The sequence below is a fragment of the Sulfitobacter sp. LC.270.F.C4 genome (assembly GCF_032922545.1).
GTDB classification, from domain to species: domain Bacteria; phylum Pseudomonadota; class Alphaproteobacteria; order Rhodobacterales; family Rhodobacteraceae; genus Sulfitobacter; species Sulfitobacter profundi.
In genome coordinates this window covers 171,669-285,303 of record NZ_CP136685.1, presented here as the reverse complement: position 1 = coordinate 285,303, position 113,635 = coordinate 171,669, and the positions used below count along the sequence as shown (strand labels likewise).

The window sequence follows — 113,635 nt, the reverse complement described above, 5'->3', positions numbered from 1 at the left end:
AACGACCGCAAGGGCAAGATGGAGTGACTTCATGGGTTCGGCCTTTCAGTAGGACAGAAGGTATGGGGTGAGATAGGGAAAGATCATCGCGACGGTGACGATGGCGGTGGCAATCCAAAGAATGGATCGCATGAGTTTCCGGTTCATGGGGCGCGCGCAGGTGCCATCCGCGCAGGCCTCAGTCGGGATCGGACGGTAGGCCTTGTAGAATCCATAGCCGATGCAGGCGGCACTCAGCGCGAAGGTGATCCATTTGTACTGGTAGAGAACGCCCAGCTGCGCAATGAAAACGCCGGTAACGCCGAAGCTGACCAGCACCAGCGGCAGGATGCAGCATGAGGTCATCGCCAGCGCGCCAAGCGCGCCGAGCCAGGTTGTCGTCCATGCCTTTTTGTCGGCAGCCCCTGTTTCGTCCATTGCCGTCTGCCGGTCGGCGGATGTGGTTTCAGTCATGGTTCGAATCATCCTTGCCTCAGTGATGATCTCAATCTAGGGTCTGTAGCAGGTACAGGCTCAAGAGGGTCAAACGTGAAAAATCGTCACAGATCGGTGAAGGTCCTCAGGCGCGGAGATCTGGCCAGGCTGACCGGCTGCAATCTCGAGACCATTCGCTACTACGAGAACATCGGCGTTATGCCCGAGCCGCCGCGCTCCAGCAAAAACTATCGCGTCTACGATGATCGGCATGTCGCGCGCTTGTGCTTCATCATGCGCGCGCGCGAGCTTGGGTTCACGCTCGACGAAGTCCGCGATCTGCTCGCCTTGGTCGATGGCGGTGCCCAGACCTGCGGCGAGGTGCAGGGTCTGGCAAATTCGCATCTCGCCTCGGTCCGCGCCAAGATCGACGATCTCAAACGCATCGAACGCGTGCTGTCTTCCACCGTGGCGCAATGCACCGGTGACGATGTCCCTGAATGCCCTGTGATCGACGCGCTGACGGAGGTGACCTGAAGGGCCATAGTTGAGGACGCCCATGCATGTCAGCCAAGCGGACAATGGTGCCAGCGCCGTTGTTTGCGATCATTCGTTCCCCGCGGAGTCCTGCGTGGTCGCCGCATGTTCGGGGACCAGATAGCGCGGCACGATCCACAGATAGGCGACCATGCCGAAGAGCTCGACGAGCGACTGGAAGACGATGACCACGGCCGCCACGTTCCACTCCGGTCCAAGCACCAGCACCAGCGGAAGTACGACGAAGGAGTTGCGGGTTCAGAGCGAGAAGATGACCGTTCGTCACCCGCTAGTGGACAATCCGGCCGCCCGCCCGGTCGCCGCACCGAGAAGTGCTGCGGCGACGAGGTAGGCGACGTAGGCGCCCGCCACCTGCGCCAAAACCGGCAGCGCATCCCGTACCGCGTCGACTTGCGAGGCCGCGATCAGGAACACCACGACAGCCAGAAGCGGAACCGGCAGCCAGGCGAGGCGATTTACGATCGCGGCCCGCTCCGGGCGCGCCTCTGCCCAACGCTCCAGCAGGAAAGCCGCTGTGAGCGGCAGCAGGACAAGCGCCGCAAAGACGGCGGCAATGCGGTCGGCGGCGAGAAGCTCAAAGAATGCCTCGCCGAGAAAAAGCCAAAGGAAGAGCGGCAGACTGGCGAACTGAACCGCGAGGAGGATCGGTGTCGCGGACGCGGCACGCACCGCATCGCCGCGACCGAGATGGGTGAATGTGATGAACCAGTCGGTGCAGGGCACCAGCAGCACGACAAGCACCCCGAGCCGAAGCGCAGGATCGTCAGGCAGGAACGCGATCAGCCCCCAGACCAGCAGCGGCACCAGGACGAAATTGCCGATCAACATGGTGCCGATGAAACGCCGGTCGCGCGTCGCGCGCGGCAGGTGCGCTAGCGGCATCTGAGCGAAGGTAGTGAAAAGCATAAGCCCCAACACCGGCCAAAGCAGCGCCTCGAACACCCCCGAGATACCGGGGGCGAGCGAGCCCAAGACCAGACCGGAAAGGATGGCAGCGAGGTAGATCCAGGCTTGATGGCGTTCGAGATTTTGCAGCTTCATGTCCTGCCCCTGCTCTTTCCGAAGGCGATTTTCAAGAAGACATCACTCGACATGCCATTGCGACAACGGCTCGTTCGTCGCTTGGAGCGTTGTATGGTCTGTCCGGTTTATACCCGCAGACCGGTCACGACCCAGTCGACAATGCTTTCATGGTAGTTGGGGACGTGGCGATAGCCGAATTGTCTCAGCCGATCAGCCGAACTCTTTGACCTCGAGCATCTGCAAAACGGTGCTCCTCACCGTTTCAGCCGTGCTGCGGATAGACGCAACATCGGCGCGCACAGATCGCTTCGACAATCAGTTTGTGGCGCGCCACATTCGGAACCGTCCTTGCCCTGTTAGCTCGCGGACCAGATCCCGCGCTTCCATCCAGGCGAGGTTGCGCTGGACAGCGGCGCGGCTGGCTCCGGTCAGGGCCTCGGCCATAGGGGCAGAGACCAGGGGCCATTCGGTCAGCACTCCGCGCAGGGCTGGCGGCGTCTTGCCCGAGAGTGGGGTCATCTCGGCTTCCGCCAGCGCCGACCATGTCTCGATATCGTCGAGGTGCCGCATCGCGGTCAGGCAGGCCGTTTCCATTTTCTCGAGCCCGCGCGCCAAACGTTCAGCCGGGGGGCCGCCGGCGCGCAGCGCCCCCGCCCCACCCATGGCCAGGGGTGCGAATATTGCCCCCTCGCCCTCATGCGCGGCAATGCGCGACGCCGTGACCGCCGCTTCCATTCGGTTGCTCTGCTGTCCGAGGCCCGCGAGGCTCCAGAGGTGAAACCCCATGCAGGCACGCGTGATCGGGTGCAGGTCGGCGGCTTGCGCCATCAGGTCAAGCCACCCGCCCGCGCGATCCGCGAAGGGCTCGGCTTCATCCACCATGTTCTCGGGGTCACGGCGATCGAGGAAGGCGGACAGGTCCACGTCTGGGCCGGGACCGCCTGTAAGACGCCGCACCGCCCATCCGACACGCGCAAGCGCTGCGGTGTCGTCCTGCACGCCGGACAAGCGCATGGATATCCAGAGCGCCAGCCGATCCGGGCCAATTCGGTCGCCTGCAAACCAGCTGAGGTCTGCCGCCTCGATCAACGCAAGCCTGTGCCGCCAGCCTTCCGGGCCACGCTTCAGACGGTCGTCTAGCGCCCCGATCCGGCCGGCCACACGGGCAAGGCGGGCAGCATGGCCCGCCTCGGCACGTCGCCAATCGTCAAGAACAGCGGTCTCACGCACTTCGGCCCTAGGTCCGGGCGGCAGATAATGCGGCTCCTCTTCCATCGGACCGGGCAGGAACCACAGGTCGTCCTCAGAAGTCTCTTCAAGCTCCTCCGCATCCTCAAGAGGATCATCAAAAATATTATACTTTATACATGCTTGAGGCTCCATATGTGCAAAATATGGCATTTTTGCATTTTACCCAAGGGTTTTGTCAGGGTGCGCCTGCACACTTTATATAGCACGTGCGCGCAATGGTCTGCGAGAGCTCGCTGATCGCGCTCAGCGTAAGGGAACCAAGGGCTTTGGACTGAACAGCCCCACAGAGCCGGCACTTGCATTCGCTTACAAACGGTCGTTTAGTAACGGCATATGAAATTGCAATCGGCCCCGTTTTCATGCCCCTGATAGGCTATGCCCGCGTTTCCACGGAGGATCAGACCCCCCTGCCCCAGTCTGAGGCGCTGCAATCTGCGGGCTGTGCCGAGATCTTTGAAGAGCACGCCTCAGGCGGCAATCGCGCGCGTCCTGTACTCGCGCGTTTGCTCGAACGCGTCCAGAGCGGCGATACGCTGGTCGTTGTGCGGATCGACCGGCTTGCGCGATCCCTGTCGCATCTGCTGGAGGTGATCGAACGTCTGGAGGCCAAGGGAGCTTTCTTCCGCTCGCTGCAGGATCCAATCGACACCGCCTCCCCTCAAGGAAAATTCACATTGCAGGTTCTGGGCGCCGCGGCCGAGTTCGAGCGCGCGCTGATACGTGAGCGCACAAAGGCCGGGCTTGCCTCTGCGCGCGCCAGAGGGCGCGTTGGTGGCAATCCTGGGCTTCGCACCAAAGACCCCGCCGCGCTGCGCAAGGTGCGGCTGGCACGACAGGACGGCTACATGGAGCGCCTGAACGAAACCGCGCAGGATTGGGTGCCCCACGTGCGACGCCTACGGCCGGATATGGCCTGGGAAGATGTTTTGCGAATCATTAATGGCCCCCTGCCCCACGACCGGCACTGGACCCAAAGCCGCCTACTCCGTGCTGTGAAAGTCTATGTCCGCGACGGGTTTCTACCAGATGAAGTGCTTGGCCGCGCCGGACGCCGCGAAACCGATGACCGCCTGCCAGCTATCGTGGCTGCCATCAAAGGCTCGGACCCCGAAATCACACTGCAGGCGATCTGCGACCGGCTAGAATCGATGCGTGAGCGCACCCCTCGAGGCCGTACTAGCTGGCAGCCGTCTTCGGTCAAAATGCTGCTTGAGCGTGCGGAAAAGTTGGGGCTCCTGTGAACACGACACTTGTGTTGGCTTAACGGATTGCCACTAAATCTAGAAAGTGCTTGCACGAATCTGGCTGGTCGGGCAATAGTCTCGAAAAATAACGCGCGGTCACATAAAAAACGCGCCCACGGATCGGGGCAGACATGAGCGAAGCAGAACAAGATCTAGATATCGCCATCGGGCACTACGCGGAACTTCTCGCGTCGAACCTGCATGCTCAGCGCGCTGCGCACTTCCCACCGGATGCAAAGAAGGTGATGCGCACTTTGACCAGCGGCGAAGCTGCTGAGCTCCTTGGCGTCGACCATACCTATCTTCGGAAGCTTCATCGAGAAGGAAAGATCGTTGACGTCGAGACGACGGCGGGAAGTCATCGCCGCTATACGCTCGACGATATCTGGGAAATCCGGCAGACGCTTGAAGGAAACGCAAAAAAGTCTGGAACTTACGTGCCTGGGCGTCGCGACGGTGACGAGCTTCAAGTCATTTCAGTGGTGAACTTCAAGGGCGGAAGCGGCAAAACGACGACGTCTGCTCACCTCGCTCAGCGCTTGGCGCTCAAGGGGTACAGAGTTCTTGCGATCGATCTCGACCCCCAAGCATCTCTTTCGGCTCTTCACGGAATCCAGCCAGAACTCGACCTCATGGAGGGCGGAACCCTCTATGATGCCGTTCGCTACGACGATCCGGTTCCGATCTCCGAAGTGATCCGCAAGACTTACATTCGCGGCCTTGATCTCATCCCAGGCAACCTTGAACTCATGGAGTTCGAGCACGAGACGCCTGCTGCTATCCAGCGAGGCGGAGCGAAGGCGTTCTTCGCGAGAGTTCATGACGCACTCGATAGTGTTGAAGCGAACTACGACGTTGTTGTGATCGACTGCCCGCCGCAGCTTGGTTTCTTGACGATGTCAGCACTTTCCGCGTCCTCGGGCGTCCTCGTGACGGTTCACCCGCAGATGCTTGACCTTATGTCGATGTCCCAATTCCTGCGAATGACGGCGGATCTCCTGGGAGTAATCAGGGATGCAGGCGCAAATTTGCGCTTCGATTGGCTGCGCTTCTTGCCAACGCGATACAAAGTCGGCGACGCGCCACAAACCGAAGTCATCGCCTTCATTCGCGGGCTGTTTGGGAGGTCGGTCCTGACCAATCACATGGTTGAATCGACCGCAATTTCTGATGCCGGCTTGACCAAGCAAACGCTCTACGAAGCTGACAAGAGGGACTTCACGCGTCAGACGTTTGATCGTGCGATCGAATCTATGAACGCAGTGAACGATGAGATCGCTGAAATCATCCAGAACACATGGGGGCGGAATGGCAAGAAAGCCTAAACTTGGCCTGCCGCTGCAGACCCTTCGCAACGCTCCTGACGCTCTTGAAGGGCGCCGACTGCGTGGCGGTGTTTTTGGAATCGATCCGGCGCAGATTGTTACCGAAGGACGGTTGGATGACAGGCTTCAGATTGAAGTTGAGGGACTGAAGAACTCTATTTCCAAGAACGGTCAGCGTGTGCCTGTCTTGGTCCGCCCACTGGAAGACGATCGCTACAACCTGATCTATGGCCGCAGACGCTTAGAAGCATGTCGCGAACTCGGTATCAAAGTTCGAGCTATCGTCACAGAGGTTGAGGGTGATCAAGCGCTTCGAGATCAGCTTCTCGAGAACCAAGAGCGTCGTGATCTGAGCTTTATTGAGCGTGCGCTCGTTGCGACGGCACTTCTGGACGGTGATCATTTGGAAGGGGCTGAGCGCACCAATCGAGGTGTCGCCGAAGTCCTTAACCTCCACGAAGCTGGGGTTTCACAACTCTTGAGTGTCGTTCGGACGGTCGGCGAGGAACTCATCCAGGCAATTGGTGCGGCTCCCGGGATTGGTCGCCCGAGATGGGAAGAGCTCAAAAAGGCTTTGGGTGCCTACGACGGTGATCGAGACCAACTGCAAGCCGTAGCTCATGCAGCCAAGTCCGAAAGTTCCGGCTCGGTCGATGAGGTTTCTGAGCGTGCGTTTCTCGCAGTTCTGGCAGCCGCGAAGAGCGCAGAGAAGAAAGCAAGCCCGTCTAGAAAAGGCGTGCCTGCTTTGGCGATCCCCGGTGTCGGAGCTGCGACGGTCAAGACCGGCCGCCAAGGCAAGCAGCTTAAACTCGATCTGACTACGGATGAACCTGATTTTATCAGCTGGTTGGAGGGCAATGCCCCAAAGCTGATTACCGAGCTTCATGAGCGCTGGAAGCGTTCAGAAGACTGAGGAAGAGCAACCAACAAGAAGGAGGCACGATACAGGCAAAAAGAAAAAGGCCCCGAGAAGCTAGCTTCACGAGACCTTTGTAAGGTTTCGCACCGGGATCAGCCCGCTACAAAATCTCAGTTTTCGCACTTCTGAATGTAGCGTTCTGGCCCCTACCCCGCAAGCGCAAAGCGATTCGCGGGCCCTAGAATTTTTGTCTTCGTGAACATTTTCATGGAGTACACACCAATTTCGCCGTTTATGCGGCCGATTTCGCACGCTCATTTGCGCGTCATCGAGCGACCCGAGGCATCTGTTCCGGCCAGACCCGTTAACAAGTGGGAACTCCTGCGCGAGCTCTCCAAGGCGCAAGCGGCCTTTGGGGTCTCGGAACGTGATCTGACTGTTTTGCAGGGGCTCCTCAGCTTCTTTCCGGACGATGCGCTTGGCGGGAACGCCGAGATGGTCGTCTTCCCCTCGAACAAGGCAATCTGCGAGCGCCTCAATGGCATGCCGTGCTCAACGATGCGTCGTCACCTCGCGCGTCTCGTCGAGGCTGGCTTGCTCCAGCGGCGCGATAGCCCCAATGGGAAGCGCTACGTCCGCAAGCACGGCGAAGACCGCGTCGCCTTTGGCTTCGATCTTTCCCCGCTCTACTGCCAGTCTGAGGAGATAGCACGGGCCGCAGAGGCCGTACGTGAGGCTGAGGAGCGCGTCAGGCGCCTCAGAGAGGTCGTAAGCCTCATGCGACGCGATCTCGCGGCCCTCGCCGAGTTCGGAGACGAGATGCAGCCAGGACTAGGCTTCTGGGATCAGCTTCGCGACAAGGCTGCCCTCACAGCCCGCGCGCTTCGCCGCAAGCTTTCAATTGAGGACCTCGCGGCCTATCGAGCCGATCTTGAAGCTCTCCTTGACCAGGCACGCAACATCATTGATGGCCCTGAAACAGAAGAAATGAACACCAATGATGCCCAATCTGAGCGTCACCATCATAATTCAAATAAAGAATCTATAGATTTTGAACCTGCTTTAGAAAAAAGCGGGGTGGCGGCGGGTGTGCCAGATGTGGATACGAATGAGCCGGTGGCTGACGTTGATGAACAGGACACAAGACATCTGCCAAAGATCCCGCTCCACCTAGTGATAGCGGCATGCCCGTCGCTTAAGACCTTCTACCAAGGTGAGATCCGGCATTGGCATCAGCTTTTCGATGCGGCGTGCCATGTGCGGCCAGCCATGGGGATCAGTACGTCTGCATGGGAAGAAGCACAGCGGTTCATGGGTCCGGAGCAAGCGTCGATCGTCGTTGCTGCGATGCTGGAACGCTTCGCCGACATAAGATCGCCTGGTGGATACTTGCGAGCTCTGACTACCAAAGCTGCGGCAGGCGAGTTTTCCTGTGGCCCAATGGTCATGGCATTGATTGGCCGGCGGAACGCGGCTTAACAGCTGTTAAACTCCGATCGCGTGCGGCTGGCATGGCATAACTTAACAGCTGTTAAGTAGGCTCTCGGCACACAAACGGTGTCTGAGAAAGAAAAGTTAGGGGGGTGAGGTATGGCGGTATTTGAGATCGTGAAAGTGGCTTTCGCCTTCGTCGCGGCGAAGATCTGATGACGAGGGCATCCCGATCACCATGGTGAAACCTCAGCTGGTGACCATCGCTGCTAGTAGCGCCAAGGCGGCTAGCGAAGAACATACAGATCGTTGCGCGCCTCCGCGGCCCCTGCCCTTTTCGATGTCTGAGATCTGATGATGAATACCCTAAATAACTGGCTCTACGCTATCCGGCGCCTGCTGACGGCGATTTGGGTCCTGGCCTCGGATATTCGCTTGGCCTTCATCGGTGCTAATGCCTGAGAGGTAGGTTGTGGATGTCTGTTGCATGATATCGTGGCTACGGGCCGTAGCGCACAAGGAGCAGACGATCGATGGTTGCCAAAACCGTTTGACCAAGGGCTCGATCCTCGAACTCCCGCGCGCGGGGAAGGGGACCCCGTAACTTCTCAGTCACTTCGATAATGGCGACATGGCCAGCGAGGCAATCGGCTCCTCAAGCGCAGCAGCTGGTTGCCAGCGGTCCCGCGTTCCGCTGATTTGGTCGTATTGGACGACGAGGACATCGCAGAACAGCGGTTGCAACTCAATCTCTTGATTTCATGACACCCGAACTCTTCAAAAGAGTGCTTTGATGTTGGCTGCGGAATGATCTGATCCGTCCGATGGCGGAAAACAATTTAATAACAATAGGTTATGGCGTTTTTGGTATTCGCGATGAGAAATCATGCCCATAATAGACTTCATCGAAATGGCTTCCCTTTCCAGGATGCCGATCCGCTACATCGACGGGAAGCCAAAGGATCAGCACGCTTTACGAAGAAGTTGGCAGTTGCGGGCCGATTGAGCGGTCTGGGCTATCTCGTGAAGAAGAAACCGCCACAGGTCTAGCCGATAGGCCCTGTGGAAGTTCTCATCCCGTCGTGCCAGTACAGTTCGGTGGAGGTTGGGTGTTTCATGGGTTTGGTCCACGAAAAGTAAAAGTGTTCTTCGGGTTTTGTGACTGACGGATGAGGGCCTTTGGGGTCCCTCAGATGGGTCCGGGCCGGGTTCCGGTCTGCCGTTCCGGATGAAGGGCATTCCTATGCAATCAGGTGTCTTGCGCGTGCTCCGCGCAACCGCCGCCTCCTGGTGGCGGCATAGAGAGCTGCGCCGAACTGGCCAGACGGCGCTGGCACAGCGGCTCGAGCGCGAGACTGTCCTGCGTGATCTCGGCTATCTGAAGCAGGCGGCGTCATTGCCAAACGCGCATGTGATCTGCGGAGAGGGCGGGACATTCATCTATCTTGGTTGGACCACCGTGTCGAGTTTCGCACCGATCGAGCGCTTTCCCTTGGCCACTCTTGCGGTCGCACGAGGGACCCCGTTCATCGATATCCGACCCGTCACCGATGTCATCGCCTTCGCGAACTTGCCGCGGGTGACGCGGGACGGATCGGACAACTCTGAACCCTGGGGGCCCGGCAGGTCCGTCTCGCTGATCACCTACATCGATATGGTCGAACAGCTTGGCGTGAGCATCACCAATGATCCGCGGCCCCGTCAGTCAGCCTGATCACCATTCCCTCTCACCAAAACTCGAAAGGAGGCCAGCCATGGCCCGATCCCGCACGCCCAAATTCGATGCCTCCGAGGTCATCACAAACGAAATCATCCGCATCATCGAGCGCGGCGTGCTGCCGTGGCGAAAGCCTTGGACGGCAGGTGGCAGCTCTCGCCCTCTGCGCGTGGGCGGAGAACCCTACCAAGGGGTGAACAACTTCCTGCTGACGATGCGGACCGTGATGGCGGGCCACAGCTCGCCTTTTTGGATGACGCTGCCGCAGGCCAATGCCTTGGACGCAAAGGTCCGCAAGGGCGAGAAGTCCTCTGTCGTCGTCTATTACGGTCAAAGCCGGAAAGACGCGGGCGGCGATGAGCATGACCGCAGCGACGGGGATGATCACTCCGAGGAAGCCCACATCTTCCGCTTCCAGAAGTCCTACCGCGTGTTCAATGCCTGCCAGATCGATGGCCTGCCCGACAGCTTCTTCCCCGACCCGGAGCCCGCGCCCGAGCATCCGCCGTCCGAGCCCATCCCGCACATGCAGGCGTTTTTCGATGCCATCGACATCACAACCGTCTTCACGGGCACGGAGGCGTACTATTTGCCCCCCGTGGACAAGGTCTACATGCCGTCCATCACGCGGTTCCAGGACCCGTGCAATTTTTACGGGGTCTGGGCCCATGAGCTGGCCCATGCCACGAAAGCCCCCCATCGACTGAACCGTGATTTCGGGTTCTCGAAGTTTGGCAACACGTCCTATGCGCGCGAGGAGATCGTCGCGGAATTGACCTCGGTGTTCCTGGGTCAGACGCTCGGCTTCACGGCCCATACGCTCGAGATGAATGCCGCCTACCTCCACAACTGGTTGCGCGTTCTTCGGTCGGACAAGGGCGCGATCTTCCGGCACGCCGCGGACGCGCAGCGCGCCTGCGACTATCTGATCGCCAGATCGGAAACGGGCAGGGCAGGGCGCAGCGCCGAGGCCGCCTGACCACAGACAGAACGGAGACGCCCATGTCACGCAAGGAACCCAAGACCCTGCGGGTGGCCTGCTTCAACGACGGCCGCCGCTAGATCATCACCTTCAAGCGCCGTGCCTATTGGTGGAGCCGGTCCGAGGGCGCTTATCCGCTCTCGGCGGCACTTGAGAGCATCAAGGAACAGGGCGGCTGGATCGAAACCATCCCCAACCCGAATTATAGACCCAAGGGGCCGTTCGGGTAGGGCACCTTCTGCTTCGGTCCTTCCGCCCGGCGGAAAAGAAAAAGCGGGCTTTGAGAAGGGTGTTTCAACTTCTCAAAGGAGATTCCCATGTCCATGACCGTTCAACCCCAGCCAGACTGCCCGGATCCGAGTGTGATCGCCGCGCAGAACGACGCGTTTCGCAAGCTCGCGTGCCTTGGAGTGCCGCCCGCGCAGCCCATCCAGGGTCGCATGCATGTCACCCGCTCGCTCATGGAGGCCGGTGATGGCTTCATGGCCGAGGCGGTCAAGGCCACCGGTGAGTTTGCCACGTTCGAGCCCGAGAATGATCCCGAAGGCTGGCATGATTTCGGGTCGGTCACGGTCCGCGGCGAGACCGTGTTCTGGAAAATCGATCTGTATGAAGCGGATTCCGACTTTCGCTACGGGGCCGAGACCCCGGACAACCCCACGACCACCACGCGCGTGCTGACCATCATGCTGGCGCGCGACTGGTAGAAGGGCAGGGGACGCCTCCTCCTGACATCGCAGCCGATGAAGGCCCACTGACCCTTCAAAGGGAGAGTGGGCCTTTTGTCGTGGTGATCCCCGAAGCCGGGGATTGGTCACGCGCGTGAAGGCGCGGGCCACACCTCACCCACCTGGAAGGATACCCCATGACCACAAGCTTTGCCCCCCTCACCGTCGCCATCGGCGATCTGACTGCCCATCCGGCCAATGTGCGCAGCAACTCCCCGGAAACCTATGATCCCGAGAACATCGCGCATCTGAAAGCCAGCATCGCTGTGCTGGGCCTCCTTCAGCCGCTCCTTGTCCAGAAGCTCGACGGCAAATACGCTGTCCTCGCCGGTGGCCGGCGCCATGCCGCGCTGAGCGAGCTGGTCGCCGACAAGGCCGCGAAGGGGTTCACCGCGAAAACCAAGGTGGACTGCCGCCTTGTGCCGGAGGAGTGTGACGTCACCACGGCGCTGTCGCTCGCCGAGAACATTACCCAGGCGCCGATGAACGCCATCGACGAGTTCGAGGCTTTCGCCCGGATGATGGAGGTCGACGGCCAGACGCCCGAGACCATCGCAAAGACTTTCGGCACCACGGTGGCAGCTGTCAAAGGCCGGTTGCGCTATGGCCTGATCCACCCCGACATCCGCGCCGCAGCCCGGGGCAAGGTGATTACGCTCGATACGATGAAGGCCTTCGCCGAGCATCCAAGCCAGGAGGCGCAGCGCGAGGTCTTCGAGGCGCTTACGAAAGACGGCGGCTATCTGCAGGCCTACACGGTCCGTCAGGCGCTCAAATCCCGCGGTGTGCAGGTCAGCGATGATATCGGGGCTTTCGTGCGCGCGGACTACGAGGCGCGTGGCGGCGCCGTCGCAGCCGATCTGCTGGATGAGCATTCCGTGCTCGAGGATGCAGCGCTGGTCGAAACCATCCTGCTCGAGAAGCTCGGTGCCGCTGCCGAAGAGGCCCGTATGAGGCTGGGCTTTGCCTGGGCCGATGCGATGGTCCGCTATGATTACGCGACCATGGCCGACTACGGCCGCGTCTATCCAGGCCCGATCGAGCCTGATGAGGCTGCGCAAAAGCGCATCGATGAGATCACCGCCGAACTCGAGAAACTGCAGCTCGAGATGGAGGATGAGGGGCTCGAGGACGGTGCCTACAATGCCCTTTACGAGCGCGTGGACGCCTTGGAAGAAGAAGTGCGCGATCTGCAGGAGGCCTACAGCGCCGAGGACCTCGCGCGGTCCGGGGTGATCGCGTCGTGGCAGGGTGGGCAGGTCACGCTCCATGTTGGCCTCGTCCGCCCCGAGGACACCGTGAAAGTGGAAGGCGCGCGCGGCTCGTCGGTCAACCCGACGGGGGAGGAGGCCCCCGACGCTGGCGATATCACCTACCCGGCCTCTCTGGCCGAGGACCTCAAAACCGAGCGAGCCATGGCGCTCGGCGCCGCGATGGCGCTGCATCCTGAGGCCACGCTCGATCTGACGCTCTTCAAGCTGGTGAGTGATGTTCTGGCCAGCGGCATGAGGGTCACGCAGGCGATCAAGATCGAGGCCCGCAAGGAATACCGCAGCCACGCCAAGATAGACGAGATCGACGAGACCTCGCTCGAGCAGGTGGCGGCGGCGCATGATGCGCTTGATCTCTCGTGGCTCGATGACACCCGTGCGCCCGCCGATCAGTTCGCGGCGTTTCGGGCCCTTCAGGCAGGGGAGAAGGCCAAGCTGGTCGCCTATGCCACCGCCAGCACCACGCAGTCCTGCTTTGCCCGGGACCGCCAGCGCGACAGCCTGATGCATGCGTTCGAGATCGAGATCATGCCCGACATTCGCGCCCACTGGACGCCGAATGCGGCGCTCTTCAACCGCTTCAAGAAGGCCTGGCTTCTGAAAATCCTCGGCGAGGATCTGGGTCTGGCCCAGGAGGCTGTGACGCTGGCCTCGTCGAGCAAGAAGGAGATCGTCGCTTTCTGCGACAAGCTCTTTGCTGAACCCTTCGCCACACTGACGGACGCGCAGCGCGCTGCCGTCGCCGCCTGGTGCCCGCCGATGATGCAGACCGCCGGTGTCGCCTTTGATGAGGCGGAGCCCGCTGCGGAAACCCCGGAGTCTGACGGCGACATCGCGCAAGCGGCCTGAGTCCTCACGCGACCCGCGCGAGGCATTCCCTGCGCGGGTCGACGCTCCCACACCGAACAGAAAGACATCCCCATGGCTATTCTCAAGTTCTCTGCGTCCGCTGTGGCGGCGCAAATCGCCCATGCGCGCGCCTGCAAAACCTTCCTGCCCAACTGGAACGGGCCCGTGGACAGGCCAGCCCTGATCCTCATCGTCGGCAATGGTGTGCATCTGCGCTCGAACGGCATCGATGGCACGACCACCCGTATCGTCACCACCGAACAGGCAGATCCCTCCTTCGCCTTCGCCGACGGCATGAACCCGTTTCGGGACACCGACTGGATGGCGCAGCGCCGCATGGCGTTTCGTGATCTGACCGGCCAGTTCTACACCGACATCCTGGATGACGTGCAGGTGCTCATCGACCGGGGGCGAGGGGCCATCCGGCTCGCCACCGATGGCCACAGCATCCGCGTCTTCGTGCGCCGGGCCTCGGATTATCTCATCGGCGGAACCTACGAAGTGCCCTCGGGCCTTGGCGGAACCTTCCGGGTTATCCTCAAGGATGCCTGCGATACCTTCGCGATCGTGCAGAACTGCGGCAATTGCGAGGATTTCGACGCCATGCAGCCCTACCGCGTGCCGCTCGATGCGCTGATGGAAATCGATGACCGGAGGGCGGCGTAACGCGCCCATTCTCAAACAAGCATCGCCAATACCCTGCCGGGCCTGCGGGCCTCTCGGGACATTGGCGACAACAATTTTCCCAAACGAGAGAAAGGACTCTGAGATGGGTTGGCTCTTCTATACCGATCGCCGCGTCCAGACCTACGCGGATGAGAAAGCGGAGATTGCCCGGCTCTGCACCTTCGAGAGCGACAGGCGCAAGACGGAACTGGTCAAAGCCTGCAAGGTGGGTTCGACTTGGTACGCGGCGGCAAAGGTCACAAGTATCGATGGCTCGCCGGTCGAGGACACGACCTATTTGACCGATGCGGATGGCTCGATCACGTTCGGGGCTGTCTTCCTCACCCGATACGATGACGGCTGCTGGGGCTACAAGGATATGGAGGAAAGCGCTGGCCCGAACGAGTCGCGTGCCCCCCTTGGGTTGATCGAGCGCCTCTCCGACCTGAAAGACGAAGGCAGCTACGCCCAGGACTGGCGTCAGCGCTGCCGGGATTGGGCGTCGATCCCGGACTACGAGGAAGGCGACAAGATCAGGCTCGCGGCCCCTGTGACGCTCACCGATGGCAGCACCTGCCAGATTGTCACCGCGACGTACTACAAGCGGGGGCGGCAAAAACGCCGCTGCTACCGCATCGAGGAAACCGGTGGGCTCGTACGCCTGTCGAAGGCCTCGCTTGCGGGCTCAGAGCTGCTCAGCTCCGCAAAGGGCGCGGCCAGTCCTGTGCTGGCGGAATTCCTAGCGGGGCGGGACGCTTAGGGGCGCACTGCGAGTAGTGCGCGCACCGTCTCGATTTCCAGCACCCAGTTGCTGGTCGTTTCGTTGCGCCATCTTATGCAGCGGATGATCCGATCAAAATCATCCTGAAGGGCGCGCGGAAAAACAGGCTCATGGTGTGCGATTCTGTTGCGGAGCCTCCTCACGGCTTCAATGTCAGACCTTAATTCAGATCGGCGCTGGCTGGCAGCGACACCACGAGGCGCGTCCGGAAACACTGCGTAGAAATGATCGTCCCACAGTCTGCCTTGGTGCCTGTTTGTCAGCATCTTCTCCCAAAACACGAACTTCAGTTCGGCGACGACCTTTCCGGCAGTGGGTTGCTGTGCTGCGCAACCTTCGAGGTCTCGTTTGGGGCTGTATGCCGGACCGCGCGGGTTCGGTAACGAACGGATGAAGCCTTGTGTCCAAGGCCATGTTCCTCCATGGACAGCTTCGATTGCTTCCACGATCGCGTTTCGCAGCGCAACTTCCAAAACATGGAGTGGAACCATGAACGCGGCTGATACTTGAAGATTCCAGTGGTATAGGTGGAGAGCTCGCGTCCTATCATTGCCGGTTTCGCGCAGATAGGTCGCAAACCTAGGTGCGGATAGGACGTTCGGAAGGTGGTGTTCTTCATCAGCCGTGAACGGTGGATACATTGACAGTAAAGACTTTCGGTGCCATATAGAGCGTGAGCTTTGAGATTGCGGGCACTATGCCTCCCCTCATTGCACAAAGAAAGCAAAAGCCCGTCGCATTGCGGCGGGTTTTTCAGTTTTCTAATCCAACTCCGAAAAACCGTTTGATTGGCCGGCCGTAGATTGGATGCCTCTTGGTCTGAGCTCATCATCCCGAAAAGCGAAAGAGGGCTTTTTGTCTTTGGAACTCAGACCCTGATCCAAAGGAAACCCCCATGTCCAAGCCCCGCTCCACGCTCCCCAATCCTGTTGAATTCGACGCTGACCTCGCCACTGCCCTCTCGCAGATCGGCACGGAGATCGACCACCAACCTCTGCGCAGCTCAGTGCTCGCGCGTATCATGCGCGAGACGTTCCATGGCAGCGATGCCGGCGGTGCCTGGGACTGGCGGATGGCCTACGACCTGATGCAGTCCGCGGCCATTCAGGTGCTGCTGCGTGGGGACAACGCAGCGGGTGACATTGCTACCGCAAAGCTCCTTGCCTCTCGGCTCCTGACGGAAACCCGCCGCTCGGAACAGCAAATCCGCCTGCAGCAGTTTTCCACGCCGCTGCCTTTTGCGGCCTTGGCGGTACGGGCGGCTGCGATCCGCAAGGGCGAGACCGTGCTGGAGCCCTCGGCTGGCACCGGTGCCCTGGCAGCTTTCGCCGCCCGGGCCGGTGCCACGCTTGTGCTCAATGAAATCGACCCCTTTCGCCAGCGCCTCCTGCGCGCGGTTTTCGGCGGCGAGGTGACGGGCCAAGACGGCGAGCATATCGACGATCTGCTGCAGACGCCGGTTCTACCCGACGTCGTGGTGATGAACCCGCCCTTCGCCTCATCGGTCGATCGCTCCCGGGACAAGCACATCGCCGCCAAACATCTCGTCGCGGCTGCAAAGCGTCTGGCACCCGGCGGGCGGCTTGTGGCGATCATGCCGCCGGGGTTCACGCCCGAACGCGATGCCGCGCATTGGTCCCGCGCCTGCGGTCTCCTGACGCCGCGCTTGGCGTTGACGATGCTGGGGCAGGTCTACCGCAAGCTTGGCACCTCTGTCGAAACCCAGCTGATGGTCTTCGACAAGGTGCAGGAGGACGGCGAAATGATCCGCGTCCCTGTGCGGGATCTGGATGAAGCCTTGGCATATGTCGACGCCGTGGCCGCAACCCGGCCCGAGATGAGCCCGGCCCAACGGGCTGAAGCGATCCCTCATGCTCGGCTGACCGTTCCATCATCTGCCCCGCGCAAGACCGCCGCTGCGCCTGTCGCCGCCTCCAAACCCCGGGCCAATGCCGTCCGTCCGCTCAGCTTCACAAGCTTTGCAACCCCGCGCGACAACACGCCGGTCTCGGACATCTATGCGCGCTACCGCCCGCAGCGGATCGAGATCGCGGGCGCGCAGGAACATCCCACGCCGCTGGTCGAGAGCATCGCCATGGCCTCGGTTGCCCCGCCCATGCCCTCAAACACGGGCAGTGATGACTTGCGCCTGCCCGCCCGCTTGATCGAGGAGGGAGATCTCTCCGAGGCGCAGCTCGAGACCATCATCATGGCACATGATGCCCATGGGCGCGACCTGCCCGGCCGGTTTACCATCGATGACGACCAGACCAAGCTGACGCGCGCCGATGATGACCCGGATGCTCATGCCTATCGCCTCGGCTATTTCCTCGGAGATGGCACCGGTTGCGGCAAGGGGCGCGAATGCGCCGGGCTCATCCTTTTGAACTGGCTGGCCGGACGCAGAAAGGCGATCTGGGTCTCTAAGTCCGCCGCGCTCATCGAGGACGCGATCCGCGACTGGACCGATCTTGGCGGCTCGCCCGCCAACATCCAGCCGCTCTCCAAATGGAAACCGGACCAGCCCGTCCCGATGGGCGACGGTATCCTCTTCGTCACCTACGCCACGCTGCGGTCCGCGGGCAAATGCGGCACCACGCGACTGAGCCAGATCCTGGACTGGATGGGCGAAGACTTTGAAGGCGTGCTGGCCTTTGATGAGGCCCATGCCATGCAGAATGCGGCGGGGTCCGAGCAGGGCAGGGGGGCCAAACCCTCCCAGCAGGGCCTTGCAGGCCTGCGGCTGCAACTGGCAGCACCCCGCGCTCGCGTCTTCTACATTTCGGCCACGGGCGCCACGAGCGTGCACAACCTGGCCTATGCCGCGCGTCTCGGTCTCTGGGGGCAGGGGCAGGAATACCCCTTCCCGAGCCGCGAGAGTTTCGTGTCGGCGATGGAAGCCGGTGGCGTTGCTGCCATGGAGGTGGTCGCGCGCGATCTCAAGACGCTCGGGCTCTACACGGCGCGTGCCCTCAGCTTTGATGGCGTGGAATATGATGTGCTGGAACATGCGCTGACCCCGGCCCAGATCGAGATCTACGACGCATACGCGACTTCGTTTCGGACGATCCACCACAATCTCGAAGCCGCGCTGACGGCGACCGGCGTCAACGACGCCTCGGGAGAGACTAATGCCTCGGCCGCACGCGCCTCGGCCAAGTCCCGCTTCGAGAGCACGAAACAGCGCTTCTTCAACCATCTCCTGATGGGCATGAAAGCCCCGACCATCATCCGCGCAATCAAGGACGATCTGGCGGCGGGCAGGGCTTGCGTCATCCAGGTGGTCTCGACGGGCGAGAGTCTGCTGAAACGCCGGCTTGAGACGATGGACCCCGAGGATGAACTCGTCGAGGGAGCGCTGACGCCGCGCGACTACGTGCTGGGATACCTCGAACAGGCCTTCCCGATTCATGCGCAAAAGCTCGTGGAGATCGACGGCAACATGGTGGCGGAACCCTTGCGGGATGAGACCGGCGCGCTGGTCGTCTCGCGCGAGGCGCTCGCCCTGCGCGATGCGGCAATGATGGAACTGATGACACTGGCGCCGATCCCCTTGGCGCTCGACCAGATACTCTGGGCCTGCGGCGATGAAGCCGTAGCCGAAGTCACCGGGCGCTCCATCCGCCCTTTGAAAGCCGAGGATGGCCATCTCTTCATCGAGAAGCGCGCCGCCAGCAGCAATTCCTCGGAAACGCAGGCGTTCATGGACGGCGAGAAGGACATCCTTATCTTCTCGGACGCAGGCGGCACGGGCCGCTCCTATCATGCCGCGCAGACGGCGAAGAACCAGAAACGGCGGCGGCACTATCTTCTGGAGCTCGGCTGGCGCGCCGATGCGGCCATCCAGGGGCTCGGGCGCACGCATCGCTCGGCTCAGGTCAGCTCGCCCTTCTTTCGGGTCTGCACCTCCGATGTGCATGGCGAGAAACGTTTCACGTCGACTATAGCCAAACGCCTCGACCAATTGGGGGCCCTGACCAAGGGTCAGCGCGAGACCGGCTCGCAAGGCATGTTCCGCGAGGAGGACAATCTCGAAAGCCCGATCGCGCGAGCGGCGCTGCGCGGCTACTACGCCGATCTTGCCGCCGGACGCGCCGCCGCGATGAGCTACGAGAGCTTCACCGACTGGACAGCCCTGCGACTGATCGACAAGGACGGTGTGCTGCTCGAGGAGCTGCCGCCGATCCAGCGGTTTCTCAACCGGGTTCTGGCCCTTCCCATCCACATGCAGAACGCGCTCTTTGCCGAGTTCATGAGGCGGATTGCCGATCAGTCTGAGCGGGCGCGCGCGGCGGGCACGCTCGATCTCGGCGTGGAAACCCTGCGCGGCGAAAAGATCGAACAGGTCTCCACGGAGGATCTCTGGACCTGCCCGAAATCCGGCGCCGTGACGCGGATCATCGGGCTGGAGGTCACCGACCCGGTCAATGTCTTCGGCGCCGAAGAGGCCATGTCGCGAAACCCCGACAAGCTGCCAATGGTGAATCGCGCCTCCGGTCGCGCGGCGCTCATCTCGGCGCGGCCCATGCAGATGTATGACGAGGACATCGTCACGCTGATGCGCAAGGCGGTGCGGCCAAACGGTTCGAGCTATCTCGAAGAGGCACGGTTTGAGTCCTCGGCTTGGGAAGAGATCGACAGGCCCGAGTTTGCGCGGATTTGGGATGCCGAGGCTGCATCCCTGCCAAAAACCACCACGACCAAGCTTTACCTGCTGACTGGGTTGCTGCTGCCGATCTGGAAGGACATTCCGACCACCAATGAGCAGATCTACCGCGTCACGCCGGACGGGGCGACCGCCATGATCGGGCGCACGCTAAGCGAAGAAGGGGCGGCCGCGCTGCGCGCCCGCTTCCTCGTCTCCAATCCGCAAACACCGCAGGAGATGTTAACTGCCGCCCTCGGCACCACCGCGCCTGTCGATCTGGGCCGGGGTCTGACCCTGACCCGTCGCCGGGTCGCAGGCGAGATGCGCCTCGAGCTGGGCGGTGCGGATCGGGGCATGATCGACGGCCTCAAGGCCCTCAGCTGCTTCACGGAGATCATCGCCTTTCAGTTGCGGGTGTTTCTGCCGCACGGGGACGGGATCGACACTGCGGGCATCCTCTCCCGGATTGTTGGAACCGGACCAGACGCCACGTGGGACGTAACTTCAGTGGCAGCAGAATAGGCGAGGGGACGATCATGACACTCGGAGAGATCAAAGCCGCCATCGATGCAGGTCAGACCGTACATTGGGCCAACAGTGGCTACCGCGTGCACAAGGACAGCCTCGGCCAATACCTGATCACGTTTGAGCCGAACGGTAGCACCATCGGGCTGACCGACCGGAGCGGGCAGCGGTTGAACGGGGAGGAAGCAGAGTTCTTTATCGCAGGACCGGAGGGTGGCGACGGGAGAAGTCAGGACAGCCAACTGAGACCAGACGGGTAGGGGAGGGGCGTCATACCCGGCGGGGAGGTGGCACAGTCTCTCAGGCGCCAGCGCTGAACTGAAGGTTGGGAAGAAAGGAAAGCGAGCTTTCTGATTTGTGATCCCACGAGGGGTCGACAAAGCAATCCCGGATGCGCTGGCAAGGACGTCAGGCACCGGACATATCAGAAGGAACCATCCCATGTTCGCAGGAACCCTCATCCGCAATGTCGAGACCGCAGCCGCTCAGTACACCGGCATGATCCACTCGACGCGCTTTGACATCGCCATCCAGTTGGAGGCGCGGGCCAAGATGTCCGAACGCAGCCCGGATTTTGACGTGACGGCAGTCAACAAATCAGGCCGCAAGGTGCGCATCGGCACGGCCTGGAACGAGACCGGCAACACCAGCGGCAACCCCTACATCTCGATGCAGATCGATGTCGGCTTGGGCCCCTTCCGGGTCAACGCGGTGCAGACGAAAGAGGCGCGCGCGGCCCAAAGCGGCGAATTCGAGATCATCCCTCTGGTCTCGAACGGCCTGATGAAATCCGGCTCGATCTCGGGGGAGCTCACCGCCATGGACGCCGACAACGCCTTCACCGGCTACATCGCCAACATGATGTTCGATCTGGAGTTCATGCTGATCGAGAACAGCTACAAATCCGAGGAAACCCACCCCGATTACCGTATCGAGGTCAGCTCGCCCCGGGGCACACCGATCCGCGTCGGCTCGGCCTGGATGGCGAAAAGCAGTCGCACGGGCAACGACTACCTGTCGCTGCTGATCAATACGCCTGATGGCGACCTGCGCGTCAACGCCGTGCAAAACGAGGAGCAGCGCGGTGGCCTGACATTCTCGATCATCCCGTTCATCGACAGCGGTGAGCAGCCGCAGGACGCGGGCGCGGGGTTGTCACTGGTCGCATGACCAGCGCGCGAGAGAAGACGATCTGAACCGAAAGGGGAACCGTGGGACCATGGTTCCCCTTTTTCCATGTCCGTTTGCGTCAAGGACGCCACCCGCTTGCGATCTGGTGCAAATGCGATACAATAGTATATTAACGTAATGTTGAGGGCGGGCGCGTGGCGGCTAGATCAGGGACGGTTCCATGGTTCGAGAGCTTTGATGTTGAGGCAGAGGTTGCAGACCTCCTTGCTCATATCGAGCGCTGCACCGGATTCGCGATACCCGCCCGAAAGCGTGAAGTCATCATGACCCATGCAAGGGCAAAGCTCGACAGGACCAGGCAGGCATTTGTGGAGGCAAAGGCGGCCAGAAAACCGGTGTCCACATCGCGCCGCGCTTATCTGACCGACCTTCAGGACACGATCTTCATGGCGATCCCGGAGGAGGACCTTGCGCGGATGCTGCTGCGCGAGCAGGTCCTTAACGATCCTTCATTCTACGCGGACGCTATGCACAGTGCCGCTGCGATCAGCAAGGATGAGCTGTTCATGGCGCTGTCCTCTTCGCTGAAGGATATGACAGTCCAAGACGCCCGGGCCTTCGTCTCGAAGCTTTGGCACGGCACGATTGACGACAATGCCCGCAAATACGCCGAAGCCCTGAAGCGCCCCGAGCGTGAACCGCAGCCCTTTCGCCCGGGGAACACCGTGTAAGATCGGAGCCATTCTCTTGGCTTGGGCCGTACCGAGGTTGGCCGCCTCGAACCCCCTTTCCCGGAGGTGGCAACGTGTCGAGCGCGCGAAAGCCGTTGAAGGTGCTGTGGTGACGTCTACTGTCGCCAACATGATGAACTGGGATCACATGCGCGCCTTCTTTCGGCGCGCCGCGGCGCTTGTCGCCTTTGTCGCACTGCTCTGGGCGGTTCACCTCCTCAATTGGATTATCGGTTACGGCTTGAACCCGGCCTTCGGCCTGATCCCCCGGCACGTCAGCGGATTGGATGGTGTCATCGCCATGCCCCTCCTGCATGGAAGCTTCGCGCATCTTATGGCCAATACGCCACCGCTCCTGGTGATGGGTGGGCTGCTGGTGGCAACGACCACGCGAGCCTTGCTGCCGGTGAACGCCGTGGTGATCGGCCTCGGCGGCGGTCTTGTCTGGCTGTTCGGAAGCTCGGCCATCCATATCGGCGCGTCAGGGCTCGTCTTCGGCTGGTTTGGCTTCCTTGTCGTGCGCGGCCTCGTGGATCGCTCACTGATCACGCTGGGCGCGGCACTGGTGGTCGGTTTGCTCTACGGCTCCATTCTCTGGGGCGTTCTTCCGGGTCAGCCTGGCGTCTCGTGGGAAGCTCATCTGTTCGGCGCTTTGGCCGGCGCGGCCGCTGCATTTCTTGTCCGAACGCATGTCCATGCGCCGCGTCTGGGCGACGTCGATCTGGACTGAAGCCGTACGCTAGGCATTGAGCGGCCACTAATGAACTACCGGCGCGCTACGGTGAGGCTCCGGCGAAACGGTCGTTCATACTCCGAACGATGATGTGGACGCGGCATTGCCCAAGAAGGATGCCTCGCGTAGGCAAGCGCCTTGCGGAAAGAAAAATGCGTAATCGGGTGACAATCTCTTGAATCCGTCATAAAAGTACGAAATCGGTCGAGGACCGGACTGGAGAAATTTGTGCGCAGCGAGCTGATCGTCGAACTTGTAAAGGCCGGAGTTTCCGGTAACCAGGATGCCGTCCGGGTTACCGCCGAAGCCATTGCGGCTGAGGAGCGCGCGAAGAAACACACTGGCGTCGCTGATCGTATTGCCAAAGCGGTTTCTGCTGCGCCTGTCTCCAACATTCCTGGACGCCCGGCCAACGGCAGCCCAAGAGTTCGAGATGGCTCGGGCGGAATTGATCGCCGCCATCCAGAGCGAGCGTTGTCTCAGCTCTATCTGACCCAAGCAAACCGAAATGCGTGCCTTGAACTGATCGAAGAGCAGGCGCGCGCTGATGTACTAAGGGCACATGGATTTGAACCCCGGCATCGGCTGCTGCTTGTTGGTCCGCCCGGCAACGGCAAAACGTCGTTGGCGGAGGCCATAGCTTCTGAGCTTGCCTTGCCATTGTTCGTCGTTCGATATGACGCGGTCATCACCAGCTACCTCGGTGAAACCGCTCAAAGACTCCGGAGGCTTTTCGACTATGTCCGAACCGAACCCTGCGTCCTATTCTTTGACGAGTTTGACGCGATCGGCAAAGAACGAGGCGACTTGCACGAAACCGGTGAAATAAAGAGACTGGTCACTTCGCTGTTGCTGCAGCTTGACGATCTCCCATCCTACTGCGTTCTGGTTGGAGCCACCAACCATCCCGAGCTACTGGATCGCGCGACTTGGCGCAGGTTCGAAATCCGTCTGACGCTTGATCGCCCAGATGATGAGCACATGACGACCTATTTTGCTGAGCGGCTTCGGGAATTCGATGGTCCGGCCGGATATACGCCGAAGCGTCTCAGAGAGGCGGTAGCGCCGCTCAGCTTTTCGGAAGCCGAGACCTTTTTCCATGATTTACATCGTCGCTGGGCTCTTGCGCAGGGACGCATAACATTGAGAACATTGATCAACGATCGAATACGTGCCTGGCACAACCATTCCGGCCGAGCACCAGAAAGTGATTCCCATGACCGAGCGACCGATCCTCCCCCTTCCGATTAGAGAGCGGCCGACACAGCGTATCAAAGGTTCTCCACCCAAAATGCCCCGTCCGCGGGGTGCCGCAGGTGGTCACACGGTTCAGGCTGAGCGCTTTGGACGAGAATTCTCACGCCTAGATCAAGCTTTTCAAGGCGAGGATGCCGCTGTCTCGCTTCGGGCGGATCCTGCCGGAATAGCGCCCGAGCGCGCGATGGTGTTTGTCTCTGCCGTTCCAATCGCAAATCTTATTCGGGTTGCGCGCGATGCAGGTATCGAAGTGCTTACGGAGGTCGACCTCGAAGACGATTACGCACTCCCTGGCGGGATGCCAATCGATGGAATCGAGTTCGCAAATCCAACTCTATATGCAACGATGCCCACTGAAGGCTCATTGCAGACCTTACGTCGGCTTTGGCGAACTTACAGGCGAGGTGAAGATCTTCCGGACGGTCAAACTCCTTGGCGTAATCTCTTCGACCTTTTGGCTGAACTCCGTCCTTGGGGACCAGCAGATCGTTTGACACTTGAGGCAGGAGAGATCATTCGTGATCGCTTGCCCTTCGACGACGAAGTTGCCGTGAACCTCGAGCTCGAGATTTGGCCAACGCGCAGTGATGAGCGCCGAAATCAGTGGCGACGAGAGGCTCAAGCGCGGGTTGAAGCTTTCGGGGGCAACATAATTGCACGTAGCATAATCTCCGAAATCGATTTTGTTTACGACGCTCTACTGGCATCGATGCCCGCTGGTGCGGTCCGAGAGATGCTGGACAATCCAGCGGCGCCGGAAGGGCTGGCGACGTTGGACGGCCTGCAATTTATTTTACCTCAAACCATAGCCCAAACGATACCGGTTGAAGACGAAGTGGGGGACGCTGGGCCGGGGGATGATCCTGCAAGTCGGCGTGACGCTCAATTTGACCCCGAACTCCCAGCTCGCGCACTGCTGCTGGATGGCACTCCCATTGCGGCACATCCTGATCTGAACGATGGCGTATACATCGAGGATGTACACGATCTTGTGCGCCTGTCTCAGGTTCGGCAGCGTCGTCATGCTACCTCAATGTCATCGTTGATTCTTCGAGGCGATTTGAACGCTGATGGTGTGCCAGTTTCCGACAGCAGACTTATTTCGATTCCCGTGCTTGTTGACAATGACAATACTGCGGTTTCTCCCGAAAGTCGCCTATTCGTCGACGTGATCCATACAGCGCTTGTTGCGGCGTTAGAGGGCCAAAACCCAATTGCTCCCGATGCTTTCGTCGTGAATCTCTCCATCGGCGTGATGAATGGGCATTTCACTGGCCGCTTGAGCGCCTTGGCCCGGTTGCTTGACTGGTGGGCATATCGAGCCGGCGTTCTTTTTGTCGTATCGGCTGGAAATGTTGGCGATGCTTTAAAAGTCTCCGGGATCAACGCCACCGCATTTGAGGATGCGGCCATCGAGGCTCGTCAAGCGATGGTGGATGAAGCACGGCGAGCGCAACGGCATAGGCGAACTCTGCTATCTCCAGCAGAAGCCATGAACGTGCTTACGGTTGGTGCCGCTTCGACAAGCAGCGCCGCCAAGGGTTCTGGCATTCTGCCAGCTGGCGTACTTGCTGTTCATGACGCAGCATCGGTGGTTCCAGCGGTTTCGTCGGCGGCTGGTCCTGGAGCATATCGCGCCATCAAACCCGATGTAATAGCAGTCGGCGGCCGTCATGACGTCCGCGCTTCTTCCATAAGCGGAAATCTAAACCTTCGGGTAGCAAATGCCCTTCCTGCGTCCGGTCTCCTAGTCGCTGCGCCACCGCATTCGTCCGCAGTATCTGGCCGACGAGCATGGGCATGTGGCACAAGTTGTGCAGCTGCGCTCACTACCAGATCCATCTTGCAAGCAGCCGCTGCATTGACAGGGCCAGACGGCGCCTATGAAGGACAAGAACTCCCTCGACGCGACATGGCGCTTCTGACGCGAACCCTGACCGTCCACGGGGCTCGTTGGCCAGAAAGTGCAGCAGACCTTCGCAGCTCCCAAATGGCGTCAGGCAAGAATCATGAACATGCCGGTGCTGAGGTCCTGTCTGGATACGGTTATGGCCTTGTGAACGAGGACCTTATGAGCGAAGGGCCGCCGAAGGGAGCGACGTTGGTCGGCCTCGGCACAGTCCGCAAAGATGGTGCACGAGTCTTTGAAATGCCGTTGCCACAGTCATTGTCAAATGACCGGGTGCATAGATCGCTCCTCGTCACACTTGCTTGGTTTTCTCCTATAGATGTCGCGCGTGCAAGGTACAGGCTCGCACGCCTTGAGGCCGTTGCTGCTGATGAAGGGGACGAACCAGATAACGAATGGCGACTTAAGATGAAGGGTGACGTTCCGACGTCAAATGCTATTGCCAAAGGAACCGTTTGGTCCCGTCGGCTATCCCACGCGCGCGTCTTGACCCCCTCATTTGGCGGAGATGCGATCATACCAATCCGAGTACAATGCAGCGACTCTTCGGGTGGCGGCCTGAGCCCAGACGAAGACATCCGCTTCGCGATAGCTGTTACGCTGCAACTCGCGATTGATACCCGTTACGACATCCACACAGAAATCGAGAACCGCTTGAGGATACGGCAAACACAGTAGCTGTAGAGATATTTGGCGCAGCAAGATTGAAAAGATCACGACACTCACGTTTTTTAAGATGAACATCGGATATGACAAAGTGCTGCGACGGAAAAACCGCAGGTCCGATTCCCGCCCATCACGTCGAATGCTTGGACAAGTAATCCGTGTAGTCTGCAGCGGCGTCGCCAGCACATCAACCTTGGGCTAAGCCTTGCGGCCTCCCCAGCTCGGCTTCGCGTGTCGCAGGGGAGAACGGCCCTTCGGTCCGTCGCGCATTCGGCCATGCGGCCTCACCGCGGCGTCGCGCCTGGCATCCCGGTTTGCCCGCCTCGCGAGCACGTCCCTCCCCGGCCGCTCCGCCGGATTGCGCTCTGGTCTGTTTTGGCCCGAGGCCAAAACGATCCCGCCGCTCCATCCGTCTCCCGCGTCCGGTTGGTCCGTTTGCCTGCTCGGGTCGGGCAAACCTACCGTCAAAACACACACACATGAGCGCGGAAGCATATCCTCCGGATGGCCCCCAAATCAGCCCGCGTCAAGGATCGCAAAACTTTTCGGCGAGGGCGGAGCCTTTGGCGCGAGGCGGTCCCGTGCGTGAGGGTGCGCGTGTGTCGGTTGTTGCGCACGGAAAACTTTTGCGCCCGGCAAGCCGGCGGCTGCGCCGTCCCTGACCCGGGCAAATTCGGAAACCAGGCATTCGGCCATGCCCCCACACTCACGTGGTGGCCTTGGAACCGAACACTGGAGACCAGACATGGCTTACGACACCGCAAACACCTACGAGACGATCGAACTTTTCGGACTGACCGAGAGGGACGCGCAGCTGCCGATCCCGGAGGATCACGTCCTGACCGACCACATCATCCGCGAGAGCTTCGAGGCTTTGCTCGGTCAGCTGCGCGGGACCGGGCTTGAAGCAGAGATCGAACCGCTGGCCCATGGGCTCGCCACGATCCTGCAGCGCCGCAAGGTGGCGCTTGGCAAGGAGGTCGACCGCACCGCCGACAAGATCGGCGCGCTGGCAAAATCCCACGACGGATCGGAAATCGCCGAGACCGCGCTCGAAGAGGCGCAGGCGCGCTTTGTGCAGCTGCGCGAGATTGTCAGCGCCATCGAGGTGATGAGCGAGGCAGCGGCGGAATGCTACGAGATCGAGACGGGCCACGCCTACATCCCGGCAGCCGGGTCGCGCGCAAGCGTCGGGGCGAAAGAGACCGGGGCGGTCTTCGAGGCGCGGCAGCTCCTGGAGCAGCACGACCGCGAAACCGCCGAGAAGTCGAAAGTCGAGGGGGTGCCCCTGATCGTCTCAGGCGCCACCGACTGGACCGATGTCGATGTGATCTTCAACACGCTCGACAAGGTTCGCGAACGGATCAAGCAGAACCGCAATCAGGAGATTTTCCTCTGCCACAAGGGTGGCAAGCACGGGGCGGAGATGATTGCGGCTCGGTGGGCTCGGGCACGCGGGGTCGCACAAGCGCGGTTCGATCCGCGCTGGTCCGCGCATGGCCGGGCGGCACCGTTCAAGTGCAATGACGAAATGCTGGACGACAAGTTCGCCGCGACGGGGGTTGTCCTCTTCGGCGGCAACGGGGTCGCGCTGAACCTCGGGCAGAAGGCGGAAGCGAAAGGCCTGACGGTCATGCGGGTTGCGGACCCAGCGAAGAAGACTGCGCAGGATTGAAGAGAGGGGGTCGCGCTTGGCGCGGCCCTTTCGTCATGTCTCATGGCGCGTGCGATCGGTCACGCGTGATCGGCAGTCTGCGGCGGCCGGCACCGTTATCCCTCTACCAAGTCCGTCGGAGTGCGGCCCATCCGCATCGGTACGGGTTGGGGATGGTGCGACCTCACACACATCGTCAGCATCGCAAGACACGAAGGCTCGAAACGTCGCACTTGAGGCTAAAGACTTGCGCGTCCCTCGGGTGGTGTTTCGGAATATCGCATCCACGCAGGCGGGCTCCGTCAGCACCCCGGCCAGGCTCGGCGGGACACGGATGGTGGCGGCTGCGTGATGGCAAGGGTCATCCGGATCACTCCTTTTTGCTCATAGATGTGGATCGCACGGGGTCGGCCCGTCCGTGCCCTCAGCTCATGCTTCGGCAAGCACAAATACGGCTTCCACGGCTAGCCGCGGACCCTCCGCATTTGCGCTTGCGACCGGGCCTCCTGCCCCCGTGCTGGGTGATCCCCATCGCAACAAGGAGTAACCCAAATGACCAACCACTACGTCGCTACCGTCCCCGTCAAGTTCACCGATACCGATGGCCAGGAGCGCACCCGTTTTCAGCGCGTGGGCGCTATGTTCCGCAACACCCGCAACGGGGACGGCTCGGAGTTCTTCAGCCTCAAGCTCGACTTCCCGGTCGCGGTCTCGGAGCTGGTGATGTTCCCGCCGAGCGCGAAGGATCCCCAGGACTAAATCCTCTGACGAGGATGGGCTGCCCCAGGACGATCTTGGGGCGGCCCGATCCCTGTTCCAGGGATGCCGCGTCCGACGGTCAGATCGCCCGAGGCGACTTCACGAAGCCGTCGGCCGCTGCGCGTTCAACGGACGCACTCCGCCCGGAATGACCAGGCCGCGACAGACCGGCCAGTCAGCCTCAAGGGGGCCATCCGCAAAAAACCTATCGGCCAAGGCCTCCCGGTTTTTGCGGCAGAGATTTGGCAAGCCAAATCTGGCCCTCCTTGACCCTGCCTGTCCGCCCTGTCGGAAGGGTTTGCGCCCGCCCGCGTTTCCGTCCGAACACATGCGTGTTCGGCCAGACCCTCGGGCGGGGCTGGTGGACGGGACCCCTAGGACAGGTGGGTCGCCCGGTGGTGAGGGCGGCATTGCCGCGTCCCTGCGGGCCGCGGGGGAAGCGGACACCAAGGCTGCCTGAGACTGAATGGGACGTAAGTATATAATTGACAGGAGAGTATATTAACGTAAGGTGGGGGCAGCCTTGGTGGAAGGTGGCAGGAAATAGGGGGTCTTTCTTCCGCATGTCCCGAACAAAACGCCTGACAGAGATCGAGAAGATGCAGATCGTCCGCGAGGCCGCGGAGGGTGTGTCGACGTCCGAGCTGGCTGCGCGGTTCGGTGTTACATCGCGCGCCGTGCGCTACGTGTTGAAAGCCGATGCCGAGCGCCAGACGGATGCTGCGATCCCGGTCTCAGCAGTCAGTGTGAAGGTCACGGCTGCGGAGCTGGCGGCGCTCGATGAAGTGCTGGCCGCCGCTGGGATCGAGAGCCGGGCCGAGGGGCTGCGGCGGCTCATTCAGGCGGCGGGTGGGGTGTTTGTTCCGGACGCGCAGATGGCGGCAGAGATGGCGCGCTACCGCGCCTCGTTGCACGAGGTTGGCAATGGGGTCGCGCAGATCGCCAAGCAGATGACGCAGGCCAACCGGCGGGGGCAGGGGGCCGTGGGGGGCACGAGTGCCGAGTTCACCGAATTGCGCCTCGCGCAGATGCGCGGGCTGGCGCGGTTCATTCTGGATTCCGCGGACGAGATCGATCTGCTTCTGCGCCGCCGTCGGGACGCGATGCAGCTGCAGGCCACGGCCGCGCTGAGGGAGTTTGCCCATGCAGCTGAATGATGCCGTCCATGCCGTCACGGGCGAGGTCTTTCGGGATGGCTGGAGCCGCGTCCGGGGCTCAATGCAGGGGCTACATGTCGCCAAGCAGAAACAGCTCATGCGCGCGGCAGCCGGGCACCGTCCGGCGGTCTTCAAGGCGATCCGGGGCGGGGGTACGCATACCAAATCACAGCTCGCAAACCAGCTCGATTACCTCACCACCAAGTCCACCCATATCGTCGACTCGAGCGGGTTTCTGGACGGCAAGGCGAAGCTCGAGGCCGGTGACATCAAGGACCTGACCGAGCGCTTTGCCAAGCGGTGGGATGCGGGCTTCAAGCCCAAGCTCGGACAGACCACCCATATGCTCATGTCCTTCCCCATCGGCACGCGCGGCGAGGATGTGCGCGACATCGCGACGGATGTGGCCGAGCGGTTCTTCCAGACGGATGAGGGGCATTTCGACTACATCATCGCGGTGCATGAGGACCGCGATCACCCCCATGCGCATCTGGTGTTGAACCGTCGCTCGCAGGAAGGCGAGTTCTTCTTTCTGGGGCGCAACCACCGCTTCAACTATGACGACTTCCGCCTCGCCATGGTCGAGGAGGCGGAAAAGTATGGTGTACGGCTGGAGGCCACGCGGCGGGTGGATCGCGGGGTTGTGCATTACCCAGCCCCTACCCGCGAGGTTTATGCGGCGAAAGAAGAGGGTCGCGCGCCCCGCGAGCGGGAACGTGTGGGGGCCGACCTGACCCTGACGCTGGCGGAGATCGCCAACACCAGAACTGTCTACCATTCGCTTGCCGCGGAGGCCTCCCGGGAGGCCCGCGAGGATATTGCCGGAGCCCTCTTTCGCGCGGGCGAGGTGCTGGCGCATGGCGGGCAGGTGGACCGAACAGGAGATGTGTATATGGCCGAGGATCAAAGCTTTGAGGATTTGAGAAGCCTCTATGCGGAAAAGCTCGCGCGGGTGCAGGGCATGATCGCCGAGAAGTCTGACGCGGAACGTCCCGTGCTGGAAAAACGCCTCATCGAGATCCAGACGCAGGTCCAGCACATGCAGCCCTTGGGGCTGCGATCATCCACGCTGTCAGAGACCCCCTCGGAGGGCGGGATCTATTCCGAAGCCAATATCGACGCCAGCCAGCGCGAGCGACTGGCCGAGCCCGACCTGAGATCGCGCATTGACGCGGCACTACGGGGCACGGGGATCAGCACATCGGAAGTGGTGGCCCGGATCGAGACGGGCGCGTCAAATGCAGCGCTCGAGCATCAATGGATCGCCAATGATCTCTCCAAGGTGGCCGAGGCGCGCGATCTGAACCTTGAACGCCGCGCCGATCTGGAACAGGCGCGCGACATCCTCAACGATGTGCATGTCGCGCTCGGCACGCTGCTGGAACGGGAAAACGTGCTGCGCCGGGATGGCGTCATGGAAGCGGAACCGGACAGCGAGCGGTTCCATTATCACGAGGACGCGGTGCGGGCGATGGAAGGGACAATCCGTCAGGAGATGCGCGCAGACGGCCTGACCGCGCAGCAGATCGAGGACCGGGACCCTGAGGTTGTCTCACGGGCGGAGCGCCGGATCGAGACGGAGCAGCGCGCGTATCTCGAGGCACACCCGAACTTGCTCGCACGTCCCGGCGACGTGATCGACCGGTCTGAGCCCTACAGGGAGACCATCACCGATGCGGCCCGCGCCAGCAAGATCACCCGCGAGGTCGACCGGATCATGGAGGGACGCGACGTCCGCATGCCGGTTGCAGATGCTGTCACGGATGACTTGCGCGCGCGCTATCCGGACATGCCGTCCCACCTCGCCCGCGGGCTTGGCGCGACCTATGCGGCCGTCGTCGAGATCCGCGACACGGAGGCCATCAACCAGGTCCGCCGCGAAACCGAGATGCGCGATGGGCTCGGGTCTGGCATGCACGACGACATCCTCGCAGCCCGCGGTGAAACTGCGCCGCAGCCTGACCGTGCTGACCGCCTTGCAGACGAGATTGCGCGTGTTCTGGAGCATGAGCGGGCGGGGGAGTTCTTCGCGCCCTTCGAGAGCGAGGCGGAGCGGGACGCCTTCCGCGACGAGATCGCGCGGGTTCTTGATGACCGCCAACTCGCCCGGCTCACATCCGGCGATGCTGATGCGCTGGAAAAGGTTCTCGAGGACCGCCTCGACCAACTCTATGTCGCCAAGGTCTACCTGCAATCGGATGCCGCGACGGCCAACACGGAGGCCTTGCGCCAGGTGGTCGATGATCTTGCCGACACCGAATACGAGAAACACCGCGCGACAGACGTGGATGGCGAGACCGAGCGGGGTCAGGTCCATTGAGCGCCGCCATGGGAAAAGCGCGGATCGCAACAGGGGTCTTGCTGGTAACGCTGGTGATCGGGGCCATGGGCTATACCATCGCCTCGGCGGTGCTGACCTACCAGGATCTCGGCTTCGGGGCCGAGATCGACTTTGCCTATATCGCGCAGAACTATCTGGCGATCCTCGATCGCCGCCCGGAGGATGCCCAACTTATTCACCTGATCATCGGCAGCTTCGCCGCCGCCGGTCTGATGCTGAGCCTTGCTCTTTCGGGCTCCGCCCTCACACGGTTTGGTCAGACCCATTGGCAGTCTGCGCGCGAGATGAAGGCCAACGGTTTTTTCGGCGCGCCCGGCACCGGCTTCATCCTCGGCAAGCTGGGTTCTCCAAAATCCAGCGCGAATTACGTCTGCTCGAAGGTCTTCCCGCATGCGCTGATCGTGGCGCCCACGGGCCGCGGCAAGACCACGGGCTTTGTCATTCCGAACCTGCTGACCTGGCAGGGCTCCGCCGTGACGCTCGATGTGAAGGGCGAATGTTTCGAAGCCACGGCCCGTCACCGCGCAGCCCAAGGCGACAAGGTCTATCGCTTTGCCCCCACCGATTGGGAGGGCAAGCGCACGCATCGCTACAACCCGCTCCTGCGCATCTATCAACTGAAAGATCCCGCACGCCAGCAGATGGAACTGCAGCTCCTGGCGACGCTCTTCCTGCAGAGCGACAATGACCGGGTGCAGGGCCTCCTCAAGGGCGGGATCGATCTCTTTGTGGCAGCAGGCCTGCTGGCGTTCCAGCGCAAGCGTCCGACCTTGGGCGAGATCTACCGCATCGCGGCCTCGGGCGGAAACAAGCAGAAGGAATACTTCGCGCGGGGCCACGAGGTCGACAACCGGGCGGCCAAGCTGATCTTCACGCGGCTCGCTTCGACCAACAACGACACTCTGACCTCCTATGTTTCGCTCTTGATGACCTCGGGGCTCGATCAATGGCAGAACCCGGCCATCGATGAGGCGACGGCGGTGTCGGACTTTGATTTCCGCACGATCCGTAAGAAACCCTTTTCGGTCTACCTCGTGGTCCAGCCGCTGATGGTGAAGCCGCTTGCGCCGCTGATCCGGCTGTTTTTCTCCGATCTTCTCTCGGCCATGCAGGAAAAGGACCCCGGGCCGGATGAGCCTTGGCCCGTGATGATCATGCTCGATGAGTTCAATCGCCTTGGCAAAATGCCGATCGTAGTCGAGAGCATCGAAACCCTGCGGACCTATCGTGGCCATCTGGCCGTAGTGACACAAACCATCCCCGCCCTCGATGAAATCTACGGCGAGAACACCCGCCGTGCGCTGCAGGGCAATGCCGGCGTGAAACTGTACCTGACGCCCTCGGATGAGAAAACCGTCGAGGAACTGAGTAAGGCGGTTGGCAAGACCACGAAGACCGTGGTCACGCGCTCCCAATCCATCGGCAAGAACCCCTTCGAAGGTCGCAGCCAGTCCACAAGGACCGAAGAAAGCTCTCTGCTCCCTGAAGATGAAGCGCGCCGCCTTCCGCTCGATGAGATCGTCATGGTCATCGATGCCCAAATGCCGGTCCGTGCGAAGCGGATCCAGTATTTTGACGACCGCCTGTTCAAGGCGATCCACGCGGCGCAGACGGGCGAGTTGCCGTTTCCGGAGCCGGGGGGAGGGGGGCCGCAAGGCAATCTGTCGTTGAGTATGCGCGCCATGCCGATGACGCCGCCACCGGACGGCCCGCGTGGATCTGAAGCAGATGTGGAGAGGGCACGCGAGGTCGTTAACGGTCAACCGTCAGGGCAATCTGATGTAGTTCCAAAGAAGACCTCGCCTGTCGTTCAAGCCGTTATCGCCGAGGAACAGCGCCAGATGGAGATGGATTTTGGGGGACAGCTTGCGGATGTCGAGACAGTGGGGGTGGATGATGAGGCGCAGATGCGCTCTGCCGTTGATGGCTTGGACGATATGGAAGCGATGCTGCGAGAGGGGGATGTCGAAAAGCTGGTTGCTCGATAGCGTGGTGCGCATCGCCATCTTTCAGGGAGGGCGGAGAGCCGACCTTCGCTGCGGTCCCAAGAAAGCTGACGGCGGCACCAAAAGCAGACGCTCGCCAGACGCAGTTGAACTCCCCAATTATGGCCTCGCATCGCGAATCGGAAATCAGCCCAGCCGATGTTCAAATACGCCCAGTTTGGTTCCCTGGACTCGCGCGTTCTTAGAACATGGAACCGATATCCGACGCCCCCGTGGGGTAGGCTGCCGGCATCGTTTTTACCTGGTCAACCGTAAGCCCAAGTTTGATTGCCAGCGAAAAGATGTTGATAAGTTCCGCGTAGTCCGGACCAAACATATGCGCGCCCAAGATTTTACCATTCTCATCAGAGATGATTTTGGCACCTGCATGGGTCTCTCCCAATCGTTTCTGAGAGAACCAGTTGGATGTATCTGCGAATGATACCTCCACATCACCAGTCTCACGCGCTTCTTCCTCCAACATGCCGACCCGGGCGAGTTCTGGAATGGTGAACGCCACGCTGGGGACGCCGGTGTAATCAGGTGCGGTTTGTTTGTTTTTCAGCATGTTCGATGTGGCAATCTTGCCTTCGAAAACAGCCACCGGGGTCAAAGGTTTCCCCGGGGAGGCCGCGGCATCACCAGCGGCATATACGCGCGGGTTGGATGTGGACTGTAGCCACTCTTCGACTTTGACGCCGCCATGCTCAACCTCAATGCCCGCAGCGCTTAGATCTAAGCAATCCACTGCAGGCACGCGGCCCGCGCCATGGACAACAAGGTCGGCCTCTTTGACATGTGATTTGCCATCGATGCTATAGGTGACGCGCTCCATGTCACCCGCAGAGTCAATTCGGTCGGGCGCGGCATTGGCGATGATCTCAATCCCGACAGCACGGCTCCGCTCCAGCAGCATATCGACAAGATCGGGGTCGAACATTTTCAGCTGCTGCTTGCCATGATCAAGAATGGTGACCTCGGCACCTGCTCGGGCAGCAATATGGGCAAACTCAAAAGAGATGTATCCACCACCCACGAATACGATGCGTTCGGGCAGGTTCGACAGGTTCAGAAACTCGGTGCTGTCGATGAGCCGATCGGCACCGGGAAAGTCCAGAGGTCGCGGTTTGGCGCCTGTTGCGATCAAGGCATGCTTGAAGGTGAACTCCCCATGGCCTTCGATTCCAATCCGATCCTCTGCGGTAAAGCGCGCCGACCCATGCAGCGTCTTCACGCCAGCTTTCTTCAACCCGTCTTCCATGTTCTCCGGCACCGGATCGGTGAAGCTTTCTTTGTGTTCCATGAGCGCTGGCCAGTCGATCCGCGTGTCACCTGCAACGCCCTTACCCTTTAGTAGACGAGCTGCGTCGATCGCTTCAGCTCCGGCCCGTAGCATTTTCTTCGGGTCGCAGCCGCGCAGCGCACAGGTGCCGCCGTAGGGCAGTTCGTCCACAATGGCGACGGACCATCCAGCCCCGGCTGCTTTTTTCGCGGCGTTGATCCCGGCCATGCCGGCGCCGATCACGATCAGATCAAGTGTTTCGGTCATGAAGTGTCCTTGTAGGCGAGAGTTAGGAAGGCGTTTGTTCCAAGTTCAACGATATCGGCCGAGTATTCGTTCACTGAGCCACCAGATCCCGGTCGCGCCGACGCCGATCGTGAGCCCAAGCCAGCGCCAACCGTCGCTGCCCAGTGGCAGCGCGCCTACACCATAAGCCAGCACCGGCAGCGTCATGGCCAGCAGGAACGGCCCGGTGTAGCGGCAATGCGCCCGGCCACAGCGCCGGGCATTGCGCAGGCAGGCGACGCCCATCCAAGCAAGGGCGATGACCCAGATTGCGGTTTTGGGGCCGTCGGCGAGCGGGACCGCCAGAAGCATCGCGCCGATGGGAAGGCCCCACGCGAGCAGGCTGCCAAGCCGGGTGTTTAGCCAATCGTGGGTGGAGGGATCTGCCATGTCTTTACCCCGCGCAACAAGACAGGGCGGCAACGTCCTTCTCGAAAGTCTGGGCCGCCAGTTTCAAACCCTCGACGGTGGTCAGATAAGGCATGATCGTGTCGCCAAGCTCTTCGTAGGTCAGCCCGGCCTTCAGCGCCATCGCTGCGGTCTGGATGCTGTCGGCCCCCTCCGGAGCCATGATCTGTGCGCCGAGCAGCCGTTTGCTTCCCGCTTCGGCCACCAGCTTGATGAGGCCACGCGTATCGCGGGCCGCCAAGGCCCGCGGCACGGCATCCAGCGGCAGAACGGAGGTCAGCACTTCATGGCCAGCAGCGCGGGCCTGCGCTTCACTGAACCCAACGCCTGCCACCTGCGGATCGGAAAAGACGACCCAAGGCATGGTGGCATTGTCATAGCTGCGGGCCTCACCCGCCACCGCATTGCGCGCCGCGATCTTGGCGCCATAGGCGGCCATATAGACAAACTGGTCACGGCCCGTGACATCGCCCGCCGCCCAGATATTTTGATTGCCGGTGCGCATTTGAGGATCGGTCTGAATGCCGCCCCGCGCATCCACTGCAACTCCAGCAGCCGGGAGGTTCAGCCCGTCACTGTTTGGCACACGGCCGGTTGCGAGCACGAGCCGTTCCGATTTCAGTGCTTGGCCATCCGAGAGATGCAGCGTGATATGGTTGTCACCGTTCGAAATGCGGTCATAGCCATTAGCGCGCACTACACGGATACCCTCATCGCCCAAGTAACCTGCCAGCGCCTCTGACACTTCCGGTTCTGCCTCGGGCAAGACACCTCGGCGGCTGACCAGCGTCACGGCAACACCGGCTCGCGCAAAAAGCTGCGCCAGCTCCACGCCGATATATCCCGCCCCAAGCACAATCATGGATGCCGGAAGAGCGCTCAGTTCCAGTGCTGTTGTGCTGTCGAGGGTGTCGACGTCCTCGATTCCCGGGATTGCAGGCACATGGGGGCGGGAGCCGGTGGCAATGACGACCTTTGCTGCCGGGAAGAGACTGCCATCGACCGTCAACATGCCATCATCATCGAATGTCGCGCGGCCTTCGACGTAATCGACATTCTCATGCCGCGGCAGAACATCTGCATATTTCGCCGCACGCAATTCTTCGACCAGCGCCTGTTTCTGCGCGACAGTCGCCGCCCAGTCGGTCACGCGGGCCTCGGCCTCTATCCCATCAAACCGAGCCGCAGCACCCGCATGATGCAGGCTCTCAACCGCGCGGATCAACGCTTTTGACGGCACGCAGCCCACGTTGACACAGGTGCCGCCAATGGTGCCCGCGCCGATGAGCGCCACCCGCGCGCCGGTCTCAGCCGCGGTGATGGCGGCAGAGAAACCCGCGGAACCGGCGCCGATCACGGCAAGGTCATAAGATTTCCTCTGGAGGGATTTAGTGTCTTTCATGATGATCTCTCTGAATCGCGGCGCTTCCAAAGCGCGTAAATTGTGATGCCGATGAAGATGGCGAGCGCTGGCAACAGCACGTAATCAAGCCAGCCCAGCAGCGCCGACAGCCCAACAGCGCCGAACAGGATCACCAGCACTGGCGTGAAACAGCAAAGGGCGACGATGACCGTGCCAATGAGTCCGAACTTGAGCAGGCCACTCTGGGTGTCGGAACCCTCCACGCCGCTCACGATCCGTTCTCCGCATTCAAGGCAGCGCGATATCCGACGGCCGTCACAGCGGCGACAATGGCCTGCGGGTCTGTCAGCGCATCATCATAGCGCAGAACATAGAGGCCATTTTCCGCCTCACCTGCGATAAACTCCTGCACTTCGACGCTGTCCACGCGCTTCATGGCAGTAGCGACGATATAGCTGCAAGAGGGGCAAGTGAGCCCCTCAACGGCAATGCGAGTGGTTGCTTCTGCGGCCAGTGTTGGGCTGGCAGAGAGGATAAGCACAGCGGTGGAGACGAGCAGTTTCATAGGAGACCTCATGGTCAGAATGTCAAAAGAAAGGGCGAGACTATTGGAAAGGCGAGCGCCAGAAGCACGACAATCAAAGCGCCCCAAAGCAACCGCCGCATCACCCCGCGGTCGACCGGGCGCGCACAGATGCCGTCCGTGCAAGCTTCCTTCGGCACCGGGCGATAGGCTTTCCAAAACCCATAGGCGAGCGCGAGCGTTGCGAGGCTGAAGATCACCCATTTGTAGGCATAGAGCGCGGTAAGTTGACCGATGAAGACTCCGGTGACGCCAAAGCTGACCAATACCAACGGCAGAATACAGCAAGATGACATGGCCAATGCTCCGAACACACCGGCGCCGGTGGCCAGCCAGCCAGAACGATCATCATGCTCGGTCGGTGTCGCAGGAGTGTGATCTGTCATCGCGGTGCTCATGGTTGCCTTCGTCATGACAGGCAAGATAGGGTCTGTAGCAACTACAGGATCAAGGAGAAACTTCATGTCGAGCGATCACGGATTTGCGAGCGCCTTAAAGCGTTCCGATCTTGCGAAGTTGACCGGCTGCAACCTTGAGACCATCCGCTATTATGAGGGTGTCGGCTTGATGCCGGACCCACCGCGCAGTCCCGCCGGGCACCGCCGTTACGGAACTGCGCATGTTGAGCGGCTGAGCTTTATCATGCGAGCGCGAGAACTGGGTTTTACCATGGAAGAAATCCGAGGGCTGCTCAGCATGGTCGATGCCGGCAGCCATACCTGCGGCGAAGTCGAGAAACGTGGGCGGGATCACCTCAATGTCGTGCGGGCGAAGATAAGGGATCTGCAAAACATCGTGGTAATCCTGGCAGAAACGATTGCGAAGTGCAGCGGTTCGGATGCACCGGAATGCCCACTCCTTAATGTGCTGTCAGATAGTGCTGTGGCCAAGGCAGATTGACCCGCACTGGACGAGACCTGAAGGAAGGGTGTTTTCAGCGTTTGAAAGTGCCGCAAACTTTGGAAGATTGTCAGAACGGGTTCCGAATGATCAGAATGTTTGCCACCCTCTCGGGAACGTCGGCTTTCTGCATGTCGTTGCGCAGCAAATCTCTAAGACCCAAATGGCAGCAATGGGCCGTCACCGTCGTCCAAGTCGACCCAGTCTCGCCAGCTGCGCCAGCATTTTTGACCCCGAGTCTGCGGATCCTGTGCCTCCTGCGGAACCCGTCTGCCCCATCCCTTGCCGAACAGGCATCTGCTGTACACCGAAGAACTGCCGCGCTCTGAGGGCTGCATATTCCGCACCGCTTGCCCCACCGATCAGGTAGCGATTGTAGGCCTGCTGGCTGCCCATTGCGGCGCGGGCAAAGCTGTAGCCACCGCCGAGACCACCGGAGAGGGCGGGCATCATGATGTTTCCGGAGATCGCGCGGACGATGAAGGGCGTGGCAATGATGAAGCCCTTGGCCATGAGGACCATCATGAAGAAGGGGATGAGCGCGCCTATGTTTGAAGCCCCTTCCGGGACGCCAAGCTCACCGATCAGAGCGGAAGAGACGCCAGTGATCGTTGCGAACACCCCTGCGACGACGATTGGGTAGAGTGCGAAGGAAACCAGTGCCGACAGCCAGCGTGCGAAGTAATCTTTAGTCACCTCGAAGAGGGTGAGGAAGATCATCACCGGCGCGATCCCGATTAGAAGTGCGATCATCAGGCGGGATGCCACAAGGATGAAGGCGGCCAGCCCGCCGAGTATCGAGAGCAAGAGGACCCCGACAATGTCGAGCATGGCGCCAGCCATCCAGTTCAACTCTGACCCGGCGGCGTTGAGATAGTCCCCTAGTTCCGCGATCAGCCGGTCAAACTCTTCGGCGAAAGTTCCAGAAGGGCCAGGAGTTCCACCGCCGACCGAAGCCACGAGCGCCCCTGCAATGCTGTCGATCCCGGCCAGGATGGCGGAGGAGAAGGCGTTGAACTGCACCCAGTTGGTTGCAAATATCCCGATGAGCCCGATCTTGACCGCGAGCCAAAAGGCCGTGCGCCCGTCCATCGCCTTGTACTGGTAGATCATGTTCAGGAAGACGAGGATCACCACGAGCGTTGTTCCCAGTACCAGAAGTGAGCCCACCGTTGCCGCAACCGATCCGAACTGGGTTTCGGCGGCGGTGTCGAGATAGCCCTGGGAGGTTTCAACGAAATAGGTGACGACGCTCATGACGGGGCTGCCTTACCAATTGCCTGCGGTTTCGCAGATGGCTTTAGCCTCAAGGCGAACGTCGTTGGCGCGGCGGTTGTAGGCGTCCGAGGCCTGAAGCATCTCCCACCGTTCATCACTGGCGTGGCGCTCACGAAACACCCCCTCGGCTGCATCCCAAGAGGGGAACCGAGTATCGCAATCGCAGTTGCCGCTCTCGACGATGCGCTCGAGATTTTGGGTGCGGTAGATATCCTGGACCAACACGCGCTGATAGACTTGGCGTAGGGGGATTTCTTGCATCCAGCTGGGCTCAGCGTGCCGGTCTCGGCAGACTTTGAAACTGCGATCGAGGGTCGGCACCAGATTGCGCTCGGCGAAGGCGGGGACAGCCAGTAAGCTCAGGGCCATCCCAGTTAAAGCAACGGTTTGCCGTGCCGGTTTCATGCTGTGGCTCCGATGGGTGTAGTTTCACGCTTCAGGAAGACCGTGTGCCCAACATTCGCAAATTCCGAGGAACTGATCGACACTACCTCCCAGCCTTCGGCCCCCTTCGCGTTCAGGCTGGCCTGCATATCGGCAAGGCTAGTTTTGCGGGTCATGGGAAAACTAAGAATTTCATATTCAAAGGTCTTCATTGGGAAGTTCCAATCTCGGTTGCGCCGGGGAGGTAGAATTCAGTAATGCCGCGTTTGCCGTCGTGGCGACCGGCCTGGATGATCACGTCGATGGAATTCTCGATGTACTGGATCATGTCGGAATAGGTCATCGGGATCTCGGTCTTGAGGGCCGCGATCGCGAGACGCTGCACGGCCAATTGAGGGGTTTCGGCGTGCAGCGTGGTCATGGAGCCGCCATGGCCGGTGTTGATGGCTTCAAGGAAGGTCATGGCCTCCTTGCCGCGCACCTCGCCGAGGATGATCCGGTCGGGGCGCAAGCGCAGTGTCGCGGTGAGCAGCACATCGGCGGTCTGGAATTCCGCGTCACGATTGGCGATGAGGGTCACGGCATTGGGCTGGGTCGGTAGAAGCTCGGCGGCTTCCTCGATGGTGACGATGCGTTCCTCGGATGGCACGTGCGAGAGGATCTTGCGCGCAGCCACGGTCTTGCCAGTGGAGGTGCCCCCGGAAACGATCATGTTAAGCTTGTTGTCGACGCAGAAGGCGAGGGCATCGTCGATCACACCAGCGGCCACGACTTCGCGCAGTTCGCGGGTTTTCTCGAGGCGGAGTTCTTCAAGCTTGCGTTCCTTGCCGTAAAGGAAATCCAGCGCGATCCCGTCGAGCGGCAGGCTCGAGAAAAAACGCAGGCTGATCGACATCGCCGAGAGCACGGCAGGTGGGGTGATGACTTGCGCCCGGATCGGTCGCCCCTTGTAGGTGATCGATACCGAGATGATCGGGCGGTCCTTGCTCATCGTGGTGTTGGCGGAGGAGGCGATCTGGTTGCCGAGATCTTTCACTTCTGTTGCGTTCAGCTTCTGGTCCAGCTTTCGCATGAAGTGATCGCCCTGGAATTCTCCCCAGCAGGTCCCGTCGGGATTGATGCAGATCTCGATGACATCGTCGCGGGCGGCGGCGTCGATCCGATCAAGCGAGGTCTGGAGATAGCTCAGCGACATGGGCTCAGAAAATCTCCAGATCGCGGTCGACCATGACTGTGACGCGGGCACCCTGGTCGACATAGATAACGGGGCCGATGGAGAGATAGTCGCCAATCACGCTGTCCGTGGCATCGGCAAGATCATCGCCCACGTCTTCGAGCACGTCCGCGGTGGTCTCATCCTGGACGTTTGCAGCAGCAGCGCTTGGCGCGGCGGAGATCAGCGATATCAACGCCGCTGAGCCGAAACGCTCATCGAAGCGCGTGTCGACAAAGCCGGTCACGCCGGAGCGGCCCAATTCGTCACCCCCGAAAGAGCTGATCTGGATCGTCTGGTTGTTGGGCAGGATGATCCGGTCCCAGGCGATGGTGACCCGGCGCTGCGCGATATCGACGCCAGAGCGATAGCGCCCGATGAGACGGGACCCGCGCGGGATCAGGAGACGAGAGCCGTCGACGCTGTAGACATCTTCGGAAACAACGGCCCGGGTCTGGCCGGGCAGGGAGCTGTCGAGCGCGGTTTCCATGACGGCCTGGATCATGGTGCCCTGGATGATCGTGTTGGAGGGATTGGCGATGACTTCTGCCTGTGTCACCGAAGTGGGCAGCGCGCCGTTCAGAACGAAATCCGTCACTTCGCCAAAAGTCCGCTCGGCTAACGCCGTCTCATTGGCGCCCGAAGTGCCGCCAAAGGCGATGGTGGGCGAGGTGATGCGGCGTTCCTGAAACGCCCGTTCCTCGGCCGCGCGGCGTTCAAGTTCCGCGAGCCGTCGTGCTTCCTCCTCGCGGCGGAGCCGTTCTTCTTCCCGCGCGCGCAACTCGTCCTCGGTGGGCCCAATGGGTGCGGGGAGGGGGCGGTTGGCCTCGAGCTGGGCCAGTTCCAGATCCATGCGGAGTTGCTCAAGGCTGCGATCGCGCGCTGTGAGCTCATCGCGAAACTGTTGCTGCGCGGATTCTGACGCCGCTTGCAGCGCCGCGATCTGGGCGGTCAGTGCATCAATGGCTTCCGCGGCAGCCGTGTCATCCTCGACGACGGGTTCGGGCGCGTTGCGCAATTCCTCGATCTGGGCCTGAAGGGCTGCGAGCTGCGCCAGAAGCTCGGCATTCGGTTCTGCCGGTTCCGGTGCGACCAACACCACCTCTGGCTCGGGTGGAGGGAGGGTTTCGATGGCGCCGAACCCGTCGCCCTCGTTTTGGAACACGTCCGGCGTGGCCGTGGGCAGCGCCTCCTCTTCCTCGGGTTGGGACAAGAGATAGAGTAGGGAGCCGCCTGCGCCGATCACGAGGACGACGACCAATGCGAGCAGCGGTGAGCGCCGTGGGGCAGGGGGTGAGCTCGCGCCTTTGCCTTGCTCGAGAGCGGCGAGGCGCTTTTCGAGGTCCGCGTTTCCAGTATCGCTCATGAGCCCACCCCCGCAGGTGGTGTGGCCTCGATACAGACCACCTCGTCACCGATCCGCAGGACCCACTGCCTGTTAACCCCCGAGACACGGATCACGCCATCTTCGGTGGCTTGCGTGTTGACTGTCCGTTCGCGGCCATTCGTGTAGCGGAAAATCGCCGGCACCGGCGCGTTTCGCGGAAATTCGAAATACGTGAACGTCCCGTCATCCCAGATGCGCGTAGGCGTGAACTCGGTCCGCGCGCTGGCGCCGTAATTGTAGTTCGGCGCTTGGGCGGCGATGGCCCGGGTCGGGCGCGCATCGTCCTCCGGATAGCGGAACTGCACCAGATAGAAGGTCGGGCTGCGGACCTCCTCGACGTTGAAATAGTAGCTTCGCCTGTTCGTGTAGACCGTCACATTGGTATGAACGCCGCGCGCGACGGGCTTGATTGCAAATGCCTGGCCTCCGGGCACGCCATCGATCTCGAAGCCCTCGGTGTCGCCCGCGATGATCGAGCGGATGCTTTCACCCTCGCCGAATTCGACCGTGGTGACATGGGTAAGCGAGACGCTGAGGCGGTAGACCTGACCTTCTTGATATGTTGCCAGCCGCACGCGGCTGTCATTTGGACCACCGCGCGGGATCGCTTCGGCAAAGGCAAGGGCAGGCAGCAAAACAAATATGGCAGCAACAAAGAACTTATTGATCAAACTAATTCTCCAATCTGTCGGAGCGGATGGAATATTCGAGCACGGTGAACCCAAACGGATTGGTCCAGACCTCGTCGATGGAGCGGCGGGTCTCGGGGCGGAACTCGAAGAGAAGGGTCGCGGTGAAGAGCCCGGTTTGGGTGCCGTTAATGGACGTCAGGCGCTTGCGCAGGCGCACCGTGGCGCGGTTGGTGCCGATCCGGTTGATGCTGAGGATTTCCACGTCGAGCCGGGCATTGGGGCCATAGACGGTCGGCGGATAGTTTTCATTTGCGCTGTTCCAGATCTGGCGTAGCCCGCTCTCGGCAGCCCCGTCAGAGCGGCGCAGGACGTTGCGGATGCGCAGGTCGTTGTCGAGCTGGTTGTAGACCTCGCGGTCGGTCACATAGCGGAAGACCTCCGCCTCGATGATCGCCTGGTTGGCGGTCACCGAGGAAGCGCCTACCGAGGCTTCGGGGAGTGCAAAGCCGGTGGCGGGATCATAGGGGACAACGACGGGGGGCGGATCGACATCGAGGATCGAGACAGCTGCCGCGCTCAGACAGCCGATGATGCCGAAGACAAGGCCTATCAGGCCAAGACGCTGCCAAAGCCGTTCACGGCGCAGGGCACCGTAGACCAGCTCTTCCTCGATGATCTCTTGTTCACTCGCCACGCGTCACACCCCGCACTCACTCGGCCCGCAGCTCGGGCAGCGTGAAATCCATGAAGCGCTGCTCTTCGGCGATGGTGGCGGCATCGATCACGCCGCCCGTGCCATCGCCCACGGTTTGAATCGCTTCCAGCTGCCACATTGCCACGAGGGCGATGGCCAATTCAGCTGTCACGCGCGTGTTGAGATCGACGCTTTGCTTGAGCTCTTCCATGTCGTCGATGAGCCCGACAAGGCGGTCTACCCGCTCGAGCGACTGGCCGGCATCTTCATAGCTGTTCTGGGCGGCGGCTGAGACGAGCGCGCCGGTTGTGGCCTGCGTCGCCACGCGGTTGGCCCCGGGATTGCCGCTCGTGGCCATTTCCGAGAGGGTGTCCTCGTCAAAGCCGAGATCGGCCAGCACCCGGTCCATCTGGGTTTCGATTTCGCCTGCGCCGGAGCCCGAGAGGCCCGAGAAATCCCCAGTCTTGATCGCCTCAATCGTGGCGAGGATATCCCCGAACTCCTGGTCGAGCAGACCGTTCAACTCGTCTTCCATTTCCGTACGGATGATTTCGGGAAGCTCGGCAAGTCGGGTGAGCGCTTCATAGGTTCTTTGCAGCTCCGCGAGTTGGTCCGTGAGCGTGGCAAGCTGTTCGCGGAGCTGCGTCAGCTGCTCGTTTTGCAGGATCTCGTCTTCGATCATCTGCCGCAGCTGCTGGATGTTTTGCGCGATGTTCTGGGTGTCGACGACCGGTACACCTTGTGCTGCGGCAGGGGGTAGGGCGCTGAACTGCAAGCTAACGCCAAATGTCGTGGCCAAAGCTGTCCTCAAGAGCAGATGTCCCATCATTCAATCTCCCTGATCGTAAAATCCATGAACGCGCCTTCGGCCATGCGGGCGCTGGCCTGGGCCAGCTCTTCGGCGGAGAGCACGCTGGTGCGGGCGGCCTGAAGCCGGATGCGGGCGGCCACGAGATGCACGAGTTCGGCGCGGGCGTAGGTGTTGAGCGCGACGCTCTCCTGCACGTCCTCGGTTTCGGAAATCCGTTCGACGACATCGCGGATGCGCAGGGCGGCTTGGTGGATCGCGGCTGGTGAGTTGTTGCCATAGAAGGCAGCGCCGTGCCCGGTGATTGAGAGGTTAGCATTGGCCAGAAGCGCGGGGTCGATCGTGCCAAGCGCTTCGATCCCGCCGATACGGGTCAAATAGAGGTTATAGCGTTCGGGGATCACCTGGACGTAGTGCTGGGTTTCGCGGAAGGGTGGCACGCCGCCATACTCGAAAACCCGGCCGGGTCCGGCGTTATAGGCCGCGAGGGCGTTGATGATGTTGCCATCGAATGTGTTGAGCTGGGTCGCGAGATAGCGCGCGCCGCCATGCACCTGTAGGTAGGGGCTGTCATAATATTCCGGGTTGATGCCGAGATCGCTGGCCGTGCCAGGCATGATCTGTGTGAGACCATAGGCGCCGACGGGAGACCGTGCCCCAATCGTAAACCGGCTTTCCTGCCAGATCAGCGCTTGCAGCAGCGCGCGCCATTGGACGGGGGAGAGTCTTGCGCGTCCAACACCCGCAAAGCCGCTGGTCTCCTGGGCAACGCGGATGATGAGCTGCTCGATGTTCTCGGCGGCGTCCCCGAACATCTGCGCACCGCCGGGATTGGGATCGATCTCGCCCGTGCCATAGACCGCCGCCACGGCGCGGTCGGGATCGCCGCTGCCGCTTTCCAGCCCCGAGACCATGGCGGGCAGGCCCTGACCGCCGAAGCTGGTCTGGGCATCGAGGATGCGTTGCAGGGTTTCCAGCTGCTCCCGTTCGATCTCGGCGATGAGTTCGCGCACGGCAAGCTTGTCCGCCTGAACGGCCAAGTCAGCCTCGCGATCGCCAGTCTCGACGATGTCACGCGCGGTCAGCCCACTGTCATTGGTCGGCACGCCCTGAGACAAGGCGAGACCTGGCAGCAGGCAAAGCGCTAGGATATGAGGCAGGCTAGACTTCAATGTCCCCCTCCGGGGTGCCAAGGGGCGTGAAATCGCAATCAGGCGCGACGGGTGCCGTGGACGCAAGGAATGTGAAGCAGTTCGCCTGCGGCTCCCGGTACTGGGTGCAGGAGGCCAGCGCGCCGAGCGCAGCCAAAGCGACAAGAATACGGATCATGAAAGTCTCCAAAAATCTGGGCGGTCGCGGTAATCGGCGCCGACAAGCGCTTCGCCCTTTTCCATGCCGCCAAGGATGGTGAGATTGGGTCCAAGCGCGCTCAGATCGGCATCGACGACGATCGAGCCCTGATCGTCGCGGATCAGTGCGAGGCGGCTGTTGCTGCCCGTGTTGAGAAGGACGTCGACTTCCTTCTCCGTGAGGTTCAGCATGGCGTAATCCGAGGCACTGGCGCGGATATTGGGCAGCAGGATCTGCGTCGGCACGGCCTCGACGATGGTCTTGCCGGTCCGGGTACGTTCGAGCTGGCTTGCGTATTGCGTCATCATCACCGCGACGGTGTTCTGCTTCCGCGCGGTCACCAGCCAGTTCGAGAGCCGCTCGGCGAAATACGCATTGTCGAGCGCCTTCCAGGCCTCGTCGATCACGATGATGGTGGGGTGGCGGTCCTCGATCTCGCGCTCGACCCGGCGAAAGAGATAGGAGAGGACCGCCATCCGCTCCTTGTCGGCCTCGCTGTCGAGAATGCCGGTCAGGTCGAAACCCACGACGTCGCCCTTGAGCGAGAACGTGTCCTCGAGGCTCTGGCCGAAGATCCAGCCATAGCGGCCGTCCTCGGTCCATTCGAGCAGGCGCTGGTGCAGATCGCCGCCATCATCGGTGGAGACGAACAGCGATGCGAAATCCCGCCAGTTCCGCAAGGCGGGGTTGGTCGCCTGCGCATTCTGGCGCACGACTTCCTGGATGCGATTGGTCTGCGCCGGGGTCAGGGGTTTGTCGGCGCGGTAGAGCAGCGTTGTGAGCCAGTCCGACAGCCAGGCCGTGCCGCGCGCATCGGTTTCGGTCCAGAGCGGGTTCAGACCCGTGGGCTGGCCGGCTTTCAGGGAGGCGTAGCGCCCGCCATTGGCGCGGACGGCCATTTCCATCCCGAGGCGGTAGTCGAAAACGAAGATCCGGGCGCCTGCGCGACGGGCCTGGGTCATCAGGAACGCCGACAGCACCGACTTGCCCGACCCGGGGCGCCCCATGATCAGGGTATGGCCGCTGGTCGGTTCTTTGTCGGGCGAGCCTTGCTCGTGATAGGAGAACCGGTAGGCGCTCTGCTCGGGCGTGGGCAGATAGGTGATGACCCGGCCCCAGGGGGTAAGTGCTGCGGGTTTTCCGAGCTGCGTCCGGTGGAAGGCCGCGAAATCCGCGAAGTTGCGATTGGTGACGGCGCTGGCGCGGACGCGCTTGGGCTGGTTGCCGGGATGCTGGCTGAGGTAATGCGCCTTGGCCGCGACCCGCTCGCCGATCATCTTCACGCCCTCAGTCGCGGCGGCGTTTACGATTTCCGCGCTGAGGGTCTGCAATTCCTCCAGCGTGTCGCAGAAGAGCGTCACGACCATATGGTGCTCGCCAAAGCTCTGGCGCTTGGCCTCGAGATCATCGGCGGCGATATCGAGGGCTTCCAGGAGCGAGAGGGCCGCGTCCTGGCTCGCCTGCATCTGGCGCTTTTGCCGCTTGATACGGCCCGCCATGAGGTTCGAATTGATCGGCGTGAAGGAATGGGTGACGATCATGTCGACCGGCAGGTTCAGCATGTCGAACATGGTGCAGGAGGTGCCTTCCGAGTATTCCCCGATGGTGAAACTCTTGCCGTAGCGATGGCCCACGACACCTTCCGAGAGCTCGAAATGATCGCCATGAAACGTCACGCGGGTATTGGCGACGTTGAAGGACAAAAAGCCGTAGGTGTTTGCCGGGTAGAGCGGCAGCTCGGTGCCTGTGTTCAGCGCGCCCAGAAACCCCACCAATTCCCCCGATGCGGCCGACAGCAAGCGCGGCTTCAGCTCGGCGAGGCCAGACAGAAAGACGTTCACGGCCTCGCCCAAGCGCTGCAGGCGTTTGCGGGTCTCCTCCTTCAGTCGGTCCGGCGCGCTGCGGCTCAGGAACGGCAGGAGGCTTTTCGGGGGCGGGCGGTGAATGACGGTGAGCGTCAGGGTCTTGTCGCGGAGCCCGCTGGTCTCGAGTTTCGCGCGCCAGCGCCGGTCAACCTCGCCTGCGAAGCTGTCCTCGCGGATGGGGTCGAGATCAGGTTTGATGGCCTTGGAGACCTTGTGGACGTAATAGCTGAATTCCGGCCCAAGTTGCGCGACGATGCGGGCAAAAAGCGCCGTCACCTTGTCGAGATAGGCATCGTCCGTCGTGTAGCTGTTGATCCCCTCGAGCCGGATGCAGCAGAAGAGCTCGTTGACCCGGGTGCGCACGGTCTGGTCATCGACGAGGCTCACATAGGGCAGCATATGCGCAAGGCGGGTCTCGCGCGCATACCAGTCTGGCGTCATTGTGCGGGGATCGATCGCTGGATCATGGGCGTCATCACGGGGCATAGCTGTCCCCGCCATGGATGCTGCGGTTGCGCGTGGGTGGCGTCTCCTGCAGCGCCGTCATCATTACGTCGATGAAACGCGGGTCCCAATCCGCGGCCTTCCAAAGCACCGGATAGAGCAGGGCGGCGAAACCCAGCACCGCGATGTGCTGGACCCAGACGAACAAGAGCACCGAACCGAAGAGCCAGACCATCGCATACATGATGGGCAGGCCCAGAAGCTTGGGCGGGCGCACGAGGCCGAGGAAGAGAGGCGCGCGCTCAGCCACCGGCGAAGACCGCGGCAACGATGGTGGGGGCAGCCGCAACACCGGCGATCCCGACGAGGACCCAGAGCGCCTGGCGCAGATCGATGATGTTGAAGAACCAGCTCAAGAAAACGCCAAGGACCGCGAGTGTGGCGATCACGACGCCGAGCGGGCCGGTCAGCGCATCGACAATGCCCTGCAACAAGCTTTGGATTGGGGAGAGATCGATGCTTTGGGCAAGGGCGGGCTCGGCAATGAGCAGGAATAGCGCCAGGGAGGCGACAAAGAGGTTTGAAATCCAACTTGTTTGGAAAAAGCGGTATCGCCAATGCACTGCCGCGCTGCGCGCTCTCGTGACATTGCCGATAAGTGTTTTGAGGAATGATTTCCAAAAAGGTTGGGACATCATGAACTTGATCCTTCCAATCGGGCGGCCACCGCCATCACGCGGGCCACATGGTTCTGGGTTTCTCGGTAGGGGGGAATGCCGCCATATTGGCGCACGGCGTCGGGTCCGGCGTTGTAAGCGGCCAGCGCCAGGCGTGGATCGCCGAACGTCTCGAGCATCATCGCGAGGTAGCGGGCGGAACCGTCGAGGTTCTGCATCGGGTCCTCCGGATTGACGTCGAGATCACGCGCGGTTGCTGGCATCAGTTGACCCAGACCAATGGCGCCCGCGGTTGAGATCGCATCCTGCCGGTAGGCGCTCTCAACCTCGATGTTGGCCCGGTAGAGAGCCAGCCAATCCCTCACGGAGAGCTCTGCGCGGCGCAAACCAGGATGATTGGCATAGCGCAGGGCCGTTGCCTCGATGCCTAAGAGAACGTCTGCGCGGGGCAGGGGTGCTGGCTGGGCGAGTGCCGCAAGCCTCAGCGCGTCAGGTTCGGAAGCTGCTTCAGTCTCACCAAGAATGGCCAAACTATCGGACGCCGATCCCTGACCAACGCCGTCATTGTAGTTCCGGGCAAAACCGCTCTGAGACCGCGACGGGGTCAGAGAGCCGTCGCTCTCCATGATCAGGACCATTTGCGCTGAGGCAGGTGCTCCGACCAGCCAGAGACAGACGAGGTTAGTTGCCAGTGCCCAAGTCTGATGGGGCTTTGTCTGGCGGGGCGAGTTTATGCGTGCGGCTTGTACCCGCCTCAAGCGGCAGGTCGACATGCGCAAAGCCAAGGCCAATGAAGAAGGACACCACGCCGGAGATCGTCTTGAACTCGCGGATCTTGATATCGTTGTAGCTCGTTCGCGTGCGGGCGGTGACGAGGAGCTTTTCCACCCCGTCATCAGAGACAACGCGCATGATCCAGACCCCGTAATAGCTGGGGCCTTTCTTATGTGCCAACTCCTGGCACAGGATTTCTGCGCTATAGCCGCTTTCCACGAGTTCGCGGAACCTGGCTTCCGTAACCACATTTGGTGCTTCGATGTCCCAGTTCATGGCCCGGCTCACGCTTTCTCCAATGGCGCGACCCCAGGCATTCCTACTTGAAGCCTAGAGTTACGATAGTATACTGATGATCGCAATAGTATATTATAATTTTTGCGGTATACGTTGATCACGATACCTTTAGGCACGTAACATGCGCTCGTTCAAGGATTTAAGCGGCTTTTGCTACCTTCGGTTGCGCATCCTACCTTTGATGCGCACATTCGTTCTGCTGTCGCTCGTCGGTTGTCCGGCGCTCGCCGGTCCATGCATCCCCCCGCCTCGGCCATTTGTTCCAAGAGATCCGAAGGTTGCCACGGAATTTATGGACATCCTCCGTCATGACTTCGAACTCTACTTCCGTGACGTACAGGTTTATTTTCGCTGCCTCGACGAGGAGCGTGCTCGCGCCTTCGAGGAAGCGCGCGAAGTCAGTGAGGAATATGGGCGCTTCTTGGGCTCGCTTCACCGATAACTTCGGGGCGAAGCTTTTGGTCCGAGTTGCGCGGGTTCCGAATTTGATAACTGGACTACGAGCGAAATTCAGCCGAGGCCCGTTCGAGCCCCGTCGTCAGCGGCTTAGGGGTCGGGTTTCAATAAGCGAGCCACGCTTCGGCCGGCCGACACAATGTAGGGCGGCATGGACAGCGAATAGTGGCCGCAATTTAGTTCCAATATGCTGGGCTCGGCCCCGGCGTCCTTCAGCCCTTGTATCAGCCGTTCAGAAAGCTCCGGCAGCACCACCTTGTCTCGTTTGGCCAATACCACATTTAGTTCGAGATTGTCCCGCGCAAGATGATGCGCATGGTTCACCAAGTTTAGTGGTCCCCATGCCCTTCTGAGATCGTCCAGTTCGATCGCGGGCTTGATGCTTTCGCAAATCGTTCGAGTTGCGCGCCCGGTCCACACCATGTCAGCAAGACTTCCAGCGGTCAGGAATAGCGCAGCTTTTGAAACAGTTTTGTCGTTGGCGGCAATCAATCCGGCAACCCAAGAGCCCAGACTCATTCCGAGTACAGAAATCTCTTTAAAACCTTGCTCCCTTAGCCAACGAATAAGCTTTCGACCGTCCCATACTGCCTGCCTCATGGATTGCATCGTCCGTCCGAGATTCGGGCTTAGCATGTAGTCGGCATAATCGGCGCCGGGACGGCTACGTTCGAAGTGATACGGCAGTGCCATCTCGACTACCGTGATCCCACGCCGGGAGAAAAAGTTCGCCAACTGTTGATACCGCGCGCTTGCATTCCAATGGTGAAACACAACCAAAGCTTTATCGAATGATCTGCTTTCTGTTACTTTCGCCCAGACGAGATTGTTCTCTGCGACGTCAGTATAAATTCCTGAAGGAAATTTGGCCCAATCTCCTTTGCGTTCGACGACCAAGTCGTTGTTACCCGGTTCATCGAAATAGGTTGGGTCCTCGACAGCCTGGTCTGCAAGATTACAGAAGGCCTCGATACCTGCCGGATGTCCGGAGCTAGGGAAGGCAAGTTCAGTGTCCAGAGCGAAGTCTGTCCGCCTCTTTACTTCGTCCCCCCGCTCTGCGCGTCGCTCATCCCAACGATCGAGCCAGCTATGATACACTTTCTTCTTCTCCTTGGTCAGTCACCCGCCATGTATCGATGCTTGGATAAATCAGGCCGTAGATTGCAGACAGCAGCCCGGTGCACAGCAAGATCGAGAAGCCGGCGACCGCGCCGATCAGCACGTAGACGATGACCAGAAGGGCGATGAGCGCCAACATCATTCCCAATTCTCTCCAATTTCGGCCACGTCCAATGTCTCCTTGCTGACGCAACGCGGCCTGGACTCGCATAAGCCCATAGAGAAACACAGTGCAGGTCGCCAATACGATCAGCAGGCTGCTATAGTTCGTCGGCATGCTGTATTCGAGCCAGTCGCTTGCCTTCTCATGATTTCCCAAGACTGACAGGAAATCGTTAGCCAACCAAGCCGTTATGGTCGATTCACTTGATAGCATAAAAGTGCTTTGGAGCTTCATGCATATGGCAATCAAGAGTCCCAAAATACAGCACCGAAAAATCCCACGCATGATTTTGAGACCGACTTGATTAGGCTGACATTGATATTCTCCATCTACCCACGATTCAGACTTTCGTCCAAGTTCCCAAGAATCGTGCGCTATTGTGAAGAGCAAAATGAGTCCTGCAAAGAAGAGAAAAAATACCGCACCCATGTAGAGATAGGCGAACCCGGTGAACGCGACCGCCTCCGGTATTGAAATGACGTGCGGGCGCTCAATCGCCATCCGAGCCCATTCCACCGGGTAGTTGCCGGTATCGCGGGTCAGTAATGGGCCTAAACACCTATCGATCCACTGAAGAACCGTAGCTATAGGTAAACAAACAAGAAAGGCCGCCCAATACGTCACCGAAAAGGTCGCGACTTTTCGCACCCACATGTCGTCATTCGCGATTCCTTCACCTTCAGGACTTAACAATGACCGCCTTGTACCCCTCCAATAGACCACTAAGTCACGCACGAATACGAAGTATAGCGGCATGAGCACCATGAAGAGGAGTGTCCAGTTCGGTGCCCATAAGTACCCAACCTGCTTAATCACACCATTCGCCTGCGGAAAAACAATGCTGTGAATGCCCAAAAAGTAAGAGGAAAATCCAAGGGCCACTGCCCCTGCGAACACCGACGCCGACAAATCCAAAGGGGATCCCCGGTTGAACACGGCCTCCGATGTTCTCGCCAAGCTAAATCCCCGCCTCGGCGAGATAACCTCACCTTTGTGCGCCAGCGGTGACGGAACCACGGTATCAACATCGATTGCCGCGTTCTGAACCGTATCTGGAGGACTATGCGCATCGTGGCCGTCTGGCCCCGCACGCAGCGCTCGCCTCCTGGCTACCAATCGTGTCCGGGCCGCACTTAGCTCCGTCTGCCATTCACTGGTCGCCTTCGGATCATCACACCCAAACACCCTTGCTAGCCATCGAATGTTCTCGGTGCTGATTCCTTTCTCGTTGTCTTGGTACCAAAGCTGCACCGTTCGCAGCTCGATCCCGGACCGGTTGGCTTCGATCTGAGTGATTGCGGTAGCAAGAAGCTCGGGTGTCCACGGCCCCAATGGTATCCCATCTTTGTCAGTAGGCCGACCCGCTCCGGCCGCGCTCAACCGTCTGAACAACTCCTTAAAGTCACTTCCGTCATCCAACGGAGGAACAAAGTATTTTCCATTTTTTATCAAGGGCGTACCGTTGTTCGTTTCGTTCTATTTCGCCGGCGTTCGCTTCGTATCGTGAATTCGCGGCTCACGACAGTGCAACTACAGGCAGTGTGATTCGATCGCCATCCACTGGGCCAGAAAATGGCTGACGTGATCGAAATCCTGCTTGGTGGTTGGAAACTGGAAGGAAGAAAGCGGTGAGACTGTTGAAAGAAGAAGCAGAGCCCATAGCCCGATTGTTTGGAAATGATCGGGAGCGCACGGTTGGATGGGTATACCTGTGGAATTCCTCTGAGTTGTCGGTGCTCTGGCTGGACGGACAGGAACCTGCCGGATCTATCGAGCCGCCGCTTCATCCCGAAGTGCTGGCAGAGGCAAAATCGTCGACACCTGTGAAAGTGATCGAATACCTCGAAGCGCTTTCGAGTGGCGGCGAGCATACCCAAATTAGCAGGCCTTAATAGTCATCGGAGCAGGTCTTTCAAAAATATACTATTGGCGCAATGAATATAAAATATCTAGAGAGACCGTCAACCTGCCAAAACTGTAGGAGAGTATTCATGCCCAAAGCGCTTACTCGTTTCGTCGTCCTTGTCGCTCTTGGCTCCACGTCTTTCTTCGGAACGGCCGAGCGGGTTAGGGCGCAAACCTATCCGATCGATTGCGCGATTCTCCTCTGTCTTTCAGGGGGTTGGCCCGCATCAGTGCCATGCTCACGCGCCCGCGCGGAATTCATTCGAAGAATAACCCCCTGGCCAGTAGAGCCTCCATTGCAGATATGGCGTTGTCCGATGAGAGCATCCCATGAACTCAATGGCACTGGTAAAAATGGCGGCCGTATCTTCGACATTCTGTTCGATATACCGCGTCATCCGCTGCTCCAGACGATTACCGTTGCCCCATCTCAGGAAGTCGGCCTGTCATCGACGGGCGTGTTCCCGGCGGAAAGGGTTGAAACGGGTGATAAGAGCAGTGACTTTTCTATTACGCTTGGTCGAGAACGCGCCGACATCGACATCAGCGGTCCGGAGTTTAACTTCGTGCGCTCGATACGAATCTTTGATGTGCGGAACGCTCGACAATATGAGGCAGGCAGCGAGGGGGACTGCGAGCGGAGCGCGGTCGTTGTACTTGGAACTTATGGCGTTCAAGGAGACTTCTCTTGGCAGCGTTCATCGATCGGAACCTTGCCGAAAGATCATGTGGGGCTGGAGAGGTGGGGCGACAATTGTCCGAGCATCCGCCACCGTTCGGTATTCGTGGAGTGGCGGGATTACGAGGGCAAATATGGCTACGAGCAGGTCAACTACTGAGCCCAGTCGGGAAAAAGCCATTTGTTTTAGATGGGAACTCACGCCGAAGGGCAATTTTCTAAGTGATGTGTATCGGTAGACCTACATCACGCCTTCACGCTCCAAGCGCTTGCGCGCCGCTTTGCGAGCCCGGCGGATCGCTTCGGCCTGTTGGCGAACTTTCTTCTTAGAAGGCTCCTCGAAGTGCTGCTTGAGTTTCATTTCGCGGAAAACGTCTTCGCTTTGAAGCTTTTTCTTTAAAACCCGAAGAGCCTGATCGACATTATTATCGCGGACACTGACCTGCATATGGATAACACTATTACTCATGGCGGCCGTGCCGGCTTCCTTCGTCGGTACGATCGGTTTCATCGGCATTGTCGGTCCATATGTGGCACGGCTTCTTTTAGGGGAAGATCAACGCTTCTTCTTGCCCGGAGCAATGCTAGCTGGCGCGCTGATCCTTTCGGCCACATCTGTGCTCTCGAAGGCCTTGTTCGGCGCTGTCCTGCCCATTGGCAATGTCACGGCATTGGTGGGCGCTCCCTTCTTTGCCGCTCTTATTCTGACCAAGGGGCGCAAAGCATGGTGACGCTGCAACTTGAAAACCTCGTTGCGCGCTATGGTCGGCATGAGGTCCTCAGCAAGGCAACAACACCGCCAATTCGAGGAGGCAGTGACGGCTCTTGTGAGGGCAAATGCGGCTGGTAAGTCCACGCTGTTTCGGCGCATCGCAGGACAGATGCGGGGGGCAGGGACTGTGCGCATCAGCGATGCAGCCACGGAGGACTTGCGCTACATGCCGCAGGATACGGGGATGAATGCAGCGCTGACGGTCTACGAATCCATCATACTCGCGCTGAAGCACGGTGGGAGCGGTTGACGCCTTTCTACTTCCGAGCTAACGGCCGTGAACGACGTATTGGCCAGATTGGGCATCACCGCTCTTGCTGAGCGGCAATTGCCGGAACTGTCAGGCGGGCAACGTGAGGTCGTATCGATCGCACAGTCGCTGGTGACGCGGCCGCGGGTTGTCCTCATGGACGAGCCCACCTCCGCGCTCGACCTTTGCCTCCAATACGAGGTATCGGAGGCTTTGCAATCCTATGCTGCTGAAAGCGGAGCTGTGATGATCCTCGCTTGGCATGACCTAAATCAGGTGAATACAGAATGCTCGGTCATCATTTTACCTCATAATGATCTCAAGCTGGCGGAAATTGCTGTTGAGCGGTTTCTCCGCGTTCCAGTGTCATGCCCGCAGTTTGCTGTGAAATCGGCCAACTACAGCAGCTAGGTCTCTTTTCGATCCACCCGGATCAACAACAATGGTTCCGGAATGGACCAACAGAAGCACGCCGCGAATGGCGAGTTCTGTCAAGAACCAGTTCACGTCACGTTCTGACAATCCCAAGCATTCTGGTGCCGTCACAACGACCTTATCCCCTTGATTTAGCGACAGCAGCAGTTGCTCTCGTTGGATGAGATGCTTTCGAGGACGCGTAGTTTGCCCTTCAAACTGGTCACACCAAACCTGTTCAATTACCCCATGCAGCGAAATTTCTTGTCGCTGCCGTTTGGCGGACGGCCTACCTTGGGCGGAAAGGATATATCCCCACGTAGCGCCGGATTTCGAAAACTTTGGGTCCATTTAAGGTCTTCCTCCTCTTAATCGTTCTTAGAAGCGGGAGGACTAGATCACGATCCAGCTTGCCGATTGATTGCCTCCGGCTAGGCTCACCCCTCTCCGCGGAACCATCTTCTTATCTGACCTAGTAGGCCAAATTCACAGAGCCAAACGCGACTATGCGCCGGCTTCGAACCTCGTGAGATTGAGGTCTCGGCCCTAGCTTGCTTGTCTCTTGCAGACGCTACTGAAGCAGGACGTGCATCCGTTTCAGATCGCTTTCGCTCAGCTTGCCTTCGCCGACAAGGGCAATCATCTCGTCATGATCAGCCAGTGTCTTGGTTAACATGGTTTTTCTCGTCTTCTTCCGGCCTGCCGTGACCGTAAAGGTCGGCGTTCTCATGGGCTCGGTCTTCGTGCTCAAATTCCAAACTCGAATGACCGATGCTAAAATCGTCCTTCAGCCGGTCCTTGATTGCCGTCTTGATATTTTCGATTTAACGCCAGCCGTCCGCTGTCAGCACGATGTGGCAGTCCAAAGCCGCCTTGTGCTCCTGCATCTGCCACAGATGGGCGGGTCGATCATGCGCATGCCACCCTCGTAGATCAGGTAGAAGCCGAGCAGGATAAGGGTCGTGTAGTTGATGAGCGCTGCGACAATTTCTATCCGCCCATAGCCGAAGGTCATGCGCGCGTCCGCAGGCCGCCGCGCGATTTTCCGAGCGGCAAAGGTGATCACCAACGATGCCATATCCGAGAAATTGTGCAGAGCATCCGCGATCAGTGCGAGGCTGCCGGATAGGATGCCGCCGACAATCTGCGCGACGGTCAGAAGACCGTTGGCCCAGATGGAGATGGAGACTCGACGGTCGCCGGACTCGAGGTCGATATGGGCGTGATCGTGGGCCATCAGGCAACTTCCTATCTGTTCGGCAGATCAAAACGCGGTCAAGCGCCGCGTTTTGACTTCCTTTCAACATGTGCAGCCAGACCGGACTTATTCGCAACAGGTTCGGTCACTCGGGATCCCATGTGCCATTGGGTCAGCAGCAGCCAGAACTCTTCTCTGGCTGCGACACTTCCTGCACCAATTCGGCTGTTTCCGCGCCGTCGGCTTCCCGTGCCACGTCCGCTTGAGCCACGATCCCACAGCATTTGCCGCTTTCGTCTGTAACCACGCTGCGGCGCACCTGTTTTTCTTCCATCTTGCTGCAACAGCTTTTAACGTCCTCATCAGGTGAGACTGTCAGGAGGTCATCCGACATGACGTCAGAAACCGGCGTGTCGGCTGCCTTTCCCTCTGCGACGGCACCACAGCAGATGTCGCGGTCCGTAATGATGCCGACCGGCTCACCGGCGTCATTGATCACGGGAATCGCGCCGACCGACTTTTCATCCATCAGCTTTGCGGCCTCCTGAATCGTAGTGTCGGTACTACAACATGTTGGATTGCTGGTCATGATTTCGTGAACTTGCATGATCTTACTCCTTGTTTTGGTTACTAGGGTGGAAACCGAAAGACGGGTGTTCAAGTTCCTTTCAGCGCGCTGAGTGGCGAGTTTTCGCGCGAGCCGTGCAGCAGCCACAATTTGGATAATTCAGTACTTGGAGCGCTGGTTTCTCTTCGGTCCAGGTCGGAAAAGGTCGGCAAGGGACATCAGGTATCTCCTCGAATCGCTTCCAAGGAAATGTAGTTACTACAGTTACTGTAGCTTCAAGCCACAAGTCTGTCCGGGTAGACGCGGTTGGAAACCTTCCCGAACAAATCGTTAACCTAGCTGCCCCTAGTCAGGACCCCACTACAGCTCGGCTTCGTTCCGAGGATGGGTGTTACTGGCATGAGCACAGCGGTCCAGCAAAAACGACACTGGTGCCGCTCTGCTCAATAGGTGGCAACCCGATCTGCACTACGCGTTCGGCGTGAGATATTGACCAGTGCAAACTGGGTGGGCGTAGATCACGTTCGCGGGGTCACGCTTTCTTCTGCCGAATACAGGAACGCCGTCGAACCAGTTTTGACGTTCGGGTATAGATGGTTGATATGTGCCATGACCATGCGGACACACCCCGAACTCGCGCGCCCGCCGATGCTTCTTGGTTCGGGCGTCCCGTGAATGCGTAGATAGGTGTCTCGGTTGCCTTCAAAAAGGTAAAGCGCCCGCGAACCAAGAGGGTTTTCTGGGCCAGGGTCAACACCGTCGGCAACCGGGCCATAGAGCTCGGGATCGCGTGCGATCATGTTTTGGGTCGGCGTCCAGTTTGGCCATTCCACTTTTCGCTGGATCGTATACGTGCCGGGCTCGTACAGGTTACCACGGGCGATCGCCACACCGTAACGCATCGCAGTTCCCCCTTCTTCGATGTGATAGATGTAGCGCGCTACGGCATCGACGTGGACGTCTCCCGGAACAAGCCCGTCCTTAGCGTCCACCCGCTGGGGCAAAAAGCGCGGGTGCAGGCCCCACGGGTTTGACGTAGTTGGATCAAAAGCGGGAGGTGTGACCTGCGCGTCCCAGGCGGCCTTCTCCTCCTTGGTGGGCCGGGTGGCTGCCAGTAGCGGGCCAGCGATTGGAGTAGAAAACAGCGCACCGCTGGTCTGGAGAAAATGTCGTCTTGTCAGCATCATTCTTACTCCTTCAACGTTAGGTAGGCAAACTAAGCTTAAACAAGGCCACTCTGCCGTTCAGTAAGGAAAGCCTGAAGCAGTATGGCCTGTTTGACTCGAATGCCGTTCTTCGTCTGCGGCCCTAACTCCTAAAGCTACTGTAGGTTCAAGAGAAATATTGAGGTCGAACCGGGGCTTTCGTGTTCTTACTTAGACAAGAACAGACCAGTCCGCCAGCAATTCGGTCGTGGCCCGTCACCGCAGGACTATCCGGTATTCTGGGTGCGGGGCCGATGTTCGCCATTGGTTGAAAAAACCTTCGCGGTAACATCTCGACTGTGTCTCACGTCGAAAGAACTACATCTAAAGAACGACCAAACCGGAGCGATGTAACGACCTGGCCGAAGGCCACGACATCTTGAATCACGTCTCGCGATAGTTGTCACAAGCCTCAACCCCTTCTGCGACGACATCAAGAAGAGCATCTACATCGCTCAATAGCGTTGTGATACGTGAATTGCTGATACGGTAGCGAACAAACCGTCCATCTCGATCGCTGGCGACAAGCCCGCACTCCAGCAGGCATCGCAAATGATTGGAGATATTGGGCTGCGTTAGTCCCGTGTGCGCGACGAGCTCCTGAACGACGAACGGACTTTTTGCCAAGGCGTCCAGAATCGTCAAACGACTGGTATCTGCGAAGCCGCGAAGCAATTTCGCGCGCTGTTCAATAGTGGTGGTCTTGTCTTCCATAACGATTTGCGCCATATCATTTCTCGCTGATATATAGAATCTTCTATCCACTTTAGCAGGAAAGCCGCGATCATGGCCAACACAGACAACGAGATAGCAGATGCGCCATTGTTTCGATACCGGGTTTCCGGCATGGATTGCGCGAAGGATGCTGCACAGATCGAGCGGGCGGCACAGTCGGCCGGGGTAGCGCCCGGCGATGTGAAAGTGTCGGCCGCAACCCACATCATGACACTGGCTGCACCCGAAGGGCGCCTGCCGGACATCGAAAAGGCCGTTGCGGTGACCGGCTACGGCTTCGACCGGATCGAGGGCGATGGAGACATTCCGCCGAATCCCGCCCATCAGGACCCGGCCTACCGACGCGCGCTCTGGATCGTCGTGATCCTGAACGTGGGCTACGGTGTCGTTGAAATGATCGGCGGGTTCATCGCCGGGTCACAGGCCGTGAAGGCCGATGCGCTCGATTTCATCGGCGACGGCGCGATCACCTTCCTTGGCCTGCTGGCCATCGGCTGGAGCCTCGCCTGGCGGGCACGGTCGGCCTTGATCCAGGGCATCTTCCTCGGGCTCCTCGGTCTCGGCGTCCTCGGCACGACCATCGTCCGGGTCTTCGAACGGACGACGCCGGATGCGGGTCTCATGGGCCTGCTTGGCATGATTGCCCTTGTCGTCAACGTCATCTCCGTTCTGCCGCTGCTGCCGTTCCGCAAGGGCGACGCGAACATGCGGGCCGTCTGGCTTTTCTCTCGCAACGACGCCATCGGCAATGCGGCGGTTGTCGTTGCCGCCGGTCTTGTGGCCTGGCTGGGCAGCGCGTGGCCCGACCTTATCGTTGCCTTCGGTATCGCCGGGCTATTCCTGCACTCGTCCTGGGCGATCATTCGCGATGCGCGGGCCGATCTGAAGACGACTGCATGAACAGCCGCGTTCTAGGCGGAGTTTGCGCCATCTCGGCGTTCGCCCTCGATCAGGGCACCAAGGCGCTTGCCCTGAACACACCTGCGCTTGAGGGCGGCGTCGAGGTTCTACCCTTTCTCAATCTCGTGCGGGTTCTGAACGATGGAGTCAGCTTCGGTATGCTGGGCGGGATCGTGCCTTGGTGGGGTCTCATCGCGCTTGCTGGCGTGATCGTGTTATGGCTGCTGATCTGGTTGTGGCGCGCGCCGGACAGGCTGACGGCTGCCGCTCTCGGTCTGATCATCGGCGGCGCACTCGGCAATGTCCTCGACCGGCTGCGTTATCAGGCCGTCCCAGACTTTCTGGATTTCCATTACGGAACATACCACTGGCCGTCCTTCAATCTTGCGGATGTGGCGATTTTCTGCGGCGCGGCCCTACTGTTCTGGGACAGCTTCCGCTCTGCGACGGACAAGCCTGGTCAGGGTCAACGCAAGGAAAACACAACGGGGGTGTAACCCATGTTCGGCATACCATCTGCGAAAGGCTTTGACAGCACACTTGCCCTGCTGCGCAACCCATATGGGTTCATTTCGGAGACCTGCCGCGCACTCGACACAGACCTGTTCGAAACCCGCATCCTCCTTCAAGAGACGATCTGCATGACCGGCGCGGCGACGGCAGAAGCCTTCTATCGGGAAGACCGGCTGATCCGCGCAGGCTCGATGCCAGGCCGCATACAGAAGTCCCTGCTGGGAGAAGGCGGCGTTCAGGGATTGGACGGCGCTGCCCACCAGCACCGCAAGAAGATGTTCATGTCACTCATGGGGACCGAGCGGATCGCCGCGCTTGAGGGCACGTCGCTTCACATGTTGGACAACTATGCGCCGGACTGGGAGGCGAGGAACGAGGTCGTCCTCTATGACGAAGTGCGCGAAATGCTCACAAGAGCTGCCTGCGCCTGGGCCGGGGTGCCGCTTAATGAAGCTGAGGTGGCGACCCGAACGGCGCAGCTTACAGCGCTTTTTCAGGACGCCGGGGCCCTTGGCCCCAAACACTGGCGCGCGCGTCTGGCGCGCCACCGCCTGGAAAAATGGGCAGCACGGCTAATCCAACAGGTCCGCGATGGTGAGCTTCAGCCGACGCAGGAAAGTGCCCTTCATATCATCGCGACATGGCGCGATCTCGATGGGGAGTTGTTGACCCCCAGGGTGGCCGCCGTAGAGCTGTTGAATGTCCTGCGCCCGACCGTCGCGGTATCCGTGTTCATAGTTCAGGCGGCGCATGCTTTACATCGGCATCCCGAGTGGCGGCAAAAGCTGAAGGACGACGAGGGACAGCTCGAACCTTTCGTGCAAGAGGTCCGCCGTCTGTATCCGTTCTTTCCCGCGGTTGCGGCACGGGTGAAGAGCGATTTCGAGTGGCGCGGACATCGCTTTCCCAAAGGGTACAGGGTTCTGCTCGACCTCTACGGCACGAATACCGACGCTCGTTCGTGGGACGCGCCGCAAGAGTTCCGGCCCGAGCGGTTTCACGATCGGGAGGTCACTCCCTACGAGTTCATTCCGCAGGGCGGTGGCGATCACCACAGGAACCACCGTTGTCCGGGCGAGTGGATCGCGATCAGCCAGATGAAGGCGTTTTGCAGTTTCTTCGTGAACGCCATCGACTACGAAGTGCCGGATCAGGATCTGGATCTGGAAACCGGAGAACTGCCGCCCATGCCCAAATCTCGGTTCATCATGCGTAACGTCAGGCCTCGGCAGTAGCTTCGCCCTCGTCCGGATCGACCGACCGCGCATCCTTCGTGGCCTCGAACGCCTCCCATGCAACGTAGGGCACGATCAGAAGCGCCGCCACCGGGTCGGCCCACCACCAGCCCATCCATTGCGTCAGACCGATCCCGGCCAACACCACGATCGTCTGATACTGGCAGATCATGGTGTCCTTGGCATCGTACTTCAGGGCGGGCGCATCGAGCCGCTTGCCGTAGCGATACTTGCCCCAGGCGAGGAACGGGTTGGCCACGAGCGAAGCACCCAGAATCGCGATACCCCACCAGTTGAAGCCCGGCGCCTTCTGCGAAATGAAGGCGGAGACCGCCTCGTAGAGGATCGCCGCGACGACGATCCAGAAGGCACAGGCAACCACGTAGAGCGCGACCTTCTTGCGGTGCAGGACCGTGCGCTTGTCGGCACCGTCCACCTCACTCTTCAAGCGCCAGATCAAAGTCGCAGCCGAGGTGGCCTCGACCGTACTGTCGAGGCCCCAACTCACCAGCGCTGCGCTGCCGGTCAGAAGTCCCACGGTGACGGATACGACGACCTCGATGATGTTGTAGACGAGGCTGGCGATCTCGACCCGGATGCCGCGCGTCAGATTGGCCTGCCGGTTATCTTGATGACTGCTCATAACATCTCATCACCGCAAAATTTTCGGCGAAAGTTCGAGGCGAGAATTGGCTACCTTGCCATCAGTTGCGCCACGGATCGAAAGCCGAGATTGTCCTGTTTCCAAGCTTCCTCAGTAGAGGCGAGCTTGTCCCTCATACATGAAAACCAAGGGCTTCGGACCTGTCGCGTAACCGGTGTTGAGCCGCTCCATGCGGAAGCCGCTTGTCTCGATCAAGTCGGCCGTCGGGCGGTCAAGATGGCAGTTCCCGGCGCAGTGTTTCCAGACAGGCGTCAGCCAGCGTTGCCAGCGCCGGATACGGGGTCCGGGCGCCAGGCCATGCTCGACGAAGCGGAAGACGCCATCCGGCTTGAGAACGCGCCGGATCTCGGCGAGAGCCTTCTCCGGTTCCGAAACGCTGCAGAGTGTCCAGGTGGCGACGACGCAATCGACGCTGCGATCTTCGAGCGGCAATGCTTCGGCCACGCCCTCGATCATCTCGGCCGCGGGCATCAGTCCATGGGAGGTTTGCGCGGCCCGAGAGAGGAGTTCGGGCGACGGATCAATACCGATGATCTGGCGCACGGCCTCGGGGTAGAGCGCAATGTTCAGGCCCGAGCCGATTCCGATCTCCAGCACACGCCCATGCAGGCCGGAGATGGCGCGGCGCCGGTAGGGAAGAAGTTGATCCTGGCCCATCGCCAGATGCGTCAGCCGAGGGAGGATATGTTTCTCGTACAGTCGCATCTGTTCACCCGATCCGCGCAAGGACAGGGAAGGTGTCCAGCAGCCAGTAGGCCAGTGCGCTCAACCGCCCGGTCATCATCGCCAGGCCCATCAGGATCATGACGCCGCCCGCAGCCTGATGCAGGCGGCGACCCCAACGACCGATGCCGCGCAGCCTGCCGGCAATACTGTCGGTGAACCCCGCGACGACCAGAAACGGGATCCCAAGGCCGGCCGAGTAGACGGCAAGCAATGCGACGCCCTCGCCAATCGTCGCGCTTGTCGCGCTGGCGGTTAGGATGGCACCGAGGATCGGCCCGATGCACGGTGTCCAGCCGAAACCGAAGGCGAGTCCGAGCACGTAGGAGGCGACCGGTTGCCCGCCCGGCAGGTCGAGATGGAAACGCAGGTCGCGCTCCATGGCCGACAGGCGCGCTGCCCCGATCATGAACAGACCGAACAGGATCACGATCGCGCCGCCGACGAGGTTGAGTTCGTAGCGCCACTGCAGCAGCGTCTGACCGAGCGCGGTGGCAGAGGCCCCAAGCGCGATGAATATCGTGGAGAAGCCAAGGACGAAACAGAAGCTGAGCCAGACGGCCCGCCCCTTCGAAGGCGCTGCACTGCCGGTGACCGTACGTCCGGCAACGTAGGATACGTAGCCGGGCACGAGCGGCAGCACGCAGGGCGACAGAAAGGAAACGGCACCGGCCAGCAATGCCGCCATTAGTCCAAGAACGGAAAGTTCAATCAAATCCACATCTCCAAACTGATCGGTAGACCGCCACCACGTGTGCGCACGGAGCGGAACGGCTGGCGCGGTCGTCGTGCTTTTCCATGTCCTATTGCTTACGTTCGTCAATAAGAGCGCTTATCTGCGCAACGGCTTCGGGGCTGTTCCATTCGGCCGGGCCTGCGAGGCGCCCCCGCTCGCGCCCAATGCGGTCGATCAGAATCGTTGTCGGCAGACCCACCACGGCCAAGGCCAGCATCGCGCGCGTATCCTCCGCGATATAGAGATCGAGGTTGCGAATGCCGGTCTCTCGGTAGAAGCGGCGCACAGGTTCGAGACCGGCCCGATCGATCGACAGCGGCAGAACATGAAAATCCGATCCGCCGAGGCGCGCTTGCAGCGCGTCGAGCGTCGGCATCTCCTCGCGACAAGGCGGGCACCAAGTCGCCCAAATGTTCAGAAGCACGACACGTCCCTCGAAGTCCGCCAGCGTCAGATCCCGTCCATCTCCATCCACGAAAGGCGGCGACAGGAGATCACGCGGAGTCCCGTGATTAGGGATCGGTGGTCGGGCGGAGGCAGGGCTTGCCGCAAGCGCCAAGACTCCGGCAAGGACGTCACGTCGCCTCACGGGTCGCTCTCAGCCTGCAACCGGCGCACGACCGGCAGAATGTCCTCCTCAAGCGAGGCCTGATCAAAGGGGCCGACATGCTTGTATGCAATGCGCCCCTCGGCGTCGATTATGTATGTTTCCGGCACTCCATAGACGCCCCAGTCTATCGCAACGCGGCCTGATCGGTCCGCGCCGATGCGGGTGAAGGGATCGCCGAGCTCTTCGAGGAAACCCAGCGCCTCCTCGGCATCGTCCTTGTAGTTGATACCGTAGATCGGAACGGTGCCCGCTTCGGCAAGATCGACGAGAAGCGGGTTCTCCGTGCGGCAGGGGACGCACCACGACGCCCAGACGTTGACGAGAGAAACCTGGTCTTGCAGGTTCGACGAGCCTAGGCCGTCCTGCCGCCCTTCGATGGGCGGGAGCGCGAATTCCGGGATTGGTCTTCCGATCAGCGTCGAGGGCAACCGGTCGTCGTTGTTCCAGAGGCCCCAGTAGAAGACTACGCCCAGCAACCCAAACAGAAGAATAGGCAAAATCATGAGCGGCCGTCCGCTCCGGCGCCGCTTTTCTTGGTTATCCTTCGAACTCATAGCCTGCCATCAATGCTTGGAAGGAATAAGGTATCAGCAACCGCTGATATGAAGCAAACCGTCGCCGATCACAATGCCGAACGATGGGGGAGGCTTGGCCGCGGCTTCGCAGACCCGAGCCATACTTACTGTTTAAATTCGTAAGAAATCAGTGAAAGGTCGGTATCTGAAGAGGCCGTTGAATTCAGACCTCTGAACGGCCCCTTCGTCCGCTCTCCGGACATGCGCACCGAAAGCAGCGAAAAGCCGGTATTTGAGCAACTCAGCACGCTCAAATTCTCGCAGCATGATGGCAAAGCTGTCTTTGCCAGCGCTAGTAGTTCACCTGTTCGAAGTCGTAGTTGCCATCATAGTCACGCCAATCGACGAAGACAGATCGGTGATAGATACCCGGGCAATTCTGGCCCCAACGTTCAAGTCCCACATGGGCCTCAGGCAGGGCAGTTATAGAAGATCGCTGCCATGAGAAATCGCCTTGGGTTCCATAAGTGCCGAGGACTACAGTGGCGTAGCGTTCGCAGTCTCCTTCGCTTCCTGCTTCGTATTGCCGCGCGTAACGAACATCAAAGACACGGATGGATCGTACGAAATTGAACTCAGGTCCGCTGATATCGATGTCCGCCCGATCTTGAACGAGCCGGAGGGCCTGGTCGGCGGGAACGAATTTGTCTCTTGGCAAGGATTGGAGCGGTCGACGGCTGTCGGGCCGGTACAAGGCTTCAAAGATACGGCCAGCGTTGTTTGGTGGCCGATCGCCCTCATAGGAGGCGCCCATGGGACAGCGCCAGATTTGCAGCGGCGGTTCCACTGGCCAAGGCGTGATACGCCTGATGAATTCGGCGCGAGCTCGGGCGCAAGGGACGGAAGCGGGCCAGCCGCCAGACAGACACAAGAGGATCGCGCAGTCGATCGGGTATGTCTGCGCTCGGGCGGACATTGGTAGCGAAAGACCAGTCACGGTGAAAGCGACTGCAACCGAGGGGAGGAGCTTCTTGATCAGATAGTGCATGCTGCGGAACCTCCGTGAGAGGAGTCCAGCATATATACGATAATATACTATCGCAATGTGAGCGATACCTGAACTGCGACTCATGTTGGGATCAGGGTAGGGGCGTCATCGCATTTCCTCCAACATCTTTTCGCGGAAGACCTCAGCTGGCGTTTTCCATCCAAGGCACTTGCGCGGCGTATTGTTGAGGCGATCACAGATCACCTTCATATCGTGATCTGTGCATTGCCGGATATCGCGTTTGCGGGGCAACCACCTTCGAAGGCGTCGGTTAGTGTTCTCGACTGTGCCTTTCTGCCAGGGGCTGGAGGGGTCGCAGAACCACGTCTGGGTTCCGATCTCGGCTTGCAGGTGGGGCCAACTGACAAACTCGGTTCCGCGGTCAAAAGTGATGGACCGACGGGCGACGAGGGGGAGGTCTTTGATGGCGCTCATGATCTTGGCCATGACCGGCTTGGTGCGCTTGTTCGGGTTTTTCAGGATCACAGTGAAGCGGCTGACGCGCTCAACCAGTGAGGTAACGTTGGACTGGCCAAGCTTTTGTTTAAACAGCATCAAATCAGCTTCCCAATGACCGAACTGACGGCGATGAGCGACATCATCGGGTCGGAACAGAATGCTGACATCGCGGTGGAATTTGGGTTCTCTGCGCCTTCTGGTGCGACGTGGTCTGCGGGCGACACGGTGGGTCGGTAGATACCACCACAGGTCTTCGCGCTGACCTTCCTTGGAGTAGATGTAACGATAGATGGTTTCCTGACAGACCCTGAGAGGAGCGCGTTCGTGAATCATACGGTTACTGATCTGCTCTGGTGTCCAGCCGTTCTTGATACGCTCGATCACGCACTTGCGAAGCTCAGGATGTTTGATCAGTTTGCGCTCTCGAGCACGACGTTCCGCTTGCATCAGGTGAGCAGCGGCACCGTAATAGCCATCGCAACCCGGCATGCTTTCGTCCGAAAAATGGTTGCGCTTTAGCTCGCGAAATATCGTTGATCTGCAGCGCTTCAGAACGCGCGCCATCTCATCAACTGGGACCTTAGCGTGTCTCCAGCGTTCTATCTTGCGTCGTTCTGTGATACTCAGTTGGTCGTAAACGGCTCCCATACCGATTCCTCTCATTAGATAAACTACTGTTTTCTAACAAGAGTCGCGCTTGAGGGTAGCGCGCGCCAATGTGAGTTCCACTTCGATTGCATCGGTTTACGGGGGCAGTGTACCTCATTAACGCTCCAGTTTCATCAGTTCATCTCTGAAGGCTTCGGCCGGTGTCCTGTAGCCCAGACATTTGCGCGGCGTCGCGTTCAGGCGGTCGCAAATCGACCTGATATATCGATTTGGGAGCGACAGCAGAGCCGTGTCCCGCGGTAGGTATCTGCGCACCCGTTTGTTCATGTTCTCGACAGAGCCCTTTTGCCACGGAGCCTGTGGGTCGCAGAACCAAGATTTGGTTCCCATGCCGGTCTTCAACTCCCGCCAGGATGTAAACTCGAACCCACGGTCGAAGGTGATGCTGCGACGGGCATCCGCGGGCAGGGGTGACATCACGTTGATCAGCTTGTTCATCAGCGGTCGCGACTTGCGGTCGTTGTTGCGCAGCAGGACGACGTAGCGGGTTTTGCGTTCGATCAACGTGGCGACATTTGCGTTACCCTGAGCGCGCTCAAAGATCATCAAATCGCCTTCCCAGTTGCCGAACAGGCTGCGGTCGTTGATCTCCTCCGGGCGGTTGTGAATGCTTGTTTCCAAGGGGAAAACCTCACCACGAGCCTTGCGGGCGTAGCGCGGTTTCCTCTTCCTCTGACGCTCTGGCAGATAGCGCCCAAGCTCCTGTGACTGGCCGCTCTTTGAATACACATACTGATAGATCGTCTCATGGCAAATCCGGTACGGCGCGCGCGGTTCGATCTTCAGTCGTCCGGCGATCTGTTCTGGCGACCAACCGCCTTTCAGTCTGCCAATCACTTCATTGCGCAAATCCTCATGCCGTTCCAATTTACGACGTTTCAGATGGCGACGATCCGCGAGAGCCTGCGCCGTCATATGCCAGTACCCATCAGCCTGCGGAACCTCGGTGTCATGCCACCAGTTGCGCTTGATCTCACGATGGATCGTTGAGCGGTCTCGGCCAAGCGTTTCAGCGATCTTGGTCTTTGTAGCTTTCGCCTGAAGCATCGTCGCTAAGATTCTGCGTTCATCCAAGTTCAGTTTACGGTAGGGTCTTCTCATCACATCCTCCTGATCTGCATCAAGAAATTATCCAGTGATGCAATCCAAAATGGAATGTGCCCAACACTAAGTATAAATACGCATAATGAAGTTTATGTTAAATGAGAGTGAGAAATTTTGCTGCTGCGAGGCAAATACCCTACGTAGCAAAAATTATGCGTTACAAAAAATGTCAGGGTTCGCGCCATCCCCAACCGCGACTCTTGTAAGAAAACACATGTGTCAGCGCTTATTTGCAGCATACACTTGAATCCTCAAACATATTGGAGCTCTTGGTACTACCGCGCTACGGAATCGATTGAAGGTATGAAGATGTTTTGGAGAACTTGGCCTTTATGGTGCTTCGTTGGGGCAGTCTTGATGAACGTCGCACAGTTGTTGGTCAGCCCAATCGCAAAAATCGCAGACGCGGAAACCATCAAAAATCTACTAGCAAGCGGTGACAGATCCATCGCAGCGACACGGTTTGGAAACTGTACCGCACAACTTGACTACCTTACCCTCAACATCAATGATGAAAATCTGATCACCCTAGGCGGGATCCGTCCCGTTTTTGGTGTAGAGATCTTTTTGTTAGTAACAACATTTTTGATAGTCTTCCTTGTCTGGCACAAGGGACAGAACTTGATTGCAGAACGTCCCAGTGTTTTTTCAATAAAATGGTCTGTCGTGATCGGTCTCGTTCTGCTGGCTGTTGACCAAGTGAGGTACATCAACACATCTGTACTATTGATCGACAAAAATTTCTTCACCTGGAGCAGCTACTGCCTGCAAGGGGACGCTGCATGGGCCTTTGATGTCATCGCCTACCTCCCTGTATACTTCGGTCTGGGTGCCGCAATCTCGATATTCTGTCGTGGAGTTGCGCGTGTTGATCCAGACAACGCCAGTCTGAACAAAAACGATATTGGCCTCAAAAGTGAGTACCACCTTATCTCAGGCACTATGGTGTGGACATCATGGATTTCAGCCGGTTTCTTTTTAATCTGGGTCGCGGGCACAGGCATCGGCTTAAGTTCCAGCATTTTTTACGCATCACAAGCTGCAATCGTATTCGGCCTCATTTTAATCCTTGTTATTTACTCGGGCTATCGCGCTTATCAAATCAACGTGTGGTACAGCGCCGAGTTTGAAAATAAGCGCTTGGCTGTGATCGGCGGAGCAATACTCGACCACGGTAGCGGCGGCGTTGTGCGGTCGCGGGCGGCTTAAAAGTCGGCCACTTTGGCCCTTTCATTTGATGGGAGGGCTTGGGGATATTCACTGTGGAATTATATTTGAAGGTGCGTCGCGCCCATTTTCAGGATGGGTTGAGCGGGCGGCAGATAGCTCGGGATTTTGGGATCAGCCGGGACAGTGTTGCGAAGATGTTGGCGTATTCTGAGCCGCCTGGATACCGGCGGACGGCGGCGATCAAACGCCCGAAGTTGGATGCATATATCGATCAGATTGGTCAGTGGTTGGCGGAAGACAAGATGCGCCCTCGCAAGCAGCGACACACCTCCAAGCGCATTTTTGAACGGCTCCGTGATGAATGCGGCTTCAACGGCGGGTACACCATCGTCAAAGATTATGTGCGCAACAAGAAGCGCGGTTCGCGTGAGATGTTCGTGCCGTTGAGCCATCCGCCCGGACATGCGCAGGCCGACTTTGGCGAAGCGTTGGTTGTGATTGGTGGCATTGAGCAGAAAGCCTATTTCTTCGCGCTGGATCTGCCGCATAGTGATGCCTGTTATGTCCGTGCCTATCCTGCCGCGAACACCGAGGCTTGGTTGGATGGGCATGTTCACGCGTTTGCGTTCTTTGGCGCGGTGCCACAGTCGGTGCTCTACGACAATGACCGTTGCTTGGTTGCAAAGATCATGCCGAATGGCGAACGTCAGAGAACACAGCGGTTCAGCGCGATGCTGTCGCATTACGTGGTCCGAGACCGCTACGGTCGCCCCGGCAAGGGGAACGACAAAGGTAAAGTCGAAGGTCTCGTCGGCTATTCTCGTCGTAACTTCATGGTACCAATGCCCCGCTTTGCGAGTTGGGCAGCGTTCAACGATTACCTCGAAGAACAGTGCTGCAAACGGCAAGCAGACATCTTGCGCGGCCATAAGATCAGCATCGGCGAACGATTGCAGGCTGATCTGGCTGCGATGCAGGGCTTGCCAGATGCGCCGTTTGAAGCTTGCGACCTGCGCAGTGGCCAGGTCACATCGACATCCGTGGTGCGCTATCGCGGCAATGATTACTCAGTGCCGGTGGCCTTTGGTCACCGTGAGGTCTGGATAAAGGGATTTGTGGATCGGGTCGTTATTGGCTGCGCTGCTGAGGTGATTGCGCAGCATATCAGGTCATACGGCAAAGACGATATCACCTTTGACCCTGTGCATTATCTACGACTGATTGAGCGTAAGATCATGGCCTTTGATCAGGCAGCTCCGTTGCAAAACTGGAACCTACCTGATGCATTCTCAACGTTGCAACGGTTGTTGGAGGCGCGGCAGGGCAAGGCTGGGAAGCGCGAGTACGTGCAGGTCCTCCGTCTGCTGGAACGCTTTGAGATGGAGGTGCTGCACAATGCAGTCAAAGATGCGCTTCAAATGGGAGCCATCAGCTTTGATGCCATCAAACACCTTGTGCTATGCCGCGTTGAACGCAGGCAGCCTCGGTTGGATTTGGATCTCTATCCGTTTCTGCCCAGAACGCATGTCGCGACGACATCAGCCGCATCCTACATGAGCCTGCTGGATGGAGGTGGCGCATGACCGATGCACCAGAACTGCTCTTGGCCAACCATCTCAAAACCCTGCGCTTACCGACCTTCCTGCGTGAACACGACAAGCTCGCGCGCATCTGTGCCGCGCAGGGCGCGGATCATGTCCGTTATTTGGCCCGGCTGACCGAGCTTGAACTGATCGACCGCGAACGCCGCATGGTCGAGCGCAGGATCAAATCGGCCAAGTTCCCAGCCGTCAAAAGCCTGGACAGTTTCGACTTCAAGGCAATCCCGTCGTTGAATAAGATGATGGTCTTGGATCTGGCGCGGTGTGATTGGGTCGAACGGCGGGAGAATGTCATCGCACTTGGCCCATCTGGCACTGGAAAGACCCACATCGCCCTCGGGTTGGGCCTGGCCGCCTGCCAAAAGGGCATGCCTGTCGCCTTTGTCACGGCGGCCTCACTGGTGAACGAGTTGATGGAAGCGCGAGACGAGAAACGGCTGCTGCGATTGCAACGCCAGCTCGCCAAGGTCAGCCTGTTGATCATCGATGAACTGGGTTTTGTGCCGCTCAGTAAAACAGGCGCTGAACTGCTGTTCGAACTGATCTCGCAACGCTACGAGCGTGGATCAACACTCATCACCAGCAACCTGCCGTTCGAAGAGTGGACAGAAACCTTCGGCACAGAACGACTGACCGGCGCATTACTGGATCGGCTGACACACCACGTGAACATTCTGGAAATGAATGGTGAAAGCTACAGGGTATCCGTCCGGTGTCCCTGCTCTGACCGCGCGATAAAGTGTCTGGTAGATGTCCACTATCGATGGTGTACATCTTGAGGTGAGCGATGGCGGGTAAGAAGGGTCAGAAGAAGCGGGTCTGGTCGGATGATGAAAAGCGGTCGATCTGCGCGCAGGCGCGGGTGACCGGGGTTTCTGTTGCGCAGGTTGCGCGTCGCTACGCAATGAACACCAACCTGATCCATACGTGGCTTCGCGATCCACGGTTTACATCGGAAGGTCAAACCGCGGAGTTGCCCGAGCCCGAGGAGGCAGTGTTTCTCCCAATTGAGGTCTCGGGCGTGACGTCAGCGCCAGCGCCACACATTCCGCGCTCTTCCCCAACAGGTCCCGCCACCGCGCAGCGCGTGGATATCACGTTGTCAAATGGTCGGCGCATTCTGGTGGAGGGACCAACCGCGCTGTCGGCGATTGTGGCGATGGTCGAGGGACTGACGCAATGATCCCGGTGCCGAGCAACACGCGGGTATGGCTGGCTGCCGGCGTGACGGACATGCGGCGTGGCTTCAACACGCTGGCGGCACAGGCCGAACAGGTTTTGGCCGCAGATCCGTATTCCGGTCACATGTTCGTCTTCCGGGGTCGCCGGGGTGACCTTTTGAAGATCATCTGGTGGGATAGCCAGGGAGCCTGCCTGTTTACCAAACGCTTGGAACGGGGTCGTTTTGTCTGGCCCGCAGCCAAAGAGGGCAAGGTCAGCCTGAGCCCCTCACAGCTGTCGATGCTGCTCGAAGGGATCGACTGGCGGACGCCGCAGAAGACTTGGCGACCGCTGGTTGCTGGATAGGGTAAAACTCAGCAAAACATAGGGTTTGGCGCTGTTTTGCATTCCCTCCCATAGGGCGGTCTGGTATGGATTACACCATGCTGGACGCCTTCAAATCCTTGCCAAAAGATCCTGACGAGCTGCGCTCTGTCAGCGCGCAAATGCTCCAGCATATCCAGTCTCAGGCCTACCAGATCGAGAAGCTGAAGGCAGAGCTTCATGGTCACCGCAAGGCGCGCTTCGGTTCGAAGTCAGAGGGTATGGATCAACTGGCTCTCGATTTGCTGGAAGACGAAGAGATCGCGCAGGCCGCAGAGGATCACCACACCGAGCAGCCGCCCATTGATGAAGAGACCCCAACCAACAAGCGCCAGCACAGCCGCAAGCCACTACCCAACCACCTGGATCGGGAAGATGAGGTTCTGTCGCCGGGCGAGGCATGCCACGACTGCGGCGGTGCCCTGCGCCAAGTGGGCGAGGACGTGACCGAAGAGCTGGATTATATCCCCGGCCGCTTCATGGTGCGCCGATTTATCCGTCCGCGTATGGCCTGCACCTGCTGTGAAGCCTTCGCCCAGGCCCCGTTGCCGTCCCGCCTGATCGAACGTGGGCGACCCGGACCCGGCCTTGTGTCGCACATGCTGGTCGGCAAATTTTGCAATCATCTGCCGCTTGAGCGGCAGTCCAAGATATACGCTCGCGAAGGGGTCGATCTACATCGCTCCACACTAAGCGACTGGGTCGGGCGTACCACAGCTCTGCTGGAACCCTTGGCGGAACACATTGGCAAGTTGGTCCGGGCTGGGCCAGCCCTGTTTGCGGACGATACCCCCGTTAAACTGCAGGTGCGCGCAAACACGACAAAGACCAAAACCGCCCGGCTCTGGAGTTATGTTCGGGATGAACGACCGTGGTGCGGAGTAGCGCCGCCCTGCGCTTGGTATCAGTTCAGCGTCGATCGGAAGGGCGAGCACCCCGTCAATCACCTTACCGGGTATACCGGCACGGTACATGCTGATGGCTTCGCCGGCTTCAATGGTCTGTTTGGCAAGGACAAAGCTGACGAACAGGCTTGCATGGTCCATGTGCGCCGCAAGTTCGTCGACGAGGCCGAGCGCACTGGCTCTCCCATTGCCCAACAGGCAATCAAGCAGATTGCACAGCTTTACGCTGTCGAGAAGGAGGCCCGAAGGAAAACGCCGGAAGAGCGCGTCGCCCTGCGGCAGGCCAAGGCCAAGCCTGTCTTCGACAACCTGGAGCTTTGGCTGCAGGCTCAGCTGCGCAAGATCTCTGGCAAAACCAAGCTGGCCGAAGCCATTCGGTATGCCCTGAACCGCATGCCCAAAGCCCGCAGCTACCTGACCGACGGGCACCTCGAGCTGGACAACAACACTTGCGAGAGGACAATGCGACCCGTTGCATTGGGAAGAAAAAACTACTTGTTCATGGGGTCTATTGGGGGCGGAAGCGCCGCCGCAATCGCCTATACGCTCATGGAAACCTGTAAGCTGAACAGCGTCGATCCCGAGGCATGGCTCACATGGGTCCTCCAACGTTTACCAGATCACAAGATCAATCGCATCGACGAACTCATGCCCTGGAATTGGCAGCCCGAAAAAGCCTAAAACCGCGGCGACACCGGACGCTTACGCTACAGGCTCAATCAGAGCAAATCAAAGCGTACCAAAACTTAACACATTATCAGGTTGGCCTGACGGCCAACGCGCCTTGGAACGTGCTTGCTAATTGATGGCATCACGCCCCAAGGCGCGTAACCAAGTGGCCGACTTTTGCTCCGCCCCAATGGCAGGTTATTACGCCGCCGTTGACACGCTTGGCACTGGCGTCAGAGACTGACCAGCCGTACGATAAAATAAGCAACGCAATGGTCATCGACGCTGGTGTGATGAAGAACCCGTTCACTTCATATATCGGGCCTCATGGGACAACTTTTGGGGCACTTTTTGCTAAGATTGCAGGTCCGATTTTTGGTTACCTTTCCCTAACGAATCCAATCATAAATTCTTGGTGGGCGGTCTTGAAAAGCCTGATTTAGGGTCTGAGTTTTAACGTGTTGAATACATCCTATGCAGACTCTGGAGCCATTAGATGTTAGTCAAACTTGCCCATGAAAGGCGCAAGTTGTCGGTCGCTCGCTTGATGTCTTGTGGCGATCTTCTCGCCGGGGCCCTTCGTTGTCATTCTCATTGCCCACTCCTCAGTGGTTACGATGAGCAACAAACACTATCTTAGCAAATAGCCCTAATTGGACCCATAAGCGCTGACGTCAGACAAACCCAGTATCCTTAATTCTGGGTCTCCGGTAAACAAGGGGCGGTTCAAGGTCCATGCAGTGCATCTTCTCCATAGAGGAATTTGCACGCTAATCCGTAAACGAAGCAGCAGTTTCAGTTTATCAGTTTGCTCAAAACGACAAGTACGTCGGACCGGAACAGGTACATAACGGTTCCAATCAGCGCAGTAAGGGCAATCGCATTCCTCACTTTCATAGCCACCATCGTCTTTTCGACGTTATGAAGACGCTTGCTCATATCTTCTGAAGCTGACTTTCGCGCATCGGACTCCTTCAATAGCCGCTGGTTCAACTGATACAGCGAGTCCGACTCTGTCATGAGGGCGGACAAGCGCTCCGGTTCGATTGTATTGCTGCCAGGCTTGGTTTTGTGCTTCGCAGACGGGTGATCGAGACTAGCGCACCACATCAGGAAGACCGATTGCCCTCTTTCCAACATCACGGGCGTCGGACCTGAATTGAAAACTGCAAAGGTCAGCTTTCCGTCCCACCCAGGATCGACGTGAAAGCCAGATACGTTGACCAAGCCCAACATCTTAAACGTAGCACGCATCGAAATGAATGCCATTGCGTCAGTCGGAATGCACACCTGCTCTTCGGTCATGATGAAAGCGAACTGCTGCGGAGGGATATTGAAGGCTTCGCCGTTAGCAAGTCTTCTTTTAGTGACTTTATTAGCGTCTTCCAGCTGGGGAGTGACAAAGATTTCCTCTCCGACTCGAAGACGAAGCGAATTGCAATCGACTATAGGCTGTTCCGATGATCCCTTGATCAGCTTGTGGGCCTTCTCCTCAAGAGTTTGACTACTCCAAAATGCCATAAACGCCTCCGTCCACTCGTTGTTTGATTGATTTCTATTCGGGCTTGCTCAACAGTGGGGACTAAACTACGCCCCGCGAGAACTGCCAAGCCCCTTAGAAGACAGGTAACGCCTGAAGAAATGCAAACAATTAAAAAATATCAATTGCTTGCGAGCAGTACAGACCACTTGAGCGATAGGGGCCGCGACTTGAGTTTGCCGCTTCTTGGTTTGTTTGGCGAGATTGGAAGCCTGCTGAGCGAGGCAAAAAAGAAGCAGCGTGATCCGGTGGCATATCTTGGATATGAGCGCACAGTGCTGGAGGAGTTCGGCGACGTTCTTTGGTACCTGGCGGCTGTGGCGACCCGTTCTGAAATCAGTATCGCTGATCTTGCTCTCCAGACGGGGTCAACCTCCCCGCGAAACACAGAAGCGAAGAGTGACACAATTACATTCGCTGACCTTCAAGAGCCAGACGCTCAAATAAGCTGGATTCCCCAGCCAACCGCCGAGTTTGAGCGTACACTGATCCGATTATCTGCCGAGGTCGGATTGCTGATGGTAGACTACGATGCTGGTCGCTTCGTCAACAACCAACCTGCTTTGGTCGGTCGCTTGCTTTCTGTTCTTCGTGCGCTCCTGGAAGCTGCGGGAGACGCAGGCATCACGCTTGAAGCCGCCGCCAAAGGCAACTTGATCAAGATCAAGGATCGCTGGCCCGACGAAAAAATCTACCCCGCACCTTTTGATGATGGTTTCCCAGAACAAGAACGTTTTGAACGAAGAATGGTCTTCGAGATAAAAGAGGTGCTTGAAGGAGACCTTCTCGTCTCTAGGCTCACAAAGGACGGCATCGCGATCGGGGATGTGCTGACTGACAATAGGCAGGGTGACGACGACTATCGATTTCACGACGTTTTCCACATGGCGTACGCGGCTGTCATGGGGTGGTCGCCAACTTTAAGACGTCTTCTGAAGCGGAAAAGAAAAAGCGACCCGATGATCGACGAGACCCAAGACGGTGCGAGGGCGGTCTTGATTGAAGAGGGCATTGCCACTTGGATTTTCAATCATGCCCAACGTCTTGAGTATTTTGAGAACTTGCATGCGTTGGATTACAGCATGCTCAAGAATGTTAGAGAATTCGTGCAAGGCTATGAATCCGAAAACTGTCCTTTGTGGTGCTGGGAAGAGGCTATCCTACAAGGCTACGCCGCATTTCGGCAGGTAAAAAAGAACCGCAGTGGCCGGTTGATCGTCGATCTTAACAACCACACCCTTCAATACGAGCAAGTAAAATGAACCAAGTAGCTAAGTTTGTAGATGAACTCGCGTCCATGGATATGCCGAATATCTTCAATCCATACCTTAACGTCTGCGACGAACACGACTTGCCCGATGCTGACCAGCTGCGTCGGAAGAACTTGACCAATGTACTCAGAGCGGCGCTGGACCTGAACGTAAGAACCATCTGGATTGCACGCGACTTGGGCTATCGGGGCGGCCGACGTACAGGACTCGCGCTGACGGATGAGGCGCACCTCGACCATCACGCAAGACTGCTTGGTGGCGTCGATATTGAGCGAGCAACCCGTGGCCCCGCAATTGCTGAGAGAACTGCAACTGTGATTTGGCGAATGTTGGCTCGCGTAAGGGAGCCAGTTTTCCTTTGGAATGTTTTCCCGTTTCATCCGCACGAACCGAACGAACCAATGACTAACCGTTGTCATACGAGATCCGAGGGCCGCGCAACGGAATGGGTACTCAACACCCTTATTGATATCCTAGAGCCTGAACATGTTTACACCATTGGCGGCGACGCTCGTCGCGGTCTAGACAAGATGGGTATTGAGACGATTTCCTTCCGACATCCGAGTTATGGTGGTCAAACTCAATTCATTTCGGAAGTCGAAGCCGCGTACAGTCTGGATCAACCGGCTCATGACCCGATGAATGCGCCTATGCAGCTTTCTCTCTATGATCATCTGCACACGCTTTGATGAGTTCTCGCACAGCCGAACGACTGAAGTTTTGATCAAGACAAGCATGGGTGGATTGGATAGTTAGGGTTCCTACATCAAACCCCGTTTCTTTTGATATATAGGCCAACAGGCGGCCAAGCCCGATTAGATTGCCCAATGCGCGTTGGACGTAGTAGTGGTTCCGATATACCGCCATCATATGAAGTAACCCGTTCCGATCAGGCTTCAGTTCGATAAAACTCAAGCACTGCCGATTCATTTTCTTGCGGAGATCCCTGCGCGGATCGAACAAAGCAATTTCTGTTACATTCTCGAAAAACCTGGCTTCGCCAGACTTCATGTCTCGAAGTGAACTGATCACATGAGACAGTTGGTTGACAGTCGATTTCCCTTTTTTCCAGGCGACCATGCGCTCGAAGTACCGCCCCCATTCACCTTGGCGATGCATTCGACGTTCGTAGACCTCAAGATAGCGAGCGGTTAAACCGTCGATGCCGTCATTTCGATCGAGGGCAGCAGGGAAAATTGTATTTGAAACTGTAGAAATCCCGCACTTTTCCTCGCCCTTGAGAAACTCATCAACTCGACTGATAACGTCCGACTCACCAGGAAGGAACGACACCGGGTCTTCGACATGCAGCATTAATCCGTGCAAATCTCCCAACTCATTGAGTTTTTGGGCTGCATCAACCCACGCGGAGACCAGCGTGGGGGCGGTTGGCATTGGGTGATACATCGTCAGATGCTCCTTGTTCTATGATGAATGCGTCGGCGAACCGTCGCGTTAGATAGGACTCCGGGACCCAACTATGTCCGTCCCAACCCCAGTTTTGGCCCCATGAATTTCGAATAAGGAACATTTCGCTTCCGCGAAGTCTCCCCGCCCCGCACAGCACAAGTGCATGGCCCCGTGCATGATCGATTGGATCGGCATCGTCCTCTATGACTGCCTCTGAACCAACGAAAGATACAGGTCGAAAAAAAACGTCTGATATGAATATTGCTATTGGCACTGGCACGTTGCGTATAAGTTCGGTTCGCCATCGATCTGGGTCGTTCCCTCTTGCCCCAGAAGAGCATTTCAACAGCGTGGTAGGGCTGCTGGGTGGCGCCCATGGTTTAGGATTCGCGTCGACACCTTGGTAAGGCCAATGATCTTCATCAGGTTGCCCAGTCTGTAGAATGACATCTCTCGACGAACTTACAGTAGAACCTTGATCTGGCCTTAGGCCGTCTTTCCGGTTCGACATGTAGTAAAGCCACTCTGCGCAAAGCGGCGCATTGTGATTGTGAGCTACACGATGCGCTGACGAAGCCGCGAAGGCCAAGCAGGTCGGCCTGCGGCCTTGATCCCGAACAGGTTCAAGCGAAGCCCTAAGGTCGACAGAAATCTCGATCATTGACGTACACCGCCGCTCTGAAGCTGACGTTGCCGAAACAAACCGACATCGTGCGTAAAGACGGGCCTGTAGTCAAAAGACCAACTTTTGGGATCTTCTTCAGGCGACCATGGGCGTCTTTCCCAAAGTTTGTATGTTCCACTCAGCGGATTGTCTTGCCCCCTAGCCAAAACCCGTCTGATCGTCGGCGCACCGATGGTATCTTCGGAAAATGCCTGACGACCGTCTTTCAGAATCGCAAAGCCTGCCGCTTGCAACTCCCCAAAGTTCCAGACGTAGCCCGCGTTACTATCTTCCCGCAGCTTTACTACAAATAGATCGTCACGCCCTGCCTCGATGACGCTACCTTCATCCCGTTCATCAAGCTCCCAAACATCAACGTTCTTTGTGCTTTCAAGCGGAAAATCAGGAACTAGGGCCTTCTTAAGCTTCGCAGGTTGGATACCCGCCAATGTTCGCCGAACGTTTGTCGTGATGACTTTTCCACGCACCAAAGCATACAGGACAGCGCTGTAGCTGACGCCCATTCGTAAAGCGGCCTGGTAGACGATCTCCGGCTCTTCAAAGTGCCGGGCCGTCCAATTATGTCGCTCCATCTGTGTGCGCAACAACCAATTCGGCAGCAAAAAATAGGAAGCAAATGCGTCTGCCTCTTGCTCCTCCGGCGGCACAGACACGTAGTCTCGCATGATGTCTGGCGAACGGCGCAAAATGCTATCATCATCAGCGTGCGGGTCATGCCCAAGAATGTGATGTCCAAGCTCATGCGCAGCTGTAAACCGCTGCTGCCCGAGAGGACGACGTGTAGTCAGAATTATTCCGGGTTGGCCCCCAGGTCGCAGATATGCGCCCATCAGCGGCTCAAGCTCCTGAAACATGAGGGGAACATTCTCTCTTAGAATTGAACCAAACACGTCAACTCTTTGCGGACGGTTGCCTCCCTGATCAAGACCCAAGTCACGTTGCAGCCGCAAAGCCGCTCTCATGCCCTTAAGCACCGCTCCACGTGCGCTAGGACGTCTAGCCATCTTTAGGAGCTTGTGATTTCAAACGCAGAAATTCTGCGAAGTTTGCTAACTCGGTGCGATCATTCTCGGACAGCTCACTCACTGTCCGAGCCAAAAAGCCCACATCATCCGCAGCAGGTGCTTCCATCTCTCCAGCAAACCAGCCCATTGGCCTTTCATAAAGAGCAGCCAACTGTTTAATTTCTAGAGCGCCTACCCCTCTCTTACCTGCCTCCATTTCCGAAATGGCTGATCTTCTCACTCCGATGTGCTTCGCAGCCTCTTCTTGAGTTACCCCGATATATTCGCGAGCTTGTTTGAGGCGCTTTCCCAATTCTATCGCTTCCACGTCAGGACCTGCAAAACCCATAGGTGTCCGTGCCATTATACGACCTCTTGCACTGTTGTTTGATTTGCTTCCCAGATTTGCTGGCAGCTTTGGACCACAGAACGAACCCAGCCGTCCACGTCGTCTAGACCGCCTGCTGGCATTACATCATCTGGCAACTCCACGGCGATTTCTTCTTCAACACGCAAAATGACCCTTACCATAACCAGTGAATCAATCTCAGGTTCCCAGGCCTCACGCGGCGTCGGCCGGTCATTATTTGCAGCTGAAATCTCATCTCGGATCGCAGCTTCAAGGTCGCTTGCAGAAAACATAAGAAAACTCCATGTTCGCTTTTTCAGTCAATCATGTATCATATGTCTGTTTTTCAGACAAGTTGTTTTCTTAATGCACAACCATCGAAACGCCTGAAGGATTGCCAATTTCGGTGCATGGAGGTCTTGCCCAGCCATGTTCGAATGAAGTTTTCCTGTTCCCATTGTATGAAATTTCGCTGTGAGATTTGGGAATACCAGGACAGGCCTTCATGTTTCGAATGTCGGCATAATGAGGCATCGAGATGAAATCTTCACTCGCAGCGAAGGTCCGGAATTCACTCGTTTGTTGAGGGTTCTTGCGGTTTGACACACATCGATGACCCCGCACCTAGCACCTAAAAACAACACAATATTTCGCACCGGAAATATGCACCAGGCAATTCAACGTGGCTCCAAGGCTCTGCCGAGTTGTTGCAAATATAATGAACTTCGCCCCGGCTCTAAGTTTGATAAGAGCCAGAGAAAGGGAAGCCCGATTACCGGGCTTGAAAGGATAGAGAGAAGTCTCATCCGGGCCCGTCCAAAAGGACGAAACCCATGGCAAAATCCCAAACCAAAGCGAAGACCAAGAAACCGGCGCTGGCCGAGAAAACGGCTGCTGTCACCATAAACGCGATCGCAATGACACAAGACCTCCGCATGATCCCACTCGATCAGTTGGAGCTCAGTCCGCTCAACGTACGTAAGGTTGCCGCAAGTGCAGCCGATGACGCAGAACTTCTCACCAGTATTCGCGAAAACGGCATCAAACAAAACCTGGTGGTTCATGCGATCTCTGGTGAAAAATTCGCAGTAGATGCTGGTGGTCGTCGCCTCAATGCGCTCAAGCAGTTGGCGAATGATGGTATCATCCCGAACGATCACTCTGTCTCGTGTTTGGTCGAAGACGCGCAAAATGCGACTGTCACCTCTGCGACGGAAAACCTCCAGCGAGCCGCGATGCACCCTGCTGACCAATTTGAGGCGTTTGCCCAGATGATTGCTGAGGGTCGCACAGAAGACGACATTGCACTCAAGTTTGGGGTTAGTGTTGACCTTGTGCGTCGCCGTCTCAAACTGGCCCGCATCGCTCCAGAACTTATCGAGCAATTCCGCGCCGGTGAGCTGACATTGGAATGCGTCATGGCGTTCACGTTGACCGATGATCATGATCGCCAAATGACCGTATGGAACGCGGTGAAGGACAGCTATCATATCCATCCGCAGTCCATCAAACGTCAGCTGACTGAGACGGCACATTCTGCCAGCTCAAGCATCGGGCGCTTTGTCGGCATTGAGGCCTATGAAGCGGCAGGTGGTGTCCTGTTGCGTGACCTCTTTGATGACAATGCCGCAGCACATATGGAGAATCCTGAGCTTCTGGAGCGTCTTGCGGTCGAAAAACTGCAGGCTGAGGCAAAGGTATTTGAAGCTGATTGGAAGTGGGTCGAAGTGCACTTGTCCGTTGATTACGGTGCCTTCCGCAGTTTTGGGCGTGTCTATCCGCAAGACATCGAACCTGATGCTGACCTGATGGCCGAAGAGAATGCTCTGATGGCACGAGAAGAAGAACTGGCGGCGGCCAATGATGGTGCGGATTGGACGGATGCCGAAGCAGACGAATATTATCCCATTGAGCCGCGGCTCCGCGAAATTGAGGCGCTGCAGAAGGCGCGTCAGCCCTACGCGGCTGCGGATCAGGCGATCGCAGGGTGTGTCGTTACGATTGGTCATGACGGTGAACTGCGGGTCGAGAAAGGTTTGGTGCGTCCCGAGGATATTCCCGTCGCTGCGGAGCAAACTGAAGATCCGGTAGATGGTGATGCAAAGATTACTGTTACTCACCCGAACGTCTCCCTTCCGACATCTTCAGCACCCGTTCCAATCTCTGATCCGGCGACAACACTGCGCAAGGCAGACGGTATCTCAGCAAGTCTTGCTGATGATCTACGTGCCTCGCGCCAGCATATTTTGCGCGCACATTTGGCAGCAGATTACGATGTAGCCTTCGACGCGATGCTCTATGCGCTTTGCGAACAGGCGCTTTCTCGGTCTTACGGTACGGAGGCGCTCAACATCTCGGTCAGCCCTTTCCTGGCTCACAATCGTGAGACCTTGCACGCTGATACGGTCGCACAAAAGATGCTTGATGCGCTGGAACAGGATCTTGCGGTCGAGTGGATGACGCTCGAAAAACCAGACGACTTTCGGGCGATGTCAGCACTCCCCCTGCCCCAGAAGCAAGCTTTGTTCTCTTGGGCCGTGGGTCTTGCGATCAAGCCGCAGCTTCTCTCCGATAATCACCCTACCCCGATCATCGAAGAAATTGGTGCGCGTTTGGACGTCGATGTCGCCGCCTGTTGGCGCCCGACAGCTTCGACATACTGGGGTCGCGTTAACAAGGGTCATGCGGTTTCAATGGCCCGTAAACTTGTTGGCGATGATTATGCCGAAGAGCGCAGCAGAGAACGCAAAGGCGATATAGCGGCCGCGATGGAACGTGCATTCGCCGAGAGTGCCGCCGAAACGGAAGGCTTTGATGCGGTCGTCGCCTCCAAAACGGCCCGCTGGCTTCCAGACGGTATGGTATTCAAGGGTGTCGATGATCAGATTGACACGTCCAGTTCGCCAAGGACGTCAGACGTTGATCCAGCGGAAGATGACGGTGAAGTCGCTCCAGATGCCGAAGATACCGCGCCGGATGCTTTACCAGCGTTTTTGAGCGAAACAGCAGCTTAGTCCCGCACTTTCAGACAGCAGTTTCCATCTGGGCCGTCCTTGCAAAAAGGGCGGCCCTTTCCGTCTTGCAGGTGCCGTAAGCTGGAATTGGTTCAGCTCGCCTGCACGGAGACGAACCATGACCGCAGTACTACAAAACAAGCCCTCGACAGAAGCCGCAACGATCGCTGCCCAAAACGACGCATTCCGCAAATCTATCATGTTCTTCAACGATGCTGAAGACACACCCAAAGGCCAGTTTGTGATGACCTCAGGCGTTGCTGCCATGGGCCCAGACGCGCGTTTGGCCGCCACGCGCCAAGTGGCAGCGTTTGAAGCGTTCACGCCCGACAATGACCCCCACGGTTGGCATGAATTTGGCGCAGTTGAGGTCTTTGGCACGACGATCTGGTTCAAGCTGGATTTGTATGACGTCAATTATGAAATGGGGTCAGATGAGCCGACTGACCCGGAACAGACACGCAGGGTTCTGACGTTGCTTCTACCCTCAGAATACTGACGCCCCTCCCCTCTTCCTTGTTCGAATTCTAGGCCGCTCTCTGATTGAGGGCGGCCTTTTCCTACTGGCGGATTTCAACGCTCGAGATTGTCTCGGCAGCCGTCACTGGAGGCCACAACATGGCACAAACACGCGACTACAAGATCACTCTCTATCCGGCGCATCGTGAGGGCGCATTTGTCGTGACCAAGTTCACGATGATGGACAGCTATCCCGAAAAGCAGCTGCAAGCCGCGGGAATGGACGACCTCATCGCTCAGGTCACCCATTTTGCGATGGAGCATGGCGAAGGCTGCCGTGCATCCGTGCGGTGTCTCGCAGCCCGAAAGCCCCCAGGCTTCAAGAAGGCGACCGAGGATCTCTATTTTAACCTCGAGGATCGCACCGCTGAAAAGTTCAGCCGTCCAGCCGCCTGACACCCTCAAACCCGCAAGTAACAGGCGATCCGGATAAGCTGGATCGCCTCCTTTTCCTGCTTTCAGACATTGGAGACACAACATGAATGCACATCCAAAAACGGCTGCGCTTATCGACACCATTCACGCATCTTCCCCCACTTCCGAGACAGCGCATCAACTGATCCTCGCAGCAAACAGCCTTTTGCCGCATTTTGAGGCCGGGCAGCCTATTGATGCGAAGACACTGCGCGCAGCGATGGAGGGCGCTTTTGACGCAAGTGACACAAGCGGTGCATGGGTCTGGAAGGACGCCTACGATGCGGCAGAAATTGCCCAGATCATCATGATCAAGCGCTACGGCGCGTTAATGCAAAAGCAAGCCGCCTCCCCTGCTCAGTTTTTCAGCATGATTGAACGGCTGTCGGCACTGGCGCCCTCACACACGCGACGCTCAGAAGACAGCGTCCGTCTGCAGCAATTCTCAACCCCCCTGCCCCTCGCGGCAGTTGTTGCCCAAGCTGCGGGGTTTCGCCAATCTGACATCGTTCTTGAGCCTTCTGCAGGCACGGGGATGCTTGCTATTTTTGCTCAAGTCACAGGTGCACGGCTTGCGTTGAATGAACTCGCTGAGACCCGTCGCGATGTCTTGCGCGCCATGTTTGTAAATGCACCGGTATCTGGACACGATGCGGCGTCGATCGACGACAGACTTGATCGCGAGATCAAACCCTCGGTGATCGTTATGAACCCGCCCTTCTCTGCCGCCCAACATGTCGACGGCAAGTTCCGCAAAGCAACCAGTCAGCATGTTCTATCAGCTTTGGCACGGCTTGTGCCTGCTGGACGCCTCGTTGTGATCACGGGTGAAAGCTTCGCGCCCAAAACCAAAAGCCATCAGTCGACCTTCAGAAGCATTGGCGAGGTTGCGGATGTCGTCTTTTCGGCTGCCATTGCTGGCAAGGTGTTCGCGCGGCACGGCACGAGCATCGATACGCGGCTGACGGTCATCGACAAACGAAGCATTGGCGAGGATGCGGTAAAGACCGCCGCCGAGGATGCCTATCATCCGCTCTGCGAAACCACTGGCGATCTGTTGGCTTCTGTTTTGGCCCATTGCCCTGAAAGACCCAATGCGGTGCCCCCCTGCCCTACGGGCGCGCGTCAGACCGCTCCAAAACCAACGACACGGCTCAATCTGCATGCACTGCGCGATGCAGCTCGCCAAGAAACCCGTAACATCGCTGCAGAGCGCGCGAAGCATCCCTTTGACAGCGTTAATGCCTGTCCGCTTGTGTATCAGCCAAAGGACTGGACAGACCCCCAAGGCGCTTTGCAGGAGGCAGTCTACGAGGATTACGCGCTGCAGGCCTTCCAGATCGACGGTGCTGCCACCCATCCAACATCACTGGTGCAGTCCGCAGCCATGGCGTCTGTGCCGCCGCCGCTGCCAACCTATCAACCTCTCTTCCCCACTGCCTTGACGCGTGACGGCGTTTTATCGGCGCCTCAGCTTGAGAGCGTCATCTATGCGGGCCATGCCCATGCCTGCCATCTCAAGGGCTGGTTCAAGCCAAGTGAGATCGCAGGACAGCTGGTTGCCGCGGCCGAGACCGATGAAGGGGCCTTTCGTCTGCGCAAGGGTTGGTTCCTCGGGGATGGCACTGGCTGTGGCAAAGGACGGCAAGTCGCAGGTGTCATCGTGGACAATTGGCTGAACGGCCGCAAGCGCGCGGTCTGGGTCTCAAAAAGCGACAAGCTCATCGAGGATGCCAAGCGCGACTGGATGGCCCTAGGTGGAAGGGAGAGCGATATTGTCCCGCTGTCAAAGTTCCGCCAAGGCAGTGATATCCGACTGGCCGAGGGCATCTTGTTTGTCACCTATGCGACGCTGCGTTCCGCAGAGCGTGAAGGCAAGGCCTCTCGTCTTGATCAGGTTATCGCGTGGCTCGGTGACGGCTTTGACGGCGTCATCGCCTTCGATGAAAGCCACGCCATGGCGAATGCCGCTGGTGAGAAATCCGCCCGAGGCGACAAGAAGGCGTCGCAGCAAGGTCTTGCTGGCCTCGCATTGCAGAACGCCGTTCCTGACGCACGCATCCTCTACGTCTCAGCCACTGGCGCGACCGTTGTCGGCAATCTCGCCTATGCCTCCCGTCTTGGCCTCTGGGGCACCGGCGATTTCCCCTTCGTGACCCAAGCCGAATTCGTGTCCTCCATGGAAGCAGGTGGCATTGCGGCGATGGAGATGATTTCACGCGACCTCAAAGCCCTCGGGCTCTATCTGGCGCGATCGCTGTCCTATGCTGGTGTGGAATACGACATGCTTGTTCATGATCTGACTCCAGCACAGATCGCGATCTATGACAGCTATGCGGACGCGTTTCAGATCATTCACAACAATCTTGAAGCAGCACTGGAAGCCTCAGGTATTTCGTCTGAGGGCGGGACATTAAACCCGCAAGCGAAATCCGCAGCGCGATCAGCGTTTGAAAGCAATAAGCAAAGATTTTTCAATCACTTAATTACGGCCATGAAGTGCCCGTCTCTGATCAAAGCCATCGAGGTGGATCTCGCAGCAGGTCATGCCGCTGTCGTGCAAGTCGTCTCAACCAGCGAAGCGCTGATGGAACGCCGTCTCGATGGCATCCCCCCTTCTGAGTGGCATGATCTACAGGTCGACATCACACCAAGGGAATACGTCATGGATTATCTGGCGCATTCTTTCCCGACGCAGCTGTTTGAGCCCTACACCGACGATAATGGGGACTTGCGATCTCGCCCTGCGATCGATGCGGATGGCACGCCGATCATCTGTCGCGAGGCTGAGCAGCGGCGAGATGACCTTATCGAGCATCTTGGCGCATTGGCACCCGTGCAAGGGGCGCTGGATCAGCTCCTCTGGCATTTCAGCGGGGATGTGGTGGCTGAGGTCACGGGACGCAAGCGCCGCATTGTGCGGACGTCTGAGGGGCACCTGAAGGTCGAGAACCGACCCGCTTCCTCCAACCTAGGTGAAACCCAAGCCTTCATGGATGATACCAAGCGCATTCTGGTATTTTCAGACGCAGGCGGCACGGGCCGTTCCTACCACGCGGACCTTGGGGCGAAGAACCAGCGCCTGCGGGTGCACTACTTGCTGGAGCCGGGCTGGAAGGCGGACAACGCTATACAGGGCCTTGGGCGCACCAACAGAACCAATCAAGCGCAGCCACCGCTTTTTCGTCCCGTTGCCACTAACGTTAAAGGCGAGAAACGGTTTCTCTCCACGATCGCGCGTCGTCTCGACACGCTTGGTGCGATTACAAAGGGCCAACGTGAGACCGGCGGGCAGAACATGTTCCGCGCCGAGGACAATCTTGAAAGCCCCTATGCGCGCGCGGCGCTGCGTCAGTTCTTTTACAAGCTGCGCGCAGGTAAGATCGATGCCTGCTCCTACGCGCGGTTTCAGGAGATGACGGGTCTGACACTAGATGACGCAGATGGTTGCATGAAGGAGGTCCTTCCGCCGATCCAGCAATTCCTCAACCGCTGTCTTGCGCTGAAGATCAGCATGCAGGACGCAATCTTTGATGCCTTTGGCGAACTGCTCTCCGCGATCATCGAAGATGCGCGACAGGCGGGTACGCTAGATGTTGGTCTCGAAACGTTGCGCGCCGAACGGTTTATGATTGTCGATCGCAAGGTCATCTACGAGCATGAAACAACTGGGGCGACGGCAACGGCGCTGACGGTAGAGCGAACGGACCGCAACGAGCCGCTGACGCTTTCCAAGGCGAAGTCCATTTGCGCCAGAATGCCAGATGCAAAGCTTTGCTGGAACGCCAACTCAAAGCGTGCGGGCCTAATGACGCATGCGCCTGCTTACATGGACGAAGACGGTGTCCCAATCCGTCGGGTCAAACTGCTACGCCCAATGACCTATGATTTGTTCGAGTTGGGTGAATTCAACACGTCAAATTGGCAGGAAGTGGATGATGCTACGTTCGAACAGCTCTGGCAGGCAGAGGTTGACGCGGTACCGGAGTTCACGACCTCCAAAATCACACTGATCTGCGGCCTTCTCCTACCGATCTGGGATCGTCTGCCTGCCGACAATATGCGGATTTACCGTCTGCAAACCGAGGATGGTGAACGCGCAATCGGCCGTTTGGTCTCGCAGGAGCAACTGATCAACGTCTATGCGCGGCTTGGGCTCGACAATGATATCCAAATGGATCCCGACGACGTTCTGCGCGCCGTGATGGAGACCCGCGCTACGCTGGGCCTTGTGAACGGGTTTCAGCTGCGTCGCTCGCTTGTCATGGGGCAACCCAGATTGGAAGTCATTGGTGCCACGGGCGCGATCCTGTCCGAGTTGAAAACCATGGGCTGCTTTACCGAAGTGATCCAATGGAAGACGCGGGTATTTCTACCCTCAGAAAATACTGATGCATTGACTGCCCTCTTGGCGCGCTTTCCCGTTGGCTCCGCTATCGGTGACGCGGCGCAATGACGGGGCGTGTTTCGGTTGCTGAGATTTCAGCCGACCTTGGCGCGCGCGCGGAGTGTTTTTGCCGCGCCTATTTCCCACAAGGCCATCGCCAAGGTAGTTATTGGCAAGTCGGGAACACATCGGGTGCGTTGGGCCGCAGTCTCGTCATCCGTCTGCACGCACAAGACGGTCGCAAGGCGGGTGGATGGACAGATTACGCCACGGGTGAATTTGGAGACCTCATAGATTTGCTTCACGCCAAGCTGGGGTCGCGGTCTCTGCGAGAGACACTCCATGAAGCAAAACAGTTCCTGGGCAATGCGCCGCTTCCCGTACAGCAGGTAACCAAAAAGGTGTCTCGGGATGCTGGCGCGGCCAACGCCAGGCGCATCGCATCAGCGCGCAGGCTCTTGGCTGCTGGCAGGCCTGTCTTTGGAACTGCGGCAGCGGCTTATCTGCACCGTCGCGGCATCGCGGGCTTCGGGCCCGCCTTGCGCTTTCACCCAAGGGTTTACTTACGAGGCGACGACAGGGCCCCAGATCAACCGTGCCACTCCCCTGCCCTCCTGGCGAAGATCACGGACAATCAGGCCAACATTACGGGATGTGCTCGGACATATTTGGAACCGACGACTGGCAGGATTGCAGATCTGCACAATCCCAAACGGATACTTGGCCAGCTTCATGGCAACGCCGTTCGGTTTTGGTCAGGGTCTAATCCTAGCGATCTGATCGTCGGCGAAGGTCTTGAGAACACGCTGTCAGTTGGCACAGCCCTTTCTGAGTTCAACCTCGCCTCCTGTCTGACGGCAACGCATCTTGGCCTCTTCATTCCTCCTCCATGGATCAAGCGCATCTGGATCGCACGAGACAATGATGTTGCAGGGGCGCGGGCCGCGCAAACTCTTGCATCCAAACTGGGATCATCGGGCATTGAGTGTCGGCACCTCGTCCCAAAGCTTGGTGATTTCAATGAAGATCTGCTGGCATTTGGCAAAGGCGGGCTTCGCAACGTGCTTCTGGCAGCCATGAAGGGATAAGTAATTGAGAATGTGAGGTAAAGCGTAGTCTTTGGGGTGTTTATTGCCAGTGGCAGGCGTTCCATGACGTTCAATCTGATCCCGTTTGGATAAGGGGAGCGATGGGCCAACGGGTCGGAGCTGAGTGCTCCTCGCCCAAACCGCAATGCGCCCCCAACATAAAATTCCCCTGCCCCGCCAAGGACAGAAGGCGGGCCATTCCTCGCGGATCAATTTTCTGCCGGGTGCGCATTCTCCGCTGCGCTGCGATCCAAAGGGATGCGGTCCGGTCGCCGCCGGCCCTGTTATCGCCCCATCCAAATCGGGTCAGATCAAACAGAGGAACAAGACCATGCCCCTTCAAGACAAAACCAACCCCGAAGATCACGGCCTGACATCCGCAATCCTCGATCACCTCACCCTTCATGGTGCAAAGCCGGGACCAGATGAGACCGATCATCGCCCCCTGCCCGAGCCGGGTCAGGTCGAGCTTGCCATGGCGACGCTTTTTGACACCACCATCAGCCTGCTCGACGACAGTCAGTTGGAAGACAATCTCGAAGAAATGCTCTGGTCCCTCACCTCGCTGTTTCATCGCCGCCTGACCCATCTGCAAAGACGCCTTGATGACAATGAATGCGAGGTCCGCGAAAGCATGAGCACGCAGGACGGCTCCGAGGTCGCCTCGGTCGAGCTGGAACGCCTGCAAATGATCGGTCTGAAACTCTGGGACCATCGGGACGCCTTCGAGCAAATGCGCGATCTGGCTTGTGACCATTTCTCTGCCGCGACAGGTTCGCCTTGGATGCCGCGTACCGGATCGAAAGTCTCGCACAGAGGTCTGACATCTGCAGTCGTCGACAGTCGGGCGTTTCTGTCAGCCAAGCGGCGCAAAGAAGCCGAAGTGCATTGCCCTGAAGGCACCCGTATCGCCTTCTCAGGCGGAGACTATCAGGCTTACGATCTCATCTGGTCAGTCCTTGATGCCACGCGCGAAAAATACCCGGACATGGTTCTGCTGCATGGCGGTACACCCAAAGGTGCCGAGATGATCGCAGCTCGGTGGGCAGATGTACGGGGTGTGACGCAGGTGGTGTTCAAGCCCGACTGGAAAAGCCACGGCAAAGCAGCCCCGTTCAAGCGCAACGACAAGATGTTGGAAATCCTGCCTCAGGGATTGATTGCAACGCCAGGGTCAGGGATCACCGAGAATATCGTAGACAAAGCGCGCAAGCTCGGGATCCGCGTGAAGAGGGTTGGGGTGTAAGCCCCGGTTCACGCGCCGCGCAACAAGTCCTGAACGACTGACGGTTTTTTGGCGATGAGTGCTAACAGGACCTGTGCCGGTCCTGTCGGATGCCGACGTCCGTGTTCCCAATTTAGCAAAGTTCCTTTTGCCACACCGATGCTTTTGGCGAATGCGGCCTGTGATAAGCCGGTTTGCTGTCGGACTTCTGCGACATTGACGCTGGTTACAGTAACCTCATGCACCATCGCATCAGTGGCATCACCGTTGGCAAAGGCCAGAGCCTCTCCAAGGCCATTTTTTACGCTCTCAAATGCACTCATGTTCCATCTCCATATCTTGAGATAATCGCTTTGCTCATCTCGACAGCCGCAGCTTGTTCTGTCTTTGACAGATTGGCCTTCTCATTCTTGGCAAAAACCGTAATCAGAAAAATAGGCATCTGAGTTCCACCAAATACATAAATCGTCCTGAATCCACCGCTCTTACCGCTGCCGTCCCGAGGGATACGTACTTTGCGCAGACCACCTCCGAGGGATACACCCGCCTCAGGATTGGCCGCGACAAAGTTTATTGCAGCCTCGCGTTCATGGTCAGACATGATTGCCTTGGCGCGCCTCTGAAATTCTGGAAGCTCAACAACAGTCTGCAATCGTTTCATCATTTCAATACATATATGCTTCAATGACTTATATGTCAACGGCGTATGGTACCCTGCTTGCGCATGCAAGTCCCAAGATGGTTGACCTCGCCACTCTCTTGCCGGTTGTGAAAAATCGTCCTTTTTGCAGTTCGGATTCCGAGCCTTTAATCAGCAGTATTGCGATGCCCTATTTCATCCGTCACCACAAAATCGGAAAGCCACCCGATTCGAAATATGGATGCCGATGCTATTGGTTGGGCTTGGCGAGGCAAACACCACCAGATCTTGCAAAACCAGCCACTAGATGAAATATCTTAAGTATTATCAGATTGTTATGCGCAAAATCTGCCTTTTTTGGGCAATGTTCGGAAAGCTCCAGAAACAAGCAATGCGCAAAAAAATGTTGCCTGGGGATAACTTGCGTGTCATGAGTTCAATTGTCGCTAACCAACGCAAATCACGTTATTTAGCGACGAAACAGAAATGACCCGGTAAGAGGTCGTGAGGGCAACATGAATTCAGACTCTAATAACGCACAAACCAGCACAATCGCCGCATCGATTGCAGCGAATGCCGCCCGCCTGTCGGAAGCGTTAAATCATCATATGCGCAACAGCTTCCAGCCCGATAGTCGAAAAGCGCTGCGCAAGTTTCATCCTGCTGAAGTTTCTGAGCTGACAGGTATCAGCATGTCTAATCTTAGGACACGTCATCAAGAAGGCGATTTCCCTGACGTAGAGACTGATTCCAGAGGTCGCAGGCTATACACTGCACAGGAGATTGATCAAATCCGTCATGTCATGGCAAAAACTGGTCGAAATGGTGAGGCATACCTTCCTGGACGCCGCGAGAACGACGCCCTTCAAGTGATTTCGATTGTCAACTTCAAAGGCGGGTCCAGCAAAACGACCAGTGCGATCCACTTAGCCCAACGCTACGCCTTGCGGGGCTATAGAGTTCTTGCAATCGACATGGATCCGCAAGCCAGCTTGACCACAATGTTCGGATACCGTCCTGAAATCGAGTTCGCCGAGAACGGTACGATCTATGACGCGCTTAAGTATGAAGATCCGCTACCATTGAGCCAGATCATTCGAAAGACCTACTTTCATAATCTTGATCTCGCACCTGCGGGCCTCTTATTATCCGAATACGAGACTGAGACGGCCTATGCACTTCAGCACAAGATTGATCCTCCTTTTACACAACGCCTTGCAATCGCCCTCGACGAAATTGAGGCCGAATATGATTTAGTAATCATAGATTGTCCGCCTCAGCTTGGCTTTACAACGATGACGGCCCTGTTGGCGTCAACTGGCCTTCTGATCACGGTTGTTCCCAGCATGTTGGATGTTGCCTCAATGGCGCAATTCCTTGAAATGGCTGGAGAAACTGTCCAAACTCTAGAAGAGGCCGCAGGGCCAATCGATTGGAATTTCCTAAAGTTCTTAGTCGCTCGATATGAACCGACCGACGTACCCCAATCACAAATGGCGGGCTTCTTACGGTCCATTCTTCTTGATCAGGTGTTAACCACGCCAATGCTCAAATCCACAGCGATCTCCGACGCTGGGATGACGCAGCAAACCATCTATGAGCTGGATCCCTCACAAATCGTAAAGAAGACACTAAACCGCATATTAGAGTCTGTTAACGGCGTTGCGGATGAGTTCGAGAAGACGATCCAGCAAGCTTGGGGAAGGGATACTGACTGATGGCCCGTAGAAACCTATTCCAGCCGCCTCCTCCACCTGATGCGGACAGCACGGCGGCACCGTCTAGCGAGCAAAAAGCGCGTTTTCCAAATACTGGTGCGATGAGCGGCGTGAAGTCTACTTTGAAAGATGTTGCGAGCAACGCGGTGCGGGAAATCTCTGTTGATGTCATCGAAGAGAGCGGCCCCAAGGATCGACTCTCGTTCACCGATTCGGATATCTTAACGCTGGCGGAAAGCATCAAGGCGCACGGCCAGCAAGTCCCGATTATGGTGCGGCCGATCTCGGACAAACCGGGGCACTACAAGATCGTCTATGGCCGCCGCAGATTGCGGGCTTTGCGGTCGCTCGGCATTCCCGCGAAAGCACTTGTCAGGTCTCTTTCTGATGAAGAGGCTATTCTTGCCCAGGGACAAGAAAACACTCAACGCTTGGACCCAAGCTTCATTGAAAAAGCGCTTTTCGCCACCGAACTGGCTACAAGTGGCTACGAGCAAGCAATCATTCTGGATGCCCTCGCTGTGGACAAGCCAATGTTATCGCGCATGACCAAAGTTGCACGGTCTATTCCAAAGTCAGTCATCGAGAAGATCGGCTCCGCGCACGGCATTGGACGCAGACGTTGGGAAGAGCTGGCAGACCAGTCGCGCAGCGATAGCATCGATCTTGAACAGGTCACCGCAACGCTTCAGTTTAATGCAGCCAAAAGCTCCGACGACCGCTTTGGCATGGTCAGTGATGCCATTACTCAAGCGCTAAAATCTAAAGCCCCAGACAAACCAGCTGCCCCCCCTACCCTATCGATCAAACTTAGCGATGGGACGGCTTTGGCAGAAGTAAAAGAGACGGCCCGTGCTTTGACATTCAAGCTGTCGAAGTCTGATGCCCCGGAATTTGCCCAGTGGATGCGTAACAACGCAGAAGCTGAGCTTACGCGCCTCTATGAGGCGTGGCAGTCAGAGCAAAAGCCTGACTGATGTCGACCGAGCAGTAAAACTTAAAAAAGGAGCACGACCAACAACCCAAAAAAGAAAGAGCCCCCCAAGGTTTCCCTAGGAGAGCCCAATCTGTTCTTTGCACTTTCAGATTTACCAGCTTCTCCGCGCCAGTCAATAACAACCGATTCGGTTGCTGAAGATTTGCGGCCTTTTTTCTGATTTTCAGAGATATAGGAGCCTTTCACATCAGGTTGTCGTGAAAAAACATGGCATTTACGAAAGCAACTGCACCCACTGGGCTGCGGACCAATGAACTATTGTCCGCGGACAATTCCCTTCCAGAGCGTCACATCGTCATAGCAACACTCCGCAACGCCGCTCCGCGTCTCGGCCTGAGCGCGTCCGTAATTTCAACATTAGATGCGATGCTTTCGTGCCTCGCACCCAAACGCAATCACCACACTGTGTTTGCATCAAACTCGACGCTCACGTTTCGACGCAATGGCATTTCAGACAGAACGATCAGACGTCATGCTGCAACATTGCAGGAAACTGGGCTACTCGTTCGCCGTGACAGCCCAAACCGGAAGCGCTTCACTAAGCACAACCGCATTGAAGGTAAAGCTCTACGGTTTGGCTTCGACCTTACACCGCTCTTTGACCGACTTCACGAAATTTCAGCTTTGGCAGCAGAAGTCCTGAGGGAACGGGAACAGATCGATTACCTGCGCGCTAAGATACGTACTGCCGCCAATGCAAGCCTCGTCGAAAACCCTGACGACGACAGGGCCCTCAACATATTCCGTATTCTTCGACGCAAGTTATCGCTCCAAGACTGCGAACAAATCCTCGCAAACCTACCAGTTACTGAAGTTGAAGCTGAGGGACCAGACGATCAAACTCCTAATTTGACGACTACTCTGACCGCCAGTAACGGTCAATTTGTCCGGCACCATCATAAGTCAAATAAAGAACATATTGATAAAGAGAGTGTCGCTTTAAAAAAAGAAACTCCTCTTACAAGTTCCGATGCTCCGATCACGATCCCAGAATTGTTATCAGCTTGCCCACAGGCTGCCGAATTTTCACTGAGAAAGATTGAAACAATTCATGATGTCGTAGCTCACGCTCGAACGCTTGCACCGATGATAGGGATCACGACCCAAAACTATGATGCAGCACATGCCCGACTTGGTGCACTAAGAGCTGCAGCCACAGTATGGGCGATTATGCAGTTCCATGACAAAATCAAAGCCGTTGGTGCCTACTTTCGTTCAATTACGACGGGATCGAAGAGTGACAATTTCAGCCCAGAAAGATTGGTAAGGCGTCTTGCTAAGGCTCAGAGTTATGCCGCGTGAACCAAAAATTGTCCGCGGACAATTTTCTCAAAGTGATGTCATTGCCAAAGCCTTTGTCGTCAGGGCAGGGGACAACGACACTTAAAACAGACGGCTGCTCGCGGTAAATTCCGAACGAAGAAACGGCGTCGTTGATAGAAAGAAGGCAGGGGCTCAAAATCAGGCACTTCACAGCTCGAATTATAAAGCTCTATCAGTTTCAGGTGTGTAAGAAGTACCTGGGATAGGACTGCCGACGCTTTTGCAAGATGATCTGTTGCAAGCGGAAAGAGGCACTACGCTCAAACGTGACAGCGTCGAGCTTCTTGCTGATGATCGAGATAGACAGCTCACGTGACCTGACCGCGCGCAGAGAGCGAGTGAATGTGAACTCTACGAAATTCCCAGCAAACCTGTGTTCTAGGCAAACTGTAGATGCACTAATGAACAAATGGTGAGGCATCTAATAGACAAATGGTGGAGCCTCTAATATGCATTCTGTGAAAAGGAAGCGGACCTCTTTTTCGGTTTGGGCTTCATCAGGCGAGGGAGAGACAAAAGGTTCATGACTGATACAGAAGAATATCTGCCTAGGCACCTCATCCCAGAGCTTGAAGATGCACTTGCATCAGCACGTGTGGTCAACCTCATTGGTCCAAGGCAAGTTGGCAAGACAACACTTGTGCGGGACTTGTTTGGCAATGGCCGTTTCATCACATTGGATGACGCAGCTGTCTTGGCGGCCATTGAAGCGGACCCGGAGGGCCAGCTTACCAGCTTAACGGAAAATCTGAATGGCGATCCGCTTATCATTGATGAGGCCCAGCGATCCAAAAAACTAGCTCTCGCGATCAAGAGGGTCGTCGATACCAATCGGCGTAAGGGGCAATTTGTACTTACCGGCTCCTCCAACGTATTCACAACCACTGATGTGGCTGACTCGCTTGCGGGTAGAATGCGAACACTTAAGCTCTGGCCCCTATCCGTCGCTGAAGTCAAAAAGGCACCCGTCAATCGCATCATGGATTGGGCGATTCAAAACGAACCGAAACTAGGGCAGGTGGGTGATCCGGAGCAGGTTAGTCGACGTGACTACATAGATCTCATCCTAGAAGGTGGTTTTCCAGAAGTGAGAGAGCTACCGATAAGATCCCGCCAGCGGCAATATCGGGATTACATCGACGCAGTGGTGGAGCGCGATGTCGCTGATATCATACCGGTTCGAAAACCGGATGCGTTGCGTATCCTGATAGATCAGATGGCGGCGCGCTCCGCGCAGGAAATCAGCACGTCCGAGCTTTCCAAACTGACGAAACTGCAACGGGTTACCGTCGATCAATACCTTGATATTCTGCTACGGCTGTCAATGTTGACCAAGCTGGGTGCCTGGACATCAGGCGAGGGCAAGCGGGAGATCAAGAACCCTAAATACCATTTTGCAGATACGGGCATCGCCTGTGCCCTTCGGCGTTTCACCCAAGATACTTTTACTATCGACAACACACCGCAGGCGCTTGGCGGCCTGCTAGAAAGCTTTGTTCTGAACGAGATCCAGCGTGCCGTCCCAATGCAGGACGCTGACTACCGGCTCTATCACTGGCGCAGTGCAGACCAGCGGGAAATTGACATCCTGATCGACGGTGGCAGCCACTTGGTCTGCGTTGAGATCAAGGCGTCTGCATCAGTCACTGGAGATGATTTTAAACACCTCAAATGGTTTTCAAAAGACGGGCCTGGTCGTAGTAAAAAATGCACGGGGATCGTGTTCTACCTAGGCCAAGAAAAGCTCACCTTTGGCGACAGAAACTTCGCCCTTCCGGTGAGCGCGCTTTGGAGCACGATCAATTATTGATTGTGTTTCAAATGCCCTGATCCCCAGCTTGATCTGTTCGCTTCGTGTCATCGAGATTGCAAATGATCACTGGTCTGCCTCAAAAATAGATGATGCGAAGACGCTTACGCAAAGCAAGGAGGGCAGGGGGCTCAATTTTGATGCCAACAGCTTGAGTGAAGCCTTAGTGGCGATGTGGTGCGTCGACCATACCGTCGGTTTCCAGTTGCAGACACGCCCGCCACAATGGCGTTTTCCAGTAGGTGCGATCTGACAGTCTCCCACCGTCGGATGTTTCTGCCAGAAAACCAATCCAGCTGAGTGGTTGCAGGACATGCGTGAAGATGAACCCGGCGTGGTCATAGTATTCCCGATCAATCACATGCGCACGTTTTTCGAGACCATAGAGTGTCTTGACGAGATGCGTTTCTGTGAGGCCTTGTTCGGCCTCGACGTTGATGATGTTGAGGAAGATGTCCCAGTTTCCGGGTGCCATGAACTCTGATCGGGCATTTCGCGCGTGATTATATTCAAACAGGTACGTTTCAGCTATTTTGGCGAAGAATGCAGCACGCTGGCTGGCAAGTTGTTGCGCCTTTTTTGAAATCTGAAATTTACCCTTTGTATGGCGCCCGAATTTGGCGACAATCATCAAATCATGGACGACCATGGCAAGTGGCACGTCCCATTCGTTCAGTACCTTGTTCAGCCTCATCAATTCATCGGTGTGGTATCGCGGCCAAGGTGAATGATCAGCCATCCAATGAGCAAACTTGCGATTGAAGGCTTTGGTCTGCGTGAGCCCGATCCCACCATGAGCAGTGGCATACTCAAATGCGTTTTCCATCGCCTTCAGAAGGCGGGAGTGATCGAGAACGGGGTCGTCATCAGAAATGTCTTGGTACTTAATCATGTGATTGCCTACCACTTTGTCCGACCCAATGTCGATTTAAGCAAAATTTGAAGGTTACCTACTTCGATGATTGTTGTTCGCTGTAAACGTAGACCGGACTTTCGCCGCGGTCGCAACGAAGGGGAAGGAAGCGGACGAAGCCACCGTTCGTTTTCCGCACTTTGCTGACGCAACCAATGTCACCGAAGTAGCCATTCGACAGCTTGGCTTTGACCTAAACTAAAGCTGGGTATTCACCACAGCTTAATTTGAATTCTCAGGTGCGTACAAAGCACGATTGCGCAGCGGCTGCGACAATTGCGGTTCTGGGACAGCCAGGTGCCTCCATTAGGCTTGATAACGCGGACTTCCGCTTTGGTTCTTCTAAAGAACTATTGGCAGCTTACGAACAGAATATTCGAGTGTAATCCGCCGGTTTCGCTTCGGATCTTCAAGTTCCATTTTGTAAGCATCCGAAGGTCTGACACCGCCGATTGCGCCAAGCGTCCCGCAGAGCATCGCCGAGTTGTCACCCATGCCAGAGCCGCTGATCAGTTTTTGCAACGGCAAGATGTTCGACAGAGCGCCCACTTGATAGCTGACCCAGCTTCCGTCCTCTTTAATTGAACAGCGCAGCATTAAGGTGTCCAAGTCTGCATCGACCTCGCATAATCGCCACACTTCCCTGGCCGCGGGCTTTGAGCAAATCTGCTTTGAGGCCGCGACTGAATATGTCTCCAAAGCGCGATCAGTGTGATCAGATGCTAAGCTGAGCCACAAGGCACCAGCACTTTGTATGATGAGCGGCTCAACCTCTCCCGATGTGTCTGGTCCAAGCACTTCGATCGTGTTTGCATGAACCAGAAGACTGCTGGATACGTGGTAATAGAGGGGCACCTCGCTTGGCGGCGCCACCCCGATCTCAGCAAGCTCGTCGATATGATGCTGCACCGCGTCGGCATTTCGACCCGTCCAACCGGCAACGTAGAGGTGCTCAACGGTCAGGTCTATTTCCGAGCCAGAGTGATAAAACTTCATAAGTTTGCCTTCCCAAATCCACCGCCGCCAGGTGTTTTCATAACAAAGGTGTCACCTGGTTCCAATTCCACCTGGTCGTTTCCGTCCAACAGCTCAAACGCCCCATTTGACCGCTGCACGGCGTTTTCACCGGTGGCACCTGGGGACCCACCATATGTCCCGTGGGGGGCGACAACGCGGTGTGAGCTGAGCGTTGTGACGGTCATTGCCTCATTAAAGGTCAACCGTCGAACGATGCCGTCACCGCCAACAAACTCACCCGCACCGCCAGAGCCTTGTCGAATAGAGAACTCATCAACACGCACGGGGAAGCGGGTTTCAAGCACTTCCGGGTCCGTCATTCGGGTGTTGGTCATGTGGCTATGGACCGCGCTTGTCCCGTCAAAGCCGCGGCCCGCCCCCGTACCGCCGCAAATGGTCTCGTAGTTCTGGAACACGTCATTGCCGTAGACAAAGTTGTTCATCGTGCCCTGAGAGCCCGCAATCACACCAAGTGCACCGTAAAGCGCATCCGCAATGGATTGGCTCACCTCGGTGTTACCAGAGATGACGGCGGCGGGAGCACGCGGATTGATCATCGAGCCTGCAGGGACAATCAGGTCAAGCGGCTTAAGGCAGCCCTCATTCATCGGGATATCGCGGCCAACAAGCGTGCGGAACACGTAAAGGACGACAGCCCGACAGATCGAAAGCGGCGCGTTATAGTTCAGCGGGCTTTGTGGCGAGGTTCCGGTGAAGTCAATCGTGGCACATCTATCAGATTTGTTGACCTTAATCGCGACTTCGATCTTTGCACCGCCATCCATGGGATAACTGAATGAGCAGTCTTTCAAAACATCCAGAACACGCCGGACGCTTTCCTCTGCATTGTCTTGAACATGCCCCATATAGGCATGAACGGCATCAATTCCGAACTGGGTCGTGATCTTTTTCAACTCTGCAACGCCCGTCGCATTCGCTGCGATCTGTGCGGCCAAGTCAGCCATGTTCTGATCGACATTGCGGCAAGGGTACCTGCCAGAGGCAAGCAAAGCCCGCGTCTCGGGGTCCCGCAATTGCCCTTGCGCAACAAGGAGGAAGTTATCGATGACGACGCCTTCTTCCTCGATAATCCGGCTGTCAGGGGGCGCGGACCCGGGTGTCTTGCCGCCAATGTCGGCATGGTGGCCGCGTGAGGCGACAGTGTAGATGATGGTGTTACCAGTGGCATCAAAAACGGGTGTGATCACCGTCACGTCCGGCAGATGCGTTCCGCCGTTAAAGGGATTGTTCATCATGAACACATCGCCGGGCCGGATCTTGCCTGTATTTTCACGCAGCACGGTGCGCACGCTTTCGGACATAGAGCCGAGGTGAACAGGGACATGCGGTGCATTCGCGACCAGATCACCGTTTTGGTCAAAGATCGCGCAGGAAAAATCGTAGCGTTCCTTGATGTTCACAGAATATGCTGTGTTGGCGAGTGTCGCGCCCATCTGTTCTGCGATGGACATGAAAAGGTTGTCGAACACCTCTAGCATGACGGGATCTACGGATGTGCCGATAGCCTCGGCGCGGGCGACCTTTGTGGTACGTTCAAGGATCAGGTTGCCGCCCTCGGCACAGGTGGCGCGCCAGCCGGATTCAATCACATTGGTGCCCGTCGGCTCAGTCAGGATTGCGGGGCCTTCAACGGTTTGACCACGGGCAAGCGTGGTGCGGTCAACAAGCGAGACGTCTTTCCACGTCCCATCGAAACAGACAGATACCGTCGTCTTATCTGGTTCGGTGCCTTGCGTGTCGGGCAGGCTCACCTGTTCGCCTGTCTGACCAACGGCTTCCACCACCAACACATCAATGATCAGATCGCTTGTGTCAGGTGCAAAGCCGAACCGTTGTTGGTGCGCGTCAACAAAAGCGGCTTCCATGTCCGGGGCCGATCCAAAGGGGACTTCGAGGCTTTGTTGCGCACCGCGTGGCCGAATTTGGACCCGTTGCAGGACGTCGATGTCTGAGGGCGCGATGCCCTGATCGCCGACTTCGGCGCGGGCGCTTTCCGCTAACTTTGCTAAGGCCGCGGCGGCATCAAGGTCGTTCAGAGGTTTTTCAAACTGACGCTCTCGCATGGCGCGCACATCGGCAAGACCCATGCCAAAGGCTGACAAAACGCCCGCGAAGGGGTGAATGAAAATACGCTCCATCCCCAAAGCATCGGCAACAAGGCAGGCATGTTGACCACCCGCACCACCAAAACAGTTCATCGTGTATTTTGTGACGTCATAGCCGCGCTGCACGCTGATCTTTTTGATCACGTTCGCCATGTTTTCGACGGCAATGCGCAGGAACCCTTCGGCGATGTCCTCGGGCGTTTTGCCATCACCGATCTGGGCGGCAAGTGCCTCAAACTTCTCGCGAACAGCGTCTCTATCAAGTGGCTCATCCGCATTTGGACCAAACACATGCGGAAAATGATCTGGGTTCAATTTACCCAAAAGCACGTTGCAGTCGGTCACGGTCAGCGGGCCACCACGGCGGTAGGCGGCAGGGCCAGGATTGGCCCCCGCACTTTCCGGACCGACCTGCATACGGCCATCTCGGTAGGACAGGATCGACCCGCCTCCTGCCGCCACAGTATGGATCGACATCATCGGGGCGCGCATCCGCACACCGGCCACTTCGGTTTCAAACGAGCGTTCAAATTCACCCGCGTAATGGCAGACATCCGTTGAGGTGCCGCCCATGTCAAAACCGATAAGCTTTTCATAGCCCAACTCACCAGCAGACCGAACCATGCCGACAACACCCCCCGCGGGGCCGGACAGGATCGCATCCCGTCCGTGAAACAAGCGCGCGTCGGTCAGGCCGCCGTTGGACTGCATGAACATAAGCCGTTCGCAGCCACCTGAATGTGCGCCCAAAGCGTTCGCAACTTGGCTAACATACTGGCGCAGGATGGGGGACAGATAAGCATCGACAACCGCCGTATCCCCACGGCCAACCAACTTTATCAAAGGGCTGACCTCGTGACTGAGCGAGATTTGCGTGAAGCCGGATTGTTTAGCCATGTCGCCCAAGCGTTGTTCATGATCCGGGAAGCGATAACTGTGCATCAACGCAATAGCGACGGATCGATAGCCTTTGCCATAAGCGCGGGAAAGCGCTTCGCGGGCAGCGGTCGTGTCGAGGGCTATGACGATATTGCCGTCTGCGTCGAGACGTTCATCGACCTCCACAACGTCGTCATAAAGCAGCTCTGGCAGCACAATATTGAGATCAAATAGCTTCGGGCGGTTCTGATACCCAATGCGCAGCAGGTCTTTCATGCCCTTGGTGATGAAGAGTACCGTCTTTTCGCCCTTGCGCTCAAGCAGCGCGTTCGTGGCGACGGTTGTGCCCATCTTCACCGCTTCAATAAGGCCGGTCGGCACTGGAGCATCTGCTTTGAGGTCAAGAATTTCGCGAATGCCATGCACCGCCGCGTCGAGGTAAGCTTCGGGGTTCTCAGACAGCAGCTTATGTGTCCGCAGATCACCTTCAGGCGATTTTGCCACGATGTCCGTGAACGTGCCGCCACGATCTACCCAAAATTGCCACATGAGACGGTTCTCCTTTGTTTGCAGCCCTCGGGGCCGCATTTTTTCAGTAAAATTGATGGTCGAAACGCTAGCCGAGCAAACTTGGCAGCCAGAGGGCGATCTCGGGGAAGGCAATAAGCGCAAATGCCATGATCAGCATCACAAGCGCATAGGGAGCAGCGCCCAACATCACCTCGCCGATATTGCCGGATTTGCGCGCGCCTTGGACGACATAAAGGTTGAGGCCCACTGGCGGCGTAATCAGCGCCATTTCGATCAGGACAATCATCAGGATGCCAAACCAGACGGCGTCATACCCCTGCGCCAGCACCATCGGGACAATGATGGGGATCGTAACAACCATCAGCGACAATGTTTCGATGAAAAAGCCCAAGACAATGTACAGCACCACGACAACCAGAATGAACCCGATCGGCCCAAGGCCCAGCCCCTCCATAAAGGAAGTCAACTCGCGACCAAGACCCGCCGAGGAAAGGGTGAAGTTCAGGAAGGACGCGCCGATGATGATCAGCATGATCATGGAGGTGATTTTGATCGTCCCCAGAAGGCTGTCGCGCAGCATTGCCCAGTTCACACCACCAAATGCGGCAGCGATCAGGAAGGCACCTGCAACACCCACCGCAGCGGCTTCTGTCGGGGTGGCCCAACCGCGATAGATAGATCCGATGATAAGCCCGAACAGGATCAGAATCGGTACCAAATCGATCAGCGCGCGCAGCATTTGCGCCAATGGAAAGACGCGCCGCTGCCCGCCAAGATCAGGGCGGATCGTGCAAATGATCGCCGTGACCATCAGGAATGAGAGTGCAAGGATCAGGCCAGGCACCAGACCCGCCAAAAACAGTTGCGGGATAGAGGATTGAGTCAGGAAGCCAAAGACGATCAGGTTGATCGACGGCGGGATCATGATGCCAAGTGTGCCGCCCGCCGCGATTGCGCCCGAGAACAGCTTTGGGTCATACCCGAGCTTTTCCGCTTGCGGCATGGCCACGGTTGCCACTGTCGCTGCAGTCGCCACGGACGACCCCGACGTGGCCGAGAACATCGTGGCTGTCGCCACGTTGGCATGCACAAGTCCGCCGGGCAACCAACTGACCCAACGGTCAAGTGCTGCATAAGTGCGGGTGGCCACGCCTGAACGGACGAGCACTTCGCCGAGGAGGACGAAAAATGGAATGGCGATCAGCGTCGCGGAACTTGAAGACGACCAAACCATGTTCCCCAAAGCGCGGGTGAGCGGAAAATTCGAGAAAAACTGATCAACGCCGAAGCCAAGCAGGAAGAGAACGATACCAACAGGAATAGACACAGCGAGCAAGGCCAGCAGGCCAGCAGAAACATAGGTAATCATGAGAGGCTATCCTGCTCTGAAAATGCGCCGACGAAAGCTTCCGTCTCAGCGCTTTGCCCGCGTACCATCAGACTGATTGCGGCCAGTGTGACCAAACAGGTCATGACCGCGAACCAGACCCACCCCGCAAACCAAGGGATTTGCACCCACGCCAGCGGGGTCGCCATGGGCGTGTTGGCGCGGCTGCCGTTGTCTATGGCGCGTTCCACGACAGGCCAGCACTTGACCGCGATCATGACGACAACGCCAGACATCACAATCATGGAAAACACATCGAAAAGCGCACGGGCCGTCTGCCCCGTTCGGCTGCGAATAAGGTCGATGCGGATATGGCCAAGCTCAAGTAGAGCGTAGGCCATACCCCATGAGCTGACGAGCGCCATTGCATAGCCCGCGAACTCTTCTGATCCGCCAAACGACGCATGGACCTGACGCAAAGCGATATCCGCGACGACAAACGCCGCCATTCCCAGAAGACCCAAACCCACAATCAAGGCGATTGTGCGATTGAGTTTCCGAAGCGTATCTATCAACGCCAGTTCCATGGTATCCGTCCCTTGGTCTTGTTTACGATTATTCGATGGTCACGCCGACGACTTGACCAACAGAGGCGTTCCACCGGTCTGCCCAATCACCACCTGCACGTTCGGCCCAGTCGGGAAGAACTTCGCCGATCAAGATTGCGCGCGCATTCTCAAAATCCGCGTCCGAGATGTCGACAAGTTTCATGCTGCGCGCCTCACCGGAAGGGCAGTCACCGTTGCCGGTCAGACAAGCGATGTCGTTCACCAAAGCATCTTGAGCGCTGGCCCAGGCAGGCTCTTCAAAGCCCGAACTGATTTCGGAACGGATCGTCGCTTGATTCGCCTCGGATAGGCTGTCCCATTTGTCTGCGTTCATCGCCGTGACAACGTGGTCCCAACCACCCAGAGGGATTGGCAAGAGATGCGTGGAGACTTCCCACCAGCCCGCCGAGTAGCCCGAACCAGCACCAGTGACAGCGCAATCAACTGTACCGGTTTGCAAGGCACCGGGAACCTCACCGAATGAGACGCTGACGCCCTCTGCGCCGAGTGCCTCAAGGAACAGGGCTGTCATCCGACCAGAGGCACGGACTTTGAGGCCTTCAAGGTCTGCAAAGCTGTTGATCTCAGCGTTGCAAAAAACGACCTGCGGCGGATAGGGCGCGATGGCCAGAACTTCGGCGTTGAACCGGTCGCGGTAGATGTCGGACACCATCGGGCGGGCGGAATCAACCATTGCGCGGGCTTCATCGGCGGTCAGTGCCAGAAGCGGCACATCAAGACCCTCAAGCTCGGGCGCGTCGCCAACTGCGTAATCTGCCACCGTCATGGCCACATCATAGACGCCCTGACCCAGCAAGGGGTAAATCTCTGACAGGCCAAGGCCCATCGCGTTGTGCGTTGTCAGCTCAACGTTAAAATCTCCGGCTGCGGGCAGTGTTTCTGTCCAGAATGGCGCTTCATATGTGTTGTGCAGCGGCAAGCTGGACCAGCTGCCGACGACGGACAGATCTTCTGCCAGGGCTGGCCCGGCTAGCGCCGTCGTGGCGGCAAGCAATGTAAGTGTACGTTTCATGTCTTCTCTCCTAGTTGGTGGCTTCTTGATAGATGGTTGTCTCTGCATCTTCCGCGACATCGGTGATGAGCATGTGGCCGGGGGCGTGCGTGATGCAGATTGGCAGTTTTGCGGCCCGCAGAACGTTTTGCGGGGTGACGCCGCAGGCCCAATAGACCGGGACTTCCCCCGACCGGATGTCAACAGGATCACCGTAGTCAGGTTGATCGAGGTTCTTGATACCGATAGCGGCCGGGTCGCCGACAGCGATCGGCGCACCATGCGCCTGTGGATAGCGGCCACTGATGGATGTCGCCTGCTCAATCAGATTCTCAGGCAGCGGACGCATCGTGACGACCATCTGGCCGCTAAATGGACCGGCAGGCTCAAGGTCAATATTGGTGCGAAACATGGGGACGTTCCGACCTGTTTCTATATGCCGTACGGGAACACTCGCCCGCATGAGCGCATTCTCAAATGTGAACGAACACCCCAGCGCGACAGTCACCAGATCATCGGACCATAAGCTGGAAATATCCGGCACCTCGTCCTCAAGCGCGCCGTGCCGGAAAACACGGTAGCGTGGCACATCCGTGCGAATATCAATGTCGCGACCAAGGGTCGGCAACATCGGATCGCCCGTTTCGCTCACCCCAACCAAGGGGCAAGGCTTGGGATTTCGCTGACAGAACCGCAGGAAGTCCAGTGCATAGACCTCAGGGAGAATAGCGAGGTTGCACTGAAGCTTTCCCGGAGCCAAGCCAGACGTATGCGTGTCATACCGCTGCGCTCGAATACGCATGCGGATCTCTTCACTCGTTAAGCGCTGTTCATCTTGAACTGATGGTTGTTGAGACGACATGGCTCCCCCGCGATTCTGTCCTTTGACAGTTCCACAATAGCCAAATTCATTCAAATTATCATTTTATATCAGTTACGATAGATACTTTGAATGTCTATTCTGGGTGAGAAGCATGCCATGCCGTCGCCACATCACGTGCAATTTCTGCACTGTTTTCAACAAGAAAGCTCCGTGGCTCAGCCAAGTAAGATGCGGTAAACTCCAGCGCGGGCGGAACAAAGCCGGGATCAAACTCGACAACTTCATTGGCCACAAGGTGCGGCGTGGCAAGGACGCGCGGGTAAGGCCCAACGGCGATACCTGCCGCGATCATCTTCAAACTGGCCGACAAGGACGCAGAGGAAAAAACCCGGCTCTTCGGGCCAACACGCTGCGCCAATTCTGACGTTAATTCACGGTAGGGGCGGGTCTTGTTCGAGTAAGATATGATCGGGGTTTCAGTGAGGTCGACATCCCCCATTTGGCTGGATTTGTACCAATGCAAGTCAAATCGAGGAAGCGCTACGTTCTTGACCGAGAACTCGGACACTGGCCCCATGAGAAAGGCCAGATCAAGTCGGCGTTCCAGGATCGATGCCCGCAAGTTCAATGAAATATCGACAGTCAGATCAACATTGACCCGCGGGAATTGCGCACTGAACGCCTGAATGAATGATGGAAGCCAAGCCTGCGCGATGGTCTCAGAGGCTCCGAGGCGGAAAAGGCCCTCGGTCTCTGCAGGGTTCGCGACACGCTGTTTGATTTCCTCTTCAACGAACAACATCTGCTCGGCGTAGCCCAAAAGCTGTTGACCCTTCTTGGTCAGTAAAAGCTCACCGGGGCCGCGTTCGAACAGCTTGGCCGCCAACTCGTCTTCAAGATTGGATATCCGCGTTGAAACAGCTGGCTGAGACAGGTGCAACCTGTCAGCGGCCTTTCGAAAGCCGCCAAGGCGCGCGACCCACAGAAATGTGCGAAGTTGTTCGAAGGTCATAGTGATTGTAAATCTCTATCAATATTTGATTAGTTATATAAATTTTCCTTTGCTAGATGCCTAGCAGAAACCTTAACACGAAACATCCCCGCATCTTGCGACGTTGGTCCAAGTGGTTCTGATCCGGTCGGCATCTCCGGGATGCACAGCAACGTGGACTGGATTGGCGAACGGCGATAACCGCCCGCCAACTTCATTCAGATATCGATGCGTTCCGCGATGCTCAACGCATCTTCCAGCTCGACGCCGAGATAACGCACTGTGCTATCGACCTTCGTGTGGCCGAGCAGAAGTTGCATGGCGCGAAGGTTACCAGTCTTGCGATAAATTTCCGCTGCTTTGGTGCGGCGCATCGAGTGTGTGCCGTATCCGCTGGGTTCCAGACCAATCGCCGTCACCCAGTCACGGACCAACCGGCCATACTGCCTCGTTGAGATATGCGGACGGTCATGAAAGCGGCTCGGGAACATAAAGCGGCACCCGATCATCTCGGGTGATCTTACCCACGCAATGACGGTATCCCTTGTGTTCTCGGTGAGTTCAAACTGCACCGGTTTCTTAGTTTTGCTCTGAAGCACTGACGCCCGTTCGCGAACACGACCTTCTTTCACAAGGTCAATGACGGCGAGTTTAACCAGATCGCAGCCCCGCAACTTGCTATCAATTGCAACGTTAAACAGTGCAAGATCACGAAGATGGCCCGCAAGTTCAAGCCGCGCCCGGATGGCCCACACTTGTTTGGGAAGCAGCGGTCGTTTCTGACCGGTGATCCGGCCCTTGTTCCAGGCTTTGCGCTTTGGTGTGACTGCGGGAAGTTGGACTCTTGGCATAATATGCCCTCCAATCCTCCCTCCAAACCCAGACATCAGCACCGCGCTGACAACGAAAACATAGCACTTTTCGAATGGCCGCTGCTTCCTCTGCGCGGCCGAGCAGAGTTCTTCGCTGACGCAGCATTTCCCTAGCTGCGTGCGCTCGCAGCAGGAAAATCGGACTCACAGTATGGGCTCTTCGGTAGCCTTCGCTGCGATATTTACGAACGGCTGGTTTTGCTGGCCGTAACGGCCAAACGCCTTTAAAGTGACCCCTCTCTAAGCTGACAATTGCTTTCGTGATCCCTCAAATAGATCAGTTAACGCTCCATGCTCCGGGTCCAGCCCTTCAATGCAGTAGGGATTCAAGAATTGCCGACCGCCAAACAGGGCTTTGTCTGTTGCGCTGAGGTCAACAAGATCACAGACTGCATCCCATTCACCGGCGATCGTGACAATCTGTTGTGTGATGATGTCGATTGCTTCGTCGTCCGTGAGCAAGAAGTCAGGGGTGGCAGCAAGGCAATTGGCCAATGTGCTCATTCGGTTATCGTCCTTGATCAGCATTGCCTGTGTCGCTTCATTTCCGGTTCTGCCTTGCGGGCAGATGTCATAGGCAGGGGAGAGCGAAAGCATCTTGCCGTCCCAAAAGGCTGCATGATTGCGGGCATGATCGTCCGTGTTGCCACACAGCACGTTAAAGCAGATTCGGCCAAACAGCTCTCGCAGCGTCTCCTTGGGCTTGGCGAAGCGGTGACGAATGATCTCGGCCAGATCCTCGTAGGAGGCATAGCGCGCCATCATCTCATCCAGCCCAAGGATTGTAAGTGCAGACACCATCGCTTTGCGATGCCAGTCCTCACCTGCGCGGGTCCGGTCAAAGCGCTCGATCAAGAGCACGTCTTTGCCGCCAGCTTCAATCATCGAGACGGGCGCGACGTCTAGGCCGCAGGCAGCCGCGAGCTTCATCGCGATGAATTCCGCTTTGACGACGCTATAGAGGTCGCCGCTTGCCGAGAATTTGGCGATCAACTTGCGATCTCCGCGATCGATCAGCGCCTTGGGCCGCGCGCCACCGATTGATGTACCGTGATTGAGCGCCTGATCTAGGCCAAGCGTCAGGGGCGCGCCTTTTTCAATGAGACTGGCTGCCTCGATGAGTTCCTCATATGTGGCTTCGGATTTCCGGCGCGGCACATACTGCGTCGCCGACGCTTGGAAATCGAGGGCACCGATGCGGTCAGAACCGGATGCAAGCAGGTAGGATATTTCTGTGATGTTGCCGACTTCGGCTGTACTCGCCTTTGCGCCCACCAAACGATTGATGATGACACGCCGCCCCCATGCATCCGGAGAGCCGTCGCGAATGCAGCTGGCCATCGAAAGACCGGCCTGAGGTTCGATGATGCCTCGACGCAGCGGGAGTTCGGGTGCGTATATCGGTATTGCATCGGTGCGCTCGAGGTAGCTTGCACCGTAATTGAATACGAACCGGTCCGCATCTTGCGTGATGCGCCCTGCAACGACAGGGGCGGTGCTTTCGGGCAGCCATATCCAGACAAAGGCCTCCGAGGCTTGGGCAAAATTAGAAGTCATCGTCGACCTCTTGCTTGGATGCCCGGACGCTCTTTGGCAGGAGTGTTAGTTTTTCATCAAGGCGGACATTGTGCATTGCAAGCGTACTGTCATCGGCATCAAACAGACGCACGCCAACAAGCGCTGCGACCTCGAAGACCGTGCCGATCTCAGGGCCGGGTGCACCTTTTTCGATGTTATACAGTGTCGTGCGGCTAATGTTTGCACGGTCCGCAAGGTCTTGCGCTGTCATGCCGCGTTCCGTGCGGGCGACGCGGATCAGCTTGCCGAAGATAGACAAAGCTTGCTTCGTAACCCGTGAGTAACTTCTTTTGCGTTTCATGTGCGCTGCCATTGTCTGATTAGATGAACGTGAGATATCTTACGTCCAGTATATTGGACAAGTATTATCAATCTGGCGTCGAGTCAAGATGTTGTCCAGTATTCTGAACGTAATGAAGCGAATGTTCAGGTAAGTGAACGAAACTGGTCTTTGGTGCATCCATTCCAGCAAACCGGCCCCACCAGAGCTTGGGGGGAGATGGAAGAGAGCGAGATGTGTCGTTCCCAGGTCTGACGGAGGCAGGGTCTTTTGATCGGCGCGTTGTCAGTCAAACAGGAAGTGAAGATGCCTTCTCGCAGTTTCTTTTGTCAGTGTTCACTATCAGCGACGTGGCCATAGGCTTTCTCCTGATGTGTTGAGTTGCTCGATAATGCTGGTCGCAGCTGTCGCCCCGTCCACAAAGGTTGCCCCCGATCTTTTTCCCCTGTCCCTGCGGGCCATTCCTCGCGACACAAAAAGATCCGCGCCTGCCCCTCTCCGCTGACGCTTCGCCTTCGGTGTGTCCGGGCCTTGGCCAGCTGCAAGGTGACCATCATTGCAACGCAAACAAGGAGAAAAGCAATGACCACGAACTGCATCAAATTCACCAGCGACGATATCGAAACCGCAAAAGGTATCGGCTCGATTTCAACCCTGACCTTCGACCTCGACATCACGGTTGAACCAGTTGCCAGCAGCAACCCCATGGCACCAACGCATCGCGTCCTCGGCCGCTCCCCTCGCGGCAAACTGGTCGAATGCGGTGGCATCTGGAAGAAGCAGAACAAAGACACTGGTTCTGACTACTTCACCCTGACGGTCCGCGATCACGCCTTCAATGCCAACCTCGGCAAAGCCGCGAGCCAGGATGACATGTCCCTGCAGGCCATCATCCCTTGGGGTCCGAAAGACGCCGCTTAACAGTCAAGCCAGACCGCTTCGGCGGTCTGGCTACTTTTCCCGCACGGCAGTGAGCACTGCCCATGTGGAATAAACGGCCGATATGCGCAGTACATTATTAGCAAAGTGCGCAGAGGTCGAATGGTCGAAGAGATGTTTGATTATTTTTCCCAATCACATTAACCAGGCAAAAAGCAGGAAAATGTCGGCGACCCGTAATGCTGTGTGCAGTGCGAGCGCTGCGGTGACCCAAGCCCCCAAAGGCAAGGTTGCAAGCCGCATTTACAAGCCTATCTCGGAGCCGCTCTTTTTTACTGAGTTAACTGTATGACTGAGTGTGCTGCGGTACGAACCAATTTTACCAGTTGTGACGGCATCAAACCGATTTGGATGATCTGGTTGCCAATTTGAACGCCATCGTCGTTTAAGGCGGTACATCAGCTTGAACTCGCTTCTGTCCGAATTTTGCGGTATATTTCGGACATGGTCGGATCTGCACAATTGAAAACTTTGCCAGACCGCCTACGCGCTCGTGTAGATGACGCGCCGCGACAAGTGTGGACGCCAGCTGATTTTGCCGACATCGGGGGTCGCGCAGCTGTCGATAAGGCACTGCAGCGCATGGTCACGTCCGG

112 protein-coding genes and 3 pseudogenes (2 of these 115 only partly in view) are annotated in these 113,635 nt (G+C 58.0%); 54 read left to right on the top strand and 61 right to left on the bottom strand.

What is annotated here, in order from left to right; genetic code table 11:
• On the bottom strand, positions 1–33 hold the beginning of the coding sequence (locus tag R1T45_RS01465; protein ID WP_048535538.1) for a heavy-metal-associated domain-containing protein. The gene continues 273 nt to the left of window position 1, outside the view; the window shows 33 of its 306 coding nt (coding positions 1–33); the start codon lies at positions 31–33; the stop codon falls past the left edge of the window.
• Positions 34–45: 12 nt separating this feature from the next.
• A complete protein-coding gene (locus tag R1T45_RS01460; RefSeq protein ID WP_009824452.1) occupies positions 46–453 on the bottom strand; it encodes a mercuric transporter MerT family protein in 408 nt (135 codons plus the stop codon).
• A 96-nt stretch (positions 454–549) separates the two neighbouring features.
• Between R1T45_RS01460 and R1T45_RS01455 the strand changes: the two genes are divergently transcribed.
• The gene (locus tag R1T45_RS01455; protein WP_037953553.1) at positions 550–951 is read left to right on the top strand and encodes a MerR family transcriptional regulator; all 402 of its coding nucleotides are present in this window, start codon (positions 550–552) and stop codon (positions 949–951) included.
• A gap of 69 nt (positions 952–1,020) precedes the next feature.
• Here R1T45_RS01455 and R1T45_RS01450 read toward each other — a convergent pair whose 3' ends face one another.
• From R1T45_RS01450 to R1T45_RS01440, 3 genes are all read right to left on the bottom strand, one after another.
• Positions 1,021–1,152 (bottom strand): hypothetical protein, encoded by a 132-nt coding sequence (locus R1T45_RS01450; protein WP_264753311.1) that lies wholly within the window; start codon positions 1,150–1,152, stop codon positions 1,021–1,023.
• Between the two features lie 81 nt (positions 1,153–1,233).
• A complete protein-coding gene (locus R1T45_RS01445; RefSeq protein WP_227512167.1) occupies positions 1,234–2,013 on the bottom strand; it encodes an arsenic resistance protein in 780 nt (259 codons plus the stop codon).
• A gap of 297 nt (positions 2,014–2,310) precedes the next feature.
• A complete protein-coding gene (locus tag R1T45_RS01440) occupies positions 2,311–3,378 on the bottom strand; it encodes a hypothetical protein (RefSeq protein ID WP_065324511.1) in 1,068 nt (355 codons plus the stop codon).
• A 227-nt stretch (positions 3,379–3,605) separates the two neighbouring features.
• On the opposite strand from R1T45_RS01440, the gene R1T45_RS01435 reads away from it, so the two are divergent.
• From R1T45_RS01435 to R1T45_RS01385, 11 genes and pseudogenes are all read left to right on the top strand, one after another.
• Entirely contained in the window at positions 3,606–4,487 is an 882-nt protein-coding gene (locus tag R1T45_RS01435) for a recombinase family protein (RefSeq protein ID WP_317388891.1), read from the top strand.
• Between the two features lie 134 nt (positions 4,488–4,621).
• Positions 4,622–5,815: a plasmid partitioning protein RepA gene (gene repA / locus R1T45_RS01430; RefSeq protein WP_048535388.1), complete on the top strand. Its 1,194-nt coding sequence runs from the start codon at positions 4,622–4,624 to the stop codon at positions 5,813–5,815.
• Positions 5,799–6,728 (top strand): plasmid partitioning protein RepB, encoded by a 930-nt coding sequence (gene repB, locus R1T45_RS01425; protein WP_317388890.1) that lies wholly within the window; start codon positions 5,799–5,801, stop codon positions 6,726–6,728. Before repA (R1T45_RS01430) ends, repB (R1T45_RS01425) begins: the two co-directional genes overlap by 17 nt.
• A 213-nt stretch (positions 6,729–6,941) precedes the next feature.
• A complete protein-coding gene (repC, locus tag R1T45_RS01420) occupies positions 6,942–8,153 on the top strand; it encodes a plasmid replication protein RepC (RefSeq protein WP_317388889.1) in 1,212 nt (403 codons plus the stop codon).
• 1,180 nt (positions 8,154–9,333) lie between these two features.
• Entirely contained in the window at positions 9,334–9,819 is a 486-nt protein-coding gene (locus R1T45_RS01415; RefSeq protein ID WP_317388888.1) for a hypothetical protein, read from the top strand.
• A gap of 40 nt (positions 9,820–9,859) precedes the next feature.
• On the top strand, positions 9,860–10,801 hold the full coding sequence (locus tag R1T45_RS01410) for an ArdC family protein (RefSeq protein WP_048535395.1): 942 nt from the start codon (positions 9,860–9,862) through the stop codon (positions 10,799–10,801).
• A 23-nt stretch (positions 10,802–10,824) separates the two neighbouring features.
• Positions 10,825–11,034: pseudogene (locus tag R1T45_RS01405) on the top strand (DUF6330 family protein).
• Between the two features lie 87 nt (positions 11,035–11,121).
• Positions 11,122–11,511, top strand: coding sequence for a DUF3768 domain-containing protein (locus tag R1T45_RS01400; protein WP_048535397.1), 390 nt, complete (start codon positions 11,122–11,124; stop codon positions 11,509–11,511).
• A 158-nt stretch (positions 11,512–11,669) separates the two neighbouring features.
• Positions 11,670–13,652: a ParB/RepB/Spo0J family partition protein gene (locus R1T45_RS01395; RefSeq protein WP_048535398.1), complete on the top strand. Its 1,983-nt coding sequence runs from the start codon at positions 11,670–11,672 to the stop codon at positions 13,650–13,652.
• 72 nt (positions 13,653–13,724) lie between these two features.
• Positions 13,725–14,318, top strand: coding sequence for a hypothetical protein (locus tag R1T45_RS01390; RefSeq protein ID WP_025042408.1), 594 nt, complete (start codon positions 13,725–13,727; stop codon positions 14,316–14,318).
• A gap of 103 nt (positions 14,319–14,421) precedes the next feature.
• The gene (locus R1T45_RS01385; protein ID WP_048535399.1) at positions 14,422–15,078 is read left to right on the top strand and encodes a DUF6927 domain-containing protein; all 657 of its coding nucleotides are present in this window, start codon (positions 14,422–14,424) and stop codon (positions 15,076–15,078) included.
• Here the strand turns inward: R1T45_RS01385 and R1T45_RS01380 are convergent.
• Entirely contained in the window at positions 15,075–15,590 is a 516-nt protein-coding gene (locus tag R1T45_RS01380; protein WP_223866110.1) for a hypothetical protein, read from the bottom strand. The genes R1T45_RS01385 and R1T45_RS01380 overlap by 4 nt on opposite strands.
• Positions 15,591–15,994: 404 nt before the next feature.
• Here R1T45_RS01380 and R1T45_RS01375 point away from each other — a divergent pair, with 404 nt between their 5' ends.
• From R1T45_RS01375 to R1T45_RS01320, 12 genes are all read left to right on the top strand, one after another.
• Positions 15,995–20,269, top strand: a complete 4,275-nt coding sequence (locus R1T45_RS01375; RefSeq protein ID WP_317388887.1) for a strawberry notch-like NTP hydrolase domain-containing protein — start codon at positions 15,995–15,997, stop codon at positions 20,267–20,269.
• Positions 20,270–20,283: 14 nt separating this feature from the next.
• Positions 20,284–20,532: a hypothetical protein gene (locus R1T45_RS01370; RefSeq protein WP_048535403.1), complete on the top strand. Its 249-nt coding sequence runs from the start codon at positions 20,284–20,286 to the stop codon at positions 20,530–20,532.
• A 181-nt stretch (positions 20,533–20,713) separates the two neighbouring features.
• Positions 20,714–21,442 carry a DUF736 family protein gene (locus tag R1T45_RS01365; protein WP_048535407.1) on the top strand — a complete coding sequence of 243 codons (729 nt, stop codon included), beginning with the start codon at positions 20,714–20,716 and terminating at the stop codon, positions 21,440–21,442.
• 155 nt (positions 21,443–21,597) lie between these two features.
• A complete protein-coding gene (locus R1T45_RS01360) occupies positions 21,598–22,134 on the top strand; it encodes a hypothetical protein (RefSeq protein ID WP_317388886.1) in 537 nt (178 codons plus the stop codon).
• Between the two features lie 148 nt (positions 22,135–22,282).
• Positions 22,283–22,864: a rhomboid family intramembrane serine protease gene (locus R1T45_RS01355; RefSeq protein WP_048535543.1), complete on the top strand. Its 582-nt coding sequence runs from the start codon at positions 22,283–22,285 to the stop codon at positions 22,862–22,864.
• A gap of 231 nt (positions 22,865–23,095) precedes the next feature.
• On the top strand, positions 23,096–24,118 hold the full coding sequence (locus R1T45_RS01350) for an AAA family ATPase (RefSeq protein WP_074647065.1): 1,023 nt from the start codon (positions 23,096–23,098) through the stop codon (positions 24,116–24,118).
• Between the two features lie 190 nt (positions 24,119–24,308).
• Positions 24,309–26,711 (top strand): S8 family serine peptidase, encoded by a 2,403-nt coding sequence (locus R1T45_RS01345; RefSeq protein ID WP_317388885.1) that lies wholly within the window; start codon positions 24,309–24,311, stop codon positions 26,709–26,711.
• Positions 26,712–27,444: 733 nt separating this feature from the next.
• Positions 27,445–28,374: a DUF2493 domain-containing protein gene (locus R1T45_RS01340; protein WP_317388884.1), complete on the top strand. Its 930-nt coding sequence runs from the start codon at positions 27,445–27,447 to the stop codon at positions 28,372–28,374.
• Between the two features lie 531 nt (positions 28,375–28,905).
• Positions 28,906–29,112, top strand: coding sequence for a hypothetical protein (locus tag R1T45_RS01335; protein ID WP_007120662.1), 207 nt, complete (start codon positions 28,906–28,908; stop codon positions 29,110–29,112).
• 563 nt (positions 29,113–29,675) lie between these two features.
• On the top strand, positions 29,676–30,269 hold the full coding sequence (locus tag R1T45_RS01330) for a helix-turn-helix domain-containing protein (RefSeq protein WP_152453213.1): 594 nt from the start codon (positions 29,676–29,678) through the stop codon (positions 30,267–30,269).
• Positions 30,256–32,589, top strand: a complete 2,334-nt coding sequence (locus R1T45_RS01325) for a relaxase/mobilization nuclease domain-containing protein (protein ID WP_317388883.1) — start codon at positions 30,256–30,258, stop codon at positions 32,587–32,589. The genes R1T45_RS01330 and R1T45_RS01325 overlap by 14 nt, the downstream gene beginning before the upstream one ends.
• Positions 32,590–32,597: 8 nt before the next feature.
• The gene (locus R1T45_RS01320) at positions 32,598–34,598 is read left to right on the top strand and encodes a type IV secretory system conjugative DNA transfer family protein (protein WP_317388882.1); all 2,001 of its coding nucleotides are present in this window, start codon (positions 32,598–32,600) and stop codon (positions 34,596–34,598) included.
• Positions 34,599–34,797: 199 nt separating this feature from the next.
• On the opposite strand, the gene R1T45_RS01315 is transcribed toward R1T45_RS01320, so the two are convergent.
• Genes R1T45_RS01315 through R1T45_RS01290 form a run of 6 tightly spaced genes read right to left on the bottom strand, consistent with a single transcriptional unit; the run spans position 34,798 to position 38,914 of the window.
• The gene (locus R1T45_RS01315) at positions 34,798–36,144 is read right to left on the bottom strand and encodes an NAD(P)/FAD-dependent oxidoreductase (protein WP_317388881.1); all 1,347 of its coding nucleotides are present in this window, start codon (positions 36,142–36,144) and stop codon (positions 34,798–34,800) included.
• Positions 36,145–36,189: 45 nt separating this feature from the next.
• Entirely contained in the window at positions 36,190–36,552 is a 363-nt protein-coding gene (locus R1T45_RS01310) for a hypothetical protein (protein WP_317388880.1), read from the bottom strand.
• A gap of 4 nt (positions 36,553–36,556) precedes the next feature.
• Positions 36,557–37,972 (bottom strand): mercury(II) reductase, encoded by a 1,416-nt coding sequence (gene merA, locus R1T45_RS01305; RefSeq protein ID WP_317388879.1) that lies wholly within the window; start codon positions 37,970–37,972, stop codon positions 36,557–36,559.
• The gene (gene merF, locus R1T45_RS01300) at positions 37,969–38,205 is read right to left on the bottom strand and encodes a mercury resistance system transport protein MerF (protein WP_242406962.1); all 237 of its coding nucleotides are present in this window, start codon (positions 38,203–38,205) and stop codon (positions 37,969–37,971) included. The genes merA and merF overlap by 4 nt, the downstream gene beginning before the upstream one ends.
• Complete coding sequence (locus R1T45_RS01295) at positions 38,202–38,498, bottom strand: hypothetical protein (protein ID WP_317388878.1); 297 nt, start codon at positions 38,496–38,498, stop codon at positions 38,202–38,204. The genes merF and R1T45_RS01295 overlap by 4 nt, the downstream gene beginning before the upstream one ends.
• Positions 38,499–38,512: 14 nt before the next feature.
• Complete coding sequence (locus R1T45_RS01290) at positions 38,513–38,914, bottom strand: mercuric transporter MerT family protein (RefSeq protein WP_317388877.1); 402 nt, start codon at positions 38,912–38,914, stop codon at positions 38,513–38,515.
• Positions 38,915–38,978: 64 nt separating this feature from the next.
• Between R1T45_RS01290 and R1T45_RS01285 the strand changes: the two genes are divergently transcribed.
• Positions 38,979–39,416, top strand: coding sequence for a helix-turn-helix domain-containing protein (locus R1T45_RS01285; protein ID WP_317388876.1), 438 nt, complete (start codon positions 38,979–38,981; stop codon positions 39,414–39,416).
• A gap of 180 nt (positions 39,417–39,596) precedes the next feature.
• Here R1T45_RS01285 and R1T45_RS01280 read toward each other — a convergent pair whose 3' ends face one another.
• From R1T45_RS01280 to R1T45_RS01210, 15 genes are all read right to left on the bottom strand, one after another.
• Positions 39,597–40,673 (bottom strand): type IV secretion system protein, encoded by a 1,077-nt coding sequence (locus R1T45_RS01280; protein WP_317388875.1) that lies wholly within the window; start codon positions 40,671–40,673, stop codon positions 39,597–39,599.
• Positions 40,674–40,685: 12 nt separating this feature from the next.
• A complete protein-coding gene (locus R1T45_RS01275; RefSeq protein ID WP_317388874.1) occupies positions 40,686–41,099 on the bottom strand; it encodes a hypothetical protein in 414 nt (137 codons plus the stop codon).
• A complete protein-coding gene (locus R1T45_RS01270) occupies positions 41,096–41,290 on the bottom strand; it encodes a DUF4177 domain-containing protein (RefSeq protein WP_317388873.1) in 195 nt (64 codons plus the stop codon). Before R1T45_RS01270 ends, R1T45_RS01275 begins: the two co-directional genes overlap by 4 nt.
• Positions 41,287–42,273, bottom strand: coding sequence for an ATPase, T2SS/T4P/T4SS family (locus R1T45_RS01265; protein ID WP_317388872.1), 987 nt, complete (start codon positions 42,271–42,273; stop codon positions 41,287–41,289). Before R1T45_RS01265 ends, R1T45_RS01270 begins: the two co-directional genes overlap by 4 nt.
• A 4-nt stretch (positions 42,274–42,277) precedes the next feature.
• The gene (locus R1T45_RS01260; protein WP_317388871.1) at positions 42,278–43,657 is read right to left on the bottom strand and encodes a TrbI/VirB10 family protein; all 1,380 of its coding nucleotides are present in this window, start codon (positions 43,655–43,657) and stop codon (positions 42,278–42,280) included.
• The gene (locus tag R1T45_RS01255) at positions 43,654–44,349 is read right to left on the bottom strand and encodes a TrbG/VirB9 family P-type conjugative transfer protein (protein ID WP_317388870.1); all 696 of its coding nucleotides are present in this window, start codon (positions 44,347–44,349) and stop codon (positions 43,654–43,656) included. The genes R1T45_RS01260 and R1T45_RS01255 overlap by 4 nt, the downstream gene beginning before the upstream one ends.
• 1 nt (position 44,350) lies before the next feature.
• Positions 44,351–45,004: a type IV secretion system protein gene (locus R1T45_RS01250; RefSeq protein WP_317388869.1), complete on the bottom strand. Its 654-nt coding sequence runs from the start codon at positions 45,002–45,004 to the stop codon at positions 44,351–44,353.
• A gap of 16 nt (positions 45,005–45,020) precedes the next feature.
• Positions 45,021–45,830: a type IV secretion system protein gene (locus tag R1T45_RS01245; protein ID WP_317388948.1), complete on the bottom strand. Its 810-nt coding sequence runs from the start codon at positions 45,828–45,830 to the stop codon at positions 45,021–45,023.
• Positions 45,830–46,984: a lytic transglycosylase domain-containing protein gene (locus R1T45_RS01240; RefSeq protein WP_317388868.1), complete on the bottom strand. Its 1,155-nt coding sequence runs from the start codon at positions 46,982–46,984 to the stop codon at positions 45,830–45,832. The genes R1T45_RS01245 and R1T45_RS01240 overlap by 1 nt, the downstream gene beginning before the upstream one ends.
• On the bottom strand, positions 46,974–47,141 hold the full coding sequence (locus R1T45_RS01235) for a hypothetical protein (protein ID WP_170317860.1): 168 nt from the start codon (positions 47,139–47,141) through the stop codon (positions 46,974–46,976). The genes R1T45_RS01240 and R1T45_RS01235 overlap by 11 nt, the downstream gene beginning before the upstream one ends.
• Entirely contained in the window at positions 47,138–49,513 is a 2,376-nt protein-coding gene (locus tag R1T45_RS01230) for a type IV secretion system DNA-binding domain-containing protein (protein WP_317388867.1), read from the bottom strand. The genes R1T45_RS01235 and R1T45_RS01230 overlap by 4 nt, the downstream gene beginning before the upstream one ends.
• Positions 49,503–49,781 (bottom strand): type IV secretion system protein VirB3, encoded by a 279-nt coding sequence (locus R1T45_RS01225; protein WP_040104433.1) that lies wholly within the window; start codon positions 49,779–49,781, stop codon positions 49,503–49,505. The genes R1T45_RS01230 and R1T45_RS01225 overlap by 11 nt, the downstream gene beginning before the upstream one ends.
• Entirely contained in the window at positions 49,774–50,058 is a 285-nt protein-coding gene (locus R1T45_RS01220) for a TrbC/VirB2 family protein (protein WP_027246639.1), read from the bottom strand. The genes R1T45_RS01225 and R1T45_RS01220 overlap by 8 nt, the downstream gene beginning before the upstream one ends.
• Positions 50,059–50,165: 107 nt before the next feature.
• Positions 50,166–50,786 carry a lytic transglycosylase domain-containing protein gene (locus tag R1T45_RS01215; protein WP_317388866.1) on the bottom strand — a complete coding sequence of 207 codons (621 nt, stop codon included), beginning with the start codon at positions 50,784–50,786 and terminating at the stop codon, positions 50,166–50,168.
• Between the two features lie 43 nt (positions 50,787–50,829).
• Positions 50,830–51,198, bottom strand: a complete 369-nt coding sequence (locus R1T45_RS01210) for a hypothetical protein (protein ID WP_317388865.1) — start codon at positions 51,196–51,198, stop codon at positions 50,830–50,832.
• Positions 51,199–51,340: 142 nt separating this feature from the next.
• Here R1T45_RS01210 and R1T45_RS01205 point away from each other — a divergent pair, with 142 nt between their 5' ends.
• Positions 51,341–51,661: a hypothetical protein gene (locus R1T45_RS01205; protein ID WP_249777988.1), complete on the top strand. Its 321-nt coding sequence runs from the start codon at positions 51,341–51,343 to the stop codon at positions 51,659–51,661.
• Between the two features lie 104 nt (positions 51,662–51,765).
• Here the strand turns inward: R1T45_RS01205 and R1T45_RS01200 are convergent, their stop codons facing one another.
• Complete coding sequence (locus tag R1T45_RS01200) at positions 51,766–52,773, bottom strand: alpha/beta hydrolase family protein (protein ID WP_185805292.1); 1,008 nt, start codon at positions 52,771–52,773, stop codon at positions 51,766–51,768.
• On the bottom strand, positions 52,763–54,409 hold the full coding sequence (locus tag R1T45_RS01195) for an RcgA family putative transporter (RefSeq protein ID WP_411041076.1): 1,647 nt from the start codon (positions 54,407–54,409) through the stop codon (positions 52,763–52,765). The genes R1T45_RS01200 and R1T45_RS01195 overlap by 11 nt, the downstream gene beginning before the upstream one ends.
• A gap of 176 nt (positions 54,410–54,585) precedes the next feature.
• Between R1T45_RS01195 and R1T45_RS01190 the strand changes: the two genes are divergently transcribed.
• Together R1T45_RS01190 and R1T45_RS01185 are read left to right on the top strand one after the other, a co-directional pair.
• Entirely contained in the window at positions 54,586–54,849 is a 264-nt protein-coding gene (locus R1T45_RS01190; protein WP_317388863.1) for a hypothetical protein, read from the top strand.
• A gap of 99 nt (positions 54,850–54,948) precedes the next feature.
• Positions 54,949–55,701 (top strand): hypothetical protein, encoded by a 753-nt coding sequence (locus R1T45_RS01185; RefSeq protein WP_348408754.1) that lies wholly within the window; start codon positions 54,949–54,951, stop codon positions 55,699–55,701.
• 81 nt (positions 55,702–55,782) lie between these two features.
• On the opposite strand, the gene rpsU is transcribed toward R1T45_RS01185, so the two are convergent.
• Positions 55,783–55,989 carry a 30S ribosomal protein S21 gene (gene rpsU / locus R1T45_RS01180; protein WP_185805296.1) on the bottom strand — a complete coding sequence of 69 codons (207 nt, stop codon included), beginning with the start codon at positions 55,987–55,989 and terminating at the stop codon, positions 55,783–55,785.
• A 4-nt stretch (positions 55,990–55,993) separates the two neighbouring features.
• Between rpsU and R1T45_RS01175 the strand changes: the two are divergent.
• From R1T45_RS01175 to R1T45_RS01165, 3 genes and pseudogenes are all read left to right on the top strand, one after another.
• Positions 55,994–56,272: pseudogene (locus tag R1T45_RS01175) on the top strand (iron chelate uptake ABC transporter family permease subunit); the annotation flags it as partial.
• Positions 56,273–56,356: 84 nt separating this feature from the next.
• The gene (locus R1T45_RS01170; RefSeq protein WP_317388862.1) at positions 56,357–56,563 is read left to right on the top strand and encodes a hypothetical protein; all 207 of its coding nucleotides are present in this window, start codon (positions 56,357–56,359) and stop codon (positions 56,561–56,563) included.
• Positions 56,564–56,590: 27 nt separating this feature from the next.
• Positions 56,591–56,974 carry an ATP-binding cassette domain-containing protein gene (locus R1T45_RS01165; protein ID WP_271694222.1) on the top strand — a complete coding sequence of 128 codons (384 nt, stop codon included), beginning with the start codon at positions 56,591–56,593 and terminating at the stop codon, positions 56,972–56,974.
• A 656-nt stretch (positions 56,975–57,630) separates the two neighbouring features.
• Here the strand turns inward: R1T45_RS01165 and R1T45_RS01160 are convergent.
• From R1T45_RS01160 to R1T45_RS01140, 4 genes and pseudogenes are all read right to left on the bottom strand, one after another.
• Positions 57,631–58,214, bottom strand: a pseudogene (locus R1T45_RS01160) (cation diffusion facilitator family transporter).
• A 133-nt stretch (positions 58,215–58,347) separates the two neighbouring features.
• Positions 58,348–58,782: a CBS domain-containing protein gene (locus tag R1T45_RS01155; protein WP_067631023.1), complete on the bottom strand. Its 435-nt coding sequence runs from the start codon at positions 58,780–58,782 to the stop codon at positions 58,348–58,350.
• Positions 58,783–59,261: 479 nt separating this feature from the next.
• Positions 59,262–59,927 carry a L,D-transpeptidase gene (locus tag R1T45_RS01145; RefSeq protein WP_067264455.1) on the bottom strand — a complete coding sequence of 222 codons (666 nt, stop codon included), beginning with the start codon at positions 59,925–59,927 and terminating at the stop codon, positions 59,262–59,264.
• A 405-nt stretch (positions 59,928–60,332) separates the two neighbouring features.
• Positions 60,333–60,677: an ArsR/SmtB family transcription factor gene (locus R1T45_RS01140; protein ID WP_067631021.1), complete on the bottom strand. Its 345-nt coding sequence runs from the start codon at positions 60,675–60,677 to the stop codon at positions 60,333–60,335.
• A gap of 57 nt (positions 60,678–60,734) precedes the next feature.
• Here R1T45_RS01140 and R1T45_RS01135 point away from each other — a divergent pair, with 57 nt between their 5' ends.
• From R1T45_RS01135 to R1T45_RS01125, 3 genes are read left to right on the top strand one after another with little or no spacing between them, the layout of a single operon-like run.
• Positions 60,735–61,583, top strand: a complete 849-nt coding sequence (locus R1T45_RS01135; RefSeq protein ID WP_067631019.1) for a cation transporter — start codon at positions 60,735–60,737, stop codon at positions 61,581–61,583.
• Positions 61,580–62,080, top strand: coding sequence for a signal peptidase II (gene lspA / locus R1T45_RS01130; RefSeq protein ID WP_067631017.1), 501 nt, complete (start codon positions 61,580–61,582; stop codon positions 62,078–62,080). The genes R1T45_RS01135 and lspA overlap by 4 nt, the downstream gene beginning before the upstream one ends.
• A gap of 3 nt (positions 62,081–62,083) precedes the next feature.
• Positions 62,084–63,331, top strand: a complete 1,248-nt coding sequence (locus R1T45_RS01125) for a cytochrome P450 (protein WP_067631015.1) — start codon at positions 62,084–62,086, stop codon at positions 63,329–63,331.
• Here R1T45_RS01125 and R1T45_RS01120 read toward each other — a convergent pair.
• The 8 genes from R1T45_RS01120 to R1T45_RS01085 all read right to left on the bottom strand — a co-directional run bounded on the left by R1T45_RS01120 (position 63,315) and on the right by R1T45_RS01085 (position 69,856).
• Positions 63,315–63,974, bottom strand: coding sequence for a cation diffusion facilitator family transporter (locus tag R1T45_RS01120; protein WP_082849320.1), 660 nt, complete (start codon positions 63,972–63,974; stop codon positions 63,315–63,317). The two genes, R1T45_RS01125 and R1T45_RS01120, sit on opposite strands and share 17 nt — an antisense overlap.
• Positions 63,975–64,085: 111 nt before the next feature.
• On the bottom strand, positions 64,086–64,700 hold the full coding sequence (locus tag R1T45_RS01115) for a class I SAM-dependent methyltransferase (protein WP_067631010.1): 615 nt from the start codon (positions 64,698–64,700) through the stop codon (positions 64,086–64,088).
• A 4-nt stretch (positions 64,701–64,704) separates the two neighbouring features.
• Entirely contained in the window at positions 64,705–65,406 is a 702-nt protein-coding gene (locus R1T45_RS01110) for a cytochrome c biogenesis CcdA family protein (RefSeq protein ID WP_348348220.1), read from the bottom strand.
• 115 nt (positions 65,407–65,521) lie between these two features.
• Positions 65,522–66,043: a TlpA family protein disulfide reductase gene (locus tag R1T45_RS01105; RefSeq protein ID WP_067631003.1), complete on the bottom strand. Its 522-nt coding sequence runs from the start codon at positions 66,041–66,043 to the stop codon at positions 65,522–65,524.
• Entirely contained in the window at positions 66,040–66,567 is a 528-nt protein-coding gene (locus tag R1T45_RS01100; protein WP_317388861.1) for a DsbE family thiol:disulfide interchange protein, read from the bottom strand. Before R1T45_RS01100 ends, R1T45_RS01105 begins: the two co-directional genes overlap by 4 nt.
• A 364-nt stretch (positions 66,568–66,931) precedes the next feature.
• Positions 66,932–67,627, bottom strand: coding sequence for a hypothetical protein (locus tag R1T45_RS01095; protein WP_227511965.1), 696 nt, complete (start codon positions 67,625–67,627; stop codon positions 66,932–66,934).
• A gap of 105 nt (positions 67,628–67,732) precedes the next feature.
• Positions 67,733–68,734, bottom strand: coding sequence for an IS30 family transposase (locus R1T45_RS01090; RefSeq protein WP_317388860.1), 1,002 nt, complete (start codon positions 68,732–68,734; stop codon positions 67,733–67,735).
• 117 nt (positions 68,735–68,851) lie between these two features.
• The gene (locus tag R1T45_RS01085; protein WP_317388859.1) at positions 68,852–69,856 is read right to left on the bottom strand and encodes an IS30 family transposase; all 1,005 of its coding nucleotides are present in this window, start codon (positions 69,854–69,856) and stop codon (positions 68,852–68,854) included.
• A 360-nt stretch (positions 69,857–70,216) separates the two neighbouring features.
• Between R1T45_RS01085 and R1T45_RS01080 the strand changes: the two genes are divergently transcribed.
• The 6 genes from R1T45_RS01080 (at position 70,217) to tnpC (ending at position 75,761) form a co-directional block, all read left to right on the top strand.
• Positions 70,217–71,068 (top strand): hypothetical protein, encoded by an 852-nt coding sequence (locus R1T45_RS01080; protein ID WP_317388858.1) that lies wholly within the window; start codon positions 70,217–70,219, stop codon positions 71,066–71,068.
• 44 nt (positions 71,069–71,112) lie between these two features.
• Positions 71,113–72,612, top strand: a complete 1,500-nt coding sequence (gene istA / locus R1T45_RS01075) for an IS21 family transposase (RefSeq protein WP_411041106.1) — start codon at positions 71,113–71,115, stop codon at positions 72,610–72,612.
• Positions 72,609–73,409 (top strand): IS21-like element helper ATPase IstB, encoded by an 801-nt coding sequence (gene istB / locus R1T45_RS01070; RefSeq protein WP_317388856.1) that lies wholly within the window; start codon positions 72,609–72,611, stop codon positions 73,407–73,409. Before istA ends, istB begins: the two co-directional genes overlap by 4 nt.
• Before the next feature lie 8 nt (positions 73,410–73,417).
• The gene (gene tnpA / locus R1T45_RS01065) at positions 73,418–73,813 is read left to right on the top strand and encodes an IS66-like element accessory protein TnpA (RefSeq protein WP_243262504.1); all 396 of its coding nucleotides are present in this window, start codon (positions 73,418–73,420) and stop codon (positions 73,811–73,813) included.
• Positions 73,810–74,157, top strand: a complete 348-nt coding sequence (gene tnpB, locus R1T45_RS01060; protein ID WP_317388855.1) for an IS66 family insertion sequence element accessory protein TnpB — start codon at positions 73,810–73,812, stop codon at positions 74,155–74,157. The genes tnpA and tnpB overlap by 4 nt, the downstream gene beginning before the upstream one ends.
• Positions 74,158–74,234: 77 nt before the next feature.
• On the top strand, positions 74,235–75,761 hold the full coding sequence (gene tnpC / locus R1T45_RS01055) for an IS66 family transposase (RefSeq protein ID WP_317388946.1): 1,527 nt from the start codon (positions 74,235–74,237) through the stop codon (positions 75,759–75,761).
• Between the two features lie 783 nt (positions 75,762–76,544).
• Here the strand turns inward: tnpC and R1T45_RS01050 are convergent.
• The gene (locus R1T45_RS01050; protein WP_317388854.1) at positions 76,545–77,270 is read right to left on the bottom strand and encodes a dCTP deaminase domain-containing protein; all 726 of its coding nucleotides are present in this window, start codon (positions 77,268–77,270) and stop codon (positions 76,545–76,547) included.
• Positions 77,271–77,390: 120 nt separating this feature from the next.
• Here R1T45_RS01050 and R1T45_RS01045 point away from each other — a divergent pair, with 120 nt between their 5' ends.
• Positions 77,391–78,551, top strand: coding sequence for a nucleoside triphosphate pyrophosphohydrolase family protein (locus R1T45_RS01045; RefSeq protein WP_317388853.1), 1,161 nt, complete (start codon positions 77,391–77,393; stop codon positions 78,549–78,551).
• The gene (locus R1T45_RS01040; RefSeq protein ID WP_317388852.1) at positions 78,548–79,249 is read left to right on the top strand and encodes a uracil-DNA glycosylase; all 702 of its coding nucleotides are present in this window, start codon (positions 78,548–78,550) and stop codon (positions 79,247–79,249) included. The genes R1T45_RS01045 and R1T45_RS01040 overlap by 4 nt, the downstream gene beginning before the upstream one ends.
• On the opposite strand, the gene R1T45_RS01035 is transcribed toward R1T45_RS01040, so the two are convergent.
• From R1T45_RS01035 to R1T45_RS01015, 5 genes are read right to left on the bottom strand one after another with little or no spacing between them, the layout of a single operon-like run.
• Positions 79,209–79,967 carry a hypothetical protein gene (locus tag R1T45_RS01035; protein WP_317388851.1) on the bottom strand — a complete coding sequence of 253 codons (759 nt, stop codon included), beginning with the start codon at positions 79,965–79,967 and terminating at the stop codon, positions 79,209–79,211. The genes R1T45_RS01040 and R1T45_RS01035 overlap by 41 nt on opposite strands.
• Complete coding sequence (locus tag R1T45_RS01030) at positions 79,918–80,631, bottom strand: C1 family peptidase (protein WP_317388850.1); 714 nt, start codon at positions 80,629–80,631, stop codon at positions 79,918–79,920. Before R1T45_RS01030 ends, R1T45_RS01035 begins: the two co-directional genes overlap by 50 nt.
• Positions 80,628–81,605 carry an ImmA/IrrE family metallo-endopeptidase gene (locus R1T45_RS01025; protein ID WP_317388849.1) on the bottom strand — a complete coding sequence of 326 codons (978 nt, stop codon included), beginning with the start codon at positions 81,603–81,605 and terminating at the stop codon, positions 80,628–80,630. Before R1T45_RS01025 ends, R1T45_RS01030 begins: the two co-directional genes overlap by 4 nt.
• Before the next feature lie 46 nt (positions 81,606–81,651).
• On the bottom strand, positions 81,652–82,023 hold the full coding sequence (locus R1T45_RS01020; RefSeq protein ID WP_317388848.1) for an XRE family transcriptional regulator: 372 nt from the start codon (positions 82,021–82,023) through the stop codon (positions 81,652–81,654).
• The gene (locus R1T45_RS01015; RefSeq protein ID WP_317388847.1) at positions 82,023–82,301 is read right to left on the bottom strand and encodes a hypothetical protein; all 279 of its coding nucleotides are present in this window, start codon (positions 82,299–82,301) and stop codon (positions 82,023–82,025) included. The genes R1T45_RS01020 and R1T45_RS01015 overlap by 1 nt, the downstream gene beginning before the upstream one ends.
• Positions 82,302–82,841: 540 nt before the next feature.
• Here R1T45_RS01015 and R1T45_RS01010 point away from each other — a divergent pair.
• The 6 genes from R1T45_RS01010 to R1T45_RS00985 all read left to right on the top strand — a co-directional run bounded on the left by R1T45_RS01010 (position 82,842) and on the right by R1T45_RS00985 (position 92,676).
• A complete protein-coding gene (locus R1T45_RS01010) occupies positions 82,842–85,022 on the top strand; it encodes a ParB/RepB/Spo0J family partition protein (protein WP_317388846.1) in 2,181 nt (726 codons plus the stop codon).
• A 118-nt stretch (positions 85,023–85,140) separates the two neighbouring features.
• Positions 85,141–85,521, top strand: a complete 381-nt coding sequence (locus tag R1T45_RS01005; RefSeq protein ID WP_317388845.1) for a DUF3768 domain-containing protein — start codon at positions 85,141–85,143, stop codon at positions 85,519–85,521.
• Between the two features lie 119 nt (positions 85,522–85,640).
• Positions 85,641–85,937, top strand: a complete 297-nt coding sequence (locus R1T45_RS01000; RefSeq protein WP_317388844.1) for a hypothetical protein — start codon at positions 85,641–85,643, stop codon at positions 85,935–85,937.
• Positions 85,938–86,019: 82 nt separating this feature from the next.
• Positions 86,020–90,411, top strand: a complete 4,392-nt coding sequence (locus R1T45_RS00995) for a strawberry notch-like NTP hydrolase domain-containing protein (RefSeq protein WP_317388843.1) — start codon at positions 86,020–86,022, stop codon at positions 90,409–90,411.
• Positions 90,408–91,430 carry a toprim domain-containing protein gene (locus tag R1T45_RS00990; RefSeq protein ID WP_317388842.1) on the top strand — a complete coding sequence of 341 codons (1,023 nt, stop codon included), beginning with the start codon at positions 90,408–90,410 and terminating at the stop codon, positions 91,428–91,430. The genes R1T45_RS00995 and R1T45_RS00990 overlap by 4 nt, the downstream gene beginning before the upstream one ends.
• Positions 91,431–91,761: 331 nt before the next feature.
• The gene (locus R1T45_RS00985; RefSeq protein ID WP_317388841.1) at positions 91,762–92,676 is read left to right on the top strand and encodes a DUF2493 domain-containing protein; all 915 of its coding nucleotides are present in this window, start codon (positions 91,762–91,764) and stop codon (positions 92,674–92,676) included.
• An 8-nt stretch (positions 92,677–92,684) separates the two neighbouring features.
• On the opposite strand, the gene R1T45_RS00980 is transcribed toward R1T45_RS00985, so the two are convergent.
• Both R1T45_RS00980 and R1T45_RS00975 read right to left on the bottom strand, forming a co-directional pair.
• Positions 92,685–92,978: a helix-turn-helix domain-containing protein gene (locus R1T45_RS00980; protein WP_317388840.1), complete on the bottom strand. Its 294-nt coding sequence runs from the start codon at positions 92,976–92,978 to the stop codon at positions 92,685–92,687.
• Positions 92,975–93,316 carry a type II toxin-antitoxin system RelE/ParE family toxin gene (locus R1T45_RS00975; protein WP_317388945.1) on the bottom strand — a complete coding sequence of 114 codons (342 nt, stop codon included), beginning with the start codon at positions 93,314–93,316 and terminating at the stop codon, positions 92,975–92,977. The genes R1T45_RS00980 and R1T45_RS00975 overlap by 4 nt, the downstream gene beginning before the upstream one ends.
• 494 nt (positions 93,317–93,810) lie before the next feature.
• Here R1T45_RS00975 and repA (R1T45_RS00970) point away from each other — a divergent pair, with 494 nt between their 5' ends.
• From repA (R1T45_RS00970) to R1T45_RS00955, 4 genes are all read left to right on the top strand, one after another.
• Positions 93,811–95,013 carry a plasmid partitioning protein RepA gene (gene repA, locus R1T45_RS00970; RefSeq protein WP_317388839.1) on the top strand — a complete coding sequence of 401 codons (1,203 nt, stop codon included), beginning with the start codon at positions 93,811–93,813 and terminating at the stop codon, positions 95,011–95,013.
• Positions 95,013–95,990, top strand: a complete 978-nt coding sequence (gene repB / locus R1T45_RS00965; RefSeq protein ID WP_317388838.1) for a plasmid partitioning protein RepB — start codon at positions 95,013–95,015, stop codon at positions 95,988–95,990. The genes repA (R1T45_RS00970) and repB (R1T45_RS00965) overlap by 1 nt, the downstream gene beginning before the upstream one ends.
• Positions 95,991–96,217: 227 nt before the next feature.
• A complete protein-coding gene (gene repC, locus R1T45_RS00960) occupies positions 96,218–97,312 on the top strand; it encodes a plasmid replication protein RepC (RefSeq protein ID WP_317388837.1) in 1,095 nt (364 codons plus the stop codon).
• Between the two features lie 544 nt (positions 97,313–97,856).
• The gene (locus R1T45_RS00955; RefSeq protein ID WP_317388836.1) at positions 97,857–99,143 is read left to right on the top strand and encodes an ATP-binding protein; all 1,287 of its coding nucleotides are present in this window, start codon (positions 97,857–97,859) and stop codon (positions 99,141–99,143) included.
• 163 nt (positions 99,144–99,306) lie between these two features.
• On the opposite strand, the gene R1T45_RS00950 is transcribed toward R1T45_RS00955, so the two are convergent.
• The 11 genes from R1T45_RS00950 to R1T45_RS00900 form a co-directional block, all read right to left on the bottom strand.
• Positions 99,307–100,035 carry a hypothetical protein gene (locus R1T45_RS00950; protein WP_317388835.1) on the bottom strand — a complete coding sequence of 243 codons (729 nt, stop codon included), beginning with the start codon at positions 100,033–100,035 and terminating at the stop codon, positions 99,307–99,309.
• Positions 100,036–100,398: 363 nt separating this feature from the next.
• Entirely contained in the window at positions 100,399–101,052 is a 654-nt protein-coding gene (locus R1T45_RS00945; RefSeq protein ID WP_317388834.1) for a DUF2848 domain-containing protein, read from the bottom strand.
• Positions 101,049–104,627, bottom strand: a complete 3,579-nt coding sequence (locus tag R1T45_RS00940; RefSeq protein ID WP_317388833.1) for a hydantoinase B/oxoprolinase family protein — start codon at positions 104,625–104,627, stop codon at positions 101,049–101,051. Before R1T45_RS00940 ends, R1T45_RS00945 begins: the two co-directional genes overlap by 4 nt.
• Before the next feature lie 67 nt (positions 104,628–104,694).
• A complete protein-coding gene (locus R1T45_RS00935; RefSeq protein WP_317388832.1) occupies positions 104,695–105,978 on the bottom strand; it encodes a TRAP transporter large permease in 1,284 nt (427 codons plus the stop codon).
• Positions 105,975–106,523: a TRAP transporter small permease gene (locus tag R1T45_RS00930; protein WP_317388831.1), complete on the bottom strand. Its 549-nt coding sequence runs from the start codon at positions 106,521–106,523 to the stop codon at positions 105,975–105,977. The genes R1T45_RS00935 and R1T45_RS00930 overlap by 4 nt, the downstream gene beginning before the upstream one ends.
• A gap of 28 nt (positions 106,524–106,551) precedes the next feature.
• Positions 106,552–107,577: a TRAP transporter substrate-binding protein gene (locus tag R1T45_RS00925; RefSeq protein ID WP_317388830.1), complete on the bottom strand. Its 1,026-nt coding sequence runs from the start codon at positions 107,575–107,577 to the stop codon at positions 106,552–106,554.
• Positions 107,578–107,587: 10 nt separating this feature from the next.
• Complete coding sequence (locus tag R1T45_RS00920; protein ID WP_317388829.1) at positions 107,588–108,418, bottom strand: putative hydro-lyase; 831 nt, start codon at positions 108,416–108,418, stop codon at positions 107,588–107,590.
• A gap of 94 nt (positions 108,419–108,512) precedes the next feature.
• On the bottom strand, positions 108,513–109,391 hold the full coding sequence (locus R1T45_RS00915; protein ID WP_317388828.1) for a LysR family transcriptional regulator: 879 nt from the start codon (positions 109,389–109,391) through the stop codon (positions 108,513–108,515).
• A gap of 197 nt (positions 109,392–109,588) precedes the next feature.
• Complete coding sequence (locus tag R1T45_RS00910) at positions 109,589–110,221, bottom strand: tyrosine-type recombinase/integrase (protein ID WP_317388827.1); 633 nt, start codon at positions 110,219–110,221, stop codon at positions 109,589–109,591.
• Between the two features lie 261 nt (positions 110,222–110,482).
• Complete coding sequence (locus R1T45_RS00905) at positions 110,483–111,799, bottom strand: type II toxin-antitoxin system HipA family toxin (RefSeq protein ID WP_317388826.1); 1,317 nt, start codon at positions 111,797–111,799, stop codon at positions 110,483–110,485.
• On the bottom strand, positions 111,789–112,121 hold the full coding sequence (locus R1T45_RS00900) for a helix-turn-helix transcriptional regulator (protein WP_317388825.1): 333 nt from the start codon (positions 112,119–112,121) through the stop codon (positions 111,789–111,791). Before R1T45_RS00900 ends, R1T45_RS00905 begins: the two co-directional genes overlap by 11 nt.
• 561 nt (positions 112,122–112,682) lie before the next feature.
• Between R1T45_RS00900 and R1T45_RS00895 the strand changes: the two genes are divergently transcribed.
• Together R1T45_RS00895 and R1T45_RS00890 are read left to right on the top strand one after the other, a co-directional pair.
• Complete coding sequence (locus R1T45_RS00895; RefSeq protein WP_067294723.1) at positions 112,683–113,021, top strand: DUF736 family protein; 339 nt, start codon at positions 112,683–112,685, stop codon at positions 113,019–113,021.
• Positions 113,022–113,483: 462 nt separating this feature from the next.
• Positions 113,484–113,635: the 5' portion of a DUF6088 family protein gene (locus tag R1T45_RS00890; RefSeq protein WP_317388824.1), read on the top strand. Its footprint extends 514 nt past the window's final position; the window shows 152 of its 666 coding nt (coding positions 1–152); the start codon lies at positions 113,484–113,486; the stop codon falls past the right edge of the window.

Excerpts from the sequence above, each read along its gene's own strand:
- R1T45_RS01460 (WP_009824452.1), bottom strand. The coding sequence starts at position 453 with ATGACTGAAACCACATCCGCCGACCGGCAGACGGCAATGGACGAAACA.
- R1T45_RS01445 (WP_227512167.1), bottom strand. The coding sequence starts at position 2,013 with ATGAAGCTGCAAAATCTCGAACGCCATCAAGCCTGGATCTACCTCGCT.
- R1T45_RS01440 (WP_065324511.1), bottom strand. The coding sequence starts at position 3,378 with ATGGAGCCTCAAGCATGTATAAAGTATAATATTTTTGATGATCCTCTT.
- R1T45_RS01435 (WP_317388891.1), top strand. The coding sequence starts at position 3,606 with ATGCCCCTGATAGGCTATGCCCGCGTTTCCACGGAGGATCAGACCCCC.
- repA (WP_048535388.1), top strand. The coding sequence starts at position 4,622 with ATGAGCGAAGCAGAACAAGATCTAGATATCGCCATCGGGCACTACGCG.
- repB (WP_317388890.1), top strand. The coding sequence starts at position 5,799 with ATGGCAAGAAAGCCTAAACTTGGCCTGCCGCTGCAGACCCTTCGCAAC.
- repC (WP_317388889.1), top strand. The coding sequence starts at position 6,942 with ATGGAGTACACACCAATTTCGCCGTTTATGCGGCCGATTTCGCACGCT.
- R1T45_RS01415 (WP_317388888.1), top strand. The coding sequence starts at position 9,334 with ATGAAGGGCATTCCTATGCAATCAGGTGTCTTGCGCGTGCTCCGCGCA.
- R1T45_RS01410 (WP_048535395.1), top strand. The coding sequence starts at position 9,860 with ATGGCCCGATCCCGCACGCCCAAATTCGATGCCTCCGAGGTCATCACA.
- R1T45_RS01400 (WP_048535397.1), top strand. The coding sequence starts at position 11,122 with ATGTCCATGACCGTTCAACCCCAGCCAGACTGCCCGGATCCGAGTGTG.
- R1T45_RS01395 (WP_048535398.1), top strand. The coding sequence starts at position 11,670 with ATGACCACAAGCTTTGCCCCCCTCACCGTCGCCATCGGCGATCTGACT.
- R1T45_RS01390 (WP_025042408.1), top strand. The coding sequence starts at position 13,725 with ATGGCTATTCTCAAGTTCTCTGCGTCCGCTGTGGCGGCGCAAATCGCC.
- R1T45_RS01385 (WP_048535399.1), top strand. The coding sequence starts at position 14,422 with ATGGGTTGGCTCTTCTATACCGATCGCCGCGTCCAGACCTACGCGGAT.
- R1T45_RS01380 (WP_223866110.1), bottom strand. The coding sequence starts at position 15,590 with ATGGTTCCACTCCATGTTTTGGAAGTTGCGCTGCGAAACGCGATCGTG.
- R1T45_RS01375 (WP_317388887.1), top strand. The coding sequence starts at position 15,995 with ATGTCCAAGCCCCGCTCCACGCTCCCCAATCCTGTTGAATTCGACGCT.
- R1T45_RS01370 (WP_048535403.1), top strand. The coding sequence starts at position 20,284 with ATGACACTCGGAGAGATCAAAGCCGCCATCGATGCAGGTCAGACCGTA.
- R1T45_RS01365 (WP_048535407.1), top strand. The coding sequence starts at position 20,714 with ATGTTCGCAGGAACCCTCATCCGCAATGTCGAGACCGCAGCCGCTCAG.
- R1T45_RS01355 (WP_048535543.1), top strand. The coding sequence starts at position 22,283 with ATGCGCGCCTTCTTTCGGCGCGCCGCGGCGCTTGTCGCCTTTGTCGCA.
- R1T45_RS01345 (WP_317388885.1), top strand. The coding sequence starts at position 24,309 with ATGGTGTTTGTCTCTGCCGTTCCAATCGCAAATCTTATTCGGGTTGCG.
- R1T45_RS01340 (WP_317388884.1), top strand. The coding sequence starts at position 27,445 with ATGGCTTACGACACCGCAAACACCTACGAGACGATCGAACTTTTCGGA.
- R1T45_RS01335 (WP_007120662.1), top strand. The coding sequence starts at position 28,906 with ATGACCAACCACTACGTCGCTACCGTCCCCGTCAAGTTCACCGATACC.
- R1T45_RS01330 (WP_152453213.1), top strand. The coding sequence starts at position 29,676 with ATGTCCCGAACAAAACGCCTGACAGAGATCGAGAAGATGCAGATCGTC.
- R1T45_RS01325 (WP_317388883.1), top strand. The coding sequence starts at position 30,256 with ATGCAGCTGAATGATGCCGTCCATGCCGTCACGGGCGAGGTCTTTCGG.
- R1T45_RS01320 (WP_317388882.1), top strand. The coding sequence starts at position 32,598 with ATGGGAAAAGCGCGGATCGCAACAGGGGTCTTGCTGGTAACGCTGGTG.
- R1T45_RS01315 (WP_317388881.1), bottom strand. The coding sequence starts at position 36,144 with ATGACCGAAACACTTGATCTGATCGTGATCGGCGCCGGCATGGCCGGG.
- R1T45_RS01310 (WP_317388880.1), bottom strand. The coding sequence starts at position 36,552 with ATGGCAGATCCCTCCACCCACGATTGGCTAAACACCCGGCTTGGCAGC.
- merA (WP_317388879.1), bottom strand. The coding sequence starts at position 37,972 with ATGAAAGACACTAAATCCCTCCAGAGGAAATCTTATGACCTTGCCGTG.
- R1T45_RS01295 (WP_317388878.1), bottom strand. The coding sequence starts at position 38,498 with ATGAAACTGCTCGTCTCCACCGCTGTGCTTATCCTCTCTGCCAGCCCA.
- R1T45_RS01290 (WP_317388877.1), bottom strand. The coding sequence starts at position 38,914 with ATGAGCACCGCGATGACAGATCACACTCCTGCGACACCGACCGAGCAT.
- R1T45_RS01285 (WP_317388876.1), top strand. The coding sequence starts at position 38,979 with ATGTCGAGCGATCACGGATTTGCGAGCGCCTTAAAGCGTTCCGATCTT.
- R1T45_RS01280 (WP_317388875.1), bottom strand. The coding sequence starts at position 40,673 with ATGAGCGTCGTCACCTATTTCGTTGAAACCTCCCAGGGCTATCTCGAC.
- R1T45_RS01275 (WP_317388874.1), bottom strand. The coding sequence starts at position 41,099 with ATGAAACCGGCACGGCAAACCGTTGCTTTAACTGGGATGGCCCTGAGC.
- R1T45_RS01270 (WP_317388873.1), bottom strand. The coding sequence starts at position 41,290 with ATGAAGACCTTTGAATATGAAATTCTTAGTTTTCCCATGACCCGCAAA.
- R1T45_RS01265 (WP_317388872.1), bottom strand. The coding sequence starts at position 42,273 with ATGTCGCTGAGCTATCTCCAGACCTCGCTTGATCGGATCGACGCCGCC.
- R1T45_RS01260 (WP_317388871.1), bottom strand. The coding sequence starts at position 43,657 with ATGAGCGATACTGGAAACGCGGACCTCGAAAAGCGCCTCGCCGCTCTC.
- R1T45_RS01245 (WP_317388948.1), bottom strand. The coding sequence starts at position 45,830 with ATGGGACATCTGCTCTTGAGGACAGCTTTGGCCACGACATTTGGCGTT.
- R1T45_RS01235 (WP_170317860.1), bottom strand. The coding sequence starts at position 47,141 with ATGATCCGTATTCTTGTCGCTTTGGCTGCGCTCGGCGCGCTGGCCTCC.
- R1T45_RS01230 (WP_317388867.1), bottom strand. The coding sequence starts at position 49,513 with ATGCCCCGTGATGACGCCCATGATCCAGCGATCGATCCCCGCACAATG.
- R1T45_RS01215 (WP_317388866.1), bottom strand. The coding sequence starts at position 50,786 with ATGGTCCTGATCATGGAGAGCGACGGCTCTCTGACCCCGTCGCGGTCT.
- R1T45_RS01210 (WP_317388865.1), bottom strand. The coding sequence starts at position 51,198 with ATGAACTGGGACATCGAAGCACCAAATGTGGTTACGGAAGCCAGGTTC.
- R1T45_RS01205 (WP_249777988.1), top strand. The coding sequence starts at position 51,341 with ATGCGCTCGTTCAAGGATTTAAGCGGCTTTTGCTACCTTCGGTTGCGC.
- R1T45_RS01185 (WP_348408754.1), top strand. The coding sequence starts at position 54,949 with ATGCCCAAAGCGCTTACTCGTTTCGTCGTCCTTGTCGCTCTTGGCTCC.
- rpsU (WP_185805296.1), bottom strand. The coding sequence starts at position 55,989 with ATGCAGGTCAGTGTCCGCGATAATAATGTCGATCAGGCTCTTCGGGTT.
- R1T45_RS01155 (WP_067631023.1), bottom strand. The coding sequence starts at position 58,782 with ATGCAAGTTCACGAAATCATGACCAGCAATCCAACATGTTGTAGTACC.
- R1T45_RS01145 (WP_067264455.1), bottom strand. The coding sequence starts at position 59,927 with ATGCTGACAAGACGACATTTTCTCCAGACCAGCGGTGCGCTGTTTTCT.
- R1T45_RS01140 (WP_067631021.1), bottom strand. The coding sequence starts at position 60,677 with ATGGCGCAAATCGTTATGGAAGACAAGACCACCACTATTGAACAGCGC.
- R1T45_RS01135 (WP_067631019.1), top strand. The coding sequence starts at position 60,735 with ATGGCCAACACAGACAACGAGATAGCAGATGCGCCATTGTTTCGATAC.
- lspA (WP_067631017.1), top strand. The coding sequence starts at position 61,580 with ATGAACAGCCGCGTTCTAGGCGGAGTTTGCGCCATCTCGGCGTTCGCC.
- R1T45_RS01125 (WP_067631015.1), top strand. The coding sequence starts at position 62,084 with ATGTTCGGCATACCATCTGCGAAAGGCTTTGACAGCACACTTGCCCTG.
- R1T45_RS01120 (WP_082849320.1), bottom strand. The coding sequence starts at position 63,974 with ATGAGCAGTCATCAAGATAACCGGCAGGCCAATCTGACGCGCGGCATC.
- R1T45_RS01115 (WP_067631010.1), bottom strand. The coding sequence starts at position 64,700 with ATGCGACTGTACGAGAAACATATCCTCCCTCGGCTGACGCATCTGGCG.
- R1T45_RS01110 (WP_348348220.1), bottom strand. The coding sequence starts at position 65,406 with ATGGCGGCATTGCTGGCCGGTGCCGTTTCCTTTCTGTCGCCCTGCGTG.
- R1T45_RS01100 (WP_317388861.1), bottom strand. The coding sequence starts at position 66,567 with ATGATTTTGCCTATTCTTCTGTTTGGGTTGCTGGGCGTAGTCTTCTAC.
- R1T45_RS01095 (WP_227511965.1), bottom strand. The coding sequence starts at position 67,627 with ATGCACTATCTGATCAAGAAGCTCCTCCCCTCGGTTGCAGTCGCTTTC.
- R1T45_RS01090 (WP_317388860.1), bottom strand. The coding sequence starts at position 68,734 with ATGGGAGCCGTTTACGACCAACTGAGTATCACAGAACGACGCAAGATA.
- R1T45_RS01085 (WP_317388859.1), bottom strand. The coding sequence starts at position 69,856 with ATGAGAAGACCCTACCGTAAACTGAACTTGGATGAACGCAGAATCTTA.
- R1T45_RS01080 (WP_317388858.1), top strand. The coding sequence starts at position 70,217 with ATGAACGTCGCACAGTTGTTGGTCAGCCCAATCGCAAAAATCGCAGAC.
- istB (WP_317388856.1), top strand. The coding sequence starts at position 72,609 with ATGACCGATGCACCAGAACTGCTCTTGGCCAACCATCTCAAAACCCTG.
- tnpA (WP_243262504.1), top strand. The coding sequence starts at position 73,418 with ATGGCGGGTAAGAAGGGTCAGAAGAAGCGGGTCTGGTCGGATGATGAA.
- tnpB (WP_317388855.1), top strand. The coding sequence starts at position 73,810 with ATGATCCCGGTGCCGAGCAACACGCGGGTATGGCTGGCTGCCGGCGTG.
- tnpC (WP_317388946.1), top strand. The coding sequence starts at position 74,235 with ATGCTGGACGCCTTCAAATCCTTGCCAAAAGATCCTGACGAGCTGCGC.
- R1T45_RS01050 (WP_317388854.1), bottom strand. The coding sequence starts at position 77,270 with ATGGCATTTTGGAGTAGTCAAACTCTTGAGGAGAAGGCCCACAAGCTG.
- R1T45_RS01045 (WP_317388853.1), top strand. The coding sequence starts at position 77,391 with ATGCAAACAATTAAAAAATATCAATTGCTTGCGAGCAGTACAGACCAC.
- R1T45_RS01040 (WP_317388852.1), top strand. The coding sequence starts at position 78,548 with ATGAACCAAGTAGCTAAGTTTGTAGATGAACTCGCGTCCATGGATATG.
- R1T45_RS01035 (WP_317388851.1), bottom strand. The coding sequence starts at position 79,967 with ATGTATCACCCAATGCCAACCGCCCCCACGCTGGTCTCCGCGTGGGTT.
- R1T45_RS01030 (WP_317388850.1), bottom strand. The coding sequence starts at position 80,631 with ATGATCGAGATTTCTGTCGACCTTAGGGCTTCGCTTGAACCTGTTCGG.
- R1T45_RS01020 (WP_317388848.1), bottom strand. The coding sequence starts at position 82,023 with ATGGCACGGACACCTATGGGTTTTGCAGGTCCTGACGTGGAAGCGATA.
- R1T45_RS01015 (WP_317388847.1), bottom strand. The coding sequence starts at position 82,301 with ATGTTTTCTGCAAGCGACCTTGAAGCTGCGATCCGAGATGAGATTTCA.
- R1T45_RS01010 (WP_317388846.1), top strand. The coding sequence starts at position 82,842 with ATGGCAAAATCCCAAACCAAAGCGAAGACCAAGAAACCGGCGCTGGCC.
- R1T45_RS01005 (WP_317388845.1), top strand. The coding sequence starts at position 85,141 with ATGACCGCAGTACTACAAAACAAGCCCTCGACAGAAGCCGCAACGATC.
- R1T45_RS01000 (WP_317388844.1), top strand. The coding sequence starts at position 85,641 with ATGGCACAAACACGCGACTACAAGATCACTCTCTATCCGGCGCATCGT.
- R1T45_RS00995 (WP_317388843.1), top strand. The coding sequence starts at position 86,020 with ATGAATGCACATCCAAAAACGGCTGCGCTTATCGACACCATTCACGCA.
- R1T45_RS00990 (WP_317388842.1), top strand. The coding sequence starts at position 90,408 with ATGACGGGGCGTGTTTCGGTTGCTGAGATTTCAGCCGACCTTGGCGCG.
- R1T45_RS00985 (WP_317388841.1), top strand. The coding sequence starts at position 91,762 with ATGCCCCTTCAAGACAAAACCAACCCCGAAGATCACGGCCTGACATCC.
- R1T45_RS00980 (WP_317388840.1), bottom strand. The coding sequence starts at position 92,978 with ATGAGTGCATTTGAGAGCGTAAAAAATGGCCTTGGAGAGGCTCTGGCC.
- R1T45_RS00975 (WP_317388945.1), bottom strand. The coding sequence starts at position 93,316 with ATGAAACGATTGCAGACTGTTGTTGAGCTTCCAGAATTTCAGAGGCGC.
- repA (WP_317388839.1), top strand. The coding sequence starts at position 93,811 with ATGAATTCAGACTCTAATAACGCACAAACCAGCACAATCGCCGCATCG.
- repB (WP_317388838.1), top strand. The coding sequence starts at position 95,013 with ATGGCCCGTAGAAACCTATTCCAGCCGCCTCCTCCACCTGATGCGGAC.
- repC (WP_317388837.1), top strand. The coding sequence starts at position 96,218 with ATGGCATTTACGAAAGCAACTGCACCCACTGGGCTGCGGACCAATGAA.
- R1T45_RS00955 (WP_317388836.1), top strand. The coding sequence starts at position 97,857 with ATGACTGATACAGAAGAATATCTGCCTAGGCACCTCATCCCAGAGCTT.
- R1T45_RS00950 (WP_317388835.1), bottom strand. The coding sequence starts at position 100,035 with ATGATTAAGTACCAAGACATTTCTGATGACGACCCCGTTCTCGATCAC.
- R1T45_RS00945 (WP_317388834.1), bottom strand. The coding sequence starts at position 101,052 with ATGAAGTTTTATCACTCTGGCTCGGAAATAGACCTGACCGTTGAGCAC.
- R1T45_RS00940 (WP_317388833.1), bottom strand. The coding sequence starts at position 104,627 with ATGTGGCAATTTTGGGTAGATCGTGGCGGCACGTTCACGGACATCGTG.
- R1T45_RS00935 (WP_317388832.1), bottom strand. The coding sequence starts at position 105,978 with ATGATTACCTATGTTTCTGCTGGCCTGCTGGCCTTGCTCGCTGTGTCT.
- R1T45_RS00930 (WP_317388831.1), bottom strand. The coding sequence starts at position 106,523 with ATGGAACTGGCGTTGATAGATACGCTTCGGAAACTCAATCGCACAATC.
- R1T45_RS00925 (WP_317388830.1), bottom strand. The coding sequence starts at position 107,577 with ATGAAACGTACACTTACATTGCTTGCCGCCACGACGGCGCTAGCCGGG.
- R1T45_RS00920 (WP_317388829.1), bottom strand. The coding sequence starts at position 108,418 with ATGTCGTCTCAACAACCATCAGTTCAAGATGAACAGCGCTTAACGAGT.
- R1T45_RS00915 (WP_317388828.1), bottom strand. The coding sequence starts at position 109,391 with ATGACCTTCGAACAACTTCGCACATTTCTGTGGGTCGCGCGCCTTGGC.
- R1T45_RS00910 (WP_317388827.1), bottom strand. The coding sequence starts at position 110,221 with ATGCCAAGAGTCCAACTTCCCGCAGTCACACCAAAGCGCAAAGCCTGG.
- R1T45_RS00905 (WP_317388826.1), bottom strand. The coding sequence starts at position 111,799 with ATGACTTCTAATTTTGCCCAAGCCTCGGAGGCCTTTGTCTGGATATGG.
- R1T45_RS00900 (WP_317388825.1), bottom strand. The coding sequence starts at position 112,121 with ATGAAACGCAAAAGAAGTTACTCACGGGTTACGAAGCAAGCTTTGTCT.
- R1T45_RS00895 (WP_067294723.1), top strand. The coding sequence starts at position 112,683 with ATGACCACGAACTGCATCAAATTCACCAGCGACGATATCGAAACCGCA.